We start from the raw sequence: 115,343 nt of genomic DNA, 5'->3' as shown, positions 1-115,343 counted from the left end.
GTCGGCGCGGCCGATCATGACGGGCTGTGAACCGAGGGTGATGCGGGTACCGGCGAGGGCGCCCTGCGTGACCACCAGGTACCGAGGCACCTTCGCCTTGCCCAGCGAGGGCAGGACCTTTCCGGCGCGGGTGTACCGCGGCGGAACCCTGACCCCGGAGCCGGCATAGATGTCGGAACGGAGAGTGCGGAGGACTGCCCAGACGAACAGCCACAGTAGGAGCAGGAAGCCCGCCCGTGTGAGTTGCAGAATCAGGCCCTGCACGGCTGTCCACCTCCTTCTATGGCTCGAGCCCCGCCGCAGCGGGGTTCGAGCATTGTCGACTGGCAGCATCATAGGGGGCTCTGGGCCCCGGAGATCACGATACTGACAGCCGCGTGACGGCGGCGCGCCGACGGACCGCCGAATGTTCGATTGTTATCGGAAAAATCCTGGCGTCCGTTTCTCAGCTCAGAGAATGCGAACCAGAATCTCCGAGTGACCTGCACGAATGATGTCGCCGTCTGCCAGCTGCCAGTCCTGGACCGGTGCTCCGTTGACGGTGGTGCCGTTCGTGGATCCCAAATCGGACAGCATCGCGGTGCGGCCGTCCCAACGGATGTCGATGTGGCGACGTGAGACGCCGGTGTCCGGGAGGCGGAACTGAGCTTCCTGGCCGCGGCCGATGACATTGCTGCCGTCGCGAAGCTGGAAGTGGCGTCCGCTGCCGTCCTCGAGCTGCAGGGTTGCCGTCAGGCTCTGCGCCGTCGGTGCGTAACCGCCCTGCGGCTGGGCGTAGCCCTGCTGCGGGTAGGCCTGCGTCTGCTCGAAGTTGCCGCCCTGCTCGTACGGCTGCTGTGTGTACGCCTGCTGGTCGTAGCCACCCTGCTGGTAGCTCTGCTGGTCGTAGCCCGGCTGATCGTAGGACTGGCCGTTGTAGGGCTGCTGGTAACCCTGCTGGTCGTAGCCGCCCTGCTGGTAGCCCTGCTGGTCGTACCCACCCTGGTACGCCTGCTGGCCGTAGCCCTGCTGGTCGTACGGCTGCTGCTGGTAACCCTGCTGGTCGTAGCCGCCGCCCTGCTGGTCATAGCTCTGCTGGTCGTAGCCGGCCTGCTCGTACGGCTGCTGCTGGTTCGGGTACGCCTGCTGGTCGTAGCCACCCTGCTGCTGGTTGTAGCCCTGCTGGTCGTCGCCCGTGCGGTAACCGTCGCCGCGGTCGTAACCGTTCTGGTACGGCGCTTCCTGGCCCTGCGGAGCGGCGTAACCGCCGTCGTCGTGGGAGTACCCGTTCCGTGCCGGCTGCTGCGGTTCGGGCTGGCGACCCGCCGGTTCGCGGCTTGGTTCGTAGCCTGAGTTCTGCGTCATGGGGCCGGCTCCTGGTTGTGACGGGACTGGATTGGAAACAGGGGGAACAATCGGTGCGGGTCGCTGAGGCGGCCGTTGTGGAGGCCGCGACGAAACCTGCGGAACATGCGACGGCGGCGATGCCTGCTCGGCGTCACCATCCGGGTCGACGGTTCCGCGGGTGCGGAACTGACCGGTGTGGAGCGTAGGCGAAGGCTCGAAGGTGACCGAGATGTCGCCGTACGTCTGCCAACCCTGATCGCGGATGAAATCCTGCAGGTGTCGGCTGAAAGCTTTGGTCGTCAGTTCGCGATCAGCTGCCAACTCTTCGTGATCGGAGTTGTTGATGGTGATCACGTAGTTGTTGGGGGCGAGAAGGATTCCGCCGCCGAGGTGCTCGACGCGGTCACGTGCCTCCTGCTGGAGCGCCGCCTCTACTTCCTGCGGCACAACACCACCACCGAAGACCCGCGCGAATGCGTCGCCGACAGCTCCTTGGAGCTTTCGTTCGAAACGCTGCACGATGCCCATCGGGCCCTCCTCTCGCCTCGCATCTACGACGGCAAAATGCTCGGCAAGTAGCGCCGGCACCGCCTTGTCGCGTGTCGTCCAAACTGCTGTACAGGTTCCACGGTACTGTCAAATGTCGCTTCGGCAGTACCTGGCCGCTGTTTCAGCATGGTATCGGTTCTGGGCTTTTGGGTGCTCGGTGTTCATCGATTCGTGCCCTGAACTGCACGAATAGAACTTTCAAAGTTTGTCGTGATAATGTTTCGGCGTTGCTCGGGCGAGTGGCGGAATGGCAGACGCGCTGGCTTCAGGTGCCAGTGTCCTTCGGGACGTGGGGGTTCAAGTCCCCCTTCGCCCACCACAAGACGAGGCCACGAACTCACAAGAGTTGGTGGCCTCGTTTTTTGTTGTCGGCTATCTGGCCGCAGCCTGAATGAAGCTCAGAACGAAGTCCAATGCGGTGCCCGCAAACGGGTTGCCGACTGGTTGAGTGGCCGCGGCGGGCGCAGTGATCTGAGGGTTCATCATCCCTGGCGGCAGTGTGCCGGGTGGGAGATTGATGATTGCGTTGATGTCGTAGATGGTGTTGTCGGGGCCGTTGGTCACCGAGAACGAGATACTGCCGAAGTCGACGATCGGAGTGTCGGCTGATGCAGTACCAACTGCACTGCCGAAGGTGATCGCGGCAGCGAGCGCGCCGACACCGAGGGCCGCGGTGGTCCGGGACAAACGAGTAGGCGTTTCGAGTCCATTCACAGATGTGCTCCCTTTCGTGGTGACAGCATCCGTGCACGGGATGCCGAGCAGCCAGGAGATTGCAACCACTATCGAGGAAGATAACGGACATTCACGTCATGGCGGGGCGGTTCGGCACGAAGTGCTTCGTCGTTCCCAGCAGTCAGAGACAATTGTCTTCTCGTGGCCAGGAACCACCTTGGACCCGCTCAACCTTGGACCACCAACGTGTCTAACCCCATCGACCGGCCACACCCTGACTAATATCTTCTTCATAATCCTCGGCCGTACTTAGTGATGGGCGTGTGAGGCCGGATGGTTGCAATCGCTGAAGTGGTCAGTCGTGGATTCGGTCGGTCGCGCAGACGTCTTCGGGGCGATCGCGTTACGTTTTTTCGATGGCTTGCTGGTGGACTGTCTGAGAGGGTGCACGAATGAGTACCGACGAGTGGCTACTGTCCGGCCCGCGTGGTCGTCGGAGGACGCCAGTGGCCGTGGACAGATCCCCTTTGGCTGCGCCCAGCTGGCGCGACCACATTCGCGATTTCACCAGCCGCATTGCGAGTGCTTCCGCGTCACTTCGATCCCCCGAGCCCCCCGACCTGCAGAAACTCGATGGCAAAGACGATTCCGGACGCCGCACACCAGTTGTGGTCGACTTAGACGGGTTCTTCACTCCCCTAGCTGAGATGCGGGAAATTCTGCCCTCGGCAGTCCTTGCCTGCTTGCCACTCGATGATCTAACAGCAGCACGAACGCTGATACTTCACCAACTGTTCCGTTCTTCCATACTGCGCACAGCTGAAGATTCGCGGCCCGGCGACCATTTCTTGCTTGCTGAGTGGAGCGTGCTTTCACTGTGCTACGCCGTAGTCGGGGCACGGAAAGCAGTACCAATACCTGGGCAGGCCTGGAAGACGTTTTATTCCGATGATCTCCATCAGCACATACGTAAGAACTATCCGGAGACCCGCTCGTCGACTATCGAACTCACACTTGACCGAAGGCTAGTCGCTTGGACCGACGTGCCGAGAAAAAGAATTCGCGTTTCGGCGCTGACCCGAGAATTCTTGTTGCAAATCAACATCTACCTCGCCAACTTGGCTCACATGGTCATCGATGATTGTAAAACCTTGGATCTAAAAGATTCCGAGGATTTTTTCGACTTCGTTATGGCATACATGCTTCGCCTGCATCGCTCTCTAACTCCCGCTGCGCTTCCAATTGTGCGCCCGCATAACAGGGATGCGATGCAGTTCGCTCAAGCCGTCACTTCAGATCAGATCGTGTTCTTGATGTCACACGAATTCGGACACGTAGTTTTGGGCGATGGCGGCTCCATGTCCCGACACGAACTTGAGTGGGAGTGCGATAGCTTCGCTTTTGCAACCCTCTCCGAACTCAACATATCGGATTGGCAGCGGTTTCTTGCCACGAAGTGGCTCTTCGGGTTGTTGGCTTTCGACCGGGCGCTTGGTGAATGTCTTAATTTTACCGAGGGCAATTGGGGTTCAGACATTGACTGGATTCAAGGGGATCTGCGTGAACGCCAGCGGGACCGAGAGTTTGCCTCTGGCCCAGGACTGGAGGCCCTTTCTTCTCATGAGGCCGTCGGGTCCGCGTTTCTCATTGATTTGAAGTACCGTCTGCGAGATCTTGGATCAGAGCGGCTTCGAGGCTGGGTAGCTGATTGCGAGCGGACCCAGCCTATGCCATCGGGCCAGGAGCTGACCTCGCGAGTCGAGCATGTCGTTGGACGACTACCCGCCGACGTTCCCATCTCGGTGCAGAGGATGATGGGTTCGTGGAATCTATCGAGTTCGAAGTAGAAGTCGACATCAAGCTGTCAGAAGCCGAAACCCTGTCCTCGGGCTATCAATGGAGGGGCGCAGGCGAGTTCGATGGGATCGACATCGCGATCCATCCTCCGAAGGGGCACGGGTTTGGCCTGACAGAACTGCTTACTATCTCCGTGACGGTCGCAACCACCGTGACCACAGACCTACTCTCAGGCGCTATAAAAGAAGCAATACGGGGCACCATAAGGCGTGTTCGTGTGCGAAACGCCGCAACTGAGACCCATAGCGGCGGAGATGAAAGTCTGGATGATTTCGATTTGAGGTCGACCACCCTGTCTACGGCGGTCGAGGAAGCTCTCGCAGACGACGACTCGGTTGCGCACGAGCATGAGGATCGCGACGACAGCTAACGAGATTCCGGTCTTGGTGTCCGTCTTTGAAAGACATGGGACACGTCCAACCGAGGAGGCAGCGGATGGACCTTAGCCCCTCGTCGAGGGCGACCACGTGTTTCCGAGTGGCAAGCCGCGTAGACGAATACGACGGAATCGAATATGCAGGGTTACCAATAGAGGGCGAAAGATGTTGTTTTGCAACATCGTAGATCGTTGATGAGGTGTCGCGGCGGGCGAATTCGTCGTTGGATAAGTTGACGATCAAACGGACGGAGGACTTTTTCTGTGACGGATACGGTCGCGTAGGGTCCATTCATGTCGTCGAGCACGTTGCGGATTCCAGTCTTGGTGTCACTCGCCTATGTTGCCCAGCTCGGCCTGTTTATGGGTCTGGCCACAGCATTCACACCTATGCCGTGGGCTATCACAGCTTGTGTAAGCGTGCTATTCGCGGCACTGGCCGTAATTGCGGAGATCAAGTTCACTGACAAGCTGATCCCTCAAACCGCCGACACTCCCCCAAAACTAACCCTTGAGGGCAGACGAACCGTAGGTGGGCTGTGCGTCATTGTGGCAGCTGGGCTGCTCGCTTCTAGCTTTTTCATCGGACGACATACGCAACCTGGGTCAAGTCAGTATCCGTTTCTGGTCGTAGGCCACGGTTCGATGGTCCCGGCGAAGGTCGCCCCATTCACAGAGGCTGGTGCCAAGGGGACGGTGTTCTCGGGTGCCGAATCGGTTAGCGTCGATTGCCAGGTCACGGGCGAAGACAGCCACAAGTGGTACCGGCTCAGCGATCGGTTGGGATGGCTGCGTGACGATTCAGTTATGCCAGAGCCACATACAGGAGCTGGTCGCCTCCCAGTCTGTCCCGATTAGCTCCCTGTGTTCTCGTGCATTTGTGCCAGCGGTATGCGTCTGACAAAAGCCTCAGACACAAGATCTATTCGAAGGATGGTGGTGGAATGAAATCCTCAGGTCATCGTGTGTCTGCGCTGTAAGAGATCTGGGTCAATGTGCGTCGATCACTGAGCTTCGACTATTTTCGCATAGGACAAGTTCCTATTACTTAGGTTACTTAGGTCGGCGTCGAACAGTTTCGTGCGACTCGGGCTTGCGTGACTGCGTTAAGTGAATAACCCCGTGTCAGGCGTGCGATCCGGCCCCCTCCGGTGTCCCCCGAAATGAAACTCCGCTGCGCTCCGTTCTGTGGAAAACATTGATTTGTTTTCACTTCTGGCCTTCCGATTCTCGTCGGCGGTGACCTGCGCGCAACCCCTGGCGGCGCAAGCGCCGGCCCATGGCGCCGAGAAATTTTCGCCACTCGCAAGCTCCCGTCAAAATTTTCTCGGCCCAAGGGTGGCACTCCGGCCCCCTCATGCCGACGCGATTCTCCTTTGCCAGAAGGCGAAAAAATTGGCGGGGCACGAGGCCCGGTCACTTTCACAGCAAGGGGAACGACATGCAGAACATCCGTTTGAGGACCGCCACCGACGTCTTGGCCGCAATCCCGGCATTGCTCGGATTCGTCCCCGCCAATTCCGTCGTGATGATCGCTCTCGCCGGATCACCGGCCACCCTCGCGTTCGTCGCGCGCACCGATGTCATCGGTGCCGATGCGGCAGCCGACTACAGCACTGCACTCGAGCAAGCCGCAGCCACGTCCGTTATCTGGGTTGTCGTCGGCGCCGGTCCGGTGGCCGCCGCCGGACTCGATCAGATCGAGGCAGCACAGCGCGAGCTCGACAGCAGGGGAATCCAGAGCGTCCGCACCCTTGTCGCCGAGTCTCTCGAAACCGGAGCAGAGTGGTTCGACACCAACGGCGAGGAGAGCGGACGCACCGCCGACCCGATCCTGTCGGAGGTCAGCATGAACCGAATCATGAGCGGACGTCAGACGTCGAGCAGCCGCGCCGACATCGAAGCCCGTTACCGCGAGGACACGGCCGCCGACATGGACGCCGCCCGCGCCGCCGCAGCCGAGCAGGGCGAGGACTTCGCACGAAACACGATCACGGAAATCGCCGCAGTCGTGCGCAATTTCGAGGTCCCCAGCCGGGGTCTCGCCGCCCGCGCCGGATTGTGCGCGGCAGCGGACCCGCACCACCGCGACGCCATGATCGGAATCGTCACCATCAGCCCGCAAGCCGCAACGGACGCCTTCGGAACCATCGCCGCACACCTACGCGGAAACTACCGAGTCCAGGCCCTCACCCTTGCCGGGCTGGCCGCATACGTCGACGGCGACGGAGCCGCCGCCGGAATTGCGCTCGACGCTGCTAGCGCTATCGGCGTCGACCCCAGCCTTACGACGTTGCTCAAGCTGCTCGACGCGTCCCGCACAGCCGGAATCAAGCCCGAGGCGATCGCCGAACTTGCAACCATCGGCGTCGAAGTGGCGCGGTCGATGGGAATCGACCTCCGCGCCGGGCTTCCCATGGTTGTCTTCATTCCCGATAACGAACGCGCCGCCGTCTACGCTTAGTGACGCAAGGTCTCTCGCTAGTCCTGTATTTGCGCCAGCGTCCTTGGGAGGAAGTATCTTCTTCAGCTCAACCCAATGGGATTCATCAAGGATCCCGTCCGCAGTCAAGCTGACAATGTCATCCCAACCAGTCGGGTGAACCTAGGCTTTTGCGGCCCGAGGTCGAAAGAGCAAGTAGTCGAACAATCATGAAGCACAGTCCTGGTAACACCTACGTGTCCGAAATGTCGTCCCCATCGGGGACGCCTCAACCCCGCGCCTTCAGCGCCGCCCGCGCGGCATTGAACCCACCCATCCCGTGGACCCCGCCGCCCGGGGGAGTTGCGGACGAGCAGAGGTAGACGCCCGGGGCGCCGGTGGCATAGGGGTCGAGCCCGAACCGGGGGCGCGCGATGATCTGCCGCGCAGTGTTCGCCCCCGCGGAGATGTCGCCGCCTACATAGTTGGGGTTGTACGCCTGCATCTGCGGCACATTGCGCACGTGGACGCCCACGATCCGGTCCCGGAACCCCGGCGCAAAACGCTCGATCTGACGCGTGACCACATCGGTCGCGTCACCCGGATAGTCATGCGGCACATGCGCATACGCCCAGACCGGGTGGATGTCTCCCACAGATCGGGAGGGGTCGGCCAAGAACTGCTGGCCCAACAGAATGAAGGGCTTGTCTGGCATCTGACCCCGAACGGTCTGGCGTTCGACAGCCGCAGTTTCCGAAATCGTCCCGGACAGATGCAGGGTGCCGGCCTTGCGGGCATGCGGATTCGTCCACGGCACGACGCTTCCGTCGGAGTCACCGCGCACGGCGTAGTCGACCTTGTACGCGGCGGTGCCGTAGCGGAATTTGCGGTAGGCCCGGGCAATGCGGTCGGGCTGCCGACCGTCGAGCAGACGACCGGCTGCGTCGGGGGCGATGTCGAGCATGACGATGTCGTAACCGGCGATCTGGGAGTAGTTGGTGACCCAGTTCCCGGTTTCGATGGTGCCACCGAGGCTGCGCAGAATCGAGGCGAGCGCGGCTGCAATTGACCCCGAACCACCTTGTGCCACAGGCCAACCGTGAGCATGGGCTCCAGCAGTGAGCATCGAGCCGACAGCGCTGGACAGGGGAAGGGTGAGCGGCCCGAACATGTGCGCCGCGACGCCACCGAACAGCGCCCGCGCTTGTGGGGTCTTGAACATCCGAGCGAAACCCGTCGCGGGAAGCAGAGCGCCCGTCCCGAAACGGGCGAGCATCAGCGGGTGCTTCGGAACGTGCACGATCGGCTGGAAGACGTCCTGCACCAACTCGTCGAAGTTCTCGGCGAGGTATCCGAAGACGTCGAGCCACCTCTTACCGTCGGCACCCAATCCGTCAGCGGTCCGGTTGATGTCACGCCAGAGAACCCCGGCGGTGCCGTCGTCGAGTGGATGGACCAGATCGATCTCGGGCCACAGCCACGTCAGGCCGTGCTTGGCGAGCCCGAATTCGCGGTCGAGGGCCTTGAAGTAGGGAGAGGCCAAGGCCGTGGGATGGAAGGCGGAGCAATCGTCGTGGACGAGTCCGTCGACAATGTATTCGCTACTGCGGGTACCGCCGCCGATCTTGTCCGCACCCTCGATGACATGAACGTCGATTCCGGCGCGGGCGAGTTCGATCGCCGCCGCGAGACCGTTGGGGCCACTGCCCACCACTACTGCTGTTGTCATTTGCGCTTCGCCACCCGTCTTCTCAGGTGTGAGCCTACGGAAATTACAGCGATGGCATTCTGCGAGCAAACAATTCAGGCCTAGACCTTGGTTGATCGATCAACTTTTGTTACAGTTCGAGGCGCACTGGCCGCAGCTGATTCTTATCGCTGCGGCCAGTTGTTGCATTCATCGCCCATCGCGCCTGTTTCCTGCGGATTCGGTATCCTGTGAATCGGAACTTCTCTGCACAGACGCAGCTCCGAAATCTGTCGAGGGGCCTTCTGGCTCCCTGCATCGCCGCAGTTCAGAGCAATTATAGGGCTACCTTAGTTGCGCCCGTGCCGGGGTTCTGAATTATCGTTTTCGTTACACGGTTGACTCACAAAAGTTTCAACCGACCGAAGACTCACGTCGCCGGGTGCCAGAACGCACACCATCGCGTCTGCGCAGGGCGGCTACTTCGGTGGTACCGAACACATCGTCGTGTCGGTGCTTTGAAGGACTTGCATTGCAAGTTGATGGCCATCAGCGCTGCTGGTCGTCGGTGCATCTTTATGGCATACGAAGGCTGGGTATGAAGCAACTTCCAGGCCCCCAGGGCCTCTATCACCCGTCCAATGAGCACGACTCCTGTGGAGTCGCATTTGTTGTCGACATGCATGGTCGCCGCAGCAGGGACATCGTCGAAAAGGCGATCACCGCTCTGGTCAACCTCGAGCATCGCGGCGCTGCCGGATCAGAACCCAACACGGGTGACGGTGCGGGCATTCTGCTGCAGGTTCCCGACAAGTTCTTCCGAGCTGTCGTGGACTTCGCGCTGCCCGCCGAAGGCGCGTACGCAACCGGTATCGCATTCCTCCCGCAGGGCGATGCCGATGCACACGAGGCTGCTGCTGCAGTCGAGAAGATCGTCGTCGAAGAGGGCCTGAAGGTTCTCGGCTGGCGCGAGGTCGGAACCGACGACTCATCGCTGGGCGCATTGGCGCGCGACGCGATGCCGACGTTCCGTCAGATCTTCATCGGCTCCGAGGGTGACAAGTACACCGGCATGGATCTCGAGCGTCGTGCATACGTTGTGCGTAAGCGCACTGAGCACGAACTCGGCTCAGAAGGCGCCGGCAAGGGTGGCCCGGGTAGCGAGACCGTGTACTTCCCCAGCCTGTCCGGCCAGACGTTCGTCTACAAGGGCATGCTCACCACCCCGCAGCTCAAGGGTTTCTACCTCGACCTGCAGGACGATCGTGTCGAGAGCGCACTGGGCCTGGTCCACTCGCGCTTCTCCACAAACACGTTCCCGTCGTGGCCGCTGGCGCACCCGTTCCGCCGGGTCGCTCACAACGGTGAGATCAACACCGTCACCGGCAACGAGAACTGGATGCGCGCTCGCGAGTCCCTCATCGACAGCGACGTCTTCGGTGGCCGCGAGAACCTGGACAAGATCTTCCCGATCTGCACCCAGGGCGCCAGCGACACCGCTCGTTTCGACGAGGTGCTCGAGATGCTGCACCTCGCCGGCCGCAGCCTGCCGCACGCAGTTCTCATGATGATCCCGGAAGCCTGGGAGAAGCACGAGAGCATGGACCCCGCTCGTCGGGCGTTCTACGAGTACCACTCGGCTCTCATGGAGCCCTGGGACGGACCGGCGTCGGTGTGCTTCACCGACGGCACCGTCATCGGCGCCGTGCTGGACCGTAACGGTCTGCGTCCGTCGCGTCTGTGGATCACCGAAGACGGCCTCGTCGTCATGGCGTCGGAGGTCGGCGTTCTGCCGATCGATCCGTCCACCGTGGTCCGCAAGGTCCGCCTCCAGCCTGGCCGCATGTTCCTCGTGGACACCGCGCAGGGCCGGGTCATCAGCGACGACGAACTCAAGTCCGAACTCGCTGCCGAGCACCCGTACCAGCAGTGGATCGACGAAGGTCTGATCCATATGGACGACCTGCCGGACCGCCCGTACACGTACATGTCGCACGAGCGCGTCGTGCTGCGTCAGCAGCTCTTCGGTTTCACCAGCGAAGAGGTCAACCTGCTGGTCAAGCCGATGGCTCTCTCCGGTGCCGAGGCACTGGGCTCGATGGGTACCGACACTCCGATCGCCGTGCTCTCGTCACGTCCCCGGATGCTGTTCGACTACTTCTCGCAGCTCTTCGCTCAGGTCACCAACCCGCCTCTCGACGCGATTCGTGAAGAGGTTGTCACCAGCCTCGGCGCGACCATCGGCCCCGAGGGCGACCTGCTGCACCCGAATGCGGACTCCTGCAAGCAGATTGCGCTCCCGCAGCCGATCCTGCACAACGACGACCTGTCGAAGCTCGTTCACGTCAACGACGACGGCGAATTCCCGGGCTTCCGCAGCGTCGTGATCCGCGGCCTGTACCCCGTCAAGGAAGGCGGCGACGGTATCCGTCGTGCGCTCGAGGGCATCAAGTACCAGGTCTCGCAGGCAATCGAGGGTGGCGCACGCATCGTCGTGCTCTCGGACCGTGAGTCCACCGAGGACTACGCGCCGATCCCGTCGCTGCTCCTCACCTCGGCAGTGCACCACCATCTGGTTCGTGAGAAGTCGCGCACCAAGGTCGGCCTCATCGTCGAGGCCGGCGACGCCCGCGAGGTGCACCACATGGCGCTCCTCATCGGCTTCGGTGCCGCAGCGGTCAACCCGTACATGGCTTTCGAGACCATCGACGAGTTCCTGCAGAACAAGGAACTCGAGGGCCTGACCCTCGAGAAGGGCATCGCGAACTACATCAAGGCAGCCGGCAAGGGTGTCCTGAAGGTGATGTCCAAGATGGGCATCTCGACGCTCGCGTCGTACACCGGTGCTCAGCTGTTCCAGGTCATCGGCCTCTCGCAGGAGCTGACGGACGAGTACTTCACCGGTCTGCAGTCGCAGCTCGGTGGCATCGGCCTCGACCAGATCGCAGCCGACGTCGAAGCGCGTCACCGCATCGCGTACCTCGATCGCCCCGAAGAGCGCGCTCACCGCGAGCTCGAGGTCGGCGGCGAGTACCAGTGGCGTCGTGAAGGCGAGTACCACCTGTTCAACCCGGACACGGTCTTCAAACTCCAGCACGCAACTCGCACAGGTCAGTACGAGGTGTTCAAGGAGTACACGACCATGGTCAACGACCAGTCGGAGCGCCTTGCCGCTCTGCGTGGTCTGTTCGACTTCAACATCGGCAAGCGGCCGTCGATCTCGATCGACGAGGTCGAGCCGGCCAGCGAGATCGTCAAGCGATTCTCGACGGGTGCGATGAGCTACGGCTCCATCTCCGCCGAGGCTCACGAGACTCTCGCCATCGCGATGAACCGTCTGGGCGCCCGCTCCAATTCCGGTGAGGGCGGCGAACATCCGTCGCGCTTCACGCCGGACGAGAACGGCGATCTGCGACGCAGTGCCATCAAGCAGGTCGCGTCGGGACGCTTCGGTGTCACTTCGCACTACCTGAGCAACTGCACCGACATCCAGATCAAGATGGCGCAGGGAGCCAAGCCCGGTGAGGGTGGCCAGCTTCCGGCTCATAAGGTGTACCCGTGGGTGGCCGAGGTTCGGCACTCCACGCCTGGCGTCGGGCTGATTTCGCCGCCGCCGCACCACGACATCTACTCGATCGAGGATCTCGCTCAGCTGATCCACGACCTGAAGAACGCCAACCCGCAGGCCCGCATCCACGTGAAGCTGGTCTCCGAGGTCGGCGTCGGAACCGTCGCGGCCGGTGTCTCCAAGGCACATGCCGACGTCGTTCTGATCTCCGGTCACGACGGTGGCACCGGTGCCACCCCGCTGACCTCCGTCAAGCACGCGGGCGCACCGTGGGAGCTCGGCCTGGCCGAGACCCAGCAGACGTTGCTGCTCAACGGTCTTCGTGACCGCATCGTCGTGCAGGTCGACGGCCAGCTCAAGACGGGTCGCGACGTCGTCGTCGCTGCCCTGCTCGGCGGCGAGGAGTTCGGTTTCGCCACCGCACCGCTGGTTGTCTCGGGCTGCATCATGATGCGCGTCTGCCACCTCGACACCTGCCCCGTCGGTGTCGCGACGCAGAACCCGTTGCTGCGTCAGCGTTTCAGTGGCAAGCCGGAATTCGTCGAGAACTTCTTCATGTTCATCGCCGAAGAGGTTCGCGAGCTTCTCGCGGAACTCGGTTTCCGCACGCTGCTCGAAGCAGTCGGCCAGGTCGACATGCTGGACACCACGCGCGCTCTCGATCACTGGAAGGGAAGCAAGGCAGGCAATCTCGATCTGTCGCCGATCCTGACCCAGGTCGAGTCCGCGTTCATGGACCAGGACGTCCACTGCACCGGTACGCAGGATCACGGTCTCGACAAGGCGCTCGATCAGCAGTTGATCGTCTCGGCCCGCAACGCACTCGACAAGGGTGAGGCGGTCTCGTTCGAGTCCGCGATCACCAACGTCAACCGCACGGTCGGCACCATGCTCGGCCACGAGGTCACCAAGGCGTTCGGTGGAGAGGGCTTGCCCGAGGGCACCATCGACATCACGTTCACCGGTTCCGCCGGTAACAGCTTCGGTGCTTTCGTGCCCAGCGGTATGACCCTGCGCCTGCACGGCGACGCCAACGACTTCGTCGGCAAGGGCCTCTCGGGTGGACGCATCGTCGTACGCCCGCCGCTCGATGCAGCGGAAGGCTTTGTCGCCGAGGACAACATCATCGGTGGCAACGTCATCCTGTTCGGCGCCACCAGCGGCGAGGCTCTGCTTCGCGGTGTCGTCGGCGAACGCTTCGCAGTCCGTAACTCCGGCGCCACTGCCGTCGTCGAGGGTGTGGGCGATCATGGTTGCGAGTACATGACGGGTGGAAAGGTGGTCATCCTCGGAGCCACCGGACGTAACTTCGGCGCCGGCATGTCCGGTGGCGTCGCGTACATCTACAACCCCGACAAGGCATTCGAGAAGAACCTCAACACCGAACTGGTGGATCTCGAGGATCTTTCGGGCGACGACTTCACCTGGTTGAAGAGCGTCATCGAACGTCATCGCGACGAAACCGGTTCCGAGGTTGCCACGCGCATCCTCGGCGACTGGTCGCAGCAGGTGGGTCACTTCGCAAAGGTGATGCCCCGCGACTACAAGAAGGTTCTTTTGGCCATCGCGGCCGCAGAGAAGGATGGCAAGAACGTGGACGAGGCAGTTATGGAGGCAGCTCGTGGGTGATCCAAGCGGCTTCCTGAAGCACACGTCGCGCGAACTTCCGGTTCGCCGGCCGGTGCCGTTGCGCCTGCTCGACTGGAAAGAGGTCTACGAGGAGTTCCCGAAGGAAACCCTCCAGACCCAGGCCAGCCGTTGCATGGACTGCGGAATTCCTTTCTGTCACAACGGTTGCCCTCTCGGAAACTTGATTCCCGAGTGGAACGACCTGGTCTTCAAGGACCACTGGCACGACGCCATCGAGCGTCTGCACGCGACCAACAACTTCCCGGAGTTCACCGGTCGTCTGTGCCCCGCACCCTGTGAGGCGTCCTGTGTCCTGGGCATCAACCAGGATCCGGTCACCATCAAGCAGGTCGAGGTCGAGATCATCGACAAGGCCTTCGACGAAGGGTGGGTCAAGCCGGTTCGCGCCGCGCATGCCACCAACAAGAGGGTCGCAGTTGTCGGCAGTGGTCCGGCCGGTCTGGCTGCAGCGCAGCAGCTGACCCGCGCCGGTCACGCAGTGACGGTCTTCGAGCGGGCAGACCGCATCGGCGGCCTGCTGCGCTACGGCATCCCCGAGTTCAAGATGGAGAAGCGGCACATCGACCGCCGTCTCGAGCAGATGGAAGCCGAAGGCACCGTCTTCAAGACCAACGTCAATGTCGGCGTGGACATCACCGCGGACGAGCTGCGCGAGCAGTTCGACGCAGTGGTTCTGGCCGGCGGCGCCACCGCAGCTCGCGATCTGCCGATCCCGGGCCGCGAACTGGACGGCATCCACCAGGCGATGGAGTTCCTGCCGATCGCCAACCGTGTGCAGTTGGGTGACCTCGACGCTCCCACCATCACCGCTGAGGGCAAGAAGGTTGTCATCATCGGCGGCGGCGACACCGGAGCGGACTGCCTCGGCACCTCGCACCGTCAGGGCGCAGCTAGCGTGCACCAGTTCGAGATCATGCCGCGTCCGCCGGAGACTCGCGCCGAGCAGACTCCGTGGCCGACGTACCCGCTCATGTTCCGCGTGGCTTCGGCTCACGAGGAAGGCGGCGAGCGTCTGTTCTCCGTCAACACCGAGAACTTCGTCGGTGAAAACGGCAAGGTCACCGGACTCAAGGCGCACGAGGTCGAGATGAAGTCGGGTCGTTTCGAGAAGGTCGAGGGCTCGGACTTCGAGCTCGAAGCCGATCTCGTGCTCCTGGCAATGGGCTTCGTCGGTCCCGAGAAGCCGGGTCTGCTCACCGATCTCGGTGTCGACTTGAACGAGCGCGGCAACGTCGCCCGCACGTCGAAGTGGAACACCAACGTCGACGGCGTGTTCGTGGCCGGTGACATGGGCCGCGGTCAGTCCCTGATCGTCTGGGCCATCGCCGAGGGACGTTCCGCAGCAGCCGCTGTGGACACCTACCTCGAGGGTGTCACCGCCCTTCCGTCACCGATCCACCCGACAGCGGCTCCGCAGCGCTAGAGGCTCTTACAAAGCCGCACCCCATCGCATTCGGTGGGGTGCGGCTTTGTTTCCGCAAGTAGTTCGCACGATCTGTAACAAACCTTCATCAATCGTGCATCGGACAGACACAACGCCCAGACAGTATGATTCCGGAGCATCGATAGTGGTGTATGGGTTGCTTAAGTTAAATCAGGGGAGTTTCATGCGTGCGAGGCGTCTCGTTGCGGTGTTGTCGGCACTAGCTGCGGCAGTAGTGGTACCGGTTGTCAGTTCTCCCTTGGCGTCGGCTGATCCCTGCCCCGGTCTGTACGTCGTGGCCATTCCTGGAACCTGGGAGCCTTCGGGTACTTCTCCCGGTGCCGGCATGCTTGCCCCGGTCACCAACGGCCTTCCCGGTTCCGTGCGCACGGATTACGTCACGTACTCGGCAACGGCCTTCCCGTGGGAGTCCAACGTCTACGCCAAGTCGAAGCAGCAGGCTGTCGACAACGCCCGCGGCATGATCGCCGCGATGGCCGCTTCGTGCGGTGACACCCGCTTCGCGATCGTCGGATACAGCCAGGGCGCCGACGCGGCAGGCGATCTCGCAGCCGAGATCGGAACCGGCATCGGCGTTGTTCCCCCGACTCGCGTCGAGGGCGTCGGCCTCCTGTCCGATCCCCGCCGCTCCGAGTCAGACGTCCTGATCGGACCCGCTGTCGGAGGCAACGGAGCCAGCGGCGCTCGCATCGGTGGATTCGGTTGGCTGTCAGGCAAAACGGTGACGCTGTGCGCCGTCGGTGATCTGTACTGCTCGACGCCCAAGGACGATTTCGTGATGCGTCTGGCCGGGTTCATGGCTCAGGTTTCCGACCCCACTCCGGCAAACGCTCTCTCGCTGCGCGACGAGGCCGCCGTGATCGTCAACGATCTGGTCACCGCTGGCGGACTCCCCGCACTGATGGCTCAGCTCGATCCAGGCGCGAACTCGCGGCGCGTCGATCAACTGGTCGCCTTCTACGGCTCGCAGGTTCACACCGACTACACGCGTTACGTCGTTGACGGCGCAGGCAATTCGGCCACATCCTGGCTGCACAACTGGTTGGCAGGAAAAGCCTGATCAGCAGTACGTCTGCTCCGCGGTGTCGACGTAGATCTCGGCGATCCGCTGCGAAGACATCGGCGTGATCTGTGAGTACACCTCTCCGACGGAGTTGAACTCCGCCAGCACCTCGGACCGCGGCATGCCGTCGGCCAGAGCCTTGCAGGTGCCGTCGGCGTAGAGGATCTCGGCGGAATCCATTCCGGCGGGCGGGATCCCGGCCAGACGTAGAGCGGCGATGTACCGCTGCCCCTTCTCGCCTGCGTTCGCGACGATCTCGTCCGGTGAGCGTGCGTCGATCGGTGCGTTCGCCGGTGGCGCTACCGGCAGCGTTACCGGTGGGGGCGTCGATTCGACGACGCTCGGCGCGGCTTCCGGAGTTGCGGCGGGTGGGCTGGTCGCCAGCGCCGACAGTGACTCGGGGGCAGCTGAACTCGACGTTGCCGCGATCGACGTGCTGGTGGCAGCAGATGTGGATTCCGCTGCGTTGCTGTCGGATTGGCTGCTGCAGCCGCTGAGGAGTAGGCCCGCTGCCGCGACGCAGAGGGCCAGTCTGTTCGTGTTCATCACCCGTGAGTGTTACACACCGTACCGCTTAGTTTGTCCGTTTTAAGGAAACTCCCTTTTGCCCTGTTTTTAAGTCGAAGTCCTGTGATATACATCTGTTCAGTTGTTACTTGTGAGTAGGAGCACACCGCAAGTCCTTGTCGGCGGCGGTCGAAACACAAGCAATGACTGCGAGTTTCGTCCCCCATCACATAAACGGCAGGGAGAAATCAGTGCAGAAATCTCACAAGAACGGCAACAGACGTCTCGGCACGCGCGTGGCCGTTATTGCAGGTACCGCAGGTGCAGTGCTGGCTTTTGCAGCGCCGATGGCCTCGGCTCAGGACCCGGTCGACAATTCGGTACCGGGCGCCGCAGTGTGTCCGGCTACTGCCGAATCCTGTGTGTCGGTAGTGGTTCAGAGCGGAACCTTCGACAACAACGGCTTCAACCTCCCGATCGGAAAAGGCGACATGATCATTGCCGCCGAGGCCGGCTCCGGTGAAGGTGAGTCCACCGTTCTTCTCCCGCGCGACGACGGACACAACGGTGTCTACTCCAAGCCGCTGACGGTTCCCGGCGGCGTTCTGGGAATCGATCTTCCGTTCGGCAATCTCTTCGGCCTGGCCGCAGTAACGGCCGAAGTGGAGGCAACGGCTGCGCCGACCCTCAACGGAATCATCACCGACATGGATCTGAGCATCCCGGTGCGGATGAAGATCAACAACGCGTTCCTCGGTGACAACTGCTACCTGGGTTCCGCGGCGGCGCCGGTGAATCTTCGTCTCGCACCTGACCCGTCGGTGGTCCCTACCTACACGGTGCTTCCGTCGACTGCGCTGAAGGTGAGCCCGGTCGGGAACGAGGCCACCGGCTTCGCGCTGCCCGCTGCCAGTGGTTGCGGACCGTTCGGAGTGCTGAATCCGATCGTCAACTGGCGAGCAAAGGTGCCGGCCACTTCCGGAACCTCGCTCAGCACGATCTCCGACGCCTACCTGTACCCGGGCGGGCTCACCGGTAGCGATCCTCTCGACGATCTCGGTGGCGGAACAGGATCCAGTGGTTCCAGTGGCTCGAGCGGTTCGTCCGGAAGCTCCGGTTCCTAGAAACTCGGATGCCTAGACGCAGCGGTGGTGACGGAATGTCACCACCGCTGCGGCGTCCGACCTGTAATAACCTGTGCCTCAGGGTGGGCGAAGGCGGCACTCCATCAGGAGGACCTGCGCGGCCACGAAATCACAGGGGAGTCCTCAAACATGTTTCGAGACAGCGTTCTTGCCGGTCCGGTCCTGCGTCGAGGTGTGACGGCACTGGCAGTTGCGGCCGCAGCCACCATGTTTGTCGGCACCGCAGCGACGGCGGAGCCGGCAGCAGTTGTCGGTGAGGTGTCCGCGGACTCCATCGCGGCAGCCCGTGCGCAGGCCATCGGAACGACGGTCACCGTCGTGGGAACCGCGACTACGCCGTCCGGAGTGTTCGAATCCAGCTTCTACGACAAGGGCTTTGGTCTCCAGAGCGGCAATTCGGGCATTTATATCAGCGATCCGAACAACTCCGGGATTGCTCTCGGCGATCAGGTTCAGGTCACCGGAGTCCTCGCGGATCAGGAAGGCCTGCTCGTTGTCCGCCCGACTGCCGTCGAGGTAATCGGCACGACCACCCAGATCAGCCCGGCGCGATTGCCCCTCAATGCAATCGGTGAGGGCAGCGAAGGTCGTCTCGTGACGGTGTCCGGGATCGTGAGCGGACCCGTCGTCGACGATCTGCCGTACGGTCACAAGATCCTGGTGTCCGGCGTCGACGGAAACACCGTCATCTTCGTCAACACCCAGACCGGAATCGACGTCGCCGCCATTGCAGTCGGACGCCCGATTACCGTCACCGGCTTCAGCGGCCAGTACGCCAGCACCTACGAGGTTCTTCCCCGCTCGGAAGCCGATGTGCAGCAGGGTTTCACGGGCAGCCTGAGTTTCGGCAGCTGACCTAGATCTCGAACCGAGCTCCGACGCGCATCGACCCGGGAGACAACCGGCTGATCGTGCGTCCGAGCTTGGCTTCGACGGTCACGGGCACCACGGCCTTGTTCGTGCGAACTGCTTTCACGATGGCACTGGCCACCCGGTCGGGGGTGAAGTTTCGTTTGCGGTAGAAGTTGTCGACCTTGGTTTGATTTTCGAGTTGTTCTTCGGCGGTGGTCCCGGCGAACTCGGTGGTCTTGAGGATGTTCGTGTGCACGAGGCCGGGGCAGATGGTGCTGACGCCGATGCCGTGTGGAAGCAGCTCTGCCCGTAGGCAATCCGAGAGCATGAATACCGCTGCCTTGCTTGTCGAATACGCGGTGAGGGCCTTCTGGGGTGTGTAGGCGGCAGCCGAGGACAGGTTGACCACGTGTCCGCCGGTTCCCCGGTCGATCATCATCGGGGTGAATGCCCGGCAGCCGTAGACAACTCCCCAGAAGTTGATGTCCATGACGCGCTCGAACTGGCGCTGCTCGGTGTCGGCGAATGTCCCGGAGAACCCGATTCCAGCGTTGTTGACGACGATGTCCGGCACGCCGTGATGCGCCGCGACTGTCTCCGCGAATCGGATCACGGCCTGTTCGTCGGACACGTCGACCTGGTAGGCGTGCGAACCGCCACCGAAAACCGCTTCGGCTCCGCTGGCCTGAGTGGGTGTGTTGATGAGCGCCGCAGTGTCCTGCGCGCTTTCGAGGTTGATGTCGGAGACGACGACGATAGCTCCCTGGGCCGCGAAGGCGAGGGCCGTTTCACGCCCGATGCCGCTGCCTGCACCGGTGACAACTACGAGCGTGCCGGTGAGGTCGCGTAGTCGACGCTGCAACTTCGTGCCGCGTCGCCAGCCGGTGACGTCCTTCAGTAGCCCCATTGGTTGCCCTTTTCGTGTGTACGTTTGCGGCGTGTGTCTCTAGCTGACTTCCCCTCTGCGAAAGGTATCCGATGAGGGAGCTTCGTGTCGTACGAGTCGTTAGAGTGCGCACATCTGCAGGCTGCACTGGCCGCGGCTGCCCACTCCTCGACGGTGCTCCGGCGGTTCACCCGTTGAGGACACTCGAATCGGAATGAATTCCTGACCTTCGCTAACGGCCTGACCTGCAAATGTCGCTCGAAAACTGAACAATCTTCTCGCTACATTCCACTGAGCGGGACCTGCAACTAATCGCTGTGCCTTACGTCACAAACTGTCTCGACAATGCTTCACATCACAGTTTCTGACCTGGAGGTTTTGAATGAGTCGCAGTTCTCGGCGCGGTCACCGCAAGGTTGCCGCCGTCGCGCTGGCTGTCTCCGCCGGCCTGTTCGTCTCGTCGTGCGCTGACAGCGGGAACGGGGGTGGGAGCGGCGACGCACCGGATTCCGGTTCAGGGTTGTCCATCGGCCCGGTCAACGAGCAGTCCGACGAGGGTGACGCGGTCAAGGGTGGCACGCTCACGTTCAGCGGGTATTCCGCTGTCACGAATCTCGACCCCGCGAAGACGCAGATCGCCGGTTCGGTCGCTGGTTCGGAGCTGGGCGCCATCTACGACACCTTGCTGCGCTACGACCCGGCGTCGAAGGAATTTGTTCCGAAACTCGCGGAGTCGATGGAACCGAGTTCCGATTTCAAGACGTGGACTCTCGAACTGCGCGACGGTGTGAAGTTCAGCGACGGGACTCCGGTGGATTCGGCGGCCGTTTCGGCGAGCCTCAATCGCTACGTCACCAACAAGGGGCCGCAGTCGAGCCTGTACGCGTCGAAGGTTGCGTCGGTCGACACCCCGGACGCGTCGACGGTCGTCTTCAATCTTGTCGACCCGTGGACCGGTATCGAGTCACTGCTCTCCACCGGACCCGGCATGATCGTCGCGCCGAGCGCCCAGCAGGGCGATCAGTTCACCCCGATCGGCGCGGGCGCGTTCACCCTCGAGAAGTTCGCTCCCAACGAGGAATTGATCCTCGACGCTCGGGAAGACTACTTCGACGGTGCCCCGAACGTGGACAAGCTGCGGTTGATCAGCATCGTCGGTTCACAGTCCACCACCGAATCCCTCAAGAGCGGCGGCACCGACGTCGCGTACATGCGTTCGCTTCCGAACGTCCTGGATCTGATCGACTCCGGCTACCCAGGCTTCGTCGACATCCCTTCGCTGTCGTACCTCTCGCTCGTCAACACGGCTCCCGGTCGTCCCGGTGCCGACGTGCGGGTGCGTCAGGCATTGGCGCTCGCGACCGATCCCGTCGCTCTCGACAACCGACTCAACGAAGGTAAGGGTCTACCCGGCCAGGTCATCTTCCAGGACACCTCTCGCTGGCACAACGACGTCGCTCCGATCGGCGTAGACACCGCCAAGGCGAAGCAGCTTCTCGACGAGGCCAAGGCCGACGGTTTCGACGGCAAGATCACATACCTGACGCTGCAGGAGAATTCGGCGCAGGCGATGGCTCTGGCGTTGCAGTCGATGGCCAACGCCGTCGGATTCGATTTCCAGATCGAGTACGTCAACTCGGTTGCCGACGTCGTCAAGCGTTTGTACGCCGACCGCGACTTCGACATGGCAACAGGTTCCGCCAACCTCGCGGAAGCCGATCCGTTCGAGCGTCTGTACTCGAACCTCAAGACCGGTGGACGAAACAACGCCACGAGTTTCTCCGACCCCGAGATCGATTCGCTGCTCGACCAGCTGGGTGTAGCGACGTCGAACGACGCGAAGATCGAGGTGCTCGCCAAGATCCAGGAGCGCGCCAATGAGGTTGTGCCGTGGCAGGTTTACGGCAACACCCCGTGGCTCGGTGTGTGGGGGCAGAACGTCCACGGCATTCAGCAGAGCCTGGACGGAATCATGTTCTTCGACAAGGCCTGGAAGAACTGAAGGCCTCTGAAGAACTGAAGAACTGATCAGACCCGAGAAGCGTCCCCGCGGGGACGCTTCTCGGCATCAGAGAGTGTGACCGATCAAGAAGTGAGATCGAGGGCGGCGCGAACGATGCTGTCGGAGTCGAGGCCGTGGTACCGGTAGACGTCTTCGAGTGAACCGACCTGACCGAACCGGCTCACTCCGAGCGCAGCCCCCGGAACGTTGTTGATTCCCGTCAGGAACGCGAGGGTGTGCGGGTGCCCGTCGAGAACGGTGACCATCGGCGCGGACCGGCTACTCGGAAAGACCTGATCCAGGATCCACGACGGACCGTCCGCGAGACCGCGCCGAGACTGGAGTGCTTCGAAGAGCAATCCGGGGCTGGTCACGCACACGACGTCGGCGGAAATGCCTTGCTCGCCCAGTCTTTCGGCTGCGACAAGTGTTTCGGTGACGGTGGCACCCATACCGACCAGGGTGATGGCCGGATCAGGGTTGTGCCGCAGCGTGTACGCGCCGGCCACCACCTGACGTCGACGGCGTTCTCGCGCAGCCGGATCGGTCGGCACCGCGGCCAAGGCCTGATCGACCGGACGGGTCGACAGACGCAGATACGACGAGCTGCCGTCTGGTCGGCCGAGGCGTCCGATGCTGTCGAGGAGCGTCCACTCCACGTCGACGGCGAATGCCGGTTCGAAACTGACGCATCCCGGCTGTTCGAGTCCGATGGACGGGGTCTTGATCGACTGGTGCGCACCGCCTTCGGCTGCCAGGGTGACGCCCGACGGAGTGCCGACCATGATCGACTGTCCACCGGCGTAGATGCCGTACGACCACGGTTCGAGAGCCCGCTCGATGAAGGGGTCGTACATCACGCCGATGGGGAAGAGCGGCTGGCCCCAGCGACTCCAGGTTGCACCGAGTTCTCCCATCAGTCCGACCAGGTTGGTCTCGGCGATACCGAGTTCCATGTGCTGACCGGTGGGCTTCTCACGCCAGTGCATGATCGTTTCGGCGTCGTCGGCAAACCAGTTGTGCCGCTCGTTGGGGGACCACACCCCGACCTTGTTCAGCCACCCTGCCAGGTTGGTGGTGGAACTGACGTCCGGGCTCAGTGTGACAACACGTTTCGCGGCGTCCGGCGCCTCTCGGCTGAGGTCGAGTAGCACCCGGCCGAGAGCTGCCTGAGTGGTGGATGTGCCGGAGGGGGTACGGCCGATGTCTTTCGGAACTGCCGGGGGCACCAGATGCTCCACCTTCGGGCGAGCCAGGCGCTCAGCGGTTTCGGCGCAGATGCGACCTGACGGGCCGTCCGCCTCGAACCGTTCCCAGGGCTTCGACGGATCCATGCCGAGTTCCGCCGCCAGAATCTCGTACTGCTCGGTGGTGAGCAGCGACGAGTGGTTCTGCGGATGGCCCTGCGTCGGCAGGCCCCGGCCCTTGATCGTGTACGCGATGATCACGGTGGGACGGGTGTCGTCGATCTGCGCGTACGCCTCTCGCAGAGCGTCAAGGTCGTGGCCACCGAGATTGCGGATGGCCTCGAGCACCGTGGCGTCGTCGAGGTCGTTGATCAGCGACGTGATCGCGTCGGCGTCCGCCGCGTCGCCAGGCAGCCTCAGACGGACCTCGTCGGCCGTGCATCGCAGCAGACGCTGATACTCCGGATTCGGCATGTCCAGGATTCGTTCGCGCAACGCGGTGCCGCCCGGCCGGGTGAACAGTGATTCCAGCAGCGCACCGAACTTCACGGTGATGACCTGCCAGCCCGCACCCGAGAACATGCGCTCCAGGCGGGTTGCCGCGATGTTCGGCACCACCCGGTCGAGTGATTGGCGGTTGAGGTCGACTATCCACACGATCTCACCCAGTTCGGCAACCGAATGATCGAGAACTGCTTCCCACACAGCGCCCTCGTCGAGTTCGGCGTCACCGACCAGGGAGTACTGACGCCCGGTTCCGGCGCCGCCGAGGGAGGCGTCGACGTATCGGCGAGCGATGGCGCCCCAGATGGGAGCCGTCGCGCCGATGCCCACCGAACCGGTCGAATAATCCACCGGATCAGGATCTTTCGATCGACTCGGGTAGCTCTGCAGGCCCCCGAATTCGCGCAGAGTCGTCAGGTACGACTCGTCGAGTTCACCGAGCAGATAGTTGATGCCGTGGAGCACCGGAGCCGCGTGCGGCTTGACGGAAACCCGGTCGCCGGAACGAAGTTGGCCGAACCACAGCGACGTCATGATCGAGACCATCGACGCGCACGAGGCCTGGTGGCCGCCGACCTTGAGCCCACTGGGATTCGGACGGACACGGTTGGCGTGATGGATCATCGCGGTCGACAACCACAGAACACGCTTCTCGATCTCCGTCAGTGGATCGGGAGCGTTCTGGTTGATGCTGGGGCTGTTCACGGCCGGTCCTGCCTTCAATAGTTGACATCGATCGCCACACCGCCTGTACCCCAGATCATGGGGCCGACGATGTGGTTGTGATGTTTGGCAGGACTTCCTGAGGCCGAACCGTTCGGCGCGGCAAAGTCCAGCCGCACCTGTCGATCTGTTGTGCAGATTCTGCGTCAAAGTCCATCATCGGCATACAGATTGGGCAATAGCTACCCAGTGGATTGAGCAATGTGCGCAACACCGAGGCCTGTGCGCCGTGCGAGGTGGGCACTATGCGCAGCACACTGCGAGTCGTGCGCGCTCAATCCATCAGATCGTGGACGTAGCACCAGCGCCAGGATTCGCCGGGCTCGTGCGAGCGCATGACCGGGTGCGCGGTGTCGCGATAGTGGTTGGTCGCGTGCTGATGGGGGCTGGAATCGCAGCACCCGACGTGGCCGCAGGACAGGCACATGCGCAGGTGAGACCAGTTATCCTCGCCCAACTCGGCGCACTCCTGGCAGACGCCGGGCGTCAGCGCCGCCGGGTCCGTTTCGGGCGCATTGGTTAGTTCCTCGCAACCGGTCGGAGCGGGTGCGGGCTGCTGTGTGCGAGCTGCTGCTCGCTTCAGGATTTTCTTCATCGCCTTCCATACTGCATGCTGCCAGAGTGAACGGCATATTACTGGGGGTTGTAGTAGCGGCGTTGCTGGTGGCGGCGGTCGCGCGAAGGTTCGGATTGTCTTCGCCGCTGATCCTTGTCCTGGTCGGTTTGATCGCCTGCCAGATACCCGGTGTTCCGGAGTTGGAGCTCGATCCGGACCTCGTCCTGTTCGTCGTTTTGCCTCCACTTCTGTACTCGGCGGCGCTGGACAGTTCATACCTGGCACTGCGGTCCAATCTGCGTCCGATCGGATTTCTCGCAGTGGGGCTGCCCCTGGCGACGACGGCAGCGGTGGGCTTTGTCGCCTACCTGATCGTGCCGGAGTTCTCGATTGCGGCCGCACTGGTTCTCGGCGCCATCGTGGCGCCGCCGGACGCGGTGTCCGCGAGCGCAATCGGACGCAAGCTCGGTCTGCCGCGCCGAATCATGACCCTGCTGGGCGGGGAGAGCCTGCTCAACGACGCCACCGCTCTGACGGCCTACAAGGTTGCTCTCGCCGCGGCGGTGGGTACCGGTGCGACACTGATCGGCGGCTTCGAGACCTTCCTCGTCGCAGCGGTCGGTGGAACGGTGATCGGCCTCGCGGTGGGCTTTGTCATCTCGAAGGTTCGCGGCAAACTCCAGGATCCGGTGATGGAGAGTGGAATCGGATTGGTGGTGCCGTTCTTCACCTACCTGGCTGCGGAAGAGGTCCACGCGTCGGGCGTCATCGCGGTCGTCGTAGCCGGATTGTTCCTCGGCCAGCGCTCCACGCGTGCGAGTTATGCGACGCGCTTGCAGGACACTGCAGTGTGGAAGGCCGTCGACCTGATCCTGGAGTCCTTCGTCTTCCTGTTGATCGGGCTCCAATTGCCCAGTGTTGTCAACGGATTGCAGGGGTACAGCACCTCGATCGTCGTCTGGGCGTCGATTGCCGTGCTCGTGACCGTCGTGGTGGTGCGGATCGCCTGGGTGTTCCCGTTCACGTATGTACCGCGTTGGCTGTCGCCCCGTATCCGAGCGAGGGAGCCGGAGATTTCGGCGCGGGCAGTGTTCGTCGTGTCGTGGGCCGGTATGCGAGGGGTCGTGTCGCTGGCTGCTGCCTTCGCCATTCCGTTGACGGTCAACAGTGGTGAAGACTTCCCGGGCCGTTCGCTGATCCTGTTCCTGACGTTTGTCGTCGTGGTCGGCACGCTGCTGCTGCACGGCCTGACGTTGCCGTGGGTCATCCGTGTCCTCGGTGTGCAAGGAGACGAGGAGCAGTCCGACGCCCGCGCCGAGGCGGCGGCTCAGGACAAGGCTGCGCGCGCCGCTGCGGCGCGTCTGGACGAATTGGTCGGAGCCGACGCCGACGACGTCCCTCAGGTTCGGAATCGTGCCGCAGACATTTTGCGGAGCTGGAACACCCACCGCGCGAACTCGGCGTGGGAGCGACTGGGACGCAGCGACGAGGATCTGGGGGAGAGCCCGTCGAACGCCTTCCGCTCGCTGCGCCTCGAGATGATCGATGCCGAGCGAGGTGTGTTCATCGCCGAGCGCGATGCCGGCCGGATCGACGACGAGGTTCTCCGCAAGGTACTTCGAGAGCTCGATCTCGAGGAAGCCACGCTCGACCGGGACTAGACCGGCTGGTCTGATGTCGGTGAGGGTAATCGCTGGCCAGGGTCGGTTTACCTGGCCGTTGAGGCCTGCAACTTAACCGATTCCACTGAGCGAGACTCGATCCAATTTTCTGTGCCTCCCGTCACAGACTGTTTCGTGTTCAACATCACGTCACGGTCTTACCCCGCCTTGGAGGCATTCGAATGAGTCGTAGTTCCCGCCGTGGAAGTCGCAGATTGGCTGCGGCTGCGCTGGCGATCACCGCAAGTATGTTCCTGGCGTCGTGCGCCGACAACGGCTCGAGCAATGGCGGCGGCGAATCCGCTGATTCCGGTTCCTCGCTGAAGATCGGCATGGTCAACGAGCAGGCCGACCCCGGCACTCCCACCAAGGGCGGCACGCTGACGTTCAGCGGCTACTCGGCGGTCACGACTCTCGATCCCGCGAAGGCTCAGGTTGCCGGCGCCACCGGCGGCAGCGAGCTCAGCGCCATCTACGACGTGCTCATGCGCTACGACCCCATCGGGCAGAAGTTCGAGCCCAAGCTCGCCCAGTCGCTCGAAGCGAGTTCGGACAGCAAGACCTGGACGCTGAAGCTCCGCGACGGTGTGAAATTCAGCGACGGAACAGCTTTCGATTCCAAGGCAGTGGCGGACAGTATCAACCGCTACGTCACCAACAAGGGACCGCAGTCGAGCCTGTGGGCTTCCAAGGTTGCCTCGATCGACACCCCCGACGCGACGACTGTCGTCTTCAACCTCGTTGATCCGTGGACGGGCATCCAGTCGATGCTCGCTACCGGGCCCGGCATGATCGTCGCCCCGAGCGCGCAGCAGGGTGACCAGTTCACCCCGATCGGTGCGGGCGCGTTCACTCTCGAGAAGTTCGCTCCCAACGAGGAACTGCTGTTGGCTGCTCGCCCCGACTACTACGACGGCGCGCCGAACATCGACAAGCTCAAGCTGATCAGCATCGTCGGCGCTCAGCCCACCGCTGAAGCCCTCAAGACGGGCGGCATCGACGCCGCGTACATGCGTACGCTCACCCCGATCCTGGATCTGATCGAGTCGGGTTACCCCGGCTTCGTCGACATCCCGTCGCTCGGTTACATCGCCAACGTGAACATGGCCCCGGGTCGCCCGGGCTCGGATGTTCGTGTCCGCCAGGCGATGGCGCTTGCCGTCGATCCGGAGACGCTCAACACCCGCGTCAACAACGGCAAGGGACTGCCCGGCCAGGAGATCTTCCAGGACACCTCGCGCTGGCACAACGACGTCGCACCGATCGGCGTCGATCCCGCCAAGGCGAAGGAACTGCTCGATCAGGCCAAGGCCGACGGCTACGACGGAAAGATCACCTTCCTCTCCATCCAGGAACCGTCCGCCCAGGCAACGGCTCTGGCCATCCAGGCAATGCTCAACGCTGTCGGATTCGACGCTCAGATCGAATACGTCACCGGTGCAGGTGATCTGGTCAAGCGGATGTATGCCGATCACGACTACGACATGAGCACCGCAGCACTGAGCCTCGCCGAGGCCGATCCCTACGAGCGTCTGTACACGGGCATCAAGTCCGGCGGCCGTAACAACGCCACCGGCTACTCCGACGCCGAAATGGACGCTCTCCTGGACAAGTTGGGCGTCGCAACCACCGACGACGACAAGAAGGCAGTCCTGGCACAGATTCAGGAACGCGCCAACGAGACCGTCCCGTGGCAGGTGTGGGGCAACGTCGCCGCACTCGACGTCTGGAACCAGAACGTTCACGGTCTCGAGCAGAGTCTCGACGGAATCGTGCTCTTCGACGGAGCTTGGAAGTCCTAGAGAGCCTGAAGTCCTGGAGAGCTTGAACCAAGACCTGAAATCAGAGGAACTGCTGTGTATTGCGAGCTCGCTGTCCGAAGGAGACGAAATCGATGAACATCGGCGCAATAGGTAAGAAATTGGGCCAGCTCGTCATTGTGATCCTGATCGTCAGCTTCGGAACCTTCGTGCTGGCATCACTGATCCCCGGCGATCCTGCTGTCTCCGTTCTAGGTGAAGGCCGAACGCCCGCCGAGTACGAGGAAGTTCGGCAGCAGCTCGGGCTCAACGATCCACTCCTGGTTCGCTATTGGGACTGGCTGACCAGCGCTCTCCAGGGCGACCTCGGTAATTCGCTTGTTCCCCCGCAGCAGGACGTTCTGACTGCGATCGGCTCGGCACTGCCCGTCAGCGTTCAGTTGGCCGTGATGGGTCTGGTCATCGCACTCGTCGTCGCCGTGCCGCTCGCACTCTGGTCGGCGCACCACGAAGGCGGCGTCATCGACCGCGTCATCAGCGCCGCGACGTTCGGTGTTCTTTCCGTCCCGAGCTTCCTCGCCGGTCTGTTGCTGATCATGGTCACCGTCAATTGGCTCGGCTGGTTCCCGCGATCACAGTGGGTGCGCATCGGGGACAGCCTCTCCGGAAACCTCTCACACGCAATACTCCCGGCTATCACCATCAGCCTCCTCGAGATGGCGATGTTCACTCGCGTTCTCCGATCCGATCTGGTGACGACGCTCCGTGAGGATTACATCCTCGCGTCGAAGGCGAAGGGAATGCCCACGCTGCGAGTGCTTTTCAGTGACGCGCTCCGACCGTCGTCGTTCTCGCTCATCACGATGATGGGTCTGGCTCTCGGCGGCATGATCGGCAGCACCGTGATCGTCGAGACGCTGTTCTCGTTGCCCGGAATGGGCACGCTCATCGTCCGCGCAGCGCAGCAAGGTGATTCGCCGATGCTGCTTGGCGCGGTGGTCGTGATCGCGGTCATCTACGTCCTCGTCAACAGTGCGATCGATGTTCTGTACACCTATCTTGACCCGAGGAGTCGTCGTGTCCATGTCTGAAGTGACGCCAGACGGAGCGGCCCCGTCGCCGGCCCCGTCCGAGGTGATGACATACCGGCAGCAGACAGTCCTGCTGGCTCCCGGTCCCGTCGAGACGTTGGAACAGCCCAAGAATCTGGTCCTGATCGGATCGATTCTCACGGTGATCGGCGTTGCGCTGCTCGGCACCGCACTCTTCGGTTCGGCCATCATGATGACCGTCCGCATCGTGCTCGCGCTCGTTGCCCTGGTTTTCCTCTTCAAGGGTCTCGGCAAGCTCGGTACGTCCAAGTGGGGCAGTCAGTTCGATCTCTCGTACTGGTTGGCGTGCATCTGGCTGGCCGCGCTGATCCTGGCCGCGATCTTCGCACCGCTGCTGCCGCTCGGTGAGTACAAGGACACGGTCAAGACCTTGGCCGAGCCGGGCTTCGCCTCGCCGAGCCTGCTCTCCGATCACCCGTTGGGTACCAACAACTTCGGTCTCGACCTGCTTGCCCGCGCTTTGTTCGGTGCCAGGGCATCCTTGACCGTGGCCATCTGCGCCGTACTGATCGGCATGATCATCGGCGGCACCATCGGCGTCATGGCCGGTTACTTCCGCGGCAAGGTCGACGCAGTCGTCGGAATCCTGACCAACTCGCTGCTGGCCATTCCTTCTCTGGTGCTGTTGATCGCACTGGCCGCGGTGCTCACGTCGAACCTGCGCAACATCACCCTCGCACTCTCGATTCTCTGCATTCCCAGCATGGTTCGAATCGCCAGGGCCAACACCATCGTCGTCGCCCAACGGGAGTTCGTGCTTGCCGCGCGGGCCATGGGCGCCACCAAATGGCGCGTCATCTGGCGCGAGTTGGTTCCCAACGTCCTCGTTCCGGTCGCCGCGCTCGGCCTGGTGGCCGTCTCCGGCCTGATCGTCGCGGAAGCATCACTCAGCTTCCTCGGACTCGGTATCGCACAACCTGATCCGACCTGGGGCAACATGATTGCGGAAGGCCAGGGCGGGATCGTGGAGAAGCATCCGTTCATCGTTCTGGTTCCCGGCGTCTTCCTCTTCCTGACGGTGTTCTCCTTCAACCTCATCGGCGAGAAGTATCGGAGTAAGCTGTGACCACTTCAGTTCAGAACGGCGTTCCGCTACTGCAGGCGGACAACATCAGGACCGTATTCGCCACTCCGCGTGGCCAGTTGCGAGCAGTCGACGGTGTCTCGATCCACGTTTCCGCCGGTGAAACTCTCGGTATCGTGGGTGAATCCGGTTCCGGCAAGTCGGTTCTCGGACGCACCATCATGGGTCTGCTGCAGAAGGGTCCGGCTCTGGACATCAGCGGGACGGTGACGTTTGCCGGCCGCGACATGTCGACCATGAAGAAGTCGGAGATGAAGCACTTCTGGGGACCCGAGATCGCCATGGTCTTCCAGGATCCGATGACCTCGCTCAATCCGTTCAAGCGCATCGGTACCCACATCACCGAATCCTTGAAGTTCCACCTGGGTCTGAAGAAGGACGCGGCCCGCGATCGCGCTGCGGAACTCCTGTCGATGGTGGGTATCCCCGAGCCCAAGCGTCGGCTCGATCAGTACCCCCACGAACTTTCGGGCGGTATGCGTCAGCGTGTGGTCATCGCGATGGCCCTGGCCTGCGAGCCGAAACTGCTGATCGCGGACGAGCCGACCACAGCTCTCGACGTGACCGTGCAGAAGCAGATCCTCGACCTGCTCGCCTCGCTCAACGACAAGCTCAACATGGCCGTCATCCTGATCAGCCACGACCTCGGTGTGGTCTCGGGACGATCGGATCGCGTCGCCGTCATGTACGCCGGGTCCGTCGTGGAAACGTCGGCCACCGAGGAGTTGTTCACTCGTCCGCGCCACCCGTACACCGAAGCGCTGATGGCCGCGATTCCGCGACTCGAATCGCCGACGCACACAGTGCTGCAGACAATTCCGGGTGGACTGCCGGACATGACGAAGCCGATCACCGGTTGCCGCTTCGCCGCTCGCTGCCGGTATGCCCAGGACGACTGCCTGACCGGCGAACCGGCTCTGGCTCCCGGTGGCCTGGGAGACAACACAACCGAAAGTCACACGTTCGCGTGCCACTACCCGGTCGACACCCCTGAAGGCACAACGGCATTGGTCGCCAACGAGAAGGCCGGCACTACCGCAGCGGGCCTCTCGCTCGCGGTGAAGGAGATGGTCTGATGACTGCAGCAATCGAAACCAGAAAGCCCGAGACGGTGGACGCGGCCCTGACGGTCGAGGACCTGGTCGTCGAATTCAACGTCGGCAAGGGGCAGACCGTTCACGCCGTGTCCGGGATCAGCTTCACCGTCGCTCCGGGTGAAACATTGGGCGTTGTCGGTGAATCCGGCTGTGGCAAGTCCACAGCGGGCCGGGCGATCATGCAGTTGCCCTCACCGACGTCGGGCTCCATTCGCCTCGGAGAGACCGAAATGACGGCACTGGGCGCAGAAGAATTGCGTCGCAGCCGCACTCAGTTGCAGATGATCTTCCAGGATCCGATCTCCTCCCTGAACCCGCGTCGCAAGGTCAAGGCTCTCATCACCGAGGGTCCGTCGATCTGGGGCGGAAAAGACAAGGCCGCCATCGAAGCTCGGGCACGCGAGGTTCTTGCCGAGGTCGGGTTGGACCCGGACATGGTGTGGGACCGGACCCCGCGGGAACTCTCGGGTGGTCAGTGCCAGCGTGTGTGCATCGCCCGCGCGTTGATGCTGGACCCCAAGGTCCTGATCTGTGACGAGCCGGTCTCGAGCCTCGACGTCTCCGTGCAGGCGCAGATTCTGAACCTGCTCGAGGATGCGAAGAAGCGTCACGGGCTGTCTTTGCTGTTCATCGCGCACAACATGGCCGTCGTGAAGAACATCAGCGACCGCGTGATGATCATGTACTTGGGCCGCGTCTGCGAAATCGTTCCCGCAGAAGACATGCAGAACCGCGCGCTGCACCCGTACACGCAGCTACTGCTGTCGTCGATTCCCGATCCTGATGCCACCGTCACCGCAGCGCAGAACGTCGAGCAGAAGGTCATCGAGCTGCCGTCGCCGCTCAATCCGCCCAGCGGCTGCCGGTTCCGTACTCGGTGCCCGCTGGCCACGGATCTCTGCGCCGAGGAAGTTCCCGAACTTCGTCTCGTCCAGGGCGGTCATCAGGTGGCGTGCCACAACGTGTGACTACACGCGAAGCATGTTGCGTACGTGACCGGTTTCGTTGATCGACCCGACCCTGCGGCTTCCGTCCCGGGAAACAAGAATTCGCGTGACGGACACGTACTCGATCGGGAAGGTCAACGGACGCTCCAGCCCGAGTAGTTCCTGCAGAACGATATTGATGACGCCGCCGTGGCAGAAGATCGCCACGGTGGCGTTGTTGTCGGTTGCGGCGACGACGTCGTCGATCGCACCGAGGACTCGCGCACGAAAAGCGTCGCCGTCCACCGACTCGGGTAGCCATCCGGCCTTGATGCGCGCATACGTTTCCGGTGCGCGTTCCAAGACCTCGTGCATCGGGATGTAGTGGGGCTGCTCGTAGTCGTACTCCGCCAGTCCCTCGAGCTGGGTGACCGGAAGATCCAATGCCTGCGCTACCGGGTCCGCGGTCTCGAGTGCGCGCTTCTGCGGGCTACTGAAGAGCCCGGTGATCCGGTAGGGGGCCAATGCCGCAGGCAGCCGAAGTGCCTGCACGCGACCGGCGTCGGTCAGTGAGGGATCGGCGAAGCCTTCGGTGACCTCGGCGAGTTCGGGGAGCGCGTGTCGGATCAGGAGTAGTTGCACCCACGTCACCTTGCCATGTACAGATCGACGGCCACCACGAGGTTTCGGCCTTCGCGTTTCGCCTGGTACATGGCGGTGTCGGCGATGTCGAGCAGAGCGTCCATCTCGGCCATTGCCTGATCTACCCAGGCGACTCCGATACTGACCGTTCCGGCGAAGCCGCGGATGGATCGGGAGTGCGCCTCCTGCCTCTGTCTGATGCGTTCTGCCAGGGCAATTGCTTCCTCGAATGTGCAGTCGGCGGCGGCGACGGCAAATTCCTCACCGCCAAGGCGACCGGACAGTCCCAGTCCTTCGGTAGTGGCGAGGAGGGTGTTTCCGAACTGTTCGAGGACCGAATCTCCGGTGAGGTGGCCGAGGTTGTCGTTGATCGATTTGAAGTGGTCGAGATCGAGCATCATGACGGCGATCGATTTTCGCGCTGTGTGTTGCGTGTCGAGGAGTTCCTGCGACTGGGTCCAGAACGCATGTCGGCTCAGCGTTCCGGTCAGGGCGTCGCATTCGGCGATGCGTTGGAGTTCACGTTCAGCGCGTCGTTGTGCGCCCGTGGCGACGGCTACGGCGATGGGGGAGAGCGCCATCAAGATGACGGAGATTCTGGTGGTCACACCTTCGCTGAGCAGATGAACCGGATCGGCCAGGGCCAACCGCCCCTGGCCCGCCATGATCAGCGCCCACGCGCTCCACCCAGCCGCGAGGAGCGAAGTGCTGAACAGCGAGACGCGCATCGCGCACCACAAGAGCGCCGGCATCGGAAGCAGCAATGCGAGGGCTCCCTGCACTTCGAGGGCCAGCGGGAGGCAGGCGAGGAGGGCTGCCAGCGGCAGAAGGATCTGGGCGACCCGTCGAAGTCGCAGATTCTGCCGCACGGACGGCCCGAACGTACGACGGACGTGGTCGAACGGAGGTGCGGAAAGAAGGATGGGCAGCACGATCAGATAGGTGCACAGGTCGGCGAAGAACCAACCCACCAATTCCGTTCCCGCACCGCTTCCTTCGTGGAGTTGAGTGCGCAGCGCGCTGGCGGACCCAGCCGTGAACGACGCCAGAACCGAGACGACGAAGATCCTGGTCGTGTACTTGGTCTCGGAGATCCGCCGCGGAAAACAGCCGAGCAAGTTCGCGGCGATCAATCCTGTCGTGACGCCGACCAGATTGATCGCATTCAGTTCGAAGGCCCTCTGCACGGGGCTTCCGGTCGCAAGATCCGCCGTCAGCAGCGCGGCGCCGCCGACAGCGAGTCCGATCGGCGCAAACGAGCGTGGGTTACGAAGGAGAATGCCCAGAAGGATCGCGTTGGCGGGCCAGAAGGTCGACAGAAACCCGGGCGGACGGGCGGCGATGCCGGCGAGTGCGACAACGAGTATGGCGACGAAGATCAGCGACGAGCGCACCCGGGTTGTCGAACGATCCATGGTCAGCCTGTCGTAGAAAGCAGAAGCTGTCCGAGCCTAGCAATGATCCGGCTACTGTCCGAGTTGTACGTTGAAGTGTCATTCCCGAGGGTTCGGCTGCGTGAGGCGTCGAATCAAGTTCGCCAACTCCTCGGGCTGATCGATCATCGCGTGGTGATGCGCCGGGCGCAGGACGTGAAAACTCCCGCCGAGGTAGGTGGCGAGTTTCTGCTGCTTTGCCATCCAGGCGATGGACCAGGGAGTGGTGTGGCCAGTGTGTGCGGCGACGACGCTGAGGTCGATGTCGGGCAGTGGGTGCTTGCTCGAGCGTCGTAAAGCGGTGAGCTCCAGCGCCATATCGGTGTATGCGACGTATTCGATCATCGCCGCCTCCAGATAATGAGGTTCGCGGTAGATCTTCCTGACCCATTCGAGGGTGGCTTCGGACGACCCGCTCGGCGGCACGGATTGGTTGAGGATCTTGCGCGTCGTGGTGCCGAGGAGTCGTTGGAGCCCGGTGGTGCTGAACGAAGCCGCGGCGGCCCGGGAGGCGATCAACAGCAGGTCACGGGGGAAAAGACGTTTCGGTTCTTTCTCGGCACTGGAATCGAGGAGCAGCATCCCCGCCGCCCGATCGGGGAACAGTCGCGCGAAGCCTTCGGCATAGAAGCCGGCGATGGAGTGGCCGACGACGACGGCCGGACCAGTCAGTTCCAGAGTGTCGAGCACGTCGCGGATCCGCTGAGCTTCGCCGCGGACGGTCGGCACTTCGGAAGACGGCTCGCTGAGTCCGAAGCCCGGGCGATCGAAGCGGACGACGGTGTGGTCCGACTGGAGATGACGCGCGCAGTCATCCCAGTCGAACCAGTTGCCCGCCAGCCCGCCGCACAGGACGACGACGGGGCCGTCGCCCTCGGCAAGAACATGAAGTCGGCTCTCGCCGACCTGCAAGATCTCGCCCGGTGGTTTCACGTGGAACAATTCCGGCACGTGAGAATCCGGACTACTGACGCGGTTTCGCGAGGGGGAAGGCCAGCGTCTCGCGGATGCTGCCACCCGTGATCAGCATGACGATTCGGTCGACGCCCATCCCGAGACCACCCGTCGGCGGCATCGCGTGTTCGAGGGCTTGAAGGAAGTCCTCGTCCAATTCCATCGCTTCGGGATCACCGCCGGCCGCGAGCATCGACTGCTCGGTGAGCCGGTTGCGCTGATCCACGGGGTCGGTCAACTCGCTGTACGCGGTTCCCAGTTCGACACCCCACGCCACGAGGTCCCACTTCTCGGCGACGCCGGGGATGCTGCGATGCGGCCGGGTGAGCGGAGACATCGAGGTGGGGAAGTTGGTGTAGAACGTGGGGAACTCCGTGTAGTCCTCGACCAGGTGCTCGTACATCTCCTGCGCGATGGCGCCGGTATCCCAGCTGGACTGGTACGGGATCTCGTTGGCGTCGCACAGCTTCTGCAGGTCTTCGAGACTCGTCTCGGGGGAGACGTCGACACCAAGCTTTTCGGCGACGGCGCCGTGCATCGTCTTCACCGGCCACTCGCCGGAGATGTCGACCTCGACCAATTCGCCGTCCGGGCCGGGTCGCATGATGATCTCGCGCCCGAACGCTGCGACGGCCGCCGCCTGGATGAGCTCGCGGCACATCCGCATCATGCCCTCGTAGTCGCTGTGCGCCTCGTAGGCCTCGAGGATCGTGAATTCGGGATTGTGTTTGAAGTCGACGCCCTCGTTACGGAACACGCGGCCGATCTCGAACACCTTCTCCATTCCTGCGACGCACAAGCGCTTCAGGTACAGCTCGGGTGCGATGCGGAGATAGAGGTCGAGGTTGTACGCGTTGATGTGTGTCAGGAACGGAGCGGCGTTCGCGCCGCCGTGCACCTGCTGCAGGATCGGGGTCTCGACTTCGAGGTATCCGCGACCACCGAGTGAATCGCGAAGCGACTTCACGACGGCACTTCGAGCTTCGAGCAGTTCGCGGGCCTTCGGGTTGAGGGCGATGTCGAGGTACCGCTGGCGGACTCGGGTCTCGGGATCCGAGAGGCCCTTCCACTTGTCCGGCAGCGGGTGCAGGCACTTGCCGTTCATGCGCCACTCGGCGGCGATGAGCGACAGCTCGCCCTTGCGGCTACGCCCGATGGTTCCGCTCACTTCGATCAGGTCACCGAGATCGAACTCGGCGGCGAACTCCGCCAGCTTCTCCCGGCCGACGTTGTCCTGGTCGACCAGAACCTGGATGTCGCCGGACCAGTCGCGCACGTCCGTGAACACGACTCCGCCGTAGTCGCGAACCCTCAGCAGGCGTCCCGCGATGCGTACGCGGGTGCCCTCCGGCGACTTCGCTGCGGCTGCGATCGTATGCGTCGGCGGGTAGGCGACGGGGTAGGCGGCGATTCCTTCGTCGGCCAGTTGCGCGAGTTTGTTCATGCGCACGCGGACCTGCTCGGGTCGACGCGGACCGTTGGTCGTTAACGACGGCGCCGAGTCCGGCGGGCTGCCGTCGGCGTGCAGTCCTTCGGAAGTCACCAGAGCTGCCGGCACCGCCGCATGCGTTCCGGTGTGCTTGACGACCTGGCTCGACTTGCGCCCGAAACTGGGCAGAACCACAAAGCCTTCGGCGATGGCCGACGCGAATCCGACGCGTGGAAGCTCACGGTTGTCCTCGAAGCAGAGAAAGCGCGGCTCCCAATCCGGCTGGTACTTCACGTTGGAGCGGTACAGCGCTTCGAGCTGCCACCAGCGGGAGAAGAAGACGAGCACCGAGCGCCAGATACGGAGGATCGGGCCGGCGCCGATGCGCGAACCTTCCTCGAACACCGAGCGGAAGACGGCGAAGTTGAGCGAGACCCGCACGACGCCGATCTCGTCGGAACGTGTGGCCAACTCCGAGACCATCAGTTCGACGACTCCGTTGGGTGCCGTCGGCTTGCGACGCATCAGGTCGAGCGAAACGCCGTTCGGTCCCCACGGCACGAGCGAAAGCATGCCGACGACGCTTTCGTCCTCCGTGCCTTCGCCCATGACGGCTTCGACGAGGAGGCAGTCGCCGTCGAGGTGATCGCCCAGTCGGCCGAGCGCCATGGAGAAGCCGCGCTCGGTGTCGGTGTCACGCCAGTCGTCCGCGCGGATGATGACGGCCGCCATGTCCTCGGGCGGGATGTCTCGATGGCGTCGCATCCGCACGGTGACGCCGTGGCGCCTGACGCGGGTGACGGCCTGGCGCACCGGGCGCATGTCGCGTCCGTTGAGGTTGAACTCGCGGGTGCGCAGGATCGCTTCGTCGCCGAGTTGCAGGACGCTCAAGCCTGCCTTCTTGTACGCCGTCGCCCCGGTTTCGCTGGCGCCCATGACGGCTGTCGCCCAGCCGTACTGCGAGGCCAGGTCCTGCCACGCTTCGATGGCGTGCGGCCACGCTTCGGGATCGCCGATGGGATCACCACTGGCGAGGCAGACGCCGATCTCGACGCGGTACGTGATCGCGGCCTTGCCGCTCGGCGCGAAGATGACGGCCTTGTCGCGGCGGGTGGCGAAGTAGGCGAGGGAGTCGTCGGCGCCGAAGTTCTGGATCAACCCGCGGATCGCGGACTCGTCGTTTCCGGTGAGGGCGTTGTTGGAGCGTTGCGCGCGGAAGAGCGTCATAACGGCGGCGAGTAGTGCGATGGCGCCGAGGAGACCGAGGACCGTGTTGACGAAGACGCGTGGGTGGCCGTCGAACACCTCGTTGTCGACCGAAGCCGCAGCGGTGACGCGGTTCAGGGCCCAGAGGAATCGTTGGTTCTGCGGCAGGTCGCCCGGGAAGAGTTCGACAAGGCCCCAACCGATCACGGTCGCGACAGCCATGCCGCCGATCAGTACGCCGAGCGCTTTCCAACCGGCGCCGCGTCGTACGCGTGTGTAGAACTCGGGCCTCGCGGCGATGAGGATTCCGATCACGACAAGCAAAACGACAGCGGCGACGGCGTTGTTCGGGTTCTTGTCGACGATCGTGGAGGCGATGTTGGTGAGGGTGATCAGCGCGAGGTAGATCGTCAGCAGCCACCAGGCGATGCGCTTGCGACTCGCGAGGGCCGCGGCGAGCAGGGCGACGACGAGCGCCCACGACAGGCTCGTATCCGGTGCGTCGAAGTAGTAGCTGTCGATGTATTCGCGTGGGACGCGGAGGATGTGCCGCAGAACCGGCGAGATGCTCCACAGGAACACCAGTACGGAGAAAACTCCGAGGATCAATCCCGAGATATGGGGAACCTGGCTGAACCGCCCTTTGCGGAATCGCCGCGCCTGGCGCGGATTTTCGGGTGGCGATTCCACCAGCTCTGCAGTGGTGTCCGATACCTCGGTCAATGGTGCCATCGAGCTTCCTCTCCTACCGGTCGATCAGATCCTCACGCTAAGTGTGGTCTGTCGTGTCCAGTTTTGTGGGAGGAGGAAGATGATTGACATGACCGACAACATTCCAGCAGTACCCATCCGCGACGAAATGATTCGGCTCGGTCAGTTTCTCAAGCTCGCGAACCTCATCGAATCGGGCGCGGAGGCCAAGGAAGTGATCGCCGACGGCATGGTTTCGGTCAACGGTGAGGTCGAAGATCGTCGGGGCCGCCAGCTTCGTGACGGCGATGTCGTCGAGATCGGCGGGATGGCCGCCAAAGTGGAAGCCCCCGCCTGATCCCGCGACTTCTGACTAGCTTTCGCGAACGACGACGCCGTCCTGGTCGCTGTAGACGATCTCGCCGGGGTTGAAGGTGACTCCGCCGATTTCGATCGGCACGTTCTTCTCGCCCGAACCGGTCTGAGTGCTCTTGCGCGGGTTGGTGCCCAGCGCCTTGACGCCGATGTCGAGGGTGCGCAGGATCGCCGAGTCGCGGACAGCTCCGTTGACGATGACGCCGGCCCAGCCGTTGTCGACGCCGCGGCCGGCGATGATGTCGCCGACCAGGGCGGTGTGGATGCTCGCGTCACCGTCGACGACGAGGACTCCGCCGTTGCCCGGTTCGCTGAGGGTCTGCTTCACGAGCAGGTTGTCCTGGAAGCACTTGATGGTGGTGATGGGGCCGGCAAACACTTCACGTCCACCGAACTGGGTGAACTGCGTGTCGCAGCTACGGATGTCGGGTCCGATCTCGTCGGCAAGGTCAGCGGTCGCTACAGGCTCGGTCATGCCCCACAGGATAGTCGGCAGAGAGTTGACCACGGGTTCCCAGACCTACGCCGCATCCGGTAGACATCGAAGGTGGACACATCGCGCTGGTACCGATCGTTCGCGGAAGTGGAGGCTCGAGGGAACTCTGCGATCTACGAGGAATGGGGCACCGGCGTATCGGAGGATCCAGCAGTCCTCGCTCTGATAGATCGGCTTCCAGAACCCCGCAGGCAACCCAACCTGATATTCGGGGCGAGCCGTCACCTCGGTGCCCCGGTCGCGCCGTATGCGTTGTTTCGCCGGTGGCTGAGCGACAACTGGTCCGAGGTGGAACAACTCGCGCAGACCAGGACTACACAGACAAATGAAGCTGGCCGCTCTGCCGTGTTGCTTCCCGTCCTCGGGTTGTTGAAGGGCCCGCTCTCCCTCATCGAAGTTGGTGCTTCGGCGGGCCTGTGCCTTTACCCTGACCGCTACAGCTATCTCTACGACGGCGAAAAGTATCTGCATCCAGTCGATGGTCCGTCCACCGTCCTGCTGGAGTGCGCGACGACTGGCAGTCCGCCGATTCCGGAGAGAGTCCCAGACGTGGTGTACCGGGCGGGCATAGATCTGAATCCACTCGATGTACGCGACACCGACGACATGAGGTGGTTGGAGAGTCTTGTGTGGCCGGAACAGGACCATCGCCGTCAGCGATTACGCGACGCTGCTGCACTCGCTCGTGTGGATCCACCGCATCTGGTTCGCGGAGATCTCACGGCGGCTGTTGCCGATCTGGTCCGGCGTGCGCCACAGAACACAACGGTCGTGGTCTATCACAGTGCAGTCCTCAACTATCTGACCCTCACTGCCAGAGAGGAATTCGCAGAAACTGTTCGTGCTTTGCCATGCCACTGGATAGCCAACGAAGGTCTTGGGGTTCTGCCCGAAGTCGATGCCCAGTTGACGGCATCACCAGAGGCGCGCCGTGGCAAATTTCTTGTCTCTCTTGACGGCACACCCCGCGGGCTAGCCGGTGGCCATGGGCAGTTCCTCGACTGGTTAGACCAAACCCGCACGGCGCCAGCAGGTTAGGTGCTGGGAAGTATGCCGTTCAGCACTATGTCGGCAAGAGAATCGGCAAACGGTCCCGGGTCCGAGACGTCGCGAACCGACATCGCGAAGATGGCCGCGCCCGCCATGATGTCGAGAAGAGCGTCGGCGTCGACGCCGCTTCGGATGTCGCCGCGCTCCCTCGCCGCTTCCAGTCGACGGTTCAGCTCGACGCGGACTCCGGCCAGTTGCCGCACCACGAGAGCGTCGCGTAATTCCGCGTTTGTTCGCACTTCGCTCATCAGTCCGGGCGCCGCGGCCCGGGTGGCGGGAGCGGCAAACAGTGCCACTGCGCCCTGCACAAGCGCGCGAATCTGATCCGCGATCGTGCCCTCGGCGCCGAGTTCGGTGTCGATGTCCGCGCCTTGTTCGACGTCGAGCACGGGGTAGATCGCGTCGTTGACGATGTGTGCCTTCGACGGCCACCGACGGTAGATGGCTGGACGCCCGACTCCCGCGCGCGTCGCGATGGCGTCGATGGATGTGCCGGCGTACCCCTTTTCCTCCAGCAGTTGCCTGGTCGCGTCCAGTACTGCGTCGTCGATTGCAGGGTTTCGCTGCGGGCCCAGGCGGTGCTGAGTTTCGGAATCTTTGGACATTTTGGGCAAATCCCTTGCGGTATCGCTGTGATGGCCGTTACATTCTGTCACGGCTTTAGTCGATACATATTGTATCGACTATCGGCTCGTGCGCATCGGCGCCACCGAACCACGAGGAGTGGTGATGAACCTTCGAACCGAAACAGAAACCTCAGGCGGAGATCCCGACTACGCCGAATTCGCCAGGCCCGGCGAATCCCGCAACGACCCGGCCGAGATGCGACGCAGCCTCGAAGGCTGGCTCGCGAGCGTGCTGTGGCGAGGCTCGAAACCTTCCGTGACCTCGGTCGAGGTGCCCGCCGCGAACGGCATGTCCAACGAGACCGTGCTGTTCGATGCAACGTGGATCGAGGACGGGATTCGAGCCGAGCATCGCCTGGTCGCCCGTATCGCTCCGCGAGACAGTGCGGTGCCGATCTTCCCGTCGTACAACCTGGACCAGCAGTTTCGGGTCATGAGCGCCGTCGCAGCCCACACGTCGGTGCCGATCCCGCGCGTGTACTGGTCCGAGAGCAACCCGGACGCGCTCGGCGGCGAGTTCTTCGTGATGGAACGGCGCGACGGCGAAATCCCGCCAGACGTCATGCCGTACACGTTCGGATCCTGGCTCTCGGAGGCTTCGGCGGACGACTGTTCTCGACTCCAGCAGTCATCGGTCCAGGTGCTGGCGGAGTTGCACGCTATGGCCGATCCACACCTCGCTCTCCCCGAGTTGTGTCGCGATGGTGCCGAACCGACTGGGGCAGAAGCTCTTCGCGCGCACCTCGAGGACCAGCGACGCTATTACGAGTGGGCAACAGCCGACGGACCAGGATCTCCGTTGATCGAGCGCGGCTTCGACTGGATCGAAGCGAACTTTCCCGCCGATGCCGGTTCCGCAGTGCTCTGCTGGGGTGACTCGCGGATCGGAAATGTCATCTACCGCGACTTCGAACCAGCGGCGGTCCTCGACTGGGAGATGGCCACACTGGGGCCGCGTGAACTGGACCTCGGCTGGATGATCTTCCAGCACAGGTTCTTCGAGGATCTCGCTGCCATGGCCGGACTCCCCGGAATGCCGGACTTCCTTCGTCGCGAGGCCGTGGCAGAGGTCTACGGCTCGCTTTCCGGCCACCAGGTTGCGGATCTAGATTTCTACATCGTGTACGCCGCGCTGCGGCATGCGGTGATCATGTTCCGAGTCCAAAGTCGCGCAGTGGCTTTCGGTCAGGCGGAATTCCCCGACAATCCGGACGAGATGATCCTGCACCACAAGACACTCGAAGCCATGCTCGACGGCACCTATTGGGAATCGCTCGCTACAGCCACGCTCACAACAGCGTCGGTCGCAACAGGAGATGCACGATGACACTGTCCCCGCTCGACGACTACCCGGTACATCAGATCGCCGAGACCATCCGCCACGTGGGCACCTCGGATCGAAACTTCTACGACCGCTACTACTTCAACTGCCATGCAGGCGTCGACGGCGATACCGAGCCGCTGTTTCTCATCATCGGTCTCGGTCAGTACCCCAATCTCGGTGTGTGCGACGGCTTTGCGGTTCTTCGGCGCGGCGACGACCATATCGTCTTCCGAGCATCCCGTGCCTTGGGCGACGATCGTATGGACCTGTCAGTAGGCCCGTTGAGGATCGAGATCATCGAGGGTCTGCACCGTCTGCGGGTGGTGTTGGACCCGAGTCCCGAAGCGCCGGACCTGAGCTTCGACCTCACCTTCGAGTCCGACGGCCCCGCCAATCTCGAGGCCAGACATTTCCATCGCCAGCTCGAACGAGTCACCTTCGACACGCAACGATTCGTGCAGACCGGAACATGGTCCGGATCCCTGACCGTCGACGGCGACGTCATCCCGGTCACCCCGGAGACGTGGCGGGGTAATCGCGATCGATCCTGGGGTGTTCGACCGGTCGGCGAGGCGGAACCTCCTGGACGCAAGGCGGATCCGTCGATCGCCGGCAGTCAGAACTTCTTCTGGATCTACTCGATCATGCAATTCGGGGACTTCACCGTCGTCACGGTCGTTCAAGAGGATCAGCAGGGACGCCGAATTCTGGAGGATGCGACACGCGTCTGGGCGGATCGTTCGCGCGAGCCGGAGTGGTTGGGTCGACCGGACCACCAGCTCACCTTCATTTCCGGCACCCGCGAGGTGAAGAGCGGAACTCTGTACTTCCGGCGTCCCGGTGCACCAGGCGAATCCGACCACATCCTGGAGATAACCTGCGAACCGATTCTGCCCAACTACATCGGTGTCGGTACGGGCTACGGACTCGAGCAGGATTGGCGCCACGGGATGTGGCAGGGAGAACTGGTGGTTCAGGGCCTGCGAGAGAAGGTTTCGGACATCGAACCGTGGAAGAAGATGCTGTGCCCGGTCGACAACTTGGCCCGGTTCACCCTTGTAGAAGACGGCGTAACCCGCACCGGGACAGGACTGTTCGAAGTAGCAGTCATCGGACCCCATCAGCGATACGGGTTCACCGGAATCGGTGACGTCGCACCGTAACTCCAGCTCACCAAACCGCAAATCCCAAACCACAGAGAGAGACACTGCCACATGTCCACACGCTCACGAATGTTGTTCGCTCGCACTGCGAAGGCCGCCGCACTTGTTGTCACCGGAGGCCTGTTGTTTGCCGCTCCCGCCACGGCCATCCCGCTCGACTTGGGCTCTCTCAACACGGGATCGGTCGATCTCGGCTCGCTCGATCCTGTGCTCGCGCCGACACCGAACTTGGCCTCCGTGGCCAACTTTCGCGACGTCGCCGGCAATGACGGTAGGGGATACGCCACCGTCGACGGCTCGCACCTCAAGCGCGGCGTCATCTACCGGTCCAATGCGCTGACCGCGACCAGCGACGCAGACAAGGCGACGCTCACCGGCCTCGGACTTGCCGACGCCTATGACCTGCGCGGTTCAACCGAGATCTCCAACCCGTTCATCGGTGGCGCGGACAAGCTCCCGGACGGTGTGACGTACACGAACATCCCCATCGAGTTCAAGGATCTCACTCAGCTCGCCACAACGATCAAGTCGCCGGAAGAGGCCAAGCAGTTCTTGGTCGACACCAACCGCAGTTTTGTCACCGATCCCGTGCGCCGCGCCGGCTTCAAGCAGGTGCTCTCGGACATCGCTGCTGGTGACGGGGTGCAGTTGTTCCATTGCACTTCAGGCAAGGACCGCACGGGTTGGACCGCGATGTTGCTGCAGACCATCGCTGGTGTCCCCGCCCAGACGATCATGGACGACTATCTGTTGAGCAACACCTACCTTCAGGCGACCAACGAGAAGATCCTTGCGCAGATCTCTCAGGCCCTGAGCCCGCAGGTAGCGACCAATCTCGAGCCGGCCCTCGGTGTCGATGCGTCGTACCTGGAAGCTGGACTTGCGCAGATAGCCAGCGATTACGGAACCGTCGACGGTTATCTCACTGAAGGTCTCGGACTCACTGCGGACACGATCGCACTTCTGAAGGCCAAGCTCGTCGACTAGTTGCGCGCCGCTAAAACGCTTGAACGAACGAGTACCAGTCGCCGTCGAACTCCTGGTATCCGATCTCGCCGTCGCGGCGGGGCTTGCCGAGATATGGTGCGCCGTCGGGTAAGTGCGCCAGTCCGATCGAATCGATCAGACCGCCCTCGATGTGGAATCGGCACCCGTTGCCGACGGGCCAGACCTGCAGGACCCGGTAGACGCCAATTGTTCGGTTGTCCAACGACTTCTGGCAATCCGCGGCCACTGCTTCGAGCGAATCTTTCGACAATGCAAACGCAACACGCGAGGGGACGGACAAGGTCACGAGCGCGCCGGTGACGAGGACTATCACCGGCGCGATCGTGCTCAAACGCAGGGTTTTGTACTTCATCCAGCCAATCAGGCTGAGTATCAACCACACTCCACCCAAACCGAGTAACACTGAGGCGGCGAGCGCAAAGAATGGAAAGTACACAACCGGCGGCATAAAGGACCACACGATGACGCCGCATGTGAGAGCGACAAGCACTGCGATGACAACTGCCATCACCTTCCACCAGGATGCCGGACCTCCGCGCGCAGTTGTCGGATCACCGTCAGTCATCGGACAACCCTTGCACAAGGCAGTAATTGTGGGGTGGCAACGAATGGAATTGTTGCCACTGGTTTACGTCGAGGCCGTCGTGCGTTGAACCGAGAATTGGTCACTTTCAGCGCCGGCTATCTCTCTGATGCCGGAGGGTATGGTCGGATTGTGAACCAGGATCTGATCATTCGCCGCTACCTACCCTCGGATGAGGATGTGGTCGTCGACCTGTGGTCGCGCGCTGCCCGTGAAGCCCATCCATTCCTTGCAGGCGAGGGGACCGGTGAGCGGGAGCGGAAGATGCGAGAGGTCTATCTGATTCAGGCCGACAATTGGGTGGCTGAGCACAACTCCGAAGTTGTTGGCCTGTTGGGAATGATCGGCTCCGAGATCGGGGGACTGTTCGTCGCGCCGGCGTCGCAAGGGTTGGGTGTCGGTCGGGCGTTGGTCGAACACGCCACAACCATGCACGGCGAGGTAACGCTCGAGGTGTACACCCTCAACGATCGCGCCCGCAGGTTCTACGCGCTGATGGACTTCGAGGAAGAGGGGCGCCGACACGACGTCGAGACAAACCATGAATTGATCACCCTGCGTCGTACGGCGCGAGACTCCTCCGTCACTCGGCCATGAGGGATACGGATGAGCCCAGAACGGGCCTGACATTGTGCACAGATCTGACGGCTACCGATTGGCTGGTCGATCAGGATTTGCCTTGGTATCAGTTGGCTGGGCGCGGCCCGATCGGATTTCCGAAGTATGCGCGCCTGCGGTTCATCCCAGATCCGAGCTTTCCCGGTCAGAAATCCAATGATGTCGATTTCGATCAAACCGGGCCGGAAGAGAAAGTGCTGATCGGCTTCGCCCTGGATGTGTTGTCCACTTACACAACCACACCCGACGAGTGCTATTTCTGCATGTGGACCGGGTGGGGGTCGGCAGTCGGTGATGACGTTCCGCGGTTCGAGATCCTCAATCGTGACTACTGGCTCTTCCGTGGAACGCTTTCCGACTACGCCGATTGGAGCGTGGAGAACTCAGCTCGTTGGCCGTGGGGTTCTTCCCCTGATCCGGCCTTCATCTGGCCGGCGGATCATGCATGGTGCATAACCAATGATGTCGACCCACATTTCGCGATCATCGCCGCCCCTGAGGAAGCGATCATTCGAATTGTGGCCGATTCGCGGATCGATGCCGTCCTCGACGACCCGGATATCGTTCCGCCGTATTGGCACTGACGACCGATCACGGCCAAGTCTCGAGTTCGACTACCAGCGTGTTCCAGCGGACGCCGAAATTTGTGGGGACCTGACCCGTCTCGCAGTACACCGTCGGCCCGTCGAAGACGACGTTGAAGAGACCGGAATGAATTGTCGTCAAGAGTGTTTCGTGTCGCACGAGGTGGCCGGGCCGCGCTTTCACCCGTACGCGCCCGGTGGGCTGAGCGCGGTATTGCGTCCAGAGGTAGCGATCCCACACCAGGCAACCTCTCAACCGCACCTCGCCGACGCTTCCGACATCGTCGCCGATCAGTGTCGTAAATCCGTGTCCGAGATGGGCTATGTGCTCAGTGCGGCCGTCGATTGTCACGGTCGCGATGCGTGCATCGATTTCGCAGCACACCTCGGCAGGAAGGTCCAACATTTCGGGACTGGCCCAGTAGGTCGTCGGTTCGCAAGTATCGCCAGGCATGGGGGTGTCGCGCCACGGTTCGAGATCCTCGAGCATCCAGAGTTGCGCCACCGTTCGAGTATCCCAACGCGTCTACGCTTGGGCTTGCTGGTCTGCCTGCAGGTGCTTGACCGGGCACCCCGTGGGAAAGGTGCCGAGGTCTTCGACCTTGTAACCGTTCGGGTAGCTGCGGATGTTGGGCAGCTCGCGGGCGAATTTCCGCTTCGTACGCACCGGGAAGAACCGCAGCAGACGCGCGCGGACCTTCAGCGCGCCGCGTGAGACGACGCGCATCGCGGTGCTCGGGTGCTTGTAGTGGAAGGCGTCGAGTAGGTGGTCGTCCATGAGGGCGAACGCGAATCCCTTGACCAGAGCCTTCGGCGCCAGGTTGTTGGGCGGGAAGGTGCACATCAGGTCGAGGGTGGAATCGGCGACCGCCCGCGCTCCGGAGTCGAATGAAAAGTGTTCGCGCTCATAGTCGTCGAGAAGTTTGACGAACCCCTCGTAGGTGTCAGGAGTGTCCTTGATGTTCATGTACCGACCCAGGTGGCGGTAATAGTTCGTCGACCCGACGATCTCGTTGTCGGTCATCTTCCGCCAGCCGTACTCGTCGAGCCATCTGACCGGCGTGACGACAAAGGTGGCCAGAACGTAGAGCATGTCGTCGTTGGAGATGTCGTACGAGCCGTGCATCTGATTCATTCGACGGACGCTCTTGCGGCCTTCGGTGCTGCTGAGGCCGTGCTCGAGGATGGCGTCGAGGATCAGGCTGGTGTCGTCGTAGCGCTTTTGAACCTTGTCGGTGAACTCGCCCGTCGAGAAGAGGAGCTTGCCGATGGAAGGGACCGCGTACGTGCGAAAAAGGGCGAAGCTGAGCGCCTGATTGATGTCCCAGGGAAACTCTTGCGCCGCGAGAATGCGCGACATCTCTTCGTAATCGGTTTCGGGATCGAGTCGATCCGTGCGACTGCGGAGGTCGTAGCGCTTCATCTGAACACTCCCTGGGACTGGTCTGCGCGTTGCAGAGGTAGGTGTGAGCTGCACCACCGACTGTAGTTCTGACAACACGCGTTGTCTAGGGGTGTGAATAGTCGACTTTCCATCGTTTCGGGCGTTGTACCAGGGGTATCCGGAAAGTGTTGTCGACCCGAGGAGCAGCTATGAGCGTCACACGCACGGCCGGGGTTTTTGCGGCCATCGGATTACCGATTGCCGCGAGCGTCATGTTCGCCGGAGTCGCCTCGGCTGATCCGCCCCACCCTTTCGGCGGCGCCGCCGTCACCATCGGGTGCCCGAATCAGGGGTCACTGGCCTCGTTGACCGGGCTTACCGGCCAGTCCGGACCAGAGTCCAATCCGCCCATCGCCAAGGGTGATATTCGCTTCGATTCGTTCCCGGCAGCTGCGCCCATTCCGGCGGCGGGTCAGGTGACCGTTGCGTGGGTCAACACCGACACGGGTAAGTCCGGAATCGTCGACCTGGTAGGGACGTACCCGTATCTCTCTGCGACGGTGAATACCGGCGTCGGCAATGTCGTTGCGACGGCGTTCGGTTCGATCAATTGGGGCAGTAGTCCCATCTGCCAGTCGAATCCGACGATCGGCAGGTTCATAGCCTGATCGTCGCAGCCTGATCGTCACAGCCTGAACGGGCACAGGGTTGGCGGTATCGCGTGATTATCTGTCATCTCGGAGATACCGCCGTGTCCGTCCCATCCCATATTCTGAATCGTGTTAGTTGAAAGCATATTTCAGGGATGGAAAAGGTGGCGACGTGAATGGGTCGAGCGCGCGTCAGTTGATGAGCCAGATGCTCGTCGAGAAACGAAACAGTCTTGCGCCCGAAAAGGTCGGCATGCGCTGCGAGGGTGCTCGCCGCATGCACGGCCTCAGTCGGCGTGATGTCGCGCAGATTGCCGACATCAGTTTCAATCACTATCAGCGGCTGGAACAGGGTACGTCCGTTGGTGTTTCGGCTCCGGTCATCGTACGTATCTGCGACGCCTTGTTGATGGAAGACGACGAGAAGGCGCGCATGCTGGCGTTGCACCAGGCATGGGCGCGCCCTCGTCGACCGCTGGCTGGATCCCGAGTTGTCGGACCTCAGGCCGCCGGTGAAATCTCTGGTAGGCAGCGGGCCAGTTCGGCCGGCGTGTAGAAGAAACTCCCGGCGCTCACCGGAGCGCACGGGGCAGCAAATGCTGTCTCGCGCTCGTTGTAGAGCATTCGGACCAGCCGCTCACCGTCCGGTCCGGCGTAGACGTCCCACTGCACGTTGGCGGCCATCGGGCTGACATTCGCTCCGCGCCAGGGGTTGTTCGCGTAGGTGTAGAGATCGCCCTCGGCCTGCGAGGCGGTGCTTCCCGGCAGTTTCAGGAGCGCAGCGAAGGGGATGATCGTTTCTGCGTGTGCAAATCGGAAGTCCGCTCCCGGCACGGCGGCGTCGCCGGTGTGTTCCTGCAACCCGCGCAGGAACTCGTCGCGCAGGACGGTTGCCATCCGGTAGGTGACGTCTTCACCGGTGAAGCCCGGGCCCTTGGCGTAGAAGTCCTCGGCGTCGTTCGTGTACGCGAGCCACTGAGCGTCGTCGGAGTCGATGAACCGCTCGAAATTCCACTTGCCTTCTTCGGCCATGCCCGGAGTGATGATGTACGTGTTGTACAGCATGTACGCGGCGTCGACCTCGTTGTCGATCGTGCTGGAACCCTTGCCACGGTCGACGAGTGAGAACTCGCCCGCACTCAGCCGGTTCACGAAGTCCTCCGAGTAGAGCCTGAGCATCATGTGCCGCGAGACCTCGCGGGTGCGGGGAAGATCGGCGATCTGGTCGTCGACGGCTTTCAGTCGAGGATCGGACTCTTCGTAGTCCTTGTAGTCGGCGTTTGCATCCGAGTCGTGGAAGTAGAGAAGGTCGGCATCCGTGGTCATCGGCGCAACATCGCCGGCGACGGCCGGAAACGCACCGGTCAGGCCCTGAGCGAAGTTCTCGGCGCTGTCCACGGCACGGTCGACGCCCGACGAAGTCAAAGTGATGGTGCCCTGTTGCGCTGCGATGGCGTCGAACAATTGCGGGAGGCGCTCGGTGACGCGCGCTCCGAGCTGCCGATGTTCGGCCACCCCGAGTCCGCTGAGGTTGCCGTACCCCAGCTTCTTGTTGGCGGCCATGAGATCACGAAGCGCCGGGCCGAACTCCTTGCCGACGGGAGTCAATGCGTTCTCGGCTTCGGCGATTTCCCACAGCTGCAGGCTCAGGTCGTCGTACTTCAGGCTCGACAGTGCTCTGGAGCCATGGCGCGCAACGCTTTCCGTGTACACCGGGATATATCCGGTCGGCGGCGCCTGATAGTCGGCGATGCGCTGGCCGGGAGTGTAGGGCGTCTTGGACGTGAAGCCGCCGTCGCTGACGGTCGGTATCTCTGTCGAACCGGAACTCGAACCGGCGTCGAGCGAACCGAACGGTGACGCCGTGGCGATCGACTGAACGCTGCTGGTGACAAGCACGAGTCCGACAGCGCCGGCAGCGGCCAGCACGCCGAAGCGTGAGCTTCGCATGGTGAGTTGATCCTCTCCGTCGGTGCCGAGGTGACACGACGGAAGGAAAGTTAGAACAGCTAAGCGTCCGAATTGCACCTATTTGCCCATGTGCAGATGGACGCGGGGTTACAAGTTTCGGATTCGCGGAGCTCAGGAGGGTTTGGCGGCAATCCCGATCGACACGGAGAGCGACAACGCGATGAGGGTCATGGCCAGCCACTGGTAGCTCTTGGGCGTGGGCTGCTTCTTACGTCCGAACTTGCTCACTGATGTCTCCCGTTTGTCCGTGGGTACTCAGCACATATTACTGTTCCATTACCCCGATTGCGTGGTCGACCTAAAACTGTGCGCGATCAGACAGCAGGCGGACCGTGAAGTCCGCCCGCTGCCCTGTGATCAGGAGGTCGTGCGCAGCTCCCGTCGCAAGATCTTGCCCGTGACGGTCTTGGGCAGTTCCTCCACCAGCACCACGGAGCGTGGGTACTTGTACGCCGCCATCCGCTGCTTGCAGTGATCGATCAGATCTTCCGGGGTGACGGACGCCCCCGCGACGAGGCTGACAAACGCCTTCACCGTCTCACCGCGGTATTCGTCGGCGATCCCGACGACTGCCGCCTCACGGACTGCGGGGTGCTCGGCAAGAACGTCCTCGACCTCGCGTGGCCACACCTTGTAGCCGGACGCGATGATCATGTCCTTCTTACGGTCGACGACGTAGAACCAGCCGGCTTCGTCCATGAAACCGACGTCGCCGGTGTGGAACCACCCGTCGCGAATGGCCGACGCACTCTCCTCCGGCTTGTTCCAGTAACCGCGCACCACCTGTGGACCACGGACGACCAATTCGCCGATCTCTCCGATCGGCAGGACCGCACCGCCCTCGTCTTCGATGCGGACCATTGTGTTGGGTACTGGAACGCCGACGGACAGTGCCCCGGACGTGGGGTCGACGGGCGTATCCGCCCCGACGGGAACGGCGTGAGTGGGCGACGTGGTCTCGGTCAGCCCGTAGATGTTGTGCAGCGCAGCACCGGTCATGGCGCGGACTGCCTCGGCGGCTGTCGGCGAGATGGGTGCGCCGCCGGAATACAGCAACCGCATGGAGGTGAAGTCTTCGGGCGCGCAACCCGGAGTGTTGAGCAGTGCGGTGAACGCAGTGATGGCGCCGACTGTGAATGTCGGGCGGTGCTCACGAATCGCGTCGATCATCACCTCGGGCTGGAAGCGGTAGGCAAGCACCAGCGGCATTCTCGCCAAGACGGACACCGCGATGTGACCGATCAACCCCGTGATGTGGAAGAGCGGTGCGACGCCGAGAACCGTGTCTTTCGGGGTGAGCCCCAGCCAGTCACGGTAGACCTGGGCGTTGAAGGTCATGTTCGCGTGAGAGGTCATCGCTCCCTTGGGCGGACCTGTGGTCCCCGACGTATAGGTCAGTACCGCAATGTCTTCCGGTGCAGCGTCGGTAGTGATCGGATCGCCGAGACGATGCTGGTCGATCAGCGTCGCGAGATCGTCGGTACCGAGATCCTTCTTCACGATTCCGTCGAAAACCCGTGGATCGTTGCGGCTTTGGTACTCGAGTTCCGAGGTGGTGATGACTCGCCTGACCGGCGAGTCGGAGACGACGTTGCGGCCGACGGACTCGTAGAGCCCCTCGAGAGCGATCAGAACCGCTGCTCCGGAATCTTCGAGTTGGTATCCCAGTTCTCGTTCACGGCTCATGGGATTGATCGAGACTGCGACGCCGCCGGCTTTCCAGATTCCGGCGAGGGCGAGCACGAATTGCGGAACGTTCTGCAGGAAGAGTGCGACACGGTCTCCCTTCGCCAGACCACCTGCTCGTAGTGCGCGGGCCAGGGCGTCACTCTGCTGATCCAGTTCAGCGAAACTGAGTTGACCGTCGAAGTACTTCACAGCCGTGGCGTCCGGATCAGAGCAAACCGTCGCCGCCAACATTTCGAGCATTGTGGGCTGTTCGACGCCGATGTCGGGGGGAACGTCGTTGCGGTACAACGTCAACCAAGGGCGATCTTCGTATGTCATTTGATGGCAACCGGATTCACGGGAGAGCCGCTGGCCTTGGCAACCTTGAGCGGTGCGGCGACGTACAAGAACGTGTACTGGCCGTCGGACGCACAGTCCGCGGCCAGCTTCTCCAGATCGCAGATCTCGGTGAACACCACGCCGAGATTGCGCATCAATGCGTTGTGGAGAACCAGTGCCACACCGTTTTCGGGGTCGGTGGTGACCTCGTTTGCAATGGTGTCGGTGACGAGGTTCGGAATCTCCATGTCCTGGAACCACTGGACGAGTTCGGGGCTGTAGATCAAGCCGGGCTCGCAGAAGCCCTCGTAGAAGGCTTCGCCCTGGTCGAAGAACAGCTTGAGGAAGTTGGTGCGGATGACGAGAATGTCACGCTTCTCGATGGTGACGCCCTGCGCTTCGGCACAGGCCAAAAGATCATGGTGCGTGAAGGTTTCGGCCTTGTCGAGGTTTTCCTTGCCGCGGAACTTCGCCATGTCGAGAAGTACTGCGCGTCCGACGACGCCGCGGTCGGCAATCGGTTCGACGCTGGCCTTCTCCAGGCCGCCGACAGTGGTATCAGCCGAGTATCCGTTCCACAGGGCGCCGTCGTACCAGACGTGGCCGAGTGCGTCGTACTGCGTCGAGCCCTGCAGGAACGCGTCGATCTTGTCGTCCGCGTAATGCAGGCCACCGGGGAAGTTGGGGGCGTCGTCGCCGTCCCAGCTGCTCTCGTCGAAGATCTGTGTGCGCTCGGCGGGGCTCCGTCCCGGCCAGACCGGATCACCCTTGGGATCGCCGATAAGACGTTGGAGTGTGAACACGGAACCCTGCTTGATGGTTCCGACGCCACGAAGCACCTGTCCGGCGTCGAGGTAGTTCAGTGAACCGACCTCGTCGGACTCTCCCCACTTGCCCCAGTTGCTGGGTGCGTCGCGCAGGAGTTCTCCAAGATATGGCGCCTCGGTCATGGTGATTCGATCCTCTCGCTACCGACACCGAACGATCGCTCGGGCGGACCTGGGTCTTTGTGATACACATCATGTTCAGGCCGATAACTAGTAGTCAACACGTTCATAGATTTCCGTGGTCATCGCATTGTTGGAAATCCTATGTTCGGCAATACTGAACACTGTGACCGAATTTGAGAATGCTGTCCTGATCGGGGCGTCGATCCGGCAAGCGCGGCGTCACAGCGGGCTCTCGCTGCGTGAATTGGCCAGGCGTCTCGATGTCAGCCCGGCCACCCTCAGCGCTGTCGAGACCGGAAAGACCAGAGTCAGCGTCGACAGGTTGGCGGCAATCGGCGGGATTCTCGGAGTGCGTTTCGACGCTCTGCTCCCGGCTGCGATAGTGCGTCCGCCGGAACAGCCGCGATGGGGAGGCGACGACGCCGACCCGGACGCACATTTTCGCCCGAACGAGTGGCGAAGGTTCGGTCCGAGTTCGTTCGATCCGGTGTTGGCGGCCGCGCTCGCGGAGATGGTGAAGACCGGATATCACGGCGCTGCGATGCGTGAGATCGCCAAACGTGCGCAGATGAGTGTTCCGGGTCTGTATCACCACTATTCCAGCAAGCAACAGATGTTGGCCGAAATTCTCGACCTCACCATGGCTGAACTGAACACGAGATCGTTGGCGGCTATCGAAGAGGGCGAAAGTCCCGACGAAAGATTGGCTTTCCTTGTCGAATGTGTGACCTTGTTCCATATCTATCGGCGTGATCAAGGATTTCTCGGCGCCAGTGAAATGCGCAGTCTCACAGCCGAGAACAGGTTGCGCATCACGGAATCACGCAACTACCAGCAATGGTTGATGACGAAGCAAGTGGACGACGGAATCGCCGCCGGTGTGTTCGAAACGGATCGGCCGCGACAGGCCGCGCGTGCGATTGTCGTGATGTGTGTCTCTGTCGCGCAATGGTATCGGCCGAGTGGGCCGCAAACGCCCGAGGAAATTGCACGTGACTACGTGCGTTTTGCGCTCGATCTGGTGCGCCTTCAGCGACCGTGACGGACGTCATCCGGTTCGGGTGATGCGCCTGCGGGCAAACGGGTCCATGCTTGGAAGGTATCCGTACCGCGACTCGAGTAAGGAACGAAACCCAATGTCTTCCAATCTGTCTCACAAGGCCTACATGATCGGTGCCGGCATCGGAAACCTCTCGGCTGCCGTCTATCTGATTCGAGACGGTGAGTGGAACGGTGAGGACATCACCATCATGGGCCTGGACATGCACGGAGCGAACGACGGCGAATCCGCTGCTACGTTTCAGCACCAGTACGGCCATCGCGAACTCGGTAACGACGCGGGTTTCATCAACCGCGGCGGCCGCATGCTCAACGAGGAAACCTACGAGAACCTCTGGGACGTATTGAGTGCGGTTCCGTCGCTGGACAACCCGGGAAAGTCGGTGACGGATGACATTCTCGACTTCGACCACGCGCACCCCACGCATGACGTCGCACGGTTGATCGACCGAGACGGTATTCGCAACAAGGGCGAGAACGATTACAAGCACATGCAATTCGACAACAAGGACCGGTACTTGTTGACGAAGCTGATGACGATGCCGGAGTCGGACGAGGCAAAACTCGACGACATCAGCATCGAGCAGTGGTTCGAGGACACTCCGCACTTCTTCACCACCAACTTCTGGTACATGTGGGAGACCACTTTCGCTTTCAAGCGGGTGAGTTCGGCGATGGAGCTTCGCCGGTACATGAACCGAATGATTCTCGAGTTCAGCCGCATTCAGACGCTTGCGGGTGTCACCAGGTCCCCGTACAACCAGTACGAGAGCATCATCTTGCCGATGCGGATCTTCCTCGAAGGCAAGGGCGTGAAGTTCGTCAACGAACTGAAGATCACGGAATTCGTGTTCAAGGACACCCCGCTTCGAGACGAGATCATCGTGACGGGGCTCGATTACGAGAACATCCGCACCGGTGAGAAGGGCCGAATCGACGTGGCGGAAGGCGATTTCGTCTTCGACACCAACGGCAGCATCACCGACAGTTCGTCGATCGGCGATCTGGATACTCCGATCGTCGAAGACATGAGATACGCGCCGAGTGCGCTGCTGTGGAAGCAGGCCACCGAGCATTTCTACGATCTCGGGAATCCCGACAAGTTCTTCGGGGACCGGGCGCAGAGTGAGTGGACCAGCTTCACCGTCACCACTTCGTCACACGAGCTCATCAACGAGATTGCCCGAATCACCAAGCAGCTCCCCGGAAATGCACTCAACACGTTCGTGGACTCGAACGTGCTTCTGTCGATCGTGGTTCACCATCAGCCGCACTACCACGCGCAGAAGGAGAACGAAGGAGTCTTCTGGGGTTACTGTCTGTTCCCGCGCAAGGACGGCGACTACGTGAAGAAGCCGTTCATCGAGATGACCGGGCGCGAAATGCTGGAAGAGACTCTCGGGCATCTCGAGGCGCTCGACGAGAGCGGGACGCTGGCCGCGCGCCGACAAGAGATTATGGACAGCGTCGTGAATTCGATTCCCAGCCACATGCCTTACGCCAGTGCGCTGTTCAATCGGCGAGCCGTCGGCGACCGGCCGCTGGTGGTGCCGAAGCACTCCAAGAACCTGGCGTTCATCAGTCAGTTCGCGGAGCTGCCGTTCGACATGGTGTTCACCGAGCAGTACTCGGTGCGCTGCGCTCAGGTGGCCGTCTACAAGTTCCTGGGGATTCCGGAAGACAAGCTCACCAAGATGCATCACTACGAGAAGGATCCGAAGGTCCTCGCCAAGGCCGCAGTGACGATGTTCCGCTGAGGGGTGCTCAGCGACCGTGCCGCTTCTCGTAGTCCTCGCGAGTGCGATCGGCACGGCGCTGGGCCTTCTCGTCGAGCAATTCGGGATCGAGTCCGTGGCTCAGCAGGCGGTGACGGCGGTAGATGGTCCCGAGCGCCACGACGAAGTACGCGAGCGGGATGAGCAGCAAAGCCATCATGGCCAAGGGAATCCAGATCGGTCCCGGAATCAACAGGAACAGCAGAAGAATCAGCGTCGCCGGCACGGTGAAACGAATGATGTAGCGAGCCTGGGCACCCGGTCCGACCAGATCGTTCCGCACCCAGTCCTGGTACCGGTCGGGGAGCGTCTTCCCCAGGAGGTATCCGCAGTACTGGGGAAAGTTCGGGCGAGTCTGTTCGGCCATGGCCTCCAGGATAGTGCCTGGTACTGCCGCTTACGCCGGTGCCTTGAACGTGCGTCGGTAGGCGCTCGGTGAAACGCCGAGCGCTTCGTTCATGTGTTGACGCATCGATGTCGCGGTCCCGAAGCCGGTCCGAGCTGCAATTGCATCGATCGACAGATCGGATTCCTCCAGCAATTCACGTGCCCGATCGACGCGTCTGCTGGTCAACCAGCGGTTCGGTGTGGTTCCGACTTCGTCGCGGAATCGACGACTGAAGGTGCGGACGCTCATGTTGGCACGCGTCGCCAGGTCTGCCAGTGTGATCGGATCGCCGAGATGTTCGAGGGCCCAGTGCCGAGCGTCGGCAGTCGATTCCGAAGGCTTGTCAGCCAGTGGGCGGCGGATGTACTGCGCTTGACCACCGTCGCGCCACGGCGGTACGACGCAACGCCTCGCGACGGTGTTCGCCACTTCCATGCCGTGGTCGCGTCTGACGATGTGCAGACAGAGATCGACGCCTGACGCCACGCCGGCCGAGGTCAGGATGTGGCCTTCGTCGACGAACAGCACGTCGGGATCCACGTTCACCTTGGGATAGACACGCTGGAAATGGTCGGTGTTGCGCCAATGCGTCGTGGCGCGGAGTCCGTCGAGCAAACCGGCCGCGGCGAGGATGTACGAACCGGTGCAGATCGAGACCAGCCGGGTCCCCGGGCGGATGTGTTCGAATGCTGCGGCCAATTCGGGGGAGAGATACCCCTCGTCGAAGGCCGGGCCCAATTCGTACGACGCGGGGATGACGACGGTGTCGGCGGTGGCGAGCAACTCGCTCCCATGGTCGACCGAAATGCTGAAGTCAGCGTCGGTCCGCACGGGATTGCCGTCGATTGTGCACGTCAGGATCTCGTACAGCGGCCGATCCTCGACGTCGATGGCACGCCCGAAGATACGCGCGGGGATCCCGAGTTCGAAGGGAATGACTCCGTTCAGAGCCAGTACGACGACGCGATGCGGACCAGACATGGCTCGATCCTTTCATATATTGGCAATCTGGCCACTGTTCTCGATCGAATCCGAACTGCAGAATTCTCTCTGTGACTTCTGAGACCGCTCTCCCCGAATCGGGCCCGCAGCAGGTGAGACCCCCGCGCTTTCACCGCGCGTGGTCCGTCGCGATCGTGGCATTCCTGGCATTGGTCGGTGCGGCGAGCTTCCGCGCTGCCCCATCGGTGTTGATCGATCCGCTGCACGAGGATTTCGGGTGGTCGCGCGCCAGCATCTCGGCCGCCGTCTCGGTCAACCTGATCCTGTACGGGCTGACCTCGCCGTTCGCCGCTGCCCTGATGGAAAGGTTCGGTATCCGGGCGGTCGTCACTTCGGCGTTGGCGCTCATCTCGCTCGGCAGTGGTCTCACGATCTTCATGACCTCGAGTTGGCAGCTCATTCTGCTGTGGGGTGTGTTCGTCGGCCTCGGTACGGGTTCGATGGCGCTGGCGTTTGTCGCCACCGTCGTCGATCGCTGGTTCGTCGAAAAGCGTGGTCTCGTGACCGGCATCCTGACGGCCGGTGGTGCTGCCGGTCAGCTGGTGTTCCAGCCCGTCCTGGCGAAGCTCGCGGAAACGTACGACTGGAAGAGCGTCGCCTTCACAGTTTCGTTTGCCGCACTGGCCGTCGTGCCGTTCGTTCTGCTGTTCCTGCGTAACTATCCGTCAGACGTGGGAACGACGCCGTACGGCGCGCCCGCCGATTACGCCCCACCCGCCAAGCCTGTCTACCAGCGCGGCGGCGCCGGAGGCCGGGCGATCTCGGTGCTGGTGATGGCGTCGAAGACCAAGGTGTTCTGGCTTCTCGCCGGTACCTTCGCGATCTGCGGCGCGAGCACCAACGGCCTGATCGGAACGCACTTCGTCCCGGCGTCGCACGATCACGGAATGCCGATCACGACGGCCGCGTCCCTGTTGGCGTTGATCGGAATCCTCGACATGGTCGGCACCATTGCTTCGGGTTGGTTCACCGACCGGATGGACTCGCGAAAACTTCTCGGCATCTACTACCTCTTCCGCGGAATCTCGCTGCTCTTCCTGCCGCTGCTGCTCGCCAACACCGTGAATCCGCCGATGATCGCGTTTGTCATCTTCTACGGGCTCGATTGGGTGGCGACGGTTCCGCCGACGGTCGCGCTGTGCCGTCAACACTTCGGCGCCGATGCCCCCATCGTGTTCGGTTGGGTGCTGGCATCGCACCAGATCGGTGCAGGTCTGGTGGCCTTCTTGGCTGGCCTCGTTCGTGATCAGATCGGCTCGTACGACGCTGCATTCTTGGTGGCCGGCGCGCTCTGCGCGATCGCTGCAGTCATGTCGTTGTTGATCGCAAAACGTCCGAAAGAGGCAGTATTGGTTGACTCTGTCTGATTCGGCACTGTGATCGGTACCACCGACGGGGTAAGTTGTGTGTAACTCCAAGAACTACTCACCAGTAGGGGTACTGAAATGCCTGCTCCGTCCGCTGCGACCTTCTCGCGGCTCGCCGATCTGATCGCCATCGACAATGTTGCCGATCGCCCGACGAAGTCCATCACCGAGGTGTTCACCGGCAAGGAGCTGGCGACCATCCCCGTCGGCACCGCCGACGACGCACTTGCGGCCATCGCCCGTGCGCGCGTCGCCCAGAAGGAATGGGCCAAGCGCTCCGTCCTCGACCGCGCTGCCGTCTTCCACCGCTACCGCGATCTCATCCTGGAGAACCGCGACGCCCTCATGGACATGGCTCAGGCCGAGACCGGAAAGTCGCGTACCGCAGCTCAGGAAGAAGTCCTCGACATCTCGATGACGTCGCGTCACTACGCACGTGTGGCTCCGAAGCTGCTGCGTCCGCGTCGCGTCTCCGGCATGCTTCCGGGTCTGACGAAGACCGTCGTCCGCTACCAGCCGAAGGGTGTCGTCGGCGTCATCTCGCCGTGGAACTACCCGATGACGCTGGCCGTGTCCGACGCCATTGCCGCGCTGCTCGCGGGCAATGCCGTTGTCCTCAAGCCGGACAGCCAGACGCCGTACTGCGCGCTCGCCTGCGTCGAACTGCTCTACAAGGCGGGACTGCCCCGCGACCTCTTCGCCGTGGTTCCCGGACCGGGCTCCGTCGTGGGCACCGCGTTGGTCGAGAACACCGACTACCTCATGTTCACCGGTTCCACCGCGACCGGTCAGCTCCTCGCCGAGCAGGCCGGCCGCCGACTGATCGGCTTCTCCGCCGAACTCGGTGGCAAGAACCCGATGATCGTCGCGGCCGGCGCAGACCTGCGCGAGGTCACCGACGCCGCTGTGCGTGCGTGCTTCTCCAACTCCGGTCAGCTGTGCATCTCCATCGAGCGCATCTACGTCGAAGAGTCCATCGCACCCGAGTTCATCCGTATGTTCGGTGACCGCGTCAAGAAGATGAACCTCGCCGCTGGTTACGAATTCGGAATCGAGATGGGCAGCCTCGTCTCCGAGGCCCAGGTCAAGGCAATCTCCGCGCATGTCGACGACGCAGTGGTCAAGGGCGCCACCGTCATTGCCGGCGGCAAGGCCCGCCCGGACATCGGACCGCTGTTCTACGAGCCCACGCTGCTCACCGGGGTTCCCGAAGACGCCGAGTGCTACCGCGACGAGACCTTCGGGCCGCTCGTCTCGATCTACCCCGTCAAGGACGTCGAAGAGGCCATCGCTGCGGCCAACGACACCGAGTACGGCCTCAACGCCAGTGTGTGGGCGGGAAGCAAGGCTGCCGGCGAAGCCATCGCAGCGCGCATCCACGCCGGCACCGTCAACGTCGACGAGGGTTACGCACCCACCTGGGGCAGCACCGCAGCACCGATGGGCGGCATGGGTGTCTCGGGCGTCGGTCGTCGTCACGGCGCCGAGGGGCTGATCAAGTACACCGAGCCGCAGACCGTTGCCACCACCCGCGTCATGAATCTCGGTGGACCGCGCGGACTTCCGGCCAAGGTGTGGGCAAAGCTCATGCCTCACGCCATCAAGATCATGTCCTGGGTTCCGGGCCGGTAACGGGTGGAAACCGCCAGCGCGTACATCGAGGCAACTCCGGTATCGGTGTGGAAGGTTGTCAGCGACATCGAAGGTATGGGTCGCTTCAGCCCTGAAAACACCGGTGGAACATGGACTTCCGGAACTCCGGGCACTGTGGGTGCAAAGTTCAAGGGCACCAACAAGCACGGCCTGATTCGGTGGAGCACGCACTGCACGGTGGTCGACGTGGTCGACTGCCGGAAGTTCTCCTTCGAATCGGACGAGCCGAAGGCTCGGTGGACGTACGTGCTCGAGCCTTCGGGAACGGGCACTGTGCTTACCGAGACTCGTGAAATCTATGCGACGCCTGCGCTTTACGTCCGCATGATGTCGGGTAGCGGCCTGCTCGGTCGGGGTCGAGATCAGCTGATGCAGACCGGAATGGAAACCACTCTGGCGCGCATCAAGGCGTTTCTGGAGAGCTAGAAACATACACAAGTGGGGCTGCACTCGAATCGAGTGCAGCCCCACTTGTGTTGCTGCGGATCAGTTTGCAGTGGTGACAAGCGCGGCGTCGACGAGCGCGGTGTAGACACGCTCCGGCTCTTCGGCGATGCGATTGAGTACGTACAGCCACCACTGTGTTCCGAAGATGACGTATTCGCGCGTGGTGAAGCCCGCGGCTCGGAGTGTGTCCAGTTGCTCGGTACCGAGACCGAGCAGCATCTCGAACTCCACGTGGTCGGCTCTGAGCTTCGAATCATGCTCGGCGCGTAATGCTTCGAGAATGTCGCGGTCATGCGTCGCGATGGAAACCTGGTGACCCGATTCGACAATTCGGGCAGCGTAGTCGAGATACGCGCTGCGCAGTTCGGCACTACCGCGCGGGTAGGCGACGGATTCGGCTTCGAGGAAGGCGCCCTTCACGAGACGGATGCGGCCGGGTCGGTCCAGCAGAGCGGCGAGATCCTTTGCGGTCCGGTGCAGTCGGGCCTGAACAGTGATCCCCACGTGAGTGAAGCGCTCGGCCAGTCGCGCGTGCATGTCGAGGACCAGGTCGGTGCGATCGGACGCTTCGGCGGAGATGATCAGCTCGGCACCTGCGCGTTCCGTGGCCTCGGCCAGGCGCACGACATTGCGAAAGCACTGCTCCGGATCGATCACCAAGCCGATGTGCGAGAGGTCGAACGACACGGTGCTCTCGACACCCGACGTGCCGATTCGTTCCGCGAGTTCCACGAAAACATCGGTTTCGGCGTTCGCGAGCTCGGGATCCCGGACGCTTTCCCCGGTGTATTCGATGCTCGCCTTGTGTCCTCGCGTGAAGATCGAGGGGAGGCGGTCGAAAGCGTCGTCGATGGTTTCGCCGCCGATGTAGCGAGCGGCGACTTTCCGTGCGAGTGCTGCAGTCGCAGCGTCCGCCATCGTGCGTTCTTTCAGGGATTCGTCGAGTGCGAGGCGGCGTAGGACGTCTGCGGCCTGGGCTTGTAGATCCGTGTTCACGGCTTCAGCGTATCCGGACGAGAGTGCGGGAATTATTCTCCGGACCCTTGCGTTCGATCTATTGTCGATATATCGTCGATACGTCAAACAAACACAGACAGTCCAGGAGGACAACATGTACGCCCCACACAACAACCCAGAAATGCAAGAACGTCGCGAGCATGGCCGCCGAGGCCCGCATCGTGGACACGGTTTCCGTCGAGGATTCGATGGAGAGCGCCCCGAGGGTCGCTTCGAAGACCGAGCAGAAGGACGCCCCGAAGGCCGACGCGGTCGCGAAGGTCAGCGCGGATTTGGTCGACCCGACCAGCGTGGACACGGCCGCCCTCACTTCGGTGAAGCCGGCGCAGCGCTCCGTCCCGCGATGGGTCTACTCCGAGGTGCCGCTGTCGCGGTAGCCGCAGGTGGGACCGCTGAGCAGGTCGCCAAGGCAGAGGCAATTCTTGCCGAGGCACGCCGTGCACTGTTCGAGATGCTGGCGGAAAAGCCGGCTGACGTGCAGCAGGCTCACGCAGAATCTACCGACACACTGCCGGCAGAGTGATCACGGCGCTCAGGCGCCGACGGTGACTTCCTCGCTGTTCATGCCGGAAACGTGGCCGTCGGCGCCCTCTCGCCAGTACCCGACAACATTGTGCTTGTCGCGAGCAATTCCTCGAACTTCCCTCAGATGCTTACGAATACGACGGCTGGTTGCGCTTTCGCACGCCACCCACGCGTAGACGTCGGCCGATTCGGATTCGGGAAACTCGACCCTCTCCACAGCCTCGAACAGTGCGCTCGGCGCCTTTCCGAGACCACTCCCCACGAGCCACGTGTACGTGACGTCGCCGCGAGTGACAAATTCCTGTCGATCCTCTTCGGTTTCGACCTCGATGATCGCCTGTGCGACATCGCCCTCTCGAAGTTCTTCGACAATCCTGCCCAGTCCGGGGAGACCCGTGGCGTCTGCGACCAGCAGCTGCCAGCGAGGACCCGCCGGTGCTTGGTAGTGGGACCGCGAACTGTCCGACCAGAAGACGCCTAGTAGGTGACCTGGTTCGGCCCGCAGGGCCCAATCCGCTGCAATACCGCCAGGGTGCACGACGAAGTCGATGTCCAGACGTCGGCCGCCGTCGTGCACCTTGCGCACGGTGTAGTGTCGCCACGGTGGCTCGGTTCCGAGATCGGCTTTGCCGTAGTCGGGATTGTTGAAGTAGTCGTAATCTGCTTCTGTTTCACCGGGTTTCGGGAACGCAATATCGATGCGCTCGTCGCCTTGTCCGCCAGTCGGCCAGTGCCAGTCACCTTCTGCCTCGATGCTGATTCGCCGCATGTGCGGGGTCAGGGACGTGACGGTGACAACGCGGGCGGGTTCGCAGAAAGACATGCCTCGACCCTATTGGTCCTGCGTGTCGAAGTGGAGACAGATGCTGTCGCAAGACGGACATCGAGCGCAACCGAAAATGCCAGCGTATGCCCCGGGGCATGGTTATTCCCCGGGGCATACGCTGGCATTTTCAGTTATGCCCGTTCAGGCGGCTGTCGGTGGGCTGTTCCCACCGATCGGATGCTGATACGGGTCAACGGACATCGGCGGATAGAACACCGACTTCCGATCCGGGCCGATCTCGACACGCCACTCGGTGTGGTGCAGTGTCCGGTGGTGATGACCGCACAACAGAATCAGATTGTCGAGATCCGTTGGGCCACCATCGTTCCAGTGAACAATATGATGAGCATCGCACCACCCCGACGGAGTCCCGCACCCTGGGAACGCGCACCCACCATCCCGAACTGCCAACGCCCGCCGCTGCGGCACCGTTGCTGTTCTCGCTTCCTTACCGCAGTCGAGCGGAACACCATTCTCGTCCAACAAGATCCGCGTCACGGTGCAGTCGCAGGCGAGCATCCGTGCGGTGTCGATACTGATCGGGCCCACCCAGTCCGTCCATGCGAACCCGAGTTCCTCCGTGGACGGCAGGAGGTCTTTCAAGGCTTGCAGATCGGTCATGTCTTTCGCCGATGCGGTGACCGTGATGTGTGGTTTCACGCCGCCCTCGATCGGACCCAACCCCGCCCGCTCATACCGGCGCAACAGTTCGCAGAACCCGTCCGCACGCCGTAGTGCCGGAGTACGCGTGTCCTTCACGCCGTCCTTCTCCGGCGTCGGAGCGGACAGGCTCGACAACAACGTGATCAGACGGGCCCCGTTCACAGCATCCAAGTCACCCTTCACAGACACACGCCCGTACAAGCCTTTCGAGGCGTAAAACTCGTTGCGCTCCGAATCCTCCCCGACCGGAACACCGTCCTCACGCTTGCCGTACTGCTTCTCGATCCGCCGAATCGCTGCCCGCACCGCATCACAATCCGCGATGTTCTTCGACGCCAACCCCAACAAGATCCCGCGAGCCTTGTCCACATCCGCCAGGGTCATGTTCTTCGGTGGATGCTGACAAAACGACGCCACCTGACGGGCTTTCAACGCATCCACATCACCACGATGAAACGCATCCGCGACAACAGGTTCGAGCATCAACAACCGCGCCAACCCGACCAGCAGACTGCACTCACCGATCTCCAGATTCGTCGAACCGTGCAACCACTGCGCGATCGCCCGAAAGCCCCTCCCGCCGAGAACCTCCCGGGAAAACATTTCAACGATCAGCAACACCATCCGCGACTGCAACTCGTGCCGGGCGCGCACCAGATCGAGAACCTCACTCTTGAGGTCCTCACCATCCAGCTGCCACGCTTCCCGACTGTCCATGAAGCAATCATATTCGAACAGAGTTTCGAACACAAGAGAATTGCAAGCGAAAATTACTGCTGTACAGCTACTTTCGACAATTCGGACAAACGTCAGATCGAACCCAGCTCCCGCGCACGAGCTACCGCCGACGTCCGCGACTTCACGCCCAACTTGCCGAAGATGTGGACCAGATGCGATTTGACCGTGGTCTCGCTCAGGAACAGTTCTTTGCCGATCTCTCGGTTGGATCGACCCGCCGCCACCAACTTCAGCACTTCGATTTCCCTTGGGCTAAGGCTGGTTTCGGGTTTGCGTACCCGAGTCATGAGCTTCGACGCGATGGCAGGTGAGAGAACGCTGTCCCCGCTCGCAGCGGCGCGGACGGCCGACAGCAACTCGACCGGGGGTGTGTCCTTGAGCAGATAGCCGCTGGCTCCGGCTTCGACGGCGCTCAAGATATCCGCGTCCGTGTCGTAGTTGGTCACAACGAGTACGTGCGGCGGATTCGGCAGCGCGCATACCGCGCGGGTGGCGTCGACCCCCGTCTTGCCTGGCCCGAACCGCAGGTCCATGAGCACGAGGTCGACCGGCGTGGTGGCGCAGAAGGCTATGGCTTCCTCGGCGGTCCCTGCTTCGCCGACCACCTCGATGTCGGATTCGCTTTCGAGCAGCGCTCGCAGCCCGGCGCGCACGATCGCGTGATCGTCGGCGAGCAGCAGGCGGATCACTGTTCACCGACATCGAGGGGAAACGTCACCGCGACGGCCGTGTGTCCCGGCTCCGACTCGATTGAGAACGTTCCGCCCTGCAGTTCGACGCGTCGTCGAATTGCATTGAGGCCAAAAGATTCCGCCGGTCCACGTTCGAGAACTGCCACGTCGAAGCCGCGGCCGTTGTCGACCACGTCGAGGCTGACGGTGTTGTCGGAATACGTCAGTGTCACAGCCATTCTGGTTGCATCCGCGTGGCGGAGAACATTGGACACCGCACCCTGGGCGATGCGCACCAGTGTTGCTTCGAGGGGCATAGGCAGCCGGATTGCCTCACCTTCGACCAGGGATCGCGCTTCCAGTTCAGGACTGCTCGCGCGTTCACAGATTCGACGAAGCGCATCGGCGAGCGACTGACCGTCCAGGGCCGCCGGTGTCAATTCGGCGATGAGTTGGCGGGTTTCGGCAAGACTGTCCGCTGCGGTTTCCCGTGCGAGGCTGATCTGCCGGATGGCCGGGCTCTCCGGATCGGCGCGTTCGGCAGCGTGAAGGAGCATCTGGATGCTCGAAAGTCCTTGGGCCACGGTGTCGTGGATCTCGGCTGCGAGCCTTTCACGTTCGGCGAATTTTCCGGCATCGCGAGACGTCGACGCCAATTCTTCACGGGTGTTCATCAATTCGTCGATGAGACGTCCGCGCTCGGCTGCCTCCCGGTACAGCGCCTGATATCCGAGACCGATAGCAACGGCTACGGCGGCGCCGATGATCGGGCCGACGGCGCCGGCCACCGTCCACCCACGATGCAATCCGGTGCCGATCACGGCGACGGCCGTTGCCGCGGTGACGGCCAGCAGGCTCCAGGGGCGCCGCAGAATATGGAGATAGAGGAAGAAGAGTCCGAATGCGAGGTAGGCGGCGTCGGCGGATACCGCCATCGTCGCGATCCAGACGAGGGTCAGCACGGCCAGCCACCAGCGGGCAGCGTTGCCGCGCAGCCTTTTGGCAACGCCGAAAAGATAGACGGCAACAAAGATCACGGCCAGCGCGATGATTGTTGCGGTCAGGTCGGATTCGTCGATCAGCGCTCGAAGAAACACCACACCGGCCAGCGCCATGACAAGGACATGCAGGCCCAGTTGTAGGCCGGCGAAGACAGGCGTGAGCGGAGATCGGTGCATCTCGCCCAGCTTAGCGAGGTTCGGGCCTGGTTCATCCATCAAAAGTTGTAAACCGGGATGGTTCTTTCGAGCGCTGGAATGTCGATCCGAGGTGCGATGGAAAAAGTCTGCATCCGCGAGAGCGTAGAGGCAAGCACAGGAAAGGAATTCACAGTGTTTGTCGCAATGAGGGACTTACGGGCAGCGCGAGGTCGTTTCGCGCTGATCTCCGTCGTGGTTCTGTTGGTTGCACTTCTCGTCAGTTTTCTCAGCGGGTTGACTGCAGGACTTCGCCATCAGAACGTGTCGGCCATCGAGGCCATGAATGCCGACACGGTGGTGTTTGCAGACACCGGAGCTGGGGCGTCGTTCGACGAGTCGGCGCTCACGCAGGACCAGGTCAACGCCTGGGCCGGGGCCGCGAAGGATGTCGATCCCATCGGAATCGGCCGCGGGAAGGCAGGATTGGCCGACGGAAATCAGAAGTCGGTGGCCCTGTTCGGTGCTGACGGCGGTTTCGGTGACGTGACGCCGTCGGCGTCAGGCACGGTGGTGTTGAGCGAAGGTGCCGCCCGCGATCTGGGGGCGGGCGCCGGCGATCAGGTGAGCGTCGGTACGCAGCAGTTCACCGTCAGCGACGTTCGCGGTGACGACTGGTACAGCCATTCGCCCGTCGTCTGGATGACGCTCGGTGACTGGCAGGCGGCCAATCCACGCGGCGGAGTTGCGACAGTACTGGCTGTCACCGGAGCCTCTGACGCTTCCGCAACGGACAAGTCAGCCGTGACGACGTCGACGACGGTCAGCGGTTCGCTCGACGCGATCGGTTCGTACAAGTCGGAAAACGGGTCGTTGACGCTGATGACGCTCATGTTGTTCGCGATCTCGGCCCTGGTGATCGGTGCGTTCTTCACGGTGTGGACGATCCAGCGAACCCCGGACATCGCGACGTTGAAAGCGCTCGGCGCAACCACCGGTTCTCTGGTGCGCGACGCACTGGGCCAGGCGCTCATCGTTCTGATCGCCGGCGTCACCGTCGGAATCGGGCTGACGGCCGTGGCCGGCTCGCTGATCGGAGACGCCATGCCGTTTGTCCTGGACGCATCCACGACCGTCGTACCTGCCGTGGCATTGATCGGACTCGGCCTGCTCGGCGCGGCCTTTGCACTTCGATTCCTCTCGACCACCGATCCACTCACAGCATTGGGGAGCGCACGATGACCATGACAACCGGCACCACAGTTCTCGACATCCAGAACGTCGATCTGACGTTTCCCGACGGGCAATCGCGGGTGACGGCGCTGGACGACGTGTCTCTGCGACTGCACCGCGGCGAGATCGCCGCGATCACCGGACCTTCGGGTTCAGGCAAGTCCAGCCTGTTGGCGGTGGCGTCGACCCTGATCCGTCCGGATTCCGGGCACGTCTATCTCCGGACGCCGGAAGGCAGCACCGACATCGCGGCGCTGAGTCGGCGGGCGGCGTCGGAGCTGCGACGCTCGTCGATCGGGATCGTCTTCCAGCAGTCCAACCTCGTGTCGTCGTTGACGGCTCTGGAGCAGCTCGAGGTGATGGCGCATCTGGGGCAGTCCGTTTTCACGTCACGGACCCGTCGCAAGGCCGTGAAATCAAAAGCGATGGATTTGCTGGACGCTGTCGGGCTCGCGGATCAGAGCGGAAAACGACCGTCTCAGCTGTCGGGTGGGCAGCGACAGCGCGTCAATCTCGCGCGAGCATTGATGAACGATCCGCAGCTTCTGGTGGTCGACGAGCCCACCAGCGCGCTCGATCAGGAGCGCGGTGCCGCTGTCATGGATCTGATCATCGGGGTGGTGCGGGAACACGAGGCGGCAACCCTTCTCGTGACACACGACCGAAGTCACCTGTCTCGGATGGATACTGTCTATCGTGTTGTTGACGGTTCCTTGGCGGAGGACCAGGAGGCGCTCGCGGCGTAACTCAGGCGGGCACGATTCGGGCATTCGTCACTGCATCCGGGCGGGAAGTCAACCCGCGATTTGCTGGGCAGTTAGACTGTTGTCGACTCGGGCAACTTGAGAGGACGTGTTATGGAACGCCGCCGCAATGTTGCGCAGCCGCCACAATCGCCGATTGCGGATCTGGAGCAGATGCCTGCTCTGATTCTCCTCGACAGGCTTCCGGTGCCGGTCATGGCCGTTCACCGCGACGGCAGCATCGTTTTTGCCAACCCGTCCTTCGCTGACATGCTGGGATATCCCAAGAAGGCCGTCTCGGCGTTGCGTTTGCAGGACATTCTCTACGACAAGGATGCCGACGACGTCAGTGCCGAGCAGGCTCATCGTGAACTGAGTTCCGAGCCGGGCTCGGTCAAGGAGTTCGTGCACTCCGACTCCACGTTGGTGCGCGCGACGGTCAGTCAGTCGTTGCTCCGACGGGACGACGACACGATCACCCTCGCCGTCCTTCACGATCTGACGGAACGCCTGTGGAACAACCCACGGCACATCGACGACAAGCCCACCAAGTAGTCCCAGCTACTTCCGGGATTTGACGGTTCGGTCCAGGCCGAGGGTGGCGGCAAGGGTGTTGACCACCCATTCTTCGTACTTTTGGCCGGTCCAACCCGCGCCGACCACGAGGTCTGTGTACGTCTCGGGGCTGAGCAGCGTGAGTGCGACGTTCACGGCTGTTTCGAGGTCGACGGTTGGCGCTTTTTCGACGATGCCGACCATCAGATGTTCCTGCACCGTGCGTCGCTGAGTGCGGTTGATTTGCCACAGGCGGGCGGCGTCCTCGTCGGCGGAAGCGGCAGCCCGCAGTGCCAACAGGATGTCCGCGGTGCGCTCCAGAATGAGCCGTCCGTGGTGAACCTGAATCCGGAGTTGCCCGAGTGGATGTGGGGCGCCGAGCGCTGCCGCCACCCACGGACGGTCGAGAGTTGCCGTCTTTTCCTCGTCGCCCGCAACGGCCACGTCGAGCAGTGCTGACAGCACGCTCGGCTTGTTGCCGAACACAAAATAGACACTCTGCACCGACACGCCCGCCGCCGCGGCAAGCTGTTTGATCGTGGCGGCCGCATAGCCGGGATCGACAAAAACTTCCCGCGCTGCCTCGATGATCTTGCGCCGCGCCGACGTGTCTTCCCGAAGAACCTCAGTCATGATTAGAGTTTAACTCTAGAGTCGAACTCTAGCGACTCGGGAGGCGAAATAATGACGAAGGTTCTTGTACTCGGTGGCTACGGTGCCGTCGGGATTCCCCTGATGAAACAACTCGCGAAGGTCCCCGAAATCTCCGCGTACTCCGCCGGGCGCGATCGTGCTCGCGCTGACGTCGTCGTTGATCTTAAAGAACCAGGCGCGTACGCGGCTGTGGTTCGAGACTTCGATGTCGTGGTGAATGCGTCGGGTTTCGAGGACGTTCGCCTGGCAGAAGAAGCGGTACGCGGTGGGGCGGCATTCGTCGACATCACGGCAACCTCGAGCTACTGCGAAGAACTGGAAGCGGTCGACGGCCCAGTTCTGATGGGCGTCGGATTGGCACCGGGATTGACCAGTGTCCTTGCCGCCGAAGCGCATCGACTCGGCGACGGACCCGTGGACATCGTGATCGGCCTCGGCGGCGGAGAACTACACGGACCGGCCGCGACGGCGTGGACGTACGGGATGTTGGGAACGAGGTTTCCCGATCCCGACGGGCGATCGATCCGGAACTACACCGGGATGAAGACGTTTCGGATGCCGGCGGACGCGACCGGGTACCGATCCGGTCCTGCTGTGCGGGCAGACTTTTCGGACCAACATGCGTTGACGCGCGACCTTGGTGTTCCGGTCAGAACGTACCTGCGATTGGACACGTCCACCGCGACGCTCGGGCTTGCGGCCATGACGTGGGCGCCCGCCCTCCAGAAGGTAGTGCCGAAGAAGCTGTGGGGCTCGGATCGTTGGGTTGCGATGGCACGAACGGATACCGGCCCGGCGCTGTGGGTTTCGGGGCGTAGCCAGTCGGCCGCGACGGCAACCATCACCGCGCGTGCCGTGCAGGTGATTCGAGACAGTGCAATCTCGAAGCCGACTTGGTTTCACGCGGTGGAGACCGCAGAGTCGTTACAACTGGCAGTTCCGGAACTGTCAGTGCGGCAATGGGATGGTACGAGGCGGACGTCCGGCAAGACCGTCGACTAGTCGGGGCGAGCCGAGAAACGGCAATCCGGCGGCCGCATTGGTGAGACAACCGGGAACGACGACGCGGACGACGCGCAGGCCGGCGCGGAGAACATCAGTTGTGGTCAGATCGACCCATGCCGGCCTGAACCCCGAACCTGTCAGTGCGCTTTCGGTGTCGATGGGTGACGTCAGAGAGTCGAGGTCCACCTCGCCGACGACGGCACCTGCCAGCTCACTCTCGAATCGTGCTTGGATCTCCGGGTCCAGGTGGAGCTGCAAGTGGCACCCGTAATCCATCACGTCGGCAAAGTCCGATCGGTAGGCGCCTGCATAGCTTCGGTCAGCTCGCCAAGGCGCAAGCGGGCTGGTCGGGGAGGCCGCGGCTCGACCGATGCCGCTCTCCGGGTTGTCGTAGTCGGCGGAAAGCAGTTGCAGCTGAAGCGCTTCGCCGAGCGACTTGAAAGCAGCCGTCTGCGCTTCTTCGTGGCAGGCGGTACCCATGGTCGAGTATCCGGTGAGTCGGTCGTGGACGAGGGCGCCGAGCACCGGGATGCCGAAATCGCTGTCGAATGACAACCACCTGGTCGAGAGGCTGCCGTGATTGCCCAGGCGGCGAAGCACCTCGGGGATGCCGGTGACTATCCGAACGCCGCGTCTTCCGGTCCAGGAAAGCGTCATCGCGTCGCGCTCGACTATCTCGCGCAATGCATTCCGTATCGCGAATTCCGTCGTGGGACCGGCGGCGAGACCCGCCTGCGCTACTGGAGAGATCGCCGGACCCGTCCGGGCGACGAAATGAGGATACGAACCCCAGACGAGTTCGGCCGGTACCCAGATATCCGAACCCGTGATCAGGTCGACTCCGCGAGTCCAGTCCAACTCGAGATCGTCGGTTGGTTCGACGAACGGGAACTGTGGCCGCGCGTACTGGGCGGCGTCGAAACGCGCGAGTTGTGACAGGTCGATGCTTGCTCCGATCAACGCATCAGCCGACCCGCGGACGATCGGTTTGGCGACGATGTTCCCGCAATATCGTTCCACCGCTTCGCCTATCGCAGCTGCGGTAGGCCGCGCACGGTCACCCAGATCGAAGCAATATCCGGCGCCCGCCGAGTCGCTGGACCAGGGCGAAAAGCGTGCCGAATCGCAGACATACGAATGAATGAGCTTGAACTCCGGCGGAAAGTGCTGGGGAACAACGGCGTCGACCAACTCTCGAATGATCCCAGTTCGGCGGTCGACGAGCAAAGACCTCATGCGAGAGGGACCGGCAGATGGAGATGGGTGGTCGATGCGCTGGTCAATCTGCTACCTCCAAGAAGGGGAAAAGCTGCCGGCGCATTGTTGTAGAGGCCGGGAGACAGGACGCGGACGACGTGCAACCCGGCAATCGAGATGTCGCGGGTGGTGAGATCGACGGAAATCGGTTGGTGCCCTCGAGACGTCAGAAGGGCTACCAGAGAAGGAAGATTCACAGGATCCTCGTCGGGAATCTCTGATACCGAGCGTGTTTCGGTGTAATCGAAGAGGTGCTCTTCCGCAAGGTGCGCCATCACGGGATCGAGATAAAGTTGGGCGACGGTCGGCAGATCGACGACGTCTTTCCATTGCGGATCGAACTCGTCCCGGTAACGACGGTCGGCCCGAAAGGGTTTGTACAGGTGCGCCGGCAGCGTTCCGTCCACAACGCTGCGCCAGGTCGGCCCGTCGGGGTCGGCGAGGTCGATCGTGATGGCAAGTACGGCATACGCCTCGACAAGCGCCTTCGAGACTGCCGCCTCCACCGTTGGTCGACAAGCTGTGCCCAGCGCGACCAATCCACGTCGGTCATCCCGGATCCACACTGCGGCGACGGGAATGCCGAAGGGGGAGGGAAGCAGAAGCACTCGAACGCTGCGGGTCTGGCTCTCCAGATCCCCGAGTTGGCGGTGCACAGGTAACCGCTCCCAGTCGGCGAGTTCGATTGCCGGCTGTGACCGGTCCCCGCACCACCACAGTGCGGTGGCATCGCGTTCGAGAAGTTCCAGCAGAGCTGACATCTCGGCCTCGTCGCGTGAGCGTCCCGCGGCGATTCCGGCGTACTGCAACGACGCGATCGGTGGTTCGCCGCGACGGGTGCCGGTGTAGTACCCGAGATAGGTCAGGGCGGCCGGCACATAGGTGGGCACTTTTTCGTCCATGGTGTGACCCAGCGCCCAACGGATTTCCAGAGCCGATGTGAAGGGAACAAAGGGGAATCGGGGAAGGCGGTACTGATCCTCGCTGTACAACGCAAATTTCGCGGGATCGACGACCCGTGAGCCTGCCAGTTCCAGCGCTGACGCACTGCTGCGGATCAGATCTTCGGGGACTACGTTGCCGCAATATCTTTCGACAGCCTCACCGGTTGCAGCACCGCGAGCTGCTGCGTCGTCGCGTATCGAAGCCCCGAATCCGTAAGGGTCCGCGCGAAACAGTGAACCGCTGCCGCCGAAGTTTCTGGTGTCGGCCACCCTCGCGGCCCAACCGACCCAGCCTGTCGGCATGTCCGAGCGAATGTGTGGTTCCAGTGAGGTCAGCACGCCGCTTCGGGCGTCGACCAGCAAGTCATCCACCGGCAGTTCCTCCGAGTATGGGCAGGGTCAACGACCCGGAAAATGATTGGTGCAGTGCGGTACTGCGTGTTCCTCGATAGCGATCACCGTCTCCGAGATTGCGTGCGAGCCGTGGGAAGTCCGAGCCGGCGATCCGCAGCGTCAAGACATCACCCGCGCGCACAGTGTGGAGCACGGGATCGAGATCTATGGTCAACGTGCCGGAGCAAAGGCTGACGCTCGCGCCACGAGCGATCGATCTCGTGACTCGAGTGGGATCGACGACGCTCAGTTCGGCGATCCAATCGGCTTCGCCCTGGGGTGAATGCACTGTCAACTCCACCGAAGGCATTCCCGACAGCACACACTCGACCTCCATGTCGAAAGTCCAGACAACACAGTCGTTTCGGCCCTCGTCTGCGTGGTGCGTGAAGTTGAAAGGCGCCGTCCTCGGGTCTGGTTCGAGACGAATCCGGTTCGCACCCGTGACATACGGTTCGGTCGACCATTCGCCGGCACCCCGGTCGAATACCCGATTGATGGTCACGGGCCGCGCCGAGAATATCGATTCCATCCACTCGACCTGAAGGCGGCCGAAACTTGTCTCGCCGACCCTTCCCGGGCGGAGGTCGTGCGCCCAGGGGCCCACGATCAAACTCTGCGGCCCGCGCCACACGGATGCGAAGTGCCGCAGTGTCTCCCGAATCATCGCATCGTCCCAACCGCCGATGTGCAGCCCGGCGACGTCGAGTTCGGAGAGTTCGTCCGCGGACACCAGATCATCGCCACCGAAGTCTTCGCGCTCGCGAGCGCGACGGATCGGCGTCAACCAGCCCGGTGAATCGGAGGTCAGGCCAACATCCTCGATCATCGACTGCACCGGGAGATGTTCCAGCAAAGACGAATCCGAGCGCATCAGGGCAGGGATGAAACCCTCACGAGAGGAAGACGAATCTCCGTGCTCGCCCCACCACGCCAGATGCTCGGCGAGGAGAAGTATCCCCGAGGGATCACGTTTGACGCGGTCGCTTCCGATGGTCGGCACTTTGGAGACGACGCCGCGAGCACGAAATGCCCGATCGGCGCCGTTGGTCTCGGCAGTAAACGCCCACGCAGTTCCGGCCGCATACGAAGCCCCGCTTGCGATGACGCACTCGGGTGTCCACGGCTGATCCTGCAGCCACTCGGCAAGGGCGGCGGCGTCCTCGCGCTCGTGAACGTAGGGTTCCCAAGATCCGGTGGAATCGTGCCGTCCACGTACGTCCTGACAGATGAAGGCAATTCCTCGTGATCGCCATTCGAGCCCCTCGGCCAGATGCCACCCGCGTCCGTACGGGGTTCGGATCACGATCAATCCTCGAGGTGAAGAATCTGGGAGAAGCACATCCGTAGCCAGCGAAGAGCCGTCTGCTGCCGGGATCTTCACTCCGAGTGAGATCACCGGAGCGTCGGCGAAGGTTCGAGAACGCCGCCTGGCAGTGGTAGCACGGGATGTCGAGTCATCATCAGGGTTCGTGGATTCATCCGGATCTGGTGGTGAAGGTGTGATTGCGGTGCGCCGTAAGAACTAGCCACGACGTCCGAACATGCAAGTGCACTGACCATTGCGGCTGTGGTGGGTGAAAGTCCAAGCGGACGACGTTCACTGTCGGCGAGGTGGTTCCACAGCGCCAGAAGGTGATCCGGTACGCGTGACGCGGCTAGCCGTCGACCGCAGACGTCCCGGTAGCTCGCGCTGTCGATGCCGTCGAAGAAGGGACCGATGCAGATCTCACCCAGCTCTGCGTGGACGCGTTGCCACGGAGTTCGGCTGTGGCGGCACCAGGTATCGAGTTCCGACCACGCGTCGTGAGGAGGAGCGTCGGCAACCGACAGTACGAGGTCCGACGACGCAACGTCGTCTTCGATTGGCGCAGTGGTGGATACGACGTCGAGATCCGGAAGAGCCTTGGAGAGCAGAGCGATGCAGGCATCGGCAACGGGTCCGACCCCGTCCATCAGCACACGCTGTGGACCCGGAATCTCGGGCACTTGACCTGGAACAGCCAGCACGCCGCGAGAGGCGAGAGCGTCGGCGATCTCGATCGCTCCCGGGCCGAGCACCGAACCAGAGCGCCTGAGAAAGTTGTCGAGTTCCGCGAGGTCTTCGGCCGGCGCACCGATCGTGACTGCGTTCTCGTCCGGTGTCAGGTAATGCCAAGTACCGTCCGGTGTCGGATACAGCTGGTGTCCGTCGGCGAGGGCGTACACGGATCTCCTTGTCGGTGCCCGCACCCGACGAGTCGGATGCGGGCGGGGTCATCGGCAGATCAGGCCGTCGAAACGGTCTGGATCAGGGAAGGTTTCAGCTCTGGAAGCTGAACGGGTTGTCGACGAGGGCGTTGGTGCCCACACCCTGCAGAGCATGTGCGGACGTCGCCTCGGCAACCGGCTCGAAGGTGAACGGGTTGTCGACGAGGGCGTTGGTGCCGACACCCTGGAGTGCATTGGCCGGAGCCGAGTTGGAGACGCTGTCGAACGAAATGTTGCTCATTGTCATCCCTTCCGTAATGGAAACCATTTCCATTACGATGCCACCGTACGAAAGATCGCCACGGAGAGCAACAGGTACAAGAGAGTGCATACATGAGCGAGACCTCGACGACGGGATCCGCCGAAGCGCAACCACATGTGTTTCGGGACAGATCGTTTCGATTGTTCTTCACGGCTCGCACGATTGCCGTGGCCGGTGCGGCGGTCACCGGTGTGGCAATGCCGATTCTGGTGTTCGACATCAGCCGGTCTCCGTTTCTCACCTCGCTCGCGGCTGCGGGGACGGTTCTGCCGTACCTCGTATTCGGCTTGTTCGCGGGCGCCGTGGCAGACCGAGTCAACCGGCGGACGGTCATCCTGTGTGCGCAGGCCGTCGCTGCTCTTGCCTTGGCGAGTATTCCGGCGGCTCAGGCGCTCGGTGTGTTGACGGCATGGCACGCGGTCGGCGTATCGATGTGCATCGGAACGTGTTTCGTGTGGTTCGATGCCGCAGCTTTCGGAGCGTTGCCTGCGCTGGTCGGTCGGCAGAGAATACCGACCGCCAACAGTGCGCTGTGGACTTCCAGCACGCTCGTCGATGTTGCCTTTCCGGCTTATGCCGGAGTGCTCGTGGCGTCGATCGGCCCGGCCTACGCATTGGGTGCTGATGCACTGGCCTACGTATTGGCCGGGCTGGCCATGGCGTCGATCGGAGCCTCGTTCTCGGGTATTCCTGCGGCGCCGAAGAAGTCGGAACCCGGAATTGCGCGTGACATACGCGAAGGCCTCAGCTTCCTTTGGCAGTCTCCGCTCCTGCGAGCCTTGACCGGCGTCGGCTTCGTCAATTCGCTGACGCAGGGTGCTGTCACGGCGCTCCTGGTGGTGTACGCGTCCGAGAGACTGGGGATTTCGACGTCGAGTCCGATGATCGGGGCCGTGTGGACAGCAGTCTCCGTGGGTGGTGTGGTCGGCGCAGTCTTGCTCCCACGCCTACCGGGGCAATGGCCGGTCGGCGCGATCACTGTCGGTGCGTTGACCATCGCCCCGGTGGTGCTGTTCGTCGTTGCGACAACCAGCAACACCGCCGCCGCGATCACCGCTCTGACCGTCTACTCCGGCTGTGCGACTGTCACGATCCTCAACGGCATCGGTGCACGTCAGCGTCTGACTCCGGATCGTCTACAGGGGCGCGTGAACACCACGGCGAGGATGGTCGCCTGGGGTGGTTCGCCGGTGGGCGCCTTGATTGCCGGGGCAATTGCAGGACGTTGGGATATCGGCACCGCCTACCTCGTTGCGTGCACCTTTGCGCTGGTCGGGGCACTCTTCGCGTGGGTGAGCGCCCTGCGGACCGAGCCTTGTCCGCACAGATGAGCATGTCACTATTAATGAAAACGACTGTCGTTATGGTTAGATCCACCTGTTCATGCCTGTGAACCCCCACCTCTGCAGGAGTGCGATGACGCTGACCAGCGAAGCAGTACCTGATGCCCCGTCGCGTGCGCATCCCGTCGGCGACCGCGGATACGTCCCGTTTCTGTTGGCCACGGCCGTGGTCCTTGCCACCGTCTCCACCGTCGCGGTGTGGTCGGGCGCTGCGTCGCTGTCCTTCGCCGACGTATTTGCGGTGTTGTACGCGCACGTCGGTGGGCCGCCGGTCGACCCGCTGCTCGATCGGATCGTGTGGGGGCTGCGGGTCCCGCGCATTCTGATCGCGGCACTGGCAGGTGCCGGGTTATCGCTGGCCGGCGCGGTACTGCAAGCGTTGGTGCGCAATCCGATTGCCGATCCCTACATTCTGGGTGTCGGTTCGGGAGCGTCCTTCGGCGCAGTGCTGATCATGACGACGGGCATCGGAACCGGGCTGTCGATCGGTGTCCCGGTGGCGGCCTTCCTGGGAGCGATGATCTCCCTGATCGCGGTTCTCGTTCTGGGCAGGCGCGAGGGAATGCTCGTCCCGCTACGCATGGTCCTGGCCGGTGTTGCCATCGGCTATCTACTCTCGGCTGCAACAAGTTTCGTGCAGCTGCGTGCCGACCCGAGCCAGCTTTCGGGAGTGCTCTTCTGGTTACTCGGTTCGGTGAGCGGGGCAGGTTGGTCGGATCTCGGTGTGCCCGCCGCAGTGATCACCGTCTGTGCGGCAGTGCTGTTGACGCAGTCTCGCCAACTCAACGCGCTGGCTATGGGAGACGAGAGCGCGCAATCGGTGGGCGTCGACGTGCGCCGTACCAGGTTGCTACTACTGGTGATCGCGTCGTTGCTGACCGCGGTTGTTGTATCCGTTGCCGGCGGAATCGGTTTCGTGGGGCTACTCGTGCCGCACGCCGTAAGACTCCTCGTCGGATCCGACCACCGCAAGCTGCTGCCGGCAACCGCGCTGGTCGGTGCAACCTTCCTGGTGATCGTCGATCTTGCGTCTCGGATGTTGGATGCGCCCAACGAATTACCGCTCGGAATCATCACCGCCGGATTGGGTGCTCCGTTCTTCCTCTGGTTACTTCGACGCGACGGAGGTGCGCAGTCATGAGATTGTCGGCCAGCGGGATTCACGTCGTTCGAGGTGGGCGTCTGGTGGTTTCCGGCGTAGATCTCGAAGCGCCCGAGGGGAGCGTGGTCGGACTCGTCGGGCCGAACGGCAGTGGAAAGTCCTCCCTCCTGCGCGCGTTGTACCGCTCGATGAAGCCGCGAAGCGGAATCGTGAAGGTCGACGAAGTGAACGTGTGGGACGATCTCTCGCCACGATCCGCAGCACGCATCATCGGTGTTGTGGGGCAGGAGCATTCATCCGACTTCTCGTTCAGCGTCCGCGAGGTGGTGGCGACGGGCCGGACGCCGCATCACAGCGCATTCTCTCGACTCGGTGAAATCGACCGGGACATTGTCAGTGCCGCACTGGCACGAACCGGTATGCACGGCTTCGGATCACGACTCTTCGCCGAACTGTCCGGCGGAGAAAAGCAGCGTGTGATGTTGGCCCGGGCGATCGCTCAACAACCTTCGGTGCTGGTCTTGGACGAGCCCACCAACCACCTCGACATCCGAGCTCAACTCGAACTGATGGAATTGGTCGCCGAACTCGGTACTACGACGATTGTTGCGATCCATGAACTCGCCTTGGCCGCAGCGTATTGCGACTACGTCTGTCTGCTCTCCGGCGGGGTAGTTGTCGCGACAGGACCAACGGCCGAGGTCCTCACCGAGGACCTGCTGTCCGAAGTATTCGGGGTTCAGGTGCATCTCGGCACTCACCCCTTGACCGGGCGCCCCTTGCTCTCGTTCGCCCCTCCGCTCCTACACACGAAAGAAGCAGTGTCTTGAAATCCTCGATACGTACTGCCGCGCTGTTGTGCTCGGCCGTTACCGCCACTGCGGTACTGACCGCATGCGGAAACTCCACGGCGGATTCGGCGACGTCGTCGTCCGAGAAGATTTCCGTCACCAATTGTGACCGCGAGGTCACGTTGCCCAAGACGGCGGAGCGGATTGTCTCGCTGTATCCGTCGATGACGGAGCTTCTGATTCAACTCGGTGCCGCCGACCGCATTGTCGGACAATCGAATACCGACCTCTCTCCTCCCAGCCCCGAACTCGCGGATCAGTTCGCGGCCGTGCCGGTACTGAGCACCGGAGTTCCCGCGAAAGAAGCATTGCTCGACGCCCGTCCGGATCTGATCGTCTCCGACGGGGAATACTGGTTCGACGGTGACCGACTGCAGAGCATGGACGAATTGCGTGACCTCGGCATCCCGATCTTCGTGAACAGCGGCTACTGCCACAAGGCGGTCACCGAGGGGCGGATCGACGACGTCTGGTCCGACATCGACGGTCTCGGTGCCCTGACCGGAACAAGTGACGAAGCAGCAACACTTCTGGCAGATGGCAAGAAGTCGCTCGCAGCAACCGAGGCATCCGTGGCCGGGAAGGAGCCGGTTGCCACTGTGATGGTTCAGGTTTCGGAGGGGCAGTCCTACGCTCTGGCGAGGGGCCTCTACAGCAGCGTGCTCGAGGCGGCCGGGGGAAAGAACCTCTACGAGAGCGACCTTCCGGATGGGAAGTACTTCGGCCAGGTAGCCACCGAATCGATACTCGCGAAGTCGCCGCAGGCAATTCTTGTCGTTTACTCCACCGAGTCGGCTCGGGAATCCACACTCGAGGCTGCCCGCACGGCATTTGCCGGGACGCCTGCCGCGACGTCGAATGCGATCTTTGCCGTTCCGGAGGCGTGGTTCGCCGGTGAATTGGTGTCGATCGACGGAGCTGCCGAGGTATCTCGCCTGCTGCACCCGGGTTCGTGAGGTCTTGACCGCCCTCGAGCGGGTCGAGGCCGTCGTATCGCTGCATGCTGCGCTTGACCGGACGGTGGCTCCGTCGGAGCTACCGTTCGACGAGGGCGCACTGCCCCCGGTGACGTCTGAGTTCGTTGAATTACCGGCGCCGACGCCACTGCCGGCCCGGGACTTTCCGGATATCTTGCAGGCACGACGGAGCCACTACAACCCAGCGCAAGATGCTTTGGGAATCGATGAACTTTCAAATGTGCTGCACCACAGTCTGGTCAGCAGCCCGACGGCCGGTGGGATGCGCGAACTGACGCTGTCGTTTGTTGTCCGCCAACCCGGACACTCGCTTGGAGCCGGGGTGTACCGGTACATCCAGGAAGGCCGTGCTGAGGCCGTCCGGCCGGGTGACGTACAAGGAAACCTTCGAGCGAGCCTTCTCCAGCCCGAGTTCGTCGACGTGTTCCCGGTTCTTTTGTTTGTGGTCGCCGACGTGGAAGCGCCGCTCGAGAAGTACGCGATGCGGCACTACCGCACGATGCACGTGGATGCCGGTGTGCTGGTTCAGAATCTGTACCTTGTGACCGAGGCGATGAGACTTGTGGGCTGCGCCATCGCAGGATTCACGGATGCGCGAGTGGCATCTCTGTTGAATCTCGCGACGACGCAGCTTCCCGTCATGGCTTTTGCACTCGGGCGGCCCAGCTAGTTCAGCCGAGGATGCGCGCCTTCTGGGTCTCGAACTCGGCCTCCGTCAATACGCCGGCATTCTTGAGTTCGCCCAGCTTGGTGAGCTGTTCGAGCTTAGCGTCCATCGACATTTCCGATTCTGCCGGAGCTGCCCGCGGCGGGAGGGGCGGTAGATCGGGAATCGGCGGCACCGGCTGGACCTGCGCTGCGCGGGCCTGATCTTCGGCAGCCCAACGGGTCCGCTGACGGCGCTGAACATTGCCGTGAATGGAGCTTGCGACGGCTACCCGGCCGGCTCGCCTCAAGAAACTCATGCGTCCTTCTCCGTGGTATCCGGTGCGGTGTTGTCCAGTGCAGCAGCCAGTTCGTCCACGCTCAGGTGACCTTCGGTGACAACCTTTGCGCCGCTGCGGGTCCAGGCCTCGATGACCGGCAGTATTGCCAGTTCCTCGTAGACGAGTACGGCGGCAACGCTTCCGGCAGCCAACTCTTCACCAACGGCAGCGATGTCGCCGGCGTCGAGCAGTCCGGAGGCAGCGCCGTCGAACTGCGCCAGATCGAAATCTGCGAGTTCGAAGGTGGACGCGGGTACGACGGATACCGTTCCGTCGGCGGCTTTGGTGACGAACTCGAGGTCGAGGATGCGGATCACTCCGGAGTCGACGAGAGTGAGCAGCTTCTCGAATCCCGCGGAGGTCGGTGCACCGCTGGGAAACTCGACGGCAACGTATTCGATCGGACCGAATTGGTCTTGGTTGGACATCGGTTACTTCTTGCCCTTCGTGGGTTGCGGTTCGTCCAGAGCAGGTACTTCGTTGGGCATGCGCCCGGCCGGAATGATGGCGAGCAGAGAGAGCCCGGCGAGTACGAGCAGCGAGGTTCGCAGTGCGCGCAGGCGTGCTTCGGTGTTGATCCGGATGGCTTCGTCGATCTGTGCCTGTGTCGCGGAGGTGTTTTCGAGCGTCACGACGAGTTGATCGTTGGGGACGAAGTTGACCTGGTCGAGATTGATCCCTGACTCGACCTTGAGGGATGCCGGGATGGTGGGGTTGTCGATCAGCTGTGAGCTGACGAGGGTACCGAGGATTCCGACGGCGAACACGCTGGCCACCGCGATGCCGACGCTGCCGGACATGTTGTGTACCAGTCCTCGCCAGGCACCGACGTCACCGGCCAGTTCCTTGGGAGCTGCGGTGAGGAGGGTGTTGAACACCAGCGCAACGATGGCGCCCTGCCCGAGGCCGAGGGTGATCAGGCCGATGACAACAAAGATCTGATGCCAGTCACCACGAATGGTGAAGGCCAACAGGATGAGTCCAGCGGCAACAACGACGAACCCGGCTCGTGCGATCAGACGCGGGGAGTACGTCTTGTACAGGCGCGCGACGACGGTGCTCGCGATGAAGATCGAGAGTGTGTACGGGATGATCGAGAACGACGTCTGCAAGCTGCTGCGGCCCTGGATGATCTGCATGTACAGCGGAATGAGGAAGTTGGCCGCGGTTCCCACGAACATCATCGTCGCCATGCAAATCGTGGTGGCGCGCTCGGCGCCGGTCTTGAGGACGTCGAGATTGAAGAGCTGAGGCTTGTTCTGCGCCTTGCGACTTCGCGTCCACTGGAAGAATCCCTGCGCGCAGATGGTGCCGAGGACTATCAGGATGGCCGCGGGTGAAACACCGATGACCGAGAACGGCGCAGCGTCGGTGGCCAGGATGACGCCCCACGAGTTCAGGCCGCTGAAACCGAAGCTGAGCAGGATGACGGCAACGGCAGCCAGTGCGGCGCCGGCCCAATCGATGGTGATGTCCTTCTGCGGGGGAACAGGTTTGACACGGAAACTCAGGACCAGGTTGACCACGGCGAGCGCCACGACGAGGGCGAAGGAGTAACGCCACCCGATGGTCGTCGCGAAGGAACCGGCGATGAGTAGTGCCAGCACACCGGCTGCGGGGATTGCTGCTGCCAGGTAACCGATGGCCTTTGCCTGCTGATCGCCATTGAAGTTCGTGGCGATGAAAACCGTCAACGCGGGGGCGATGAGAGCGATCACGGCGCCGGACGCGGCTTGCGCCACGAACAGCATTGCCGGGCTCTGGCTCAGAGCGACCGCAGCCATCGCGAGACCGTGAATCGCGACGGCAATCTGGAAGACCAAACGCGTCCCGTAGCGGGCGCCGATCTTGGCGCCCAGCAGAATGAAGGCAGCCATGGCAAAGGTGCCTGCGGTGATCGCGGTGCCGACACTTGTTGCAGGAGTGTCGAGATCGGTGGTGATGCCGGCCATCGAGACGGTCAGCGCATTGACGGCGAACGACGCCTGAATCTGCGTGAGGACCACCACGATCAGTGGTAGCCAGGAGGCGGTGGTTACGGCGGCCGACGTATCGGCTGCGCCAGGCTTTACGGACATCATGGGTCACGCCTTCCTCGACACTGCGTGTACTCGCGGCGTGCCCGGATCAGCCACGCACGGTTACATTAGCCGGAATTGTGCTGAATGGTCGCCTGCAAGTGGTTGGTTTCTTCGCGGTAGACCACCATCTCCCGTTGCAAGGCGCGCCGGAAGCGTGGTTGCTCGGCCAGGAGTACGGCCAGGACGGTCAGCAACAGCCACGTCGCGGCCGCGCTCGCGAGGAGCAGCAGGACCGGAATCCACGGACCGCCCATCTGCTCGAGCAGCGTCGTCTTCGCCCAGACTCGCCAGTAGAGCATCAGATTGACGATCAGTCCGACACCGTACGAGATGACGAAGGACAGCAGGAACTGCTTCCATGTGCCGTCGTGGCGCCTCGCCGTCATCGGTTCGGCCCGCAGCGGCAAGGCCACGGACATCACGTTGGCGACACCGAGCCACAGCAGGATCATGGTCAGTACCTGACCGCACGCCTTCACCAGATCAGCACTGCTTCCGGAGCGCCACGCGAGGATGGCACTGAGCAAGAACCCGGCGCTGCCGACGAGAAGCAGCATCATCGCATTCTTCGCGACGAGGACGTGCCAGAGCCTGGTTCCGCCGGACAAAGCAGCACGGACGCGGCCGGCGTCGAAGCTGAGCGCATTGGTGCACACGACGCTTCCGACCACACCCGAGAGTGCGTACAGCGCAAGGTAAGGCAGTCGATCTTCCTTGGCGTCCCACTGGAAGAGGCGAATGAATGCCAGGTACGCCAAGCCCATTCCGAGGCTCAGCCCCAGTCGAAAAGCGATCGACCGAGGCTTGCCACTCACGACGTGCCGTGCTTCCTCACGGATCCGGGAGCCGAGACCCTGCACGTGCCGGACGACGGGGTTGCCCGAGTTCAGCGGGACGTAACCGCGGATCGCGGCGGCGACGGTATCGGTATCTCCGGCATCGAGCGCGGCGACGCGTGCTTCGAGAACCGCAAGGTGGGCGGCGCGCAAGGCTATCCGCGCGGTGGTCACCGCGGCGACGGCGTCGGCCTCGGCCTGCGCGGCGGTGCTGATGCCGGCGTCGGCGGGCAGCGGCGGCTGCAACGTCGTGATCAGTTCGAGTTGGCGAGCCATGTGCGGCGACGGCGACAAACCGCTGTACGACGGTCGGCTCAGCGCTGATCGTTCGTCGTCGAGCGAATCACGCACGGACGCGGCGGCCTTGCGGACGGCTGCCGGGTTGTGCCAGCGCACCGACCGGGCGTCACGCTCGGCGGCGACGGCCCGGGAGGCAACCTCGGTCAGATCCTCCACCGCTGTCAATGTCTGCTCCACTCGGTTTAGGTTGGTTTCATGACCACCAACTCGGAAAAGGAAGATCTCCAGCGGTACCTGCAGGCAGCACGTGACGCGCTCGTCTGGAAGCTCGACGGGCTGTCGGAGTATGACATTCGGCGTCCGATGACCCGGACAGGGACCAACTTGTTGGGACTGGTCAAACACATGATCGGCGTCGAGCTCGGGTATTTCGGTCCGACGTTCGGCCGTCGGGTTCCCGATCTACCGGCGTGGTTGCGTTCGGAGGAACTCAACGTCGACATGTGGGCCCGCGCCGATGAGTCCAGTGCCGACATCGTCGAAACCTATCGCCGCACCTGGGCTTTCGCTGACGCCACGATCGAGCAGCACGATCTGGACGCCCCCGGCTTCGTGAAGCACTGGCCGGAGGATCGTCGCGACGTCACATTGCACCGGATACTCGTTCACGTTGTCACCGAGATCCATCGGCACGCCGGCCACGCGGACATCGTGCGGGAGCTGATCGACGGAGCTGCTGGGATGAAGGCGGGCGACAACAATCTGGCTCCCGGTGATGAGGGGTGGTGGGCCGAGTACAACGACCGTCTGGAGACGGCGGCACGCGAGGCCCCCCACGCCTGAACTACTCGAATACCGCTGCCGCACCGATCACCACGACAACGATCGCGGGGCCGACCATGTCGCCGGCCCCACGGGTGATCCGGGAGACGATTTTCTTCTCGCCCATCTTCGCGACTGAGCCGACGAGAACGGCGGCGAGGATGCCGCAATTCTTGACATTGACGTCAACGTCAACACACACTGTGACGGTGACCACCAGCGAAACGCAGGAGCGAGCGCGGACAGCCCGCAAGCTCGGGGACGGTCCACGTCGGGCCGGCCTGCTCGACACCGCTGCTCTCTGTTTCGGCGAACTCGGATACGACGCCGTGACCGTCGAGACAATCACCACCAGGGCTGATGTGTCCCGAGCGACCTTCTACGCGTACTTCTCGTCGAAGGACGAGGCCTTCCGTGCCGTCGCCGAAATGATGTGCCGACGGTTTCTCGACGCCCAGCACATGGAGGGGCCAGCGGCCGAGGATCTACGCGAAGTTCTCAGAACGACCACGTCGGCGTTCATCACGGCCGTGTACACCTACGGGGACCTGCTCGCGGTGATCGAGCACCGGGCGCGGGTGGATTCCGAGGTCGAGCGCAGTTGGTCAGCAGTTCGCGAAAAGCTCGTGAGCCGCTACGTACGCTTCGTCGAACGTATTCGACAGGTTCACGATGTAGATCCCTGCGTTTCGCCCCCGGTGCTCGTTCAGATGATCTCGGACGCACAGATGGCCGGTGGAGCACGACTGAGTAAGGCGAGTGTCGAAGAGCAGAACCAGTTCATTGCAGATATGACGACGATGTCCGAACGGTTGATCGGGTTCGAAGAGTCGAAATAGATTTCTTTTACGAATGGAGTGATCGGTGGCAGAACAAGACGTGCTCGAAGCGGCTCTGGCGGAAATCACTGCGCTGCAGCAGGCGCATTGGCCCGCCGGGATTCCCCGCGCCGTCGAGTATCCGCTCGAAGGCGGGGGACTTGTCGACTACTTGCGGCATTGGGCGCTCGAGCGGCCGGATACTCCCGCAATCGTCTTTTACGGCCGCGTCATCACGTACGCCGAGTACGACGAGCTTTCGGATCGTTTTGCCGGATGGCTGCTTTCACTCGGAGTCGAACGAGGCGATCGTGTCGGCGTTCACCTGGTCAACTGCCCGCAGTTCCACATCGCGATGCTCGGCATTCTCAAGGCCGGTGCGGTTCACGTGCCCATCAATCCGCTCTTCCGTGAACACGAATTGATTCACGAACTCAACGATGCCGGCGTCAAGGTACTACTGACGCAGAACACTTTCTCGAAGCTGGTGAAGAAGGTTCGTTCACAGACTCCACTCGAACACGTCGCGAAGACGGCAGTATCGGACATGCTGACTGCGATCCCCACCGTCGAACTGCCCTTCGAGGTCGACGATCCGCGCCTGAGCGACTGGCAGTCGATCATCACCAGTGAGCGGGCGACTCCCGTTGCCACCGAACTCGATTCCCTCGCCGCCCTGAACTACACGGGCGGAACGACGGGAATGCCCAAGGGCTGTGAGCACACTCAGCGCCACATGGTTTACACCGCGGCCACCGCGACGCTTGCCGGTGGTGACCAGGTGGGCGCCAATCCGCCGGTATCCCTGGTGTTTCTGCCGATCTTCTGGATCGCGGGTGAGGACTTCGGCATTCTGGTTCCGCTCGTCAACGGCGGAACCGTTGTCCTGCTGAATCGTTGGGATGCGGAGACCACGCTCGACGCGGTCGAGACCTACGGTGTGACTTCGCTGGTCGGAACCGTCGACAATTACGTCGAACTGATGGACACATCAGGGTTTTCGGAGCGAAATCTCTCGACACTCCAGAACGCCATGGCAGTCTCGTTTGTTCTCAAACTCGATCCGGCCACGCGCCAGCGGTGGCGCGAGGCTACCGGCGGCGTTCTGCGCGAAGCGAGCTACGGAATGACCGAAACCCACACCGCGGACACGATCACCCTCGGCTTCCAGGACGGCGACTACGACCTGAAAAGCGAGCCGGTGTTCTGCGGAATTCCGGTGCCCGGCACCGACGTTCTGATCGTCGATCACGACGGCAGGCCGGTTCCCGTCGGTGAGCACGGACAGATCATCGTGCGCAGCCCGTCCATCCTTTCCGCGTACTACCGCAACGAGGCTGCCACCGCCGACGCCATCCGTGACGGCTGGTTGCAGACCGGCGATGTCGGAAAGTTCAGTGAGCGTGGTGGTTTGCACTACCTGGCGCGAAACAAGGAAATGATCAAGACCAACGGCATGAGTGTTTTCCCCTCCGAGGTGGAAGCGCTGCTCATGCTGCACCCGGCGATCGAAAAGGCTGCGGTGGTACCGAAACCGGACCAGGACAAGGGGCAGGTGGCTTTTGCGTTTGTCCAGCTGGTCGAGGGTTCCGACACCGCGGCCGACGAGATCGTCTCGTGGGCCAAGGAGAACATGGCTACGTACAAGGTGCCCGAAGTGGAAGTGCTCGAGGCGCTTCCGATGACTGCAACAGGAAAGGTGCGCAAGGGCGATCTGTTCGAGCGCACTCAGGGGGAAAAGTGAGACTGCTGATTGCGAACCGCGGCGAAATTGCGCTGCGGATCATTCGAACTGCCCGTGAACTCGGGATCGAAACGGTGTCGGTTTACGCCGAGGACGACGCGTCCAGTCCGCACGTCGCGGCGGCCACGGAGTCGGTGCCGCTCGGAGCTTCGGGCGCATCCGCGTATCTCGATCAGAGCGCACTGCTGAAGATCGCGGCCGAAACGGGCGCCACGCACGTGCACCCGGGCTACGGATTCCTCAGTGAGAATGCCGAATTCGCGCAGGCGTGTACCGAGGCGGGCATCGTCTTCGTCGGCCCGGACGCCCAGGTTCTCCGGACTTTCGGCGACAAGGCCAGCGCCCGCACTGCGGCGGTCGACTCCGGCGTACCGGTCCTGCCGTCGACATCGGCGAACGCCGACCTCGACGAGGTGCGTGAATTCTTCGGGCGCAACTCCCGCGGCATCATGATCAAGGCGCTCAGCGGCGGCGGTGGCCGCGGCATGCGCGCGGTGCGCGACCCGAAAGCGCTCGACGACGCGTACCGTGTGTGTGCGGCCGAAGCCCAGTCGGGATTCGGCAGTTCGGCACTGTTCGCCGAGGTACTCAGTGAGCACGCTCGGCACATCGAAGTGCAGATCGTGGCGGCGCCGGGGCAAGGCGGAACCCACGCGATCGCTCTGGGTGACCGTGATTGCAGCGTCCAACGTCGGCATCAGAAGTTGATCGAGGTTGCGCCCGCGCAGGGGCTGTCGGGGGCCCTGCGCGAGCGTCTTCACGCTGCGGCCGCAAGGCTGTGCGCCGAGGTCGGCTACCGAGGCATCGCGACGGTCGAGTTCCTGGTCGAGGAACGCGGATTCGTCTTCCTCGAAGTCAATCCCCGAATTCAGGTGGAGCACACGGTGACCGAAGAGGTCACCGGAATCGACCTCGTCGCCGTGCAACTCGCTATCGCGGACGGAGTTCCGTTCGAGGACCTGGACCTGCCAACCGGAATCACTGCTGTCGAGAAGGTATCGGAGACAGTCGGATCCGTGGCAAACGCTTCGGGGATTGCGATACAGGCCCGCGTCAACATGGAAACCATGACGCCGGACGGCAATGCGCTGCCGTCGTCCGGCACGCTCGACAACTTCAGTCCTCCGGGCGGGCCCGGCGTGCGAGTGGACACCTTCGGTACGGTCGGACTCTCGCCGAGTGCGCGTTACGATTCGCTGCTGGCGAAGGTCGTCACCCACACACGTCGATCGGATTTTCCTGCCGCTGTGCGCAAGTCGATTGCTGCTTTGAGTGAGTTCACTATCGACGGCGTGGCGACCAACCTCGAATTCCTGCAGGCAATACTGTCGGACAAGGACTTCCGCAACGGCCTGGTCGACGTCGACTGGTTAGGTTCTCGATTGGCGGACCTCGTTCCCGAAGCGGGCCCACAAACACCCTCCGCGAGTGTGGACATCGCGCCGGACGAGGACGTGGTCCGTGCACAGATGGCGGGAATCGTCGTCGAACTTGCCGCAGTCGGTGACGGCGTCCATGCGGGTGGCCAGGTCGCCGTCCTCGAAGCGATGAAAATGCAGCATGTTCTCTCGGCGCCCGGTGACCTCGAAGTGGTCCGGGTCCTGTCGTCACCGGGGAGATCGGTGAGTGCGGGCGAACCGTTGCTCGTCGTCCGTAGCGCGAGCGCGGGATCGAAGCTCGCCGAGGTCGACGAGGTGGACCTCGACGACGTACGTCCCGACCTCGCCGAAATCATCGCTCGCCACGAGGTGACCCTGGATGCGGCGCGGCCCGCGGCAGTGGCGAAACGCCACAAGCTGGGGCGGCGGACTGCTCGCGAGAACGTCTACGACCTGGTCGACGACGACAGCCTGGTCGAGTACGGCGCTCTCGCGTTGGCAGCGCAGCGCAGTCGGCGAAGCGAGGAAGACTTGATCGCCAACACTCCTGCTGACGGTCTGATCGGCGGAGTGGCGACCATCAGCGGCGGCGAGAGCGTCGTGATCTCGTACGACTACTCGGTGCTCGCCGGTACCCAGGGCATGCGCAATCACGCCAAGACCGACCGCCTGCTCGAGATCGCCGATCGCAAGCGGGTTCCGGTAGTGCTGTTCGCGGAAGGTGGCGGCGGTCGCCCCGGTGACACCGATGCAGGGGCGGGAGCGGGCCTGGAACTGGGGACCTTCCGCGCGATGGCGGCGCTGAGCGGGCGGGTGCCCATGGTCGCCGTCGTATCCGGTCGTTGTTTCGCGGGCAACGCGGCCCTGGCCGGCGCTTGCGACGTACTGATCGCGACGCCCGACGCCAATATCGGCATGGGAGGCCCTGCCATGGTCGAGGGCGGCGGGCTCGGAAACTTCCGCCCCGAGGACATCGGCCCCATCGACGTGCAGCGCCGTAACGGCGTCGTACACCTGGTGGCTGACGACGACGCTCATGCGGTGGCTCTGGCCAAGCAGTACCTCGGCTACTTCCAGGGTGCGAGCGGAGAGTGGACGGCTCCGGATCCGCGGCTCTCCCGGCATGTGGTGCCGGAGAATCGCCTGCGCTCGTACGACGTTCGTGGAGCGATCGAGGCGATCGCGGACGTCGACAGCGTCCTGGAACTGCGTCGAGATTACGGTCGCGGTGTAGTGACGGCACTCGTTCGTGTCGAAGGAGTTCCGTACGGTGTGCTGGCGAACAGCAGCGAGCATCTCGGCGGAGCGATCGACGCGGAAGCCTCGGACAAGGCTTCGGATTTCCTGGAACTGCTCGAAGCGCACCGCATTCCTCTGGTGACCCTTTGCGACACACCGGGATTCATGGTGGGCCCGGACTCGGAGGAGGAGGCGACGGTCCGAAGGTTCGGCAGATTCTTCGTTGCCGGTGCTCGCCTCACGGTGCCGTTCGGAACGATCATCCTGCGCAAGGGTTACGGGTTGGGCGCCATGGCGATGGCCGGTGGTTCCTTCCACGCACCCGAGTTCACGGTGGCGTGGCCGACCGGCGAGATCGGGCCGATGGGTCTGGAAGGCGCCGTGCGCCTCGGTTTCCGCAAGGAACTCGAATCCGTCGAAGACCCGGAGGCTCGGGAAACTCTGTTCGGTCAGTTCGTGGAACTGGCCTACGCACAGGGCAAGGCGCTGATGGCGGCGACCACGTTCGAACTGGACGATGTCATCGATCCCGCCGACACCCGCGCCTGGATCAGGCAGCTCGGCAGAAACAGTTGAGATCCTGCTGATTCGAGCTGTTGCCGCACGTGGGCAGGGCAACTAGCCTTGCCCACGTGTCGGCTGCGCGAGATAACGTCCTGATCATTCATTGGCACGACCTGGGCCGACACCTCGCGAGTTACGGTGTCGCCGGGGTCAACAGCCCCAACCTGGACCGGCTGGCGGCAGAAGGCATCCGGTTCACCGACGCACACGCGACGGCGCCGCTGTGCTCACCTTCGCGCGGTTCTCTCTTCTCGGGCAGGTATCCGCACAACAACGGTCTGATCGGGTTGGCGCACCACGGCTGGGAGTACCACGCTGAGGTGCAGACGCTTCCGCAGATCCTCTCCGACAACGGTTGGTACACCTCGCTCTTCGGCATGCAGCACGAGACTGCGTACCCGAAGCGACTCGGCTATCACGAGTACGACGTCACGAACTCGTTCTGCGACTACGTGGTTCCGCGTGCCCAGAACTGGCTACGACGCTTCCCGCCCGAGCCTTTCCTTCTCACCACGGGGTTCTTCGAAACGCATCGGCCGTACCCGGCCGATCGCTATACCCCGGCGGACACCGCAGCGCTGGAGGTTCCCGGATACCTTCCCGACGTGCCGCAGGTACGCGAGGATCTGGCCGAATTCCACGGCAGCGTAGAGGTAGCGGACGCCGCGGTGGGTGATCTGCTCGGGACGCTCGAGGAAGAGGGGCTCGACGAGAACACGTGGGTCTTCTTCCTCACCGATCACGGCGCCGCGTTCCCACGTGCCAAGTCGACGCTCTACGCCCCCGGCACCGGCATTGCGTTGATCGCTCGCCCTCCGGCTCGGTATCGCAGTGGCGGAAAGGAATACGAGACACTGTTCAGCGGTGTGGATCTTGTTCCGACCATTCTCGATCTCCTCGGTATCGACGTCCCCACCGAGGTGGAAGGGCGCTCGCACGCCGATGCCCTCGTCGATCGTGGAACCGAGTCGTCCGAACCTGTCCGGACCTCCTTGTTCACGGAGAAGACCTTTCACGACAGTTTCGATCCCATTCGAGCGGTGCGTACCAAGGACTACAGCTACATCGAGAACTACGCCGTCCGCCCCGCTCTGGATCTACCGCTCGACATCGAGGACAGTCTTTCCGGAAAGGCGCTCGGCACCGAGCATCTGGCGGTACGCGCACCCCGGGAGTTGTACGACCTTCGTGCCGACCCCGACGAGAAGATCAATCTGATCGATCGACCGGAAGTCTCGGCAATACAGGCGGAATTGTCCTCGCAGCTTCACACGTGGCGCGCCGAAACGGATGATCGTCTCCCGGACGAGGCATTGGGAAGCGCGATGGCGGTGCATCGCATGGCGGCGTACCTCGAGAAGATCGGTGTCCGACCCAACGTGCGGTCCGCCTACAGTGCGGACCGCGGTTACCTCGAGTCGGACACCGAAAACCCCTAAGGCCTGGCGGCTTCGCGCTCCTCCAACAATGCGATGACCCGCCCGACCAGTTCGTTGATGTCAGCGCCTGTCGTATCGAAAGCCAGGTCCGGGTCCTCCGGAGTCTCGTACGGTGCGTCGATTCCGGTGAGCCCCTTCAGTTCACCGGCCCGCGCACGCGCGTACAGGCCCTTGGGATCTCGGCGTTCGCATTCTTCGACGGGAGTGGTGACTGCAACTTCGAGGAAGGTGAGCCCGGCAGCTTCGTTGAGAGCACGCGCAATTGCTCGATCCGAACGCAGCGGTGAGACCATCGACGCGATGGCCACGACGCCGGCATCGGCGAACAGCCGAGTGAGATGCCCGACGCGCCGGATGTTCTCGGCCCGGTCTCCCGGCGAGAACCCGAGATCGTCGGAGATACCGTGGCGGACGTTGTCACCGTCCAGGAGATACGCGGTGCGTCCCGCGTCGACCAGCGCACGTTCGACAGCCACGGCGACGGTGGATTTTCCGGAGGCAGGCAGGCCGGTCAACCAGATCGTCGCGCCCTTCTGGGTCGTCGACGCCCACCGCCGCTGACGTTCGAGTGAAGACGGATGCCACTTGATGTCGTTGCGGGTCTGCTCACCGGGAACGACGACGCGTGGCTCGAGAATGGTGCCGGCGCCGACGGTGTCGTTACTCTGCTCGTCGATCAGAATGAAAGCGCCGGAGTCCCGATTGTGGTCGTAGGTGTCGGCGACCACCACGGAACTGGTTCGGAGCGTGACCGTTCCGATGTCGTTGAGCCCCAGTTCGACTGGGCTGTCCTGCTCGTCGAGCGTCTCGGGGTCGAGTCGGGTGTGCAGTTCTTGAACGGTCGCGCGCACGGTCCGGGAAGTATGTTTGAGCGCTATCCGATCGCCGGCTCGCAATGGAGTGTTCGACAACCAGCAGATCGTGGCTTCGAGTTCTCGGGCCAGAACCGGCAAATGAGCCTGCGCACCGCCGCTGACCAGAACGTCGCCACGTCCGACGTCGATGTCATCGGCCAGTTCCACCGAAACCGACAGTGGTGCAACGGCAGTACTGCGGTTGTCGTCGAGGGTGTCCAGGCTGATCACGGTGCTCTTCGATCCGGACGGCAGGACCATTACCTCGTCTCCGACGCTCAGTGTGCCTGCCGAAATTCGGCCGGTGTACCGGCGCCGATTCTGCAGATCGGGACGCGAAACCCACTGCACGGGAAGCCGAAGTTCCTCGATGTGGGTCGCGGGCGCAAGGAGTTCGACGCCTTCGAGATATTCGAGAAGTGTCGGCCCGTTGTACCACGCGGTGTTCTCCGAGCGGGTCACGACATTGTCGCCGGCTTTCGCGGAGACGGGGATGGCAAGTACGTCGCCTCGCCCGAGCTGGCGTGCCAATACCCGCAATTCTTCCTGTACCTGCGCGAATCTCGCTTCGTCGAAGCCCACCAGATCGATCTTGTTCACCACGGCCACAAGGTTCGGAACACCAAGTAGCGCTGCGATTCTGGCGTGTCGACGCGTCTGACGCAGCACGCCGGTTCTCGCGTCGACCAGCAGGACCGCTACGTGGGCGTTGGACGCGCCGGTGAACATGTTGCGCGTGTAGCGCTCGTGTCCCGGGGTGTCGGCGAGTACGTAACTTCTGGTCGGAGTGGAGAAGAATCGGTACGCGACGTCGATCGTGATGCCCTGTTCACGCTCGGCGCGCAATCCGTCGGAGAGTGCAGCCAGGTCGGCGACACCGTGCTCGTCGGTCACGGAATCGAGGTGATCGGTAGGCAGACTGTCGGTGTCGTGCAACAGTCGGCCGATCAGCGTGCTCTTGCCGTCGTCGACGCTACCCGCCGTGGCCAGCCGCAGGAGTTGGCGAGTGATGGTGGTGGTCATCAGAAGTAGCCCTCACGCTTTCGGTCTTCCATCGCGGCGACCGAGGTTCGGTCGTCTGCGCGAGTCTCGCCTCGTTCGGAAACCGTCGCGGCCGAGATCTCGGTGACGACGTCGTCGATGGTGGTGGCGTGCGATCGAACGGCGCCGGTGATGGTCAGATCGCCGACGGTTCGATATCGCACCCACTCGGTCGTTGCCGTGGCGTTCTCGGCGTCGGTACTGAATTCCGAAGCAGCGAGGAGCATTCCGTCGCGCTCGAATACCCGCCGTTCGTGCGCGAAATAGATGGGCGGCAGTTCCAGTTCCTCCTGGGCTATGTAGCGCCAGATGTCGAGTTCTGTCCAGTTGCTCAGCGGGAAGACACGAACGGACTCTCCGCGTCTGATCCGACCGTTGTAGAGCGACCACGGTTCGGCCCGTTGCGCCCGAGGGTCCCACTGGCCGAACTCGTCACGGAAGCTCAGGACCCGTTCCTTGGCTCGCGCGCGTTCCTCGTCCCGGCGGGCGCCGCCGAATGCGGCGTCGAATCGCCCGCCTTCGAGAGCGTCGAGCAGAGTTCTGGTCTGCAGGCGGTTTCGCGATCCGCTGGTCTCGGTCGACTCCTGCACTCGACCCTGGTCGATCGAATCCTGAACGGAAGCAACCAGAAGTGTGTGCCCGCCCTCCTTGATTCGGCGGTCGCGAAATTCGATGACTTCCTCGAAATTGTGACCGGTGTCGACGTGCAGGACCGGGAAAGGGAGTGGGGAGGGTCGAAACGCCTTCTCGGCGAGTCGAAGCAGGACTATCGAGTCCTTGCCGGCCGAGAAGAGCAGTACCGGTCTTTCGAGTTCTGCCACCACCTCTCGAATGATGTGAACCGCTTCGGATTCGAGAACTCGGAGTTCGTCGACGACATCGGTGACGGTGCTCATGTGACGGGGTATCCGTTCTGTTCGGCGTCGATGCGGTAGCGCTGCACCCATTCGCGGGAGCGTCCGTCGCTCTGACGACGCAGCGGCGGTGGTGGGGCCAGTTGTCCGTCGAGACCGAGGGAAATGAGGGTTTTTGCGACCACGGACTGCGGGTCTTCGGTGAGATCGCGGAACCCGATCTCGATGGGGGAGATGTCCTCTTCCTCGAACCAGCGCTTCCACTGTCGTTCCTGCTCACCGAGAATCGTCACCAGGTGTGCGATTCCGAGCGCGTTGTACTGCGCACCGTCCGAGAGATTCGGTGGGGTCGCGTCGTCGCGCCAGACCTGCGTCTGCACGGCTCGCCACATCGATACAGCCTGAGCGACAACATCTTCTCGATAGACGTGGATGAACTGCAGGTCGTGGTCGAGGGTGTCGTGGAGTGCAGAACGTAGATCCGTCCCACTGCGCCACGGCAATCCGGCTGCGCGATCGAGCAGGAGCGGTGTCTGATTCCACATCAGCTTGCCGCCCCAGACTCCGTTGGGTGTTCGGCCGAGTTCGAGAAGTTGTGTGCGCCACTGCTCGGAGGTGCGAGTGTCCGGCGTTCCCGGGTGGAACGGGGCGAGCAGACCCAAGACGGACTCGTCCGTGACGTCTTCGAACCACTGCCTCGGTTGCGGCGAACGCGAGGTCTCGGGGAGGTACTGGAAGAACTCTTCCGGCTCACCCGCGACCCCTGTTGCTCGCAGGGATTCGACCAGCAAAGTACTGCCACTGCGCTGCGAAGCGCAGACGAGAAACGAGCGTTGGGCCTCCGTCATGCGAGCAAGGCTAAGGGTGGCCGGAAACCGCCGCAAGCTGGGAAAATAAACTCACGTAGAGGTTAAATCTCGACGTGAAACGTTAAATGTGCGGGTCACGAAATCTTGTGCTGAGGCACGTCTTACGCAGTTGTCGCAAGGGCCGCGGCGAGCCCGAATGCGATGGCCATGAAGACAACTTCACCGATGGCGCGGCGCAGAGATCCGTCCGAACTCATGCGGTGTGCAGCACTTGCGACCACCCATGTCCGGCGCCACCACCATCCCAGTGCGACGAGCATTGCGATCGCCACGATCTTGGCGAGGATCACCCGGCCGTAAGCGGTGTCGTAGAAGGCGGAGAGCGAGTCGAGTCGCACGACGGCGTTGACGATACCGGTGACGACCAACGCGAGGACACATCGCCAGGCGAGGGCGGAGTACCTGGGCAACCAGATCGCCCAGGCACCGCGCGACGGTACGGCAAGCGCGAGTGCGGCCAGCACGCCGAACCACAAGGCCGCAGCGAGGACGTGAACGGCGTCGAGGATCGATCCGAAGCTCTGCTGCGCCATGTGCCCGGTGATCGGGCGGGCAGCGAGTGCCAACGCGGAGACGACCAATGCCGGTGCGACGGGCACCGCCTCGGGATTGGTGAACCCGTAGATGCCGTAACAGACCACGGCAAACGCGCACGCGATGATCGCGACACCGACGCGGCCGACGTTCACCTCGGAGACGAATGCGCCGAAGTGCCCGATGGTCAGTGAGGTGACCGGGGCGCCGTCTGCCGCTGCGGCATTGAGCACGAGGAGCGTGATCTCGGCGACGAGCCAAACCGCTGCCGCCGCGGTGAGCTGAGTCCACATGATCGCAGGGGTTGTTGCCGGGCGGCGTTCACTGCGGCCCATCCAGGCAAGCGTCGCGATGCCGAGCGTCAACGAGCCGCATCCGATCGCGAGAACGCGGACAGTGCTAGATGATTCGGGTCCCGACGGGCTCGCGAGGCCCCAGGCGATGAGGACTCCCAGCAGAGCTGTGGGTACGGCAAACAGCAACCACCACCTGTTTGCCGTACCCGTCACGCGATCAGCTCGACTTCGGCTTACGCAGCACGAAGAACAGCGCACCGCCGAACACGACGACGCCGGCGACGATGAAGATCCACACCGGCATGCTGCCGGACTCCGACTCACCCGTACTCGACGCAGCGGCAGCGCCGGGAGTGCCTGACCCCGCCTCGGTGAGGGTGAAGGTCAGGGTTCCGTTGACAGGGTGGCCGTCGGCGGAAGTGACTCGGTACGCGATGGTGTAGACGCCGGTCGGCCCGAGATCGCCGAGGTCTGCACTGACAGTGGGTCCTTCGACGGACGGATCGCTCTTGGTCCAGAGGTTGCCGTCCGGGCCGGTGACCGTCAGCGCCGCGAACTGTGCCTGCAGAGCCTCGTTGAACGTGACCGAAACCTTGTCAGGCGCAACCTGAATGGACGCGCCGTTTTCCGGGTTGGAGCCGACAACCGCGGAGTGCGCACTGGCCGTGCCCATTCCGAGCATCGTGGCCAGCATCGCGAGCATGCCGACGGCGATGACCTTGATCCGGGTACTCATCAGCGCTTGCTCCTGACCAGTGCGCCGAGGCCGAGTGCAGCGCCCAAGGCGCCGAGCACCAGGCCGACGCCGCCGAGCCAGCGCGCGGTGTTGTCTGACGAAGAAGATTCGGATGCAGCGGACGTCTCGGCAGTGTTATCGGCAGCAGGCGCTCCGTGAGCATCGCCGGTGGATGCGGCGAGAGTCAGCGTCGGCGCGGGCTTGTCCGGCTCGCTGCCGTCGGCAAGTTCTTCCTGATCCCAGTTGACGACGTTGCCGTCGCTGTACGTCTGCACGGCCTTGAACTCGACCTCTTCCTGCTCCGGCAGCGGGCCGGCGGAAAGAACGAACTGCTGGAACTGGCCGGGGGCGATTCCGACGCCGGGGTCGGCCGTCCACGTCACGGACTTCGCGACCAGTGAGGTGGGGTCCTTCTCGACGACGGCGGTCCAACCGGGCATAGGTTCGGTGCGTGCCGACTTGAGGTCGGGGAGGGCCACCGTCAGCTTGGTGGTCGAAGCGGTGTCGGATTCGGTGGGCACGCGGAACGTGAGAACGGAGTATCCGCCCTGCGTAGCTCCTGGTGCGACGACGCTGACGTGTGCTGAAGCAATTCCGGCGGCCAGCAGCACAGCGCTGCCGGTAGCGACGGTCGTGACAACCGCACGCGAAATCAGGGTGTTCTTCATGTCGGAAAGTGTCCTCTTGGGTCTGGTGAAGGGGTGGGGAGTTCTACGAATCTTCAGACCAGGGCAGGAGGACCGCGCCGCGAGATGCTGGCGCGAAGAAGGGCGTCGACGGGTCCGTGATGGATTCCGGTCGAGACGGTGTGGCCGCGGGAAGTGACGGCGGCGGGAGCCAGGGACGCCAGGACGACGTGGAGAGCGTGGGTGACAACGCGGTAGAGGCGCTCGGCGGCCAGGACCGCCACCGCACAGGCGACGGTGGCACCGGCGTGAGCACCGAGCATCACCAATCCCGGAGCGGGCGAATGAGCGTGCTCGGAGAGCGTCATGGTGGTGTGGGCGGCAAGCTGACCCAGGCCAAGAGCCACGATCAGGGCAGCGGGCCCCCGGGAGAGGGCGGGAAGGGTGGCCGTCACGGCGCCGACGGTTGCGCAGACGGCGAGCAGCAGGGTCAGCGACGACGACTGTGGCAGCTCGCCTCCGCCGATTCCATGCGCGGCGACAGCGAGAGCAGCCGAAGCGGAACCGACAGATATCCCCCGGAGGGTCGCGGTCTGCTCGGCTGCTCTCACTGGCGTTCTCAGGTCTAGCGCACGCCGAGACGTGCGAGCAGATCTGCTTCGACGCCGTCGAGTTCGGAAGAAATTGCCTGGTGAGCTGCCTTACGGCGAGCCTGCGGCATCTGCTCGGCAGCGCGAACTGCCGTGCTGAGATCGCCGAGGCGCTCACGGATGGCGGCGGCAAAACGCTGCGTCTCCGCATCGTCGGGCTTGCGGCTGAGGATCTCGGTGACCGAGCTCTCGGCACCGGCGATACGAGCGCTCAACTTCGCGCCGTGACCGGTGTAGTCACCGAGCTGGTCGACGGCGATGCCCATCTTCTGCGCGCGCGTGGTGTCGAGCTGGGCGCGCACTGCCGTGGCAGCGCGGTAGGCGATCGGCAGGAGAACGGGGGCAAGCAGACGTGCCACACCAAGGTACTTACGCACCTTGGCGACAGTCAGGCCCTGATTCGCAGCGGCTTTCTCCTGCGCCTTCAGGGTCGCGATCTGCGCCTTTTCGATCTTGTGCTGTGACTCGATCTCGGCTTTCTCCAGCTTCTTGAGCGACTTGGTCTCGACCTTGTCGCGCTTACGCTGGCTCTTGGCGTTGAGCTTCGCCTCGACCTCAGCCTTGTGCTTGAGAGCCTTTGCCTCCGCCTTGCGGGTGGCACGAGACTTTCGCTTCTTGAACAACCCCATCGAAAAGGACCCCGTTTCCAGGTGTTTGTGTGTTGCCAGGTACCTGCGCTTCGGCTTCAGCCTAGGGGAGCACATAATCTTCGTCATCGTGTGTTCCGTTAACAACCCCGCGCCCCAGCTCCCGATCATCGATTCGGGGGCGTTGACCCGATGCCGTCATCGGGTGCGTCTGGACGGGTTGTTTCCCGGGAAATCGGCTTCGGAACCCGTCGACACCGGCGTCAAGCAGCGCCAGGAAGCCGCGATCGCGAAGCGCGCGGAGATCGCCGAACTCGTGATCGGCGCTGCTCCCGAGCGTTGGGTGAAGATCAACCCTGATCAATCGGCGTCGGCTCAGGCTCGCGACACACTTGCTGCCTGTGAGGCCGGCGCGGACCGGATCTGGGGCGCGGTCTTGCCCGTCGAGCGCGACACCGGACGCAAGGGCCGCTGCGAAATGCTCATCCGTGACGACGAGGGCGGCGGGTACATCCCCGTCATTGTCGTCAATCACAAGGTGACCGATCCCGGCCAGGGCGCGATCACCTCGGGGCTCCTCGAATGGGAGCCCGCGGTCGATCCCAAGCGCAAGGTCCGCAGCCAGGTCCGCGATCAGATGCGCGTCGCGCAGGTCTATCGGATGCTCGAGCGTCGTGGGCTGGCGAGCCCGTCGCTCACGGCAGGCGCGATCGGATACAACGGAGACTGCGTCCTCGTCCACGACCTCAGTGCGATTCTCGACGATTACGACGAGCGTTTCGCCGACCGTATCGCTGTTGCCCGCGGTGAGGTGCTGACGTCTCCGTCACAGGTGAGCGAGTGCAAGTCGTGCCCGTGGTGGACCGAATGCAAGCAGGAGTTGGTTCGCAACCGCGATGTCAGCCTGGTGGCTGTCGGATCGCGAGCTGAGCTTCTGCGCGACGTCGGCTGCAACACGATAGATCAGCTGGCCGCCTGGGACGGTGAGCCGCTCGAGGATTGGCCGCACGGAAATTTCGACGACGCAGTCGTGATCGCCAAGGCGTGGTTGGCAGATGCTCCGTTGGTGCGGCGGTTCGAGAAGATCTCGGTGACTCGGGCGGACATCGAGATCGACGTCGACATGGAGAGCTATCAGGAGCACGGCGCCTACCTGTGGGGAACGCTGCTCAATGTCGGTGGCTTCTCGATGTATCGAGGATTTGCGACGTGGGATCCGCTGCCGACGCGTGACGAGGCGCGGTCGTTCGCGGAGTTCTGGGGCTGGCTGATGGCGGAGCGTGCCGCAGCCGCTGCTTCGGGTAAAACCTTTGCCGCATACTGCTATTCGCGTTCGGCCGAGGACAAGTGGTTGTTGGACTCGGCGCGCAGGTTTGCCGGTGAGCCCGGGATTCCGAGCAAGGACGAGATCCGTGAGTTCATCGACAGTCCGCAGTGGGTCGACATCTATCAAGCGGTGAGCGATCAGTTCATCTGCCCGAACGGCAAGGGACTCAAGAAGATTGCCCCCGTCGCCGGGTTCAACTGGCGTGACGCCGAAGCCGGTGGTGAAGCGTCGATGGCGTGGTACCGCGAGGCGGTCGGCTACGACGGTGAGCCGGACGAGACGCAACGGACGCGGATCCTGCAATACAACGAGGACGACGTCATTGCCACCAAGGTTCTACGTGAGTGGATGACGGACCGCGCGGAGAAGGAAATTCCGCTGGCTTCCGAGTTGTAGCGCCGATCCGTTCTGTCGCTATTGTCTGAAACATCCTATTTAACAGTGTGTTTCAATTCGTAGTTTCTCGTCATCGTGTGTCCCGAGCCCGCATCCGCGCTACCTTCATCTGGTCGGCTCCACGATGGAGGGTGTTGCATGCTGAGCAGGCTGACTTCGAGTGCGAGCGACGCCGAACTGTCTGACGTCGAGCGGCGCGACCTCTTCGCACGCCAGATACTGCAGGTGACGACGGTCGCGCCACTGGCCAACATGGTCAATGTACTCAGCGTATGCGCTTTGCTTGCGTACGTCATACCCCCCGGTCACAACGAGTTTCGGGTGATCTGGGGTTCTGCGGCCTTCTTGGTTGTCCTCAATTCGGTGCGCGTCTGGATACCGCGAGTCGTCCTGAAGGGCCGGTACACGCCCAAACATACGACGAGGTATGACTACTGGGCGCTCATGCTCGAGGTGATCCTGCTTGGGCTTCTGCTTGTCGTTCTCGCCGCCGCGATGCTTCCCGTGACGGACAACTCGCGAAAGCTTGTGCTTATAGCGACATTCGCCGGAGTCATGGGCGCCGGCGCCGTGGCATTGTCGACGGTTCGGTCGATAGCGGTAGCGTGGATTCTGGTGCACAGCATCGGATTGCTCGTCGTTATCCTGCCTAAGAGAACCACGGAATACACTGTCCTCTCGTTCCAGTTGGTCGTTTACTCGGTGACACTGATTATCGGCGTCGTGTACCTCTGGGCGTCGTTCCGAAGTCGTTGTCTTGCCGAGTTCGAGGCTGCTGCCGAGCGCCAGACGGTCAGTTTGCTTCTCGACGATTTCGAGGGCGGGTCACGCGATTGGCTGTGGGAAGTCGACACCACCGGGACGTTGTCGCACACCTCCGCTCGGCTGTCGCAGATCTCGGGAGTCTCTGTCTCCGACCTGCGAACCCTGTCGCTGCGCGGATTGTTGGATTGGCTCGACGTCGGTTCGACGAAGAGTGGACGAGCCGCGGTCCACGTCATCGGAGATCACCTCGACCGCCTCATGCCGTTTCGAGAGGTCGTCATTCCCGTTCGTGTCGGCGGCGTCGACCGATGGTGGTCTCTGTCGGGTCATCCCAGGCTTTCCGAGGCCATGGAGTTCGTGGGTTGGCGAGGCGTGGGCTCGGACATCACCGAGAAGTACAACTACGAGCGGCGAATTCTGTGGCTCGCTGCAACCGACGGACTGACCGGGCTCCCGAATCGCCGGACGTTCGGCACGGAGCTGTCCGACGCGCTCGGCGCTGTCCGGACCGGCGAGCAGGTTCTTGTCGGCATCCTCGACCTGGACAATTTCAAGTCGGTGAACGACACGTTAGGACACCCCGTCGGTGACAAACTGTTGATTTCCGTTGCTGCACGGCTCAATCGGGTGGTCGACGGTGCCATGTGTGCCCGAATCGGTGGCGACGAATTCGGCGTCGTCTTGCGGGGAACAGGGGACGGCGGCGAGGTGTTTGCTCGCTATCTGGGTGCACTGCGTGAGCCGTTCTTCGTGCGGGGGAATCGCATCGAGGTTCGTGCATCGATCGGTTATGCCAGCTCGCCGGCAGATTCCGAAGACGCGGACACGCTTGTCATGTCCGCGGACCTGGCGCTGTATGCCGCAAAATCTGCCGGCAAGAACCGGGTCGGAAAATACTCACCGGCGCTGCGGGCGCGGGCCAGGGAACGAGCATCGGCCCTGCAAGAGCTTGGGCTTGCGATCGAGTCTCGGCAGTTCGAGCTGTACTACCAACCGCAGGTTCGTGCGGACACCGGCCGCGTCGAGGGATTCGAGGCACTGCTTCGCTGGAACCACCCGGTGCGGGGAGTGCTTGCGCCGCGCATCTTCATCGATGTCGCGGAAGAGACGGGTTTGATTGTCCCGCTGGGGCTTCAGATTTTACACATGGCCTGCGCCGAAGCGACGACCTGGCCCGATGATACCTACGTGACGGTAAACGTCTCTCCGGTGCAACTGATGTCGTCCGGCTTCGGATCAGCAGTCAACGATGCGCTGGAGGCATCCGGTCTGTCCAGCAAACGGCTTCAGCTGGAAATCACAGAGACGGGAGCGGTAGAGGAGCTTGCCGTCGCCGAGCTGGATCGCCTGCGTGCCACCGGAATTGCGATTGCCCTGGACGACTTCGGAACTGGCTATTCGTCTTTCGAGAGTTTGAAGAAACTGCCGTTGGACATTCTCAAGATCGACCGGTCGTTCATCACCGAACTGAGCGAGGGTGATTCGGCAGTTGTCACTTCGGTGGTCGAGGTGGCGAAGGCGCTCGGTATGCAGTCATTGGCGGAAGGCGTGGAGACGGCCGACCAGCTGAGGCTCTTGCTCACCGCAGGTTGCGAATTGGTTCAGGGTTACTACGTCAGCCGACCGATGCCGGCGACGGAAGTGGCCGAGTACCTCAGCGCAACTGCCCAATCCAGCGGTGGGTATTTTCATTCGTTCTGACAAACCGTGCGCCTTTATTAACCGCGGGCGGTTAATAAAGGCGCACAGCAGGGAAGTTAGCGCGGCGCCATGCGGAGAGCGCCGTCCATGCGGATGGTCTCGCCGTTGAGGTAGTCGTGCTCGACGATCATCTGCGCGAGCTGCGCGTACTCGGACGGCTGGCCCAGGCGGGACGGGAACGGAACGCCGGCCTCCAGGCCCTTGCGGTACTCGTCGGTGACGCCTGCGAGCATCGGGGTGTCGATGATGCCGGGGGCGATGGTGTTGACGCGGATGCCGAACTGCGCGAGGTCACGGGCAGCCGGAACAGTCATGCCGTGCACGCCGCCCTTGGAAGCGGAGTACGCGATCTGGCCGATCTGTCCTTCGAAGGCAGCAACGGAAGCGGTGTTGATGACGACGCCACGCTGGCCGGACTCGTCGACGGCCTCGGTCTTGGAGATGGCGTCGGCGGCCAGGCGCATGACGTTGAAGGTGCCGAGCAGGTTGACGGTGATGACCGTGCGGAACAGCTCGAGGTCGTGCGGACCCTTCTTGGACAGGATGCGTCCCGCCCAGCCGACACCGGCACAGTTGACGACGATACGCAGCGGGGAGCCCGACTCGACGATCTGGTTGATCGCTGCCTCGACCTCTTCGCCGCTGGTCACGTCGGTGGGGATGAGAGTGACGCCGGCGGGGACGTTGTCGCCTGCGCGCTCGATCGACGCGGGCAGATCCAGGCCGAAGACGGTAGCACCGGCGTCGGCGAGGCGCTTGGCTGTTGCGGCGCCGAGGCCTGATGCCGCTCCGGTGACCAGTGCTGCGGTTCCCTTGATTTCCACTTCGTGTGCTCCTCGAGTTAGCGATCGGTAAGGCGGTGGTGCGTGTCGAGAACCATAACGCGAGGGTGTATGTGAGGGCGAACGCGCGAGACCCGCGTAGGGCTGGGTACCTTGGACGCGAGGTCTGAGAGCAAAGCACCGGACGAGAGGGGACCTGCGTGAGCAAGGCGCCTGTGCGTCCCGCCGCTTCTGTCGAGAATTTCGAGCGGTTGCAGCGCGACCCGCTCTTCGAAGATCTTGCCGAGTTGATCGCCGAGGTTCTCTCCTACGCGTTCGATGCGCCGGCCGCCGTCGAGATCGAACAGTGGACGATCAGTTGCCTGCCGTCGACAAATCGATCGGCGGAGCGCCATCGCTTGTTCACACTCAACATCGGTCCGATGGAGATTCTGAGCGTCGAGTGCCATCTGGTCGGCGGTAAGCCGATCGAGCACGTCATGTCCGTGTACGTATCCAGTTCGGCACTGGAATCGCGAACCGGCTGCAGCATCGAAGAACTCGATGACAAGCACGATCTGGTCGCCATCAGACGCACCGAGTTGGCGTCCGCCGACGGCGACGGGACCGTGATCGACTGCAGTCTCGAGGACTCGGATGCGTTGGAACAGTTCGCCCTACTGCCTGTCGACGTGACGACGGTACGTCCACTCGCGGAGCATCTTGTTGCCAAGGGCAAGGGCCCATTTCGGCAATATCACAACTCCGGGTTCGCCAAATATGTACTGGAAAGGTCGCTCGACCATGGTTGATCAGTTGCCCATCCGCCTCCCGCGTGTGCTGCGAGACGGGGACGATGCCGGCGCGGTCGATGTGCTGCAGGAATACTTCACGAGGCCGCTCCGAAAGACGGGCTATCTCCGTACCGGTGCGCTGTGGGATTCCTGGGATCCCAGTGGCAACCGCGATCGTGATGCGAACATCATTACCGCGGAAGATCTTGTTGCGGTGACGCTTCTGTCGGTTCAGGTTCCGGCGCAAGGGGCCTTCTTTCTACTGGGGGAGAACAATGCCGAACTGAACCGACTCCTGGCCGACGTGGGCCCCGATCGCGATCTGTCGAACGAACCCGATCCCTTCACTCCGGAATCTCCAGTGTGGCGGTTGGAGACGGCGCTTCGAGAGATTCACGGCGTCGGGCGAACCATGGCGTCCAAACTGATCGCACGCAAGCGTCCGCGGCTCTACCCGATCTACGACGACGTCATCGGGCGGGAGTTGGGAACGAAGGCTGCCCATCTGGAACCGGTACGAGAGGCCTTGCACGACGGAGAATTACACGTGAGATTGCTCGACTTGCGAGTTCGGGCCGGACTGGACGATGCCATTCCGGCGATCCGGGTGCTGGATGTGCTCGCCTGGATGCAGGGTAAGGGATACAAACCGGCACTCTAGCTTTCTTGTCGGTGGGCAGGTCTAGTGTCGAATGTATGTTCGATAATGGATCGACGGGCGGTGTGGGGGCAGTTGTAGATGACGGCCGTCCTGTCGTCGATCCACGCGTGCTGCCGGACATGCTCTTTGCAACGGCGCAGAGCGAGAACATGCTGGCCGCACAGAAGGTGCTCGGTGCATCCATGTTGTCGGAGTCGAGATTCAATGCGGAACTCGACGTGTCCGGTGATGTCGACAAGGCGTGGCGGATCGCGTGCAACGAGATCGCGGTCATGCTCACGTGTTCGCGGCGCACAGCCGAAGTTCACATCGAGATCGGTGACGCCTTGCGCGAGTTCCTTCCGCTCACCAAGGCCGCATTTGCTGCCGGCGAGCTGGACTATGCGCGCGTGCGCAAGATTGTCGACGGACTCACCGGGGTCGACCCCGAGGCGATCGCAGCACTCGAGCGCCGGGTACTTGCCTCCGCGCACCGTCTTCCGCCCGGGCAACTGGAGCGCGACATTGAACGTCAGCTCTTTGCCTACGATCCGGACGCTGCTGCCGAACGTCGCCGGAAAATGCTGGAACACCGCGATGTTCGCACGCGTGCAGACCGTCACGGACTCGCCCAGTTGCAGGCAACACTCAGCGCGAACGAGGCTGTCGAAGCGCTTGGCCTGATCAACGAGGCCGCCGGAAGCGTCTGCAACCACGATCCACGAAATGCCTCGACGCGCCGGGCCGACGCGCTGGTTGCTCTCCTGCACCGTGAGAACGGGCTGACTTGCCAGTGTGGCAGCGAAACGTGCGAGGCAGTATCCCCAGCAAGTCGATCAACTGCGCCCTCACGTCGGAAGCCGTTGCTGCACATCGTGTGCGATCTGGCGACGCTCCTCGGGTTGACGTCAGATCCCGCGAGCATCGACGGGTACGGGCCAATCGATCCCGACTTTGCTCGCGAGCTTGCCGCCGATTCCACTTGGCAGGCACTGTTTGTCGACTTCCGCTCTCAGGCCGCCGGGAATCGACCGCGTCGGCAACATGCTCCGACTGTCCTGCCGCTTGTCACCCGACGTGATCACCCAAGTCGCGAACCGAACGGCTGCGGGGATCGGATTCGGGCAATGCAAAGGTTGGCCGCGCGGGCCCCGGACATAGTTCGAAGATCGGATGGGCATGGCGCCCAGCCCGATCCACCTCCCGGCGCGCTGACCTATGCTCCGGGAGCGGCTCTGGCCGCATTGGTGCGGGCCGTCGACGGTCACTGCCGGTTCCCTGGTTGTTCGGTGCCCGCGAACAGGTGCCAACTCGACCACATCACCGAGTTCGATCCTTCCGATCCGAGACGCGGTGGGTGGACCATTGCGAGCAACCTCCAATGCCTGTGTCGCCATCACCATCAGGTGAAGACCTACAGGTTGTGGACACCAGTGATGCTGGAGGACCGTGCTATTCACTGGACCGACAGCACCAGCGGGTTGACGGCTGTCACGGTTCCGGAGAGGCGCTGACTTCGAAGATGGTCTCCAGACCGTCTTCTTCGTCCCACTGCTCACCGACTTCGTTGAAACCGTACTGGCTGATCAGATTTCGCGATGCGATGTTGTCCGGGCTGATGGTCGCTCGAACGATGTGCACTTCGGATTGGCGACTCGCGACGTCGAGAAGTATCTCGAGAGCAGTTCGTGCGTAGCCCAGTCGCCGGAATGCCGGATCGATGCGATATCCGATCTCCACCATCCCGCGCGCATCGGGGCGACCGTGGAATCCGGCCAACCCCACCGGCGTCGAGGTGCGGGCATCGACGGCGATGCGGGTGATCCACGCGCTGTCGAGTGGGTTCCCGGTTATCTGCGTGCTCCGGTAGCGCCACAAGCCCTGGCATTCTTCGCCGAGGAGATACGGGGTCAGGAGGTTGGGTTCGAGTTCCATTGCGAGAGTGGCGTTGTCTTCACCCAGCGCGTGTAGGGCGAGCGGTGGAACCCGGATCAGTTGAAGTCCACGTCCGTCGAGTGCCCAGGGTAGTTCGGTAACTGTCACAGGTCGGCGATCGGAGTCGACAGAGTTATGTCGACGCCGATGCTCCGAAGATTGCCGTCCAGAACCTGCCAGATGGAGCGCCCGAGGAACTCGGCCAATTCCGCACTGGTCACATCGGAACCCGGCTGGCTGAGCCAACGGTTGACGCTGACGTCGACCAATCCGATGACGCCGAAAGCCAAGGGCTCCGCCATCTTCGACGATTTGCCGCGGCTGGCGAGGATCGCACCCAACAGGTTCCCCAATTGCACGGCGATGGCCGTCTTGGTTCCGGTCACCACTTTCGAACCGGTGGCCCGCGTGCTCGGCGAGCCCTTGCCTAAAAAGTGGTGCAGTCGTGGGTATTTCACAATCCACTGGAGGTAGGTCTCGACTGCCCGTGAGATAGCCTCGCCGACCGTACCCTGCGGCGTGAGGGTGGGTGTCAGGTCGGTCATCATCATCTCGAGGATGCGAACTCGCAGCTGCTCGTCGAGGTCGGCTCGATCCTTGAAGATCCGGTAGACAACGGAACGGGGGACGTCGGCGCGCTCGGCGATCTGCTGGACGCCGACGTCGGCGCCACCTTCGTTGACTGCATCGAGTGCTGCGTCGAGGATCCGCGCTTTGCGCTGCTCCTTGTGATCGTTCCAGCGAGTGCTGCGCCCGTCGGGCTGCGCCGACTCGGCTGTTTTTGTCATAAATCGAACGATACTCACCCCGCCATTGACTGGACAAGATGTCTCACATACTTTGGTGGGACAGCGTGTCACACACAGATACCGTTCTCTTCAGGAGTGGCAATGAGTAACAGGGTTTTTGTCGTCGGCGTCGGCATGACGAAGTTCGAGAAGCCGGGAGCCCGCGAGTGGGACTACCCCGACATGGCACGCGAGTCGGGTACCAAGGCGCTCGAAGACGCGGGTATCGACTACACCGAGGTCGAGCAGGCATACGTCGGCTACGTCTACGGCGAGTCCACCGCAGGTCAGCGGGCTGTCTACGAGCTGGGTCTGACGGGCATCCCCATCGTCAACGTCAACAACAACTGTTCGACGGGATCGACCGCGCTCTACCTCGCCACGCAGGCAGTCAAGAGCGGTCAGGCCGACTGCGCACTGGCGCTGGGCTTCGAGAAGATGCAGTCCGGGTCCCTCGGATCCACCTACGACGACCGTGAACAGCCACTCATGCGGCACCTCCTCGCTCTCGCCGAGCTGCAGGAGTTCGCGATGCCGCCCGCTCCGTACATGTTCGGCGCCGCGGGCGTCGAGCACATGGAACGCTTCGGGACCACTGCAGAGCAGTTCGCGAAGATCGCCGTCAAGAACCACAAGCACTCACTGAATAACCCGTACGCCCAGTTCCAGGACGAGTACACCCTCGAACAGATCCTCGAAGCACGCCAGATCCACGGCCCGCTCACCAAGCTCCAGTGCTCGCCCACGTCCGACGGATCCGGCGCGGCAATCATCGCCAGCGAAGCATTCGTCGAGAAGCACGGGCTCGCTGCTCAGGCGATCGAGATCGTCGGGCAGGCCATGGTCACCGACATGAACAGCACCTTCGAGGACAAGAGCGCCATCAGCCTCGTCGGCGCGGACATGACCCGTAAGGCCGCTGAGAAGGTGTACGCGCAGGCCGGGATCACCGCCGACGACGTCGACGTCATCGAACTCCACGACTGCTTCTCCACCAACGAGTTGCTGACCTACGAGGCGCTCGGACTGTGCGCCGAAGGTGACGGCGGCAAGCTCGTCGACGCCGACGACACCACCTACGGCGGACGCTGGGTGGTCAACCCGTCCGGCGGCCTCATCTCCAAGGGGCACCCCCTCGGCGCAACCGGTCTTGCCCAGTGCGCCGAACTCACCTGGCAGCTCCGCGGAACCGCCGACAAGCGTCAGGTCGACGGCGCGAAGGTCGCTCTCCAGCACAACATCGGACTCGGCGGCGCAGTTGTCGTGACCGCATACAAGCCCTACGCACGCTGAATCACACCCACAACCCGCCAGCTACCCACTAGGAGTTTCATCATGGCTTCCGTTTCCGTCTCCGCTGTACTGCCCGCATCCCCCGAGAAGACCTGGGATGCGCTCTCCGACCTGTCTCGCTGGGAAGAGTGGCTCACCATTCACCAGGGCTGGAAGAGTGAACTCCCCACCCAGGTTGCGTTGGGCGCCAAGTTCACCGAGGTCGTCTCCGTGATGGGTATGGCAAACAAGATCGAGTGGACCGTCGAAGAGGTCGAGGTTCCGAAGATGGTCAAGATTGCCGGTACCGGAATGGCCGGCGTCACCGTCGAATTCGTTCTCTCGGTCGAGGCCGACGGTGCCGGTTCGAAGGCAACCGTCGACGCCAGCTTCAAGGGCACCATGATCGTCGGGCCGATCGGCAAGGCAGTAGCCAAGAACGCCAAGGCTGATCTCGAGGCCTCGCTGGCCAAGTTCGCCCAGCTGGTCGGGTAACGGCTCAATGACGACACCGAAGACCAACGCGGTCGAATTCGATACGTCCGGGCTGGACGTATGGACCGATCCGGAGCACTTCGAGGTGACAGCCGAGCGCATCGCTGAATACGCGGCTGCCACCAACGATCCCATCGAGCGACACCTGAAGGGCGAGATCGCTCCACCGGTCTTCGCGGTGGTACCCGTCTTCATGTCGATGGCACCCGCTGCGCTGTCGGTGGCGCCGGTCGAACTGCTGATGAAGCTCGTTCACGGTGAGCAGGACTTCCTGTTCCACCGTCCGATCTACCCCGGTGACCACCTGGTCGCTCGTGCCAAGCCCATCGGATTCGAGGGCCGAGACAACGGATCCACCGTCGTCATCTACGTCGAAACCAAAACCGACAAGGGTGAATTGGTCAACGAGCAGTGGATGACGGCCTTCTTCCGCAAGGTCGACGCGGGCCCCGGACTTGGCGAGAAGGCTCCCGAACACCGATTCGACGACGCTCTTCGCGCGGGTAGTCCCGCAGCGGTGGTGAACCAGCACATCGACGAGGACCAGACGTTCCGGTACTCACCGGCTTCCGGCGATCCGATGCCGATTCACCTCGACGAGGAGATCGCTCGGATGTCCGGTCTCCCCGGAATCATCAACCACGGACTGTGCACGATGGCGTTCACGTCGTGGGGAGCCCTGACCGAACTGGCTGGCGGCGAGACCGAGCGGTTGCGCCGTCTCGCAGTGCGATTCGCGAAACCCGTACTCCCGACCCAGGACATCGAGACGGTGTTCTACAAGTCGGGTTCGGCAGACGGAGCCACGTCGTACTCGTACGAAACCAGCGCGGTCGGCGACCTCGTGATCAAGGACGGCCTGGCGGTCATCGCCGACAAATGAGTCTTCATGTCCGACAACTGAACTGATGGGAATCTGAACTGATGGGAAGTCTCGACGGTCGCGTAGCGATCATCACCGGAGCAGGACGCGGCATCGGCCGTGAGCATGCGCTGCTCTTCGCTCGTGAGGGTGCGAGCGTCGTGGTCAACGATCTCGGCGGAGCAAACGACGGTTCCGGTGCAGATGCCGGCCCCGCGCAGCAGGTAGTCGACGAGATCGTCGCTGCAGGCGGCAAGGCTGTTGCCAACACCGACAACATCGCCACCTGGGACGGCGCCGAGGGCCTTGTCAAGCAGGCCGTCAGCGAGTTCGGCCGACTCGACGTACTGGTCAACAACGCCGGCATTCTTCGTGACGCCTTCATCGCCGGTATGGACGAGAGCCAGTGGGACGCAGTCATTGCCGTGCACCTCAAGGGTCACGCGGCGACGCTGCACCACGCTGCCGCGTACTGGAAGGACCAGAGCAAGGCAGGCGAGACCGTCAACGCTTCGGTCATCAACACCGCTTCGGCTTCGGGTACCTTCATGCCCAACGCGGGCCAGGGCAACTACGGCGCCGCCAAGGCGGGCATCGCAGCCCTGACTCTGGTGGCCGCTGACGAGCTCGATCGATACGGCGTACGTGTCAACGCTATTGCGCCGATCGCGCGTACTCGTCTGACGCTGGCGACACCCGGTATGGGCGCGTTGTTCGCCGCCGAGGTCCCCGAGGGTGAGTTCGACGCGTTTGCGCCGTCCAACATCTCCCCGCTGGTGGCCTATCTTGCGGCAGCGGATTGCAAGCTGACCGGCAAGGTGTATGCCGTTCAGGGTGGGGCCATCACGGAACTCGCCGGCTGGCACGGTGTGAACACCATCGAGAGCGAGGGTCCCTGGACCACCGCCGACCTCGCAGAACGTCTGTAAGCGCATGGCACGCAACGCATACGAACTCGGCCTCGGGCTGAGTGAGGAGCACACCGCACTCGCAGATTCGGTGCGGTCATTCGCCGAGCGCACCATCACTACCGAGCAGGTGCGCGCGGCGGTGGAGTCGAGGACCGAGGACAAGTTCCCCGAGTTCTGGACGGCACTGGTCGGGCAAGACCTTCTCGGGCTCGCGGTTCCGGAAGAACAGGGTGGTCACGGCGCCGGTCTGCTGACCTTGGCGGTGGCACTGGAAGCATTGGGCCGCACTGTCTCTCCCGGCCCGTTTGTTCCGACGGTATTGGCAAGCGCCGTTCTCGGCGCCGCTGATTCCAAGGCGGGACCCGAGTTCCTGCCGGGCCTGATCGACGGAAGTCGTACGGCAGCAGTCGCCTTGGGTGCACCGTTGACGGCCGAGTCGTCGGACGGCGGATACAAGATCACGGGCGCACTCGACGGTGTGCTCGGCGGTGAACATGCCGACGTGCTGCTGGTCCCGATCCAGTTGCCCGACGGTGTCCGCTACGCGGTGCTCGAGAGCAGCGCAGTCGCGATCACCGTGCAGGACAGCATCGACGTGCTGCGCGGCAGTGCGCGGATCGAAGCTGACAATGTTCAGATCAGCGCCGAACGGATACTCGACGGTCTCACCGAGGCGCGGGTACGGTCCATTGCCGCAGTCGTTCTCGGTGCCGAAGACGTCGGCGTCATGTCCTGGTGTGTTTCCACTGCGTCGGAGTACGCCAAGACACGCGTGCAGTTCGGGCGACCCATCGGCCAGTTCCAGGGCGTCAAGCACAAGTGTGCGCAGATGGGCATTGCGCTCGAGCAGGCACGCGCCGTTGTGTGGGATGCGGCAAGCGCATTGGACAAGGGCGACGACACGGCAGATTTTGCCGCCGATATCGCCGCAGTCATCGTGCCGGACGCCGCAGTGCAGGTAGCGCAGGATTGTGTGCAGGTCCACGGCGGCATCGGATTCACGTGGGAGCACGACGCCCACCTGTACTACCGCCGCGCGCTCTCGATCCGCGGCATTCTCGGCACCCGCGAGGATCGTGCCAACCGTGTTGCGCAGCAGGCACTTGACGGTGTCAGCCGGGCTTCGGTTCTCGAACTGCCGCCCGAGGCAGAGGAGATCCGCGGCGACATTGCGGCCGAGCTTGCCAAGTTGGTCGAGCTCGACGAGGACGACCAGCTGATCGCGCTCGGCGACGGCGGCTGGGTTCAGCCTCACCTGCCGAAGCCGTACGGGCGCAGCGCCGCTCCGCTCGAGCAGATCGTCATCTCCCAGGAGATCAAGGCTGCGGGTATCTCGATGCCGCAGCTCCTGATGGGCACGTGGGCCGTGCAGGCCGTCGTAGCGCATGGTTCGGACAAGCAGAAGCAGGAATTGGCAATACCGACCCTGCAGGGTGAGCTTGTGTGGTGCCAGCTCTTCAGTGAGCCCGGTGCTGGTTCCGACCTCGCGTCATTGTCCACGAAGGCCGAAAAGGTCGACGGCGGTTGGAAGATCACCGGTCAGAAGATCTGGACCACGGTTGCGCAGTTCTCCGACTGGGCAATGCTGATCGCCCGTACGGACGCCACCAAGCCGAAGCATCAGGGCATCACCTACTTCGTGCTCGATATGTCGACACCGGGCATCACCGTCCGCCCGCTGCGTGAGATGACGGGTTCGGCGTTGTTCAACGAGGTGTTCCTCGACGACGTGTTCATCCCCGACGAGAACGTGGTCGGCGAGGTCAACGACGGCTGGAACGTCGCACGTACGACGCTGGCCGGCGAGCGCGTCGCCCTGAGCCAGAAGATGGAGGCGTACGCCTCGGACTCCGATCTACTGAAGTTCGCGAAGTCAGCAGACCTGAGCCCGATCGGGCGCTACCGCGTCGGCGAGCTGGTTGCCGAGAGTCAGGCGATCGACCTCATCGGCTCCCGCGTTGTGCTCAAGCAACTTTCGGGAATCGACGTGAGTACGACGTCGAGCGTCGGCAAGCTGTTGGCGATGAAGATCAGCCAGTCGATCGCCGAGTTCGTCGTCGCCGAACTGGGTGCTGCCGGAGCGGTCAGCATCCCAGGTCAGCCGAGCGACAAGGCGATGGAGCAGCTCATTTCGGGCCGTGCCACCACCATTTACGGCGGCACAACCGAGGTGCAACTCAACGTGATCGGTGAGCGCATGCTCGGATTGCCGCGAGACTGAGGGTATTTACCGGTGAGGCTCAGTCCTGGATTCTTCTCCAGGGCTGAGCCTCTTCCAGTTCGAAGGCCAATTCGAGGAGCGTGCGCTCGTCGCCGAGATCGGCGGAGAAATGCGAAGCCAACGGCAAACCGTTGCTGGTCTGGTGCATCGGTAGCGAAATCGCGGGACCACCGGAGATGTTGTTCAGCGGCGTGAACGACGTGTACGCGATCAACTTGTCGAAGAGCTCCTCGAAAGGCTGAGCGGGAGAGAGGTATCCGAGCTCGGGGGTGGTGTGCCCAAGAGCCGGCGAGAGCACGACGTCGTACTTCAAGAACATGGCGCTGTACTGCTGCTGGAGCCGTCGCAGGCGGTAGAGCACGCGCGGCGTCTTCACCAGGTTCTTCCGGTACAGCGTGTAGAGGCCCTTCGTGAGATTGTCGGTGCCGGACTTGTCGAAGTCGGGCCCGAGCATCTGTTTGCCACCGGTGGAGATGGCAAACGACAGAAAGCCCCAGTAAATGCTGAAGTCGTCGATGAATTCCGGTCCGACTGGCAATGCCGCGTCCTCGACGTGATGGCCAAGGCCGGCAAGGAGTTCAGCCGTAGCTTCGACGGACTTGCGTGTCTCGTCGTCGGTCTTGGTGACCGTCACGGAATCGGTGATCACGCCGACGCGCAGGCGGGTTGAGCTGGGTCCTTC

104 protein-coding genes and 1 tRNA gene (1 of these 105 running past the window's edge) are annotated in these 115,343 nt (G+C 62.8%); 55 read left to right on the top strand and 50 right to left on the bottom strand.

The features are described from left to right. Window positions 1-264 carry the 5' portion of an FHA domain-containing protein FhaB/FipA gene (locus AC2ETI_RS23680; protein ID WP_003943418.1) on the bottom strand. It extends 201 nt beyond the left edge of the window, so only the first 264 of its 465 coding nucleotides appear in the window; the start codon lies at window positions 262-264; its stop codon lies off the left edge, out of view. 186 nt (window positions 265-450) lie between these two features. Then, window positions 451-1,854 carry a DUF3662 and FHA domain-containing protein gene (locus AC2ETI_RS23675; RefSeq protein ID WP_483634465.1) on the bottom strand — a complete coding sequence of 468 codons (1,404 nt, stop codon included), beginning with the start codon at window positions 1,852-1,854 and terminating at the stop codon, window positions 451-453. 254 nt (window positions 1,855-2,108) lie between these two features. Here AC2ETI_RS23675 and AC2ETI_RS23670 point away from each other — a divergent pair. Further along, window positions 2,109-2,194, top strand: a tRNA-Leu gene (locus AC2ETI_RS23670). 53 nt (window positions 2,195-2,247) lie between these two features. Here the strand turns inward: AC2ETI_RS23670 and AC2ETI_RS23665 are convergent. Beyond that, window positions 2,248-2,589 carry a hypothetical protein gene (locus tag AC2ETI_RS23665; protein ID WP_259121142.1) on the bottom strand — a complete coding sequence of 114 codons (342 nt, stop codon included), beginning with the start codon at window positions 2,587-2,589 and terminating at the stop codon, window positions 2,248-2,250. A 467-nt stretch (window positions 2,590-3,056) separates the two neighbouring features. Here AC2ETI_RS23665 and AC2ETI_RS23660 point away from each other — a divergent pair, with 467 nt between their 5' ends. The 3 genes from AC2ETI_RS23660 to AC2ETI_RS23650 all read left to right on the top strand — a co-directional run bounded on the left by AC2ETI_RS23660 (window position 3,057) and on the right by AC2ETI_RS23650 (window position 7,247). Continuing rightward, window positions 3,057-4,397, top strand: coding sequence for a M48 family metalloprotease (locus AC2ETI_RS23660; protein ID WP_211919081.1), 1,341 nt, complete (start codon window positions 3,057-3,059; stop codon window positions 4,395-4,397). Next, entirely contained in the window at window positions 4,373-4,777 is a 405-nt protein-coding gene (locus AC2ETI_RS23655) for a hypothetical protein (RefSeq protein WP_211919083.1), read from the top strand. Before AC2ETI_RS23660 ends, AC2ETI_RS23655 begins: the two co-directional genes overlap by 25 nt. A 1,447-nt stretch (window positions 4,778-6,224) precedes the next feature. Further along, window positions 6,225-7,247, top strand: coding sequence for a DUF4192 domain-containing protein (locus AC2ETI_RS23650; RefSeq protein WP_483634464.1), 1,023 nt, complete (start codon window positions 6,225-6,227; stop codon window positions 7,245-7,247). A gap of 247 nt (window positions 7,248-7,494) precedes the next feature. Here AC2ETI_RS23650 and AC2ETI_RS23645 read toward each other — a convergent pair whose 3' ends face one another. Continuing rightward, window positions 7,495-8,934, bottom strand: a complete 1,440-nt coding sequence (locus AC2ETI_RS23645; RefSeq protein WP_483634463.1) for a phytoene desaturase family protein — start codon at window positions 8,932-8,934, stop codon at window positions 7,495-7,497. A 556-nt stretch (window positions 8,935-9,490) separates the two neighbouring features. Between AC2ETI_RS23645 and gltB the strand changes: the two genes are divergently transcribed. From gltB to AC2ETI_RS23630, 3 genes are all read left to right on the top strand, one after another. Next, window positions 9,491-14,089, top strand: a complete 4,599-nt coding sequence (gene gltB, locus AC2ETI_RS23640; protein WP_020968012.1) for a glutamate synthase large subunit — start codon at window positions 9,491-9,493, stop codon at window positions 14,087-14,089. Then, window positions 14,082-15,533 carry a glutamate synthase subunit beta gene (locus tag AC2ETI_RS23635; protein WP_020968013.1) on the top strand — a complete coding sequence of 484 codons (1,452 nt, stop codon included), beginning with the start codon at window positions 14,082-14,084 and terminating at the stop codon, window positions 15,531-15,533. The genes gltB and AC2ETI_RS23635 overlap by 8 nt, the downstream gene beginning before the upstream one ends. Window positions 15,534-15,717: 184 nt before the next feature. Further along, window positions 15,718-16,614, top strand: a complete 897-nt coding sequence (locus tag AC2ETI_RS23630) for a cutinase family protein (RefSeq protein WP_483634462.1) — start codon at window positions 15,718-15,720, stop codon at window positions 16,612-16,614. Here AC2ETI_RS23630 and AC2ETI_RS23625 read toward each other — a convergent pair whose 3' ends face one another. Next, on the bottom strand, window positions 16,615-17,163 hold the full coding sequence (locus tag AC2ETI_RS23625) for a DUF732 domain-containing protein (RefSeq protein WP_060938738.1): 549 nt from the start codon (window positions 17,161-17,163) through the stop codon (window positions 16,615-16,617). It lies immediately after the preceding gene. Between the two features lie 212 nt (window positions 17,164-17,375). Here AC2ETI_RS23625 and AC2ETI_RS23620 point away from each other — a divergent pair, with 212 nt between their 5' ends. Together AC2ETI_RS23620 and AC2ETI_RS23615 are read left to right on the top strand one after the other, a co-directional pair. Further along, on the top strand, window positions 17,376-18,248 hold the full coding sequence (locus AC2ETI_RS23620) for a hypothetical protein (RefSeq protein WP_020968016.1): 873 nt from the start codon (window positions 17,376-17,378) through the stop codon (window positions 18,246-18,248). 150 nt (window positions 18,249-18,398) lie between these two features. Then, window positions 18,399-19,124 (top strand): single stranded DNA-binding domain-containing protein, encoded by a 726-nt coding sequence (locus AC2ETI_RS23615; RefSeq protein WP_153213382.1) that lies wholly within the window; start codon window positions 18,399-18,401, stop codon window positions 19,122-19,124. A 1-nt stretch (window position 19,125) separates the two neighbouring features. Here AC2ETI_RS23615 and AC2ETI_RS23610 read toward each other — a convergent pair whose 3' ends face one another. Then, complete coding sequence (locus AC2ETI_RS23610) at window positions 19,126-20,028, bottom strand: SDR family NAD(P)-dependent oxidoreductase (RefSeq protein ID WP_020968018.1); 903 nt, start codon at window positions 20,026-20,028, stop codon at window positions 19,126-19,128. 361 nt (window positions 20,029-20,389) lie between these two features. Between AC2ETI_RS23610 and AC2ETI_RS23605 the strand changes: the two genes are divergently transcribed. Next, on the top strand, window positions 20,390-22,009 hold the full coding sequence (locus tag AC2ETI_RS23605) for an ABC transporter substrate-binding protein (RefSeq protein WP_483634461.1): 1,620 nt from the start codon (window positions 20,390-20,392) through the stop codon (window positions 22,007-22,009). An 83-nt stretch (window positions 22,010-22,092) separates the two neighbouring features. On the opposite strand, the gene AC2ETI_RS23600 is transcribed toward AC2ETI_RS23605, so the two are convergent. Beyond that, window positions 22,093-24,405: a transketolase-like TK C-terminal-containing protein gene (locus AC2ETI_RS23600; protein WP_483634460.1), complete on the bottom strand. Its 2,313-nt coding sequence runs from the start codon at window positions 24,403-24,405 to the stop codon at window positions 22,093-22,095. Between the two features lie 292 nt (window positions 24,406-24,697). Continuing rightward, window positions 24,698-25,018, bottom strand: a complete 321-nt coding sequence (locus AC2ETI_RS23595; RefSeq protein WP_019746256.1) for a UBP-type zinc finger domain-containing protein — start codon at window positions 25,016-25,018, stop codon at window positions 24,698-24,700. A 26-nt stretch (window positions 25,019-25,044) separates the two neighbouring features. On the opposite strand from AC2ETI_RS23595, the gene AC2ETI_RS23590 reads away from it, so the two are divergent. From AC2ETI_RS23590 to AC2ETI_RS23565, 6 genes are all read left to right on the top strand, one after another. Then, on the top strand, window positions 25,045-26,640 hold the full coding sequence (locus AC2ETI_RS23590; protein ID WP_020905652.1) for a Na+/H+ antiporter: 1,596 nt from the start codon (window positions 25,045-25,047) through the stop codon (window positions 26,638-26,640). Window positions 26,641-26,822: 182 nt separating this feature from the next. Next, on the top strand, window positions 26,823-28,442 hold the full coding sequence (locus AC2ETI_RS23585) for an ABC transporter substrate-binding protein (protein ID WP_020968021.1): 1,620 nt from the start codon (window positions 26,823-26,825) through the stop codon (window positions 28,440-28,442). 92 nt (window positions 28,443-28,534) lie between these two features. Then, entirely contained in the window at window positions 28,535-29,491 is a 957-nt protein-coding gene (locus AC2ETI_RS23580; protein WP_019746259.1) for an ABC transporter permease, read from the top strand. Next, window positions 29,484-30,578: an ABC transporter permease gene (locus tag AC2ETI_RS23575; protein ID WP_020968023.1), complete on the top strand. Its 1,095-nt coding sequence runs from the start codon at window positions 29,484-29,486 to the stop codon at window positions 30,576-30,578. The genes AC2ETI_RS23580 and AC2ETI_RS23575 overlap by 8 nt, the downstream gene beginning before the upstream one ends. Next, a complete protein-coding gene (locus AC2ETI_RS23570; RefSeq protein WP_020905655.1) occupies window positions 30,575-31,672 on the top strand; it encodes an ABC transporter ATP-binding protein in 1,098 nt (365 codons plus the stop codon). The genes AC2ETI_RS23575 and AC2ETI_RS23570 overlap by 4 nt, the downstream gene beginning before the upstream one ends. Continuing rightward, entirely contained in the window at window positions 31,672-32,661 is a 990-nt protein-coding gene (locus tag AC2ETI_RS23565; protein WP_205907222.1) for an ABC transporter ATP-binding protein, read from the top strand. Before AC2ETI_RS23570 ends, AC2ETI_RS23565 begins: the two co-directional genes overlap by 1 nt. Here AC2ETI_RS23565 and AC2ETI_RS23560 read toward each other — a convergent pair whose 3' ends face one another. The 4 genes from AC2ETI_RS23560 to lysX all read right to left on the bottom strand — a co-directional run bounded on the left by AC2ETI_RS23560 (window position 32,662) and on the right by lysX (window position 39,015). After that, window positions 32,662-33,261 carry a histidine phosphatase family protein gene (locus AC2ETI_RS23560; protein WP_020968024.1) on the bottom strand — a complete coding sequence of 200 codons (600 nt, stop codon included), beginning with the start codon at window positions 33,259-33,261 and terminating at the stop codon, window positions 32,662-32,664. 5 nt (window positions 33,262-33,266) lie between these two features. Next, the gene (locus tag AC2ETI_RS23555; RefSeq protein ID WP_020905658.1) at window positions 33,267-34,676 is read right to left on the bottom strand and encodes a GGDEF domain-containing protein; all 1,410 of its coding nucleotides are present in this window, start codon (window positions 34,674-34,676) and stop codon (window positions 33,267-33,269) included. Window positions 34,677-34,754: 78 nt separating this feature from the next. Continuing rightward, window positions 34,755-35,645 (bottom strand): alpha/beta fold hydrolase, encoded by an 891-nt coding sequence (locus AC2ETI_RS23550; protein WP_084325568.1) that lies wholly within the window; start codon window positions 35,643-35,645, stop codon window positions 34,755-34,757. 13 nt (window positions 35,646-35,658) lie between these two features. Then, window positions 35,659-39,015: a bifunctional lysylphosphatidylglycerol synthetase/lysine--tRNA ligase LysX gene (gene lysX / locus AC2ETI_RS23545; RefSeq protein ID WP_182262757.1), complete on the bottom strand. Its 3,357-nt coding sequence runs from the start codon at window positions 39,013-39,015 to the stop codon at window positions 35,659-35,661. 88 nt (window positions 39,016-39,103) lie between these two features. Between lysX and AC2ETI_RS23540 the strand changes: the two genes are divergently transcribed. Next, window positions 39,104-39,331: an RNA-binding S4 domain-containing protein gene (locus tag AC2ETI_RS23540; RefSeq protein WP_003943569.1), complete on the top strand. Its 228-nt coding sequence runs from the start codon at window positions 39,104-39,106 to the stop codon at window positions 39,329-39,331. A 15-nt stretch (window positions 39,332-39,346) separates the two neighbouring features. On the opposite strand, the gene rraA is transcribed toward AC2ETI_RS23540, so the two are convergent. After that, window positions 39,347-39,823, bottom strand: a complete 477-nt coding sequence (rraA, locus tag AC2ETI_RS23535; protein WP_003943552.1) for a ribonuclease E activity regulator RraA — start codon at window positions 39,821-39,823, stop codon at window positions 39,347-39,349. 72 nt (window positions 39,824-39,895) lie between these two features. Between rraA and AC2ETI_RS23530 the strand changes: the two genes are divergently transcribed. Then, window positions 39,896-40,882 (top strand): DUF2332 domain-containing protein, encoded by a 987-nt coding sequence (locus AC2ETI_RS23530; protein ID WP_483634459.1) that lies wholly within the window; start codon window positions 39,896-39,898, stop codon window positions 40,880-40,882. Here the strand turns inward: AC2ETI_RS23530 and AC2ETI_RS23525 are convergent. Beyond that, window positions 40,879-41,499 (bottom strand): TetR/AcrR family transcriptional regulator, encoded by a 621-nt coding sequence (locus AC2ETI_RS23525; RefSeq protein ID WP_483634458.1) that lies wholly within the window; start codon window positions 41,497-41,499, stop codon window positions 40,879-40,881. The genes AC2ETI_RS23530 and AC2ETI_RS23525 overlap by 4 nt on opposite strands. A 124-nt stretch (window positions 41,500-41,623) precedes the next feature. Between AC2ETI_RS23525 and AC2ETI_RS23520 the strand changes: the two genes are divergently transcribed. Genes AC2ETI_RS23520 through AC2ETI_RS23510 form a run of 3 tightly spaced genes read left to right on the top strand, consistent with a single transcriptional unit; the run spans window position 41,624 to window position 44,994 of the window. Further along, entirely contained in the window at window positions 41,624-42,847 is a 1,224-nt protein-coding gene (locus tag AC2ETI_RS23520) for a phosphotransferase family protein (protein WP_092765236.1), read from the top strand. Then, window positions 42,844-44,007, top strand: a complete 1,164-nt coding sequence (locus AC2ETI_RS23515; protein WP_283385207.1) for an Rv3169 family protein — start codon at window positions 42,844-42,846, stop codon at window positions 44,005-44,007. The genes AC2ETI_RS23520 and AC2ETI_RS23515 overlap by 4 nt, the downstream gene beginning before the upstream one ends. A 51-nt stretch (window positions 44,008-44,058) precedes the next feature. Next, window positions 44,059-44,994 (top strand): tyrosine-protein phosphatase, encoded by a 936-nt coding sequence (locus AC2ETI_RS23510; RefSeq protein ID WP_019746272.1) that lies wholly within the window; start codon window positions 44,059-44,061, stop codon window positions 44,992-44,994. 10 nt (window positions 44,995-45,004) lie between these two features. Here the strand turns inward: AC2ETI_RS23510 and AC2ETI_RS23505 are convergent, their stop codons facing one another. After that, window positions 45,005-45,580 carry a hypothetical protein gene (locus AC2ETI_RS23505; protein WP_483634457.1) on the bottom strand — a complete coding sequence of 192 codons (576 nt, stop codon included), beginning with the start codon at window positions 45,578-45,580 and terminating at the stop codon, window positions 45,005-45,007. Between the two features lie 150 nt (window positions 45,581-45,730). Here AC2ETI_RS23505 and AC2ETI_RS23500 point away from each other — a divergent pair, with 150 nt between their 5' ends. Together AC2ETI_RS23500 and AC2ETI_RS23495 are read left to right on the top strand one after the other, a co-directional pair. Continuing rightward, window positions 45,731-46,195, top strand: coding sequence for a GNAT family N-acetyltransferase (locus AC2ETI_RS23500; protein WP_483634456.1), 465 nt, complete (start codon window positions 45,731-45,733; stop codon window positions 46,193-46,195). Continuing rightward, window positions 46,192-46,800, top strand: a complete 609-nt coding sequence (locus AC2ETI_RS23495) for a hypothetical protein (RefSeq protein WP_483634455.1) — start codon at window positions 46,192-46,194, stop codon at window positions 46,798-46,800. The genes AC2ETI_RS23500 and AC2ETI_RS23495 overlap by 4 nt, the downstream gene beginning before the upstream one ends. Window positions 46,801-46,807: 7 nt before the next feature. On the opposite strand, the gene AC2ETI_RS23490 is transcribed toward AC2ETI_RS23495, so the two are convergent. Together AC2ETI_RS23490 and AC2ETI_RS23485 are read right to left on the bottom strand one after the other, a co-directional pair. Then, entirely contained in the window at window positions 46,808-47,305 is a 498-nt protein-coding gene (locus AC2ETI_RS23490) for a hypothetical protein (RefSeq protein ID WP_483634454.1), read from the bottom strand. Between the two features lie 21 nt (window positions 47,306-47,326). Continuing rightward, on the bottom strand, window positions 47,327-48,223 hold the full coding sequence (locus AC2ETI_RS23485) for an oxygenase MpaB family protein (RefSeq protein WP_021342356.1): 897 nt from the start codon (window positions 48,221-48,223) through the stop codon (window positions 47,327-47,329). Between the two features lie 170 nt (window positions 48,224-48,393). Here AC2ETI_RS23485 and AC2ETI_RS23480 point away from each other — a divergent pair, with 170 nt between their 5' ends. Beyond that, window positions 48,394-48,852, top strand: a complete 459-nt coding sequence (locus tag AC2ETI_RS23480; RefSeq protein ID WP_003943607.1) for a hypothetical protein — start codon at window positions 48,394-48,396, stop codon at window positions 48,850-48,852. Between the two features lie 154 nt (window positions 48,853-49,006). After that, complete coding sequence (locus tag AC2ETI_RS23475) at window positions 49,007-49,390, top strand: helix-turn-helix domain-containing protein (protein ID WP_070384744.1); 384 nt, start codon at window positions 49,007-49,009, stop codon at window positions 49,388-49,390. On the opposite strand, the gene AC2ETI_RS23470 is transcribed toward AC2ETI_RS23475, so the two are convergent. From AC2ETI_RS23470 to AC2ETI_RS23460, 3 genes are all read right to left on the bottom strand, one after another. Beyond that, window positions 49,336-50,784: a histidine-type phosphatase gene (locus tag AC2ETI_RS23470; protein ID WP_483634453.1), complete on the bottom strand. Its 1,449-nt coding sequence runs from the start codon at window positions 50,782-50,784 to the stop codon at window positions 49,336-49,338. The genes AC2ETI_RS23475 and AC2ETI_RS23470 overlap by 55 nt on opposite strands. Before the next feature lie 378 nt (window positions 50,785-51,162). Beyond that, a complete protein-coding gene (locus tag AC2ETI_RS23465; RefSeq protein ID WP_483634452.1) occupies window positions 51,163-52,812 on the bottom strand; it encodes a class I adenylate-forming enzyme family protein in 1,650 nt (549 codons plus the stop codon). Then, a complete protein-coding gene (locus tag AC2ETI_RS23460; protein ID WP_003943547.1) occupies window positions 52,809-53,762 on the bottom strand; it encodes a cyclase family protein in 954 nt (317 codons plus the stop codon). The genes AC2ETI_RS23465 and AC2ETI_RS23460 overlap by 4 nt, the downstream gene beginning before the upstream one ends. Window positions 53,763-53,877: 115 nt before the next feature. Between AC2ETI_RS23460 and AC2ETI_RS23455 the strand changes: the two genes are divergently transcribed. Together AC2ETI_RS23455 and AC2ETI_RS23450 are read left to right on the top strand one after the other, a co-directional pair. Next, window positions 53,878-54,804, top strand: coding sequence for a TetR-type transcription factor C-terminal domain-containing protein (locus AC2ETI_RS23455; protein ID WP_029254130.1), 927 nt, complete (start codon window positions 53,878-53,880; stop codon window positions 54,802-54,804). Between the two features lie 22 nt (window positions 54,805-54,826). After that, window positions 54,827-56,578 carry an oleate hydratase gene (locus tag AC2ETI_RS23450; protein WP_483634496.1) on the top strand — a complete coding sequence of 584 codons (1,752 nt, stop codon included), beginning with the start codon at window positions 54,827-54,829 and terminating at the stop codon, window positions 56,576-56,578. 7 nt (window positions 56,579-56,585) lie between these two features. Here the strand turns inward: AC2ETI_RS23450 and AC2ETI_RS23445 are convergent, their stop codons facing one another. Beyond that, window positions 56,586-56,963, bottom strand: a complete 378-nt coding sequence (locus tag AC2ETI_RS23445; RefSeq protein WP_003943558.1) for a DUF5313 family protein — start codon at window positions 56,961-56,963, stop codon at window positions 56,586-56,588. A 30-nt stretch (window positions 56,964-56,993) separates the two neighbouring features. After that, complete coding sequence (locus AC2ETI_RS23440) at window positions 56,994-57,965, bottom strand: GlxA family transcriptional regulator (protein WP_019746284.1); 972 nt, start codon at window positions 57,963-57,965, stop codon at window positions 56,994-56,996. Between the two features lie 71 nt (window positions 57,966-58,036). On the opposite strand from AC2ETI_RS23440, the gene AC2ETI_RS23435 reads away from it, so the two are divergent. The 3 genes from AC2ETI_RS23435 to AC2ETI_RS23425 all read left to right on the top strand — a co-directional run bounded on the left by AC2ETI_RS23435 (window position 58,037) and on the right by AC2ETI_RS23425 (window position 61,432). Beyond that, window positions 58,037-59,353 (top strand): MFS transporter, encoded by a 1,317-nt coding sequence (locus tag AC2ETI_RS23435; RefSeq protein ID WP_483634451.1) that lies wholly within the window; start codon window positions 58,037-58,039, stop codon window positions 59,351-59,353. 78 nt (window positions 59,354-59,431) lie between these two features. Further along, window positions 59,432-60,985: a succinic semialdehyde dehydrogenase gene (locus AC2ETI_RS23430; protein ID WP_003943578.1), complete on the top strand. Its 1,554-nt coding sequence runs from the start codon at window positions 59,432-59,434 to the stop codon at window positions 60,983-60,985. 3 nt (window positions 60,986-60,988) lie between these two features. Next, on the top strand, window positions 60,989-61,432 hold the full coding sequence (locus AC2ETI_RS23425) for an SRPBCC family protein (protein ID WP_019746286.1): 444 nt from the start codon (window positions 60,989-60,991) through the stop codon (window positions 61,430-61,432). 60 nt (window positions 61,433-61,492) lie between these two features. On the opposite strand, the gene AC2ETI_RS23420 is transcribed toward AC2ETI_RS23425, so the two are convergent. Further along, window positions 61,493-62,449: a proline dehydrogenase family protein gene (locus AC2ETI_RS23420; RefSeq protein ID WP_483634450.1), complete on the bottom strand. Its 957-nt coding sequence runs from the start codon at window positions 62,447-62,449 to the stop codon at window positions 61,493-61,495. A gap of 115 nt (window positions 62,450-62,564) precedes the next feature. Between AC2ETI_RS23420 and AC2ETI_RS23415 the strand changes: the two genes are divergently transcribed. Then, the gene (locus AC2ETI_RS23415; protein ID WP_229757078.1) at window positions 62,565-62,993 is read left to right on the top strand and encodes a hypothetical protein; all 429 of its coding nucleotides are present in this window, start codon (window positions 62,565-62,567) and stop codon (window positions 62,991-62,993) included. 9 nt (window positions 62,994-63,002) lie between these two features. On the opposite strand, the gene AC2ETI_RS23410 is transcribed toward AC2ETI_RS23415, so the two are convergent. From AC2ETI_RS23410 to AC2ETI_RS23395, 4 genes are all read right to left on the bottom strand, one after another. Continuing rightward, a complete protein-coding gene (locus AC2ETI_RS23410) occupies window positions 63,003-63,818 on the bottom strand; it encodes a siderophore-interacting protein (protein ID WP_020905680.1) in 816 nt (271 codons plus the stop codon). Between the two features lie 144 nt (window positions 63,819-63,962). After that, window positions 63,963-65,201 (bottom strand): HNH endonuclease signature motif containing protein, encoded by a 1,239-nt coding sequence (locus AC2ETI_RS23405; protein ID WP_483634449.1) that lies wholly within the window; start codon window positions 65,199-65,201, stop codon window positions 63,963-63,965. A gap of 92 nt (window positions 65,202-65,293) precedes the next feature. Further along, window positions 65,294-65,911, bottom strand: a complete 618-nt coding sequence (locus AC2ETI_RS23400; protein WP_019746299.1) for a response regulator — start codon at window positions 65,909-65,911, stop codon at window positions 65,294-65,296. Then, window positions 65,908-67,110, bottom strand: a complete 1,203-nt coding sequence (locus AC2ETI_RS23395; RefSeq protein WP_019746300.1) for a sensor histidine kinase — start codon at window positions 67,108-67,110, stop codon at window positions 65,908-65,910. Before AC2ETI_RS23395 ends, AC2ETI_RS23400 begins: the two co-directional genes overlap by 4 nt. Before the next feature lie 114 nt (window positions 67,111-67,224). Here AC2ETI_RS23395 and AC2ETI_RS23390 point away from each other — a divergent pair, with 114 nt between their 5' ends. From AC2ETI_RS23390 to AC2ETI_RS23380, 3 genes are all read left to right on the top strand, one after another. After that, window positions 67,225-68,271 carry an ABC transporter permease gene (locus AC2ETI_RS23390; protein WP_029254139.1) on the top strand — a complete coding sequence of 349 codons (1,047 nt, stop codon included), beginning with the start codon at window positions 67,225-67,227 and terminating at the stop codon, window positions 68,269-68,271. Beyond that, a complete protein-coding gene (locus AC2ETI_RS23385) occupies window positions 68,268-69,008 on the top strand; it encodes an ABC transporter ATP-binding protein (protein ID WP_020968047.1) in 741 nt (246 codons plus the stop codon). The genes AC2ETI_RS23390 and AC2ETI_RS23385 overlap by 4 nt, the downstream gene beginning before the upstream one ends. A 111-nt stretch (window positions 69,009-69,119) precedes the next feature. Next, complete coding sequence (locus AC2ETI_RS23380) at window positions 69,120-69,560, top strand: PAS domain S-box protein (protein ID WP_003943598.1); 441 nt, start codon at window positions 69,120-69,122, stop codon at window positions 69,558-69,560. 6 nt (window positions 69,561-69,566) lie between these two features. On the opposite strand, the gene AC2ETI_RS23375 is transcribed toward AC2ETI_RS23380, so the two are convergent. Then, the gene (locus AC2ETI_RS23375; RefSeq protein ID WP_019746303.1) at window positions 69,567-70,193 is read right to left on the bottom strand and encodes a TetR/AcrR family transcriptional regulator; all 627 of its coding nucleotides are present in this window, start codon (window positions 70,191-70,193) and stop codon (window positions 69,567-69,569) included. Window positions 70,194-70,244: 51 nt separating this feature from the next. On the opposite strand from AC2ETI_RS23375, the gene AC2ETI_RS23370 reads away from it, so the two are divergent. Further along, a complete protein-coding gene (locus AC2ETI_RS23370; protein WP_483634448.1) occupies window positions 70,245-71,216 on the top strand; it encodes a hypothetical protein in 972 nt (323 codons plus the stop codon). Here AC2ETI_RS23370 and AC2ETI_RS23365 read toward each other — a convergent pair. The 5 genes from AC2ETI_RS23365 to AC2ETI_RS23345 form a co-directional block, all read right to left on the bottom strand. Further along, window positions 71,163-72,455, bottom strand: coding sequence for a YcaO-like family protein (locus AC2ETI_RS23365; protein WP_483634447.1), 1,293 nt, complete (start codon window positions 72,453-72,455; stop codon window positions 71,163-71,165). The genes AC2ETI_RS23370 and AC2ETI_RS23365 overlap by 54 nt on opposite strands. Continuing rightward, the gene (locus AC2ETI_RS23360; RefSeq protein WP_483634446.1) at window positions 72,452-73,792 is read right to left on the bottom strand and encodes a YcaO-like family protein; all 1,341 of its coding nucleotides are present in this window, start codon (window positions 73,790-73,792) and stop codon (window positions 72,452-72,454) included. Before AC2ETI_RS23360 ends, AC2ETI_RS23365 begins: the two co-directional genes overlap by 4 nt. Beyond that, window positions 73,785-75,197, bottom strand: coding sequence for a CocE/NonD family hydrolase (locus tag AC2ETI_RS23355; protein ID WP_483634495.1), 1,413 nt, complete (start codon window positions 75,195-75,197; stop codon window positions 73,785-73,787). Before AC2ETI_RS23355 ends, AC2ETI_RS23360 begins: the two co-directional genes overlap by 8 nt. Window positions 75,198-75,208: 11 nt before the next feature. After that, on the bottom strand, window positions 75,209-76,021 hold the full coding sequence (locus AC2ETI_RS23350; protein ID WP_084325552.1) for a hypothetical protein: 813 nt from the start codon (window positions 76,019-76,021) through the stop codon (window positions 75,209-75,211). 94 nt (window positions 76,022-76,115) lie between these two features. Then, a complete protein-coding gene (locus AC2ETI_RS23345) occupies window positions 76,116-76,304 on the bottom strand; it encodes a streptamidine-related RiPP repeat protein (RefSeq protein WP_003943543.1) in 189 nt (62 codons plus the stop codon). Between the two features lie 92 nt (window positions 76,305-76,396). Between AC2ETI_RS23345 and AC2ETI_RS23340 the strand changes: the two genes are divergently transcribed. From AC2ETI_RS23340 to AC2ETI_RS23320, 5 genes are all read left to right on the top strand, one after another. Then, window positions 76,397-77,656 (top strand): MFS transporter, encoded by a 1,260-nt coding sequence (locus tag AC2ETI_RS23340; RefSeq protein ID WP_483634445.1) that lies wholly within the window; start codon window positions 76,397-76,399, stop codon window positions 77,654-77,656. Window positions 77,657-77,741: 85 nt separating this feature from the next. Next, entirely contained in the window at window positions 77,742-78,809 is a 1,068-nt protein-coding gene (locus AC2ETI_RS23335; RefSeq protein ID WP_264613726.1) for a FecCD family ABC transporter permease, read from the top strand. Further along, entirely contained in the window at window positions 78,806-79,600 is a 795-nt protein-coding gene (locus AC2ETI_RS23330) for an ABC transporter ATP-binding protein (RefSeq protein WP_020968054.1), read from the top strand. The genes AC2ETI_RS23335 and AC2ETI_RS23330 overlap by 4 nt, the downstream gene beginning before the upstream one ends. After that, window positions 79,597-80,577, top strand: coding sequence for an ABC transporter substrate-binding protein (locus tag AC2ETI_RS23325; protein ID WP_336504071.1), 981 nt, complete (start codon window positions 79,597-79,599; stop codon window positions 80,575-80,577). The genes AC2ETI_RS23330 and AC2ETI_RS23325 overlap by 4 nt, the downstream gene beginning before the upstream one ends. Before the next feature lie 4 nt (window positions 80,578-80,581). Continuing rightward, window positions 80,582-81,268, top strand: coding sequence for a SagB family peptide dehydrogenase (locus AC2ETI_RS23320; protein ID WP_336504072.1), 687 nt, complete (start codon window positions 80,582-80,584; stop codon window positions 81,266-81,268). A 1-nt stretch (window position 81,269) separates the two neighbouring features. On the opposite strand, the gene AC2ETI_RS23315 is transcribed toward AC2ETI_RS23320, so the two are convergent. The 4 genes from AC2ETI_RS23315 to AC2ETI_RS23300 all read right to left on the bottom strand — a co-directional run bounded on the left by AC2ETI_RS23315 (window position 81,270) and on the right by AC2ETI_RS23300 (window position 84,978). Continuing rightward, window positions 81,270-81,563 carry an SHOCT domain-containing protein gene (locus AC2ETI_RS23315; protein ID WP_483634444.1) on the bottom strand — a complete coding sequence of 98 codons (294 nt, stop codon included), beginning with the start codon at window positions 81,561-81,563 and terminating at the stop codon, window positions 81,270-81,272. Beyond that, the gene (locus AC2ETI_RS23310) at window positions 81,560-82,012 is read right to left on the bottom strand and encodes a DUF6325 family protein (protein WP_020968058.1); all 453 of its coding nucleotides are present in this window, start codon (window positions 82,010-82,012) and stop codon (window positions 81,560-81,562) included. The genes AC2ETI_RS23315 and AC2ETI_RS23310 overlap by 4 nt, the downstream gene beginning before the upstream one ends. Before the next feature lie 3 nt (window positions 82,013-82,015). Next, complete coding sequence (locus AC2ETI_RS23305; RefSeq protein WP_019746318.1) at window positions 82,016-83,665, bottom strand: MFS transporter; 1,650 nt, start codon at window positions 83,663-83,665, stop codon at window positions 82,016-82,018. A 65-nt stretch (window positions 83,666-83,730) separates the two neighbouring features. Continuing rightward, entirely contained in the window at window positions 83,731-84,978 is a 1,248-nt protein-coding gene (locus tag AC2ETI_RS23300) for a hypothetical protein (protein WP_020968060.1), read from the bottom strand. A gap of 18 nt (window positions 84,979-84,996) precedes the next feature. Between AC2ETI_RS23300 and AC2ETI_RS23295 the strand changes: the two genes are divergently transcribed. Next, window positions 84,997-85,584 carry a DinB family protein gene (locus AC2ETI_RS23295; RefSeq protein WP_080909318.1) on the top strand — a complete coding sequence of 196 codons (588 nt, stop codon included), beginning with the start codon at window positions 84,997-84,999 and terminating at the stop codon, window positions 85,582-85,584. Window position 85,585: 1 nt separating this feature from the next. On the opposite strand, the gene AC2ETI_RS23290 is transcribed toward AC2ETI_RS23295, so the two are convergent. Beyond that, the gene (locus tag AC2ETI_RS23290; RefSeq protein WP_060938715.1) at window positions 85,586-85,765 is read right to left on the bottom strand and encodes a hypothetical protein; all 180 of its coding nucleotides are present in this window, start codon (window positions 85,763-85,765) and stop codon (window positions 85,586-85,588) included. A gap of 1 nt (window position 85,766) precedes the next feature. Here AC2ETI_RS23290 and AC2ETI_RS23285 point away from each other — a divergent pair, with 1 nt between their 5' ends. The 4 genes from AC2ETI_RS23285 to AC2ETI_RS23270 are packed head-to-tail and all read left to right on the top strand — an operon-like array spanning window position 85,767 to window position 92,746. After that, window positions 85,767-86,402: a TetR/AcrR family transcriptional regulator gene (locus tag AC2ETI_RS23285; RefSeq protein ID WP_080909317.1), complete on the top strand. Its 636-nt coding sequence runs from the start codon at window positions 85,767-85,769 to the stop codon at window positions 86,400-86,402. Between the two features lie 25 nt (window positions 86,403-86,427). Then, a complete protein-coding gene (locus tag AC2ETI_RS23280) occupies window positions 86,428-88,125 on the top strand; it encodes an AMP-binding protein (protein ID WP_080909316.1) in 1,698 nt (565 codons plus the stop codon). Beyond that, window positions 88,122-91,319 carry a carboxyl transferase domain-containing protein gene (locus AC2ETI_RS23275; RefSeq protein ID WP_483634443.1) on the top strand — a complete coding sequence of 1,066 codons (3,198 nt, stop codon included), beginning with the start codon at window positions 88,122-88,124 and terminating at the stop codon, window positions 91,317-91,319. The genes AC2ETI_RS23280 and AC2ETI_RS23275 overlap by 4 nt, the downstream gene beginning before the upstream one ends. A 56-nt stretch (window positions 91,320-91,375) precedes the next feature. Further along, a complete protein-coding gene (locus AC2ETI_RS23270; RefSeq protein WP_070384768.1) occupies window positions 91,376-92,746 on the top strand; it encodes a sulfatase family protein in 1,371 nt (456 codons plus the stop codon). Here AC2ETI_RS23270 and cysC read toward each other — a convergent pair. From cysC to AC2ETI_RS23230, 8 genes are all read right to left on the bottom strand, one after another. Then, entirely contained in the window at window positions 92,743-94,623 is a 1,881-nt protein-coding gene (gene cysC, locus AC2ETI_RS23265; protein ID WP_483634442.1) for an adenylyl-sulfate kinase, read from the bottom strand. The genes AC2ETI_RS23270 and cysC overlap by 4 nt on opposite strands. Further along, window positions 94,623-95,537: a sulfate adenylyltransferase subunit CysD gene (gene cysD, locus AC2ETI_RS23260; RefSeq protein WP_483634441.1), complete on the bottom strand. Its 915-nt coding sequence runs from the start codon at window positions 95,535-95,537 to the stop codon at window positions 94,623-94,625. Before cysD ends, cysC begins: the two co-directional genes overlap by 1 nt. Continuing rightward, on the bottom strand, window positions 95,534-96,343 hold the full coding sequence (gene stf0 / locus AC2ETI_RS23255; RefSeq protein ID WP_019746329.1) for a trehalose 2-sulfotransferase: 810 nt from the start codon (window positions 96,341-96,343) through the stop codon (window positions 95,534-95,536). Before stf0 ends, cysD begins: the two co-directional genes overlap by 4 nt. A 122-nt stretch (window positions 96,344-96,465) precedes the next feature. Then, a complete protein-coding gene (locus AC2ETI_RS23250) occupies window positions 96,466-97,407 on the bottom strand; it encodes a copper resistance D family protein (RefSeq protein ID WP_195791664.1) in 942 nt (313 codons plus the stop codon). A 4-nt stretch (window positions 97,408-97,411) separates the two neighbouring features. After that, a complete protein-coding gene (locus AC2ETI_RS23245; protein ID WP_020905707.1) occupies window positions 97,412-97,930 on the bottom strand; it encodes a copper resistance CopC family protein in 519 nt (172 codons plus the stop codon). Continuing rightward, entirely contained in the window at window positions 97,930-98,598 is a 669-nt protein-coding gene (locus tag AC2ETI_RS23240; RefSeq protein ID WP_020905708.1) for a YcnI family copper-binding membrane protein, read from the bottom strand. The genes AC2ETI_RS23245 and AC2ETI_RS23240 overlap by 1 nt, the downstream gene beginning before the upstream one ends. 53 nt (window positions 98,599-98,651) lie before the next feature. Beyond that, window positions 98,652-99,167 (bottom strand): hypothetical protein, encoded by a 516-nt coding sequence (locus AC2ETI_RS23235; RefSeq protein ID WP_019746333.1) that lies wholly within the window; start codon window positions 99,165-99,167, stop codon window positions 98,652-98,654. Between the two features lie 14 nt (window positions 99,168-99,181). Next, window positions 99,182-99,835 carry a DUF6474 family protein gene (locus AC2ETI_RS23230; protein ID WP_003944178.1) on the bottom strand — a complete coding sequence of 218 codons (654 nt, stop codon included), beginning with the start codon at window positions 99,833-99,835 and terminating at the stop codon, window positions 99,182-99,184. 124 nt (window positions 99,836-99,959) lie between these two features. On the opposite strand from AC2ETI_RS23230, the gene AC2ETI_RS23225 reads away from it, so the two are divergent. Both AC2ETI_RS23225 and AC2ETI_RS23220 read left to right on the top strand, forming a co-directional pair. Next, window positions 99,960-101,516, top strand: a complete 1,557-nt coding sequence (locus AC2ETI_RS23225) for a TM0106 family RecB-like putative nuclease (RefSeq protein ID WP_483634494.1) — start codon at window positions 99,960-99,962, stop codon at window positions 101,514-101,516. 138 nt (window positions 101,517-101,654) lie between these two features. Then, window positions 101,655-103,982, top strand: coding sequence for a putative bifunctional diguanylate cyclase/phosphodiesterase (locus AC2ETI_RS23220; RefSeq protein ID WP_483634440.1), 2,328 nt, complete (start codon window positions 101,655-101,657; stop codon window positions 103,980-103,982). Between the two features lie 56 nt (window positions 103,983-104,038). Here AC2ETI_RS23220 and AC2ETI_RS23215 read toward each other — a convergent pair whose 3' ends face one another. Further along, on the bottom strand, window positions 104,039-104,806 hold the full coding sequence (locus AC2ETI_RS23215; RefSeq protein WP_019746337.1) for an SDR family NAD(P)-dependent oxidoreductase: 768 nt from the start codon (window positions 104,804-104,806) through the stop codon (window positions 104,039-104,041). A 158-nt stretch (window positions 104,807-104,964) separates the two neighbouring features. Between AC2ETI_RS23215 and AC2ETI_RS23210 the strand changes: the two genes are divergently transcribed. The 3 genes from AC2ETI_RS23210 to AC2ETI_RS23200 are packed head-to-tail and all read left to right on the top strand — an operon-like array spanning window position 104,965 to window position 107,691. After that, window positions 104,965-105,555: a hypothetical protein gene (locus AC2ETI_RS23210; RefSeq protein WP_069146699.1), complete on the top strand. Its 591-nt coding sequence runs from the start codon at window positions 104,965-104,967 to the stop codon at window positions 105,553-105,555. Next, entirely contained in the window at window positions 105,548-106,198 is a 651-nt protein-coding gene (locus tag AC2ETI_RS23205) for a DUF6308 family protein (protein ID WP_483634439.1), read from the top strand. Before AC2ETI_RS23210 ends, AC2ETI_RS23205 begins: the two co-directional genes overlap by 8 nt. 35 nt (window positions 106,199-106,233) lie before the next feature. Next, window positions 106,234-107,691: an HNH endonuclease signature motif containing protein gene (locus AC2ETI_RS23200; protein WP_483634438.1), complete on the top strand. Its 1,458-nt coding sequence runs from the start codon at window positions 106,234-106,236 to the stop codon at window positions 107,689-107,691. On the opposite strand, the gene AC2ETI_RS23195 is transcribed toward AC2ETI_RS23200, so the two are convergent. Both AC2ETI_RS23195 and AC2ETI_RS23190 read right to left on the bottom strand, forming a co-directional pair. Beyond that, window positions 107,669-108,220 (bottom strand): GNAT family N-acetyltransferase, encoded by a 552-nt coding sequence (locus AC2ETI_RS23195; RefSeq protein ID WP_021342391.1) that lies wholly within the window; start codon window positions 108,218-108,220, stop codon window positions 107,669-107,671. The two genes, AC2ETI_RS23200 and AC2ETI_RS23195, sit on opposite strands and share 23 nt — an antisense overlap. Next, complete coding sequence (locus tag AC2ETI_RS23190) at window positions 108,217-108,900, bottom strand: TetR/AcrR family transcriptional regulator (protein ID WP_020905717.1); 684 nt, start codon at window positions 108,898-108,900, stop codon at window positions 108,217-108,219. The genes AC2ETI_RS23195 and AC2ETI_RS23190 overlap by 4 nt, the downstream gene beginning before the upstream one ends. 102 nt (window positions 108,901-109,002) lie before the next feature. Between AC2ETI_RS23190 and AC2ETI_RS23185 the strand changes: the two genes are divergently transcribed. The 5 genes from AC2ETI_RS23185 to AC2ETI_RS23165 are packed head-to-tail and all read left to right on the top strand — an operon-like array spanning window position 109,003 to window position 114,661. Further along, on the top strand, window positions 109,003-110,193 hold the full coding sequence (locus AC2ETI_RS23185; RefSeq protein ID WP_007735955.1) for a lipid-transfer protein: 1,191 nt from the start codon (window positions 109,003-109,005) through the stop codon (window positions 110,191-110,193). A 42-nt stretch (window positions 110,194-110,235) separates the two neighbouring features. Next, on the top strand, window positions 110,236-110,667 hold the full coding sequence (locus AC2ETI_RS23180) for a type II toxin-antitoxin system Rv0910 family toxin (RefSeq protein WP_092765636.1): 432 nt from the start codon (window positions 110,236-110,238) through the stop codon (window positions 110,665-110,667). Window positions 110,668-110,674: 7 nt separating this feature from the next. Continuing rightward, window positions 110,675-111,550 carry a MaoC/PaaZ C-terminal domain-containing protein gene (locus tag AC2ETI_RS23175; RefSeq protein ID WP_019746344.1) on the top strand — a complete coding sequence of 292 codons (876 nt, stop codon included), beginning with the start codon at window positions 110,675-110,677 and terminating at the stop codon, window positions 111,548-111,550. A 41-nt stretch (window positions 111,551-111,591) separates the two neighbouring features. After that, window positions 111,592-112,458, top strand: coding sequence for an SDR family oxidoreductase (locus AC2ETI_RS23170; RefSeq protein WP_007735961.1), 867 nt, complete (start codon window positions 111,592-111,594; stop codon window positions 112,456-112,458). Between the two features lie 4 nt (window positions 112,459-112,462). Further along, window positions 112,463-114,661, top strand: a complete 2,199-nt coding sequence (locus AC2ETI_RS23165; protein WP_483634437.1) for an acyl-CoA dehydrogenase family protein — start codon at window positions 112,463-112,465, stop codon at window positions 114,659-114,661. A 19-nt stretch (window positions 114,662-114,680) separates the two neighbouring features. On the opposite strand, the gene AC2ETI_RS23160 is transcribed toward AC2ETI_RS23165, so the two are convergent. Beyond that, on the bottom strand, window positions 114,681-115,343 hold a 663-nt coding region (locus AC2ETI_RS23160), incomplete at its 5' end, for an amidase family protein (RefSeq protein ID WP_483634436.1).

The sequence above is a fragment of the Rhodococcus sp. MurmanLake-1 genome (assembly GCF_056945715.1).
This window is presented reverse-complemented; position numbering and strand designations above follow the sequence as displayed.

Bases quoted from the DNA above. Each gene is read 5' to 3' on its own strand.
- AC2ETI_RS23675 (WP_483634465.1), bottom strand. From the start codon at position 1,854: ATGGGCATCGTGCAGCGTTTCGAACGAAAGCTCCAAGGAGCTGTCGGC.
- AC2ETI_RS23440 (WP_019746284.1), bottom strand. From the start codon at position 57,965: ATGTCTGGTCCGCATCGCGTCGTCGTACTGGCTCTGAACGGAGTCATT.
- AC2ETI_RS23405 (WP_483634449.1), bottom strand. From the start codon at position 65,201: ATGGACAGTCGGGAAGCGTGGCAGCTGGATGGTGAGGACCTCAAGAGT.
- cysC (WP_483634442.1), bottom strand. From the start codon at position 94,623: ATGACCACCACCATCACTCGCCAACTCCTGCGGCTGGCCACGGCGGGT.
- AC2ETI_RS23585 (WP_020968021.1), top strand. From the start codon at position 26,823: ATGAGTCGTAGTTCCCGCCGTGGAAGTCGCAGATTGGCTGCGGCTGCG.
- stf0 (WP_019746329.1), bottom strand. From the start codon at position 96,343: ATGACGGAGGCCCAACGCTCGTTTCTCGTCTGCGCTTCGCAGCGCAGT.
- AC2ETI_RS23520 (WP_092765236.1), top strand. From the start codon at position 41,624: ATGAACCTTCGAACCGAAACAGAAACCTCAGGCGGAGATCCCGACTAC.
- AC2ETI_RS23515 (WP_283385207.1), top strand. From the start codon at position 42,844: ATGACACTGTCCCCGCTCGACGACTACCCGGTACATCAGATCGCCGAG.
- AC2ETI_RS23240 (WP_020905708.1), bottom strand. From the start codon at position 98,598: ATGAAGAACACCCTGATTTCGCGTGCGGTTGTCACGACCGTCGCTACC.
- AC2ETI_RS23335 (WP_264613726.1), top strand. From the start codon at position 77,742: ATGACGCTGACCAGCGAAGCAGTACCTGATGCCCCGTCGCGTGCGCAT.
- AC2ETI_RS23375 (WP_019746303.1), bottom strand. From the start codon at position 70,193: ATGACTGAGGTTCTTCGGGAAGACACGTCGGCGCGGCGCAAGATCATC.
- lysX (WP_182262757.1), bottom strand. From the start codon at position 39,015: ATGGCACCATTGACCGAGGTATCGGACACCACTGCAGAGCTGGTGGAA.
- AC2ETI_RS23430 (WP_003943578.1), top strand. From the start codon at position 59,432: ATGCCTGCTCCGTCCGCTGCGACCTTCTCGCGGCTCGCCGATCTGATC.
- AC2ETI_RS23415 (WP_229757078.1), top strand. From the start codon at position 62,565: ATGTACGCCCCACACAACAACCCAGAAATGCAAGAACGTCGCGAGCAT.
- AC2ETI_RS23505 (WP_483634457.1), bottom strand. From the start codon at position 45,580: ATGACTGACGGTGATCCGACAACTGCGCGCGGAGGTCCGGCATCCTGG.
- AC2ETI_RS23220 (WP_483634440.1), top strand. From the start codon at position 101,655: ATGCTGAGCAGGCTGACTTCGAGTGCGAGCGACGCCGAACTGTCTGAC.
- AC2ETI_RS23340 (WP_483634445.1), top strand. From the start codon at position 76,397: ATGAGCGAGACCTCGACGACGGGATCCGCCGAAGCGCAACCACATGTG.
- AC2ETI_RS23310 (WP_020968058.1), bottom strand. From the start codon at position 82,012: ATGTCCAACCAAGACCAATTCGGTCCGATCGAATACGTTGCCGTCGAG.
- cysD (WP_483634441.1), bottom strand. From the start codon at position 95,537: ATGAGCACCGTCACCGATGTCGTCGACGAACTCCGAGTTCTCGAATCC.
- AC2ETI_RS23495 (WP_483634455.1), top strand. From the start codon at position 46,192: ATGAGGGATACGGATGAGCCCAGAACGGGCCTGACATTGTGCACAGAT.
- AC2ETI_RS23370 (WP_483634448.1), top strand. From the start codon at position 70,245: ATGACGAAGGTTCTTGTACTCGGTGGCTACGGTGCCGTCGGGATTCCC.
- AC2ETI_RS23410 (WP_020905680.1), bottom strand. From the start codon at position 63,818: ATGTCTTTCTGCGAACCCGCCCGCGTTGTCACCGTCACGTCCCTGACC.
- AC2ETI_RS23645 (WP_483634463.1), bottom strand. From the start codon at position 8,934: ATGACAACAGCAGTAGTGGTGGGCAGTGGCCCCAACGGTCTCGCGGCG.
- AC2ETI_RS23175 (WP_019746344.1), top strand. From the start codon at position 110,675: ATGACGACACCGAAGACCAACGCGGTCGAATTCGATACGTCCGGGCTG.
- AC2ETI_RS23595 (WP_019746256.1), bottom strand. From the start codon at position 25,018: ATGAAGAAAATCCTGAAGCGAGCAGCAGCTCGCACACAGCAGCCCGCA.
- AC2ETI_RS23625 (WP_060938738.1), bottom strand. From the start codon at position 17,163: ATGAACACGAACAGACTGGCCCTCTGCGTCGCGGCAGCGGGCCTACTC.
- AC2ETI_RS23485 (WP_021342356.1), bottom strand. From the start codon at position 48,223: ATGAAGCGCTACGACCTCCGCAGTCGCACGGATCGACTCGATCCCGAA.
- AC2ETI_RS23180 (WP_092765636.1), top strand. From the start codon at position 110,236: ATGGCTTCCGTTTCCGTCTCCGCTGTACTGCCCGCATCCCCCGAGAAG.
- AC2ETI_RS23315 (WP_483634444.1), bottom strand. From the start codon at position 81,563: ATGAGTTTCTTGAGGCGAGCCGGCCGGGTAGCCGTCGCAAGCTCCATT.
- AC2ETI_RS23510 (WP_019746272.1), top strand. From the start codon at position 44,059: ATGTCCACACGCTCACGAATGTTGTTCGCTCGCACTGCGAAGGCCGCC.
- AC2ETI_RS23185 (WP_007735955.1), top strand. From the start codon at position 109,003: ATGAGTAACAGGGTTTTTGTCGTCGGCGTCGGCATGACGAAGTTCGAG.
- AC2ETI_RS23450 (WP_483634496.1), top strand. From the start codon at position 54,827: ATGCGCCTGCGGGCAAACGGGTCCATGCTTGGAAGGTATCCGTACCGC.
- AC2ETI_RS23610 (WP_020968018.1), bottom strand. From the start codon at position 20,028: ATGGGGCTACTGAAGGACGTCACCGGCTGGCGACGCGGCACGAAGTTG.
- AC2ETI_RS23305 (WP_019746318.1), bottom strand. From the start codon at position 83,665: ATGATGTCCGTAAAGCCTGGCGCAGCCGATACGTCGGCCGCCGTAACC.
- AC2ETI_RS23465 (WP_483634452.1), bottom strand. From the start codon at position 52,812: ATGACATACGAAGATCGCCCTTGGTTGACGTTGTACCGCAACGACGTT.
- AC2ETI_RS23525 (WP_483634458.1), bottom strand. From the start codon at position 41,499: ATGTCCAAAGATTCCGAAACTCAGCACCGCCTGGGCCCGCAGCGAAAC.
- AC2ETI_RS23460 (WP_003943547.1), bottom strand. From the start codon at position 53,762: ATGACCGAGGCGCCATATCTTGGAGAACTCCTGCGCGACGCACCCAGC.
- AC2ETI_RS23565 (WP_205907222.1), top strand. From the start codon at position 31,672: ATGACTGCAGCAATCGAAACCAGAAAGCCCGAGACGGTGGACGCGGCC.
- AC2ETI_RS23345 (WP_003943543.1), bottom strand. From the start codon at position 76,304: ATGAGCAACATTTCGTTCGACAGCGTCTCCAACTCGGCTCCGGCCAAT.
- AC2ETI_RS23470 (WP_483634453.1), bottom strand. From the start codon at position 50,784: ATGCGAAGCTCACGCTTCGGCGTGCTGGCCGCTGCCGGCGCTGTCGGA.
- AC2ETI_RS23480 (WP_003943607.1), top strand. From the start codon at position 48,394: ATGAGCGTCACACGCACGGCCGGGGTTTTTGCGGCCATCGGATTACCG.
- AC2ETI_RS23330 (WP_020968054.1), top strand. From the start codon at position 78,806: ATGAGATTGTCGGCCAGCGGGATTCACGTCGTTCGAGGTGGGCGTCTG.
- AC2ETI_RS23295 (WP_080909318.1), top strand. From the start codon at position 84,997: ATGACCACCAACTCGGAAAAGGAAGATCTCCAGCGGTACCTGCAGGCA.
- AC2ETI_RS23395 (WP_019746300.1), bottom strand. From the start codon at position 67,110: ATGGATGAACCAGGCCCGAACCTCGCTAAGCTGGGCGAGATGCACCGA.
- AC2ETI_RS23385 (WP_020968047.1), top strand. From the start codon at position 68,268: ATGACCATGACAACCGGCACCACAGTTCTCGACATCCAGAACGTCGAT.
- AC2ETI_RS23200 (WP_483634438.1), top strand. From the start codon at position 106,234: ATGTTCGATAATGGATCGACGGGCGGTGTGGGGGCAGTTGTAGATGAC.
- AC2ETI_RS23580 (WP_019746259.1), top strand. From the start codon at position 28,535: ATGAACATCGGCGCAATAGGTAAGAAATTGGGCCAGCTCGTCATTGTG.
- AC2ETI_RS23445 (WP_003943558.1), bottom strand. From the start codon at position 56,963: ATGGCCGAACAGACTCGCCCGAACTTTCCCCAGTACTGCGGATACCTC.
- AC2ETI_RS23365 (WP_483634447.1), bottom strand. From the start codon at position 72,455: ATGAGGTCTTTGCTCGTCGACCGCCGAACTGGGATCATTCGAGAGTTG.
- AC2ETI_RS23615 (WP_153213382.1), top strand. From the start codon at position 18,399: ATGTTTCGAGACAGCGTTCTTGCCGGTCCGGTCCTGCGTCGAGGTGTG.
- gltB (WP_020968012.1), top strand. From the start codon at position 9,491: ATGAAGCAACTTCCAGGCCCCCAGGGCCTCTATCACCCGTCCAATGAG.
- AC2ETI_RS23190 (WP_020905717.1), bottom strand. From the start codon at position 108,900: ATGACAAAAACAGCCGAGTCGGCGCAGCCCGACGGGCGCAGCACTCGC.
- AC2ETI_RS23170 (WP_007735961.1), top strand. From the start codon at position 111,592: ATGGGAAGTCTCGACGGTCGCGTAGCGATCATCACCGGAGCAGGACGC.
- AC2ETI_RS23380 (WP_003943598.1), top strand. From the start codon at position 69,120: ATGGAACGCCGCCGCAATGTTGCGCAGCCGCCACAATCGCCGATTGCG.
- AC2ETI_RS23205 (WP_483634439.1), top strand. From the start codon at position 105,548: ATGGTTGATCAGTTGCCCATCCGCCTCCCGCGTGTGCTGCGAGACGGG.
- rraA (WP_003943552.1), bottom strand. From the start codon at position 39,823: ATGACCGAGCCTGTAGCGACCGCTGACCTTGCCGACGAGATCGGACCC.
- AC2ETI_RS23650 (WP_483634464.1), top strand. From the start codon at position 6,225: ATGCAGAACATCCGTTTGAGGACCGCCACCGACGTCTTGGCCGCAATC.
- AC2ETI_RS23575 (WP_020968023.1), top strand. From the start codon at position 29,484: ATGTCTGAAGTGACGCCAGACGGAGCGGCCCCGTCGCCGGCCCCGTCC.
- AC2ETI_RS23605 (WP_483634461.1), top strand. From the start codon at position 20,390: ATGAGTCGCAGTTCTCGGCGCGGTCACCGCAAGGTTGCCGCCGTCGCG.
- AC2ETI_RS23230 (WP_003944178.1), bottom strand. From the start codon at position 99,835: ATGGGGTTGTTCAAGAAGCGAAAGTCTCGTGCCACCCGCAAGGCGGAG.
- AC2ETI_RS23555 (WP_020905658.1), bottom strand. From the start codon at position 34,676: ATGGATCGTTCGACAACCCGGGTGCGCTCGTCGCTGATCTTCGTCGCC.
- AC2ETI_RS23245 (WP_020905707.1), bottom strand. From the start codon at position 97,930: ATGAGTACCCGGATCAAGGTCATCGCCGTCGGCATGCTCGCGATGCTG.
- AC2ETI_RS23540 (WP_003943569.1), top strand. From the start codon at position 39,104: ATGACCGACAACATTCCAGCAGTACCCATCCGCGACGAAATGATTCGG.
- AC2ETI_RS23165 (WP_483634437.1), top strand. From the start codon at position 112,463: ATGGCACGCAACGCATACGAACTCGGCCTCGGGCTGAGTGAGGAGCAC.
- AC2ETI_RS23630 (WP_483634462.1), top strand. From the start codon at position 15,718: ATGCGTGCGAGGCGTCTCGTTGCGGTGTTGTCGGCACTAGCTGCGGCA.